Origin of the sequence: Rathayibacter sp. Leaf299 (genome assembly GCF_001423055.1) — a bacterium.
Lineage (GTDB): Bacteria > Actinomycetota > Actinomycetes > Actinomycetales > Microbacteriaceae > Rathayibacter > Rathayibacter caricis.
This window is the reverse complement of record NZ_LMNT01000002.1, coordinates 845,454-944,197: the sequence shown is the minus strand read 5'-3', so window position 1 is coordinate 944,197 and position 98,744 is coordinate 845,454. Positions and strand designations below refer to the sequence as shown.

Here is a 98,744-nt window from a genome sequence, read left to right as displayed (position 1 = left end):
CAGGACCTCCCCCACGACGAGCGCACCCTCGGCCAGCTGCGCGCCGACGTCGCCGCCTCCCTCCTCCTCGACGGCGAGACCGCGCCGGGCTCCGACGACTCGCCACCGACGACGAGGGTGCCCCACGGGATTCGACCGCAGGTCTCCGTCACCGTTCCCATCCTGACCCTCCTCGGACACTCCGACGAGCCCGGCATCCTCGACGGCTACGGCCCCATCGACCCCGMCACCGCTCGGCGCCTCGCCGCCGATGCCCCCTCCTTCACCCGCATCCTCACCCACCCCGAGACCGGAGCGATCCTCTCCGTCGGACGCACCACCTACCGCGTCCCCGCCGACCTCCGCCGGGCCCTCGCCGCCCGCGACGTCACCTGCCGGTTCCCCGGCTGCACCCGCTCCGCCCGCGACAGCGACATCGACCACACCATCGAATGGCAGCACGACGGACCCACCGATGCCGACAACCTCGCCCACCTCTGCCGCCACCACCACCGACTCCGCCACACCACCACCTGGCAGGTCCGACACAGACCAGGCGGCGTCCTCGACTGGACCAGCCCCACCGGACAACACCACCTCACCCGTCCACCGGCACCGGAGCCCCCCTCACCGAGTCTCGACGGACCGCACGGCGATCTCCCTGCCGAGCCGCCGCCGTTCTGACCTCGCGCCTCCGAGTGTGACGTGGGAATACCGCACCCCCACCCGCGTTGTCCTAGGCTGAACGAGATAGCACGTGCTCCGGGGTCGGTGAGAGTCCGAACCGGCGGTGACAGTCCGCGAGCGGCCGACCACTTCGGTGGGGAGCTGTTGATCCGGTGGAATTCCGGGACCGACGGTGAAAGTCCGGATGGGAGGCGCACGAGCGTCGCGCGCAAGCGCGGCGTCGAACGACGGTGCCCGCGCACCGGCGATCGAGACCCTGGAGTTCGGCGACGAACGGAAGACCGGGAATGACGATCGATTTCGAGCACGCGATGCGCAGAGCGCTCGCGATCGCCGAGCGCGGTCCCGCCCGCGGAGTGAATCCGCGCGTGGGCTGCCTCCTGCTGGCGCCCGACGGCACCGTCCTCTCCGAGGGCTGGCACCACGGAGCGGGAACCGCGCACGCCGAGGTCGATGCGCTCTCGAAGCTCGCCCCGGGCGCAGCCACCGGCGCAACGGCGATCGTCAGCCTCGAGCCGTGCGATCACACCGGCCGCACCGGTCCCTGCAGCCAGGCCCTCATCCGGGCCGGCGTCGCGCGCGTGGTCTACGCGGTCAACGACCCGGGATCCCGCTCGGGAGGCGGTGGCGACACCCTCCGAGCCGCCGGCATCGAGGTGATCGAGGGCGTCCTCGCCGACGAGGGCGAGGAGTTCCTGCACGTGTGGCTCACCGCCGCCCGCCTCCACCGCCCCTTCGTCACCCTCAAATGGGCCTCGACCCTCGACGGCCGCACCGCCGCCGCCGACGGCAGCAGCCGCTGGATCACCGGAGCCGCCGCCCGGCAGCGCGTCCACGAGCAGCGCGCCGACAGCGACGCGATCCTGGTCGGCACCGGCACCGTCCTCGCCGACGATCCGAGCCTCACCGCCCGCGGCGACGGGGGCGAGCTCCTCGAGCACCAGCCGATCCCCGTGGTCGTCGGCGAGCGGCCCGTCCCCGAGGACGCGCACGTGCTCCACCACCCGCATCCGGCCGTCCTCGAGCGCCACCACGACCTCGAGGCCGTGCTCGACCGCCTCTACCGCGCCGAGATCCGGCACGTCTACGTCGAGGGCGGGCCGACTCTCGCCTCCGCCCTGGTCGCCGCCGGCCTGGTCGACGAGTACCTGGTCTACCTCGCGCCCGCGCTGCTCGGCGGCCCCCGCCTGGCGCTCGGCGACATCGGAGTCGCGGGCATCGCCGACGCCCGCCGCCTCCGCCTCCACTCCGTCGAGGTCCTCGGCGACGACCTCCTCGTGACCGCGCGCCCCGTCGCGCACCCCGCGGGCGGCGCCGGCGAACCGGCCCGCCTCCCCCACGCCCTGCAGATGGAGACCCACTGATGTTCACCGGAATCATCGAGGAGATCGGCGTCGTCACGGCGATCGAGACGGGCGCTGATGCGATCCGGCTCACGGTGCGCGGTCCGCTCGCGGTCGAGGGAGCCCGCCACGGCGACTCCATCGCGGTCTCCGGCGTGTGCCTGACCGTCGTCGACCAGTCCGACGAGGGCTTCACCGCGGACGTGATGGCGCAGACGCTCCGCATGTCGACCCTCGACGGTGTCGCGGTCGGCGATCCGGTGAACCTCGAGCGCGCCGCCCTCGTGGGCGACCGGCTCGGCGGCCACATCGTGCAGGGCCACATCGACGGCACGGCGACGCTGCTGTCGATCACGCCGGGCGACGCGTGGCGCGTGCTGCGCTTCTCCCTCCCGCCCCAGGCCGCCCCGCTGGTGACCGACAAGGGCTCGATCGCGGTCGACGGAGTCTCGCTGACCGTCTCGGCCATCAGCCCCGCCGCCGAGCCGGAGCAGTGGTTCGAGGTCTCGCTCATCCCCGAGACCCTCGCCGCCACCACCCTCGGCGCCCGCGCCGTCGGCGAGCGGGTCAACATCGAGACCGACATCCTCGCCCGTCACGTCGAGCGGATGCTCGCCCTGCAGGCCGTCGCGACCCCCGCGCACGCCCTTCCCGTCACCCTTCCCGGAGGTGGGGCATGAGCCTCTCCAGCATCCCCGAGGCCGTCGCCGCACTGCGCGAGGGCCGCCCGATCATCGTCGCCGACGACGAGGGCCGCGAGAACGAGGGCGACGTCATCGTCGCCGCTCAGCTCGCCACCCAGGAGACGATCGCCTGGCTGGTGCGCAACTCCTCCGGCTTCATCTGCGCACCGATGACGAACGAGATCGCCGACCGGCTCGAGCTCCCGCTCATGGTCGTCGACAACGAGGACCCGCGCGGCACGGCCTACACGCTCTCGGTCGACGCGGCCGACCGTCTCTCCACCGGCATCAGCGCCTCCGACCGCGCGCACACCCTCCGCGTCCTCGCCGATCCCGAGGCGACTCCGTCGCGGCTGCACCGCCCGGGCCACATCCTGCCGCTGCGCGCGGTGGAGGGCGGCGTGCGCGAGCGCGACGGCCACACCGAGGCGGCGGTCGACCTGATGAAGCTCGCCGGTCTCTACCCCGTCGCCGCGATCTCCGAGATCGTCGCTGAGGACGGCGAGATGATGCGCCTGCCCGGCCTGATCGCGCTCGGCGAGCGCGACGGCGTCCCCGTCACCACCGTCGCCGCGCTGATCGAGTACCTGCAGGAGTTCCACTGCGACGCCGAGGTGCCCCAGTCGGTCCCGGTCCCCGAGAGCTCCCGGGTCAGCTTCGAGGTCGAGACAACGGTCCCCACCACCCACGGCCCGTTCCGGGTCCGCGCCTACCGCGACCGCCAGACGGGAGCCGACCACGTCGCGATCGTCGCCGGCACGATCGGCGGGTCCACGTCACGGCCGCCGCTGGTCCGCGTGCACTCGGAGTGCCTGACCGGCGAGGCCTTCGGCTCGCTGAAGTGCGAGTGCGGCCCGCAGCTCGACGCGGCGCTCGACACGATCCAGCGCGACGGCGGAGTGGTCGTCTACCTCCGCGGGCACGAGGGCCGCGGCATCGGGCTGATCAACAAGCTGCGCGCCTACCGCCTGCAGGAGGACGGCCTCGACACGCTCGACGCGAACCTCGCGCTCGGCCTGCCCGCCGACGCCCGCGACTACGGCGCCGCCGTCGGGATCCTCGAGGACCTCGGCGTCCGCGACGTGCGCCTGCTGACCAACAACCCCGAGAAGGTCCGCCAGCTGACCGACCGCGGCATCACCGTCTCGGAGCGCGTGCCGCTCGTGGTCGGCGTCGGCGCGTTCAACGAGGGCTACCTCGAGACCAAGCGCGACCGCATGGGCCACGACATCGAGAACCTCGGCGACCTCGCCGATCTCGGACACCTCGACGCCGGGATCGCCGGCGCGACGACGAAGGAGTAACAGCATGGCCGGTTCCGGCGCCCCCACCACCTCCACCCCGCTCGACGGATCGGGACTGCGCGTCGTCGTTGTCGCCGGAACGTGGCACACGCAGATCTCGGACGGCCTCATCGCCGGAGCGCGCGCCGCCCTCGACGAGTCCGGCGCCTCGTGGTCGCTCGTGCGCGTCCCCGGCTCGTTCGAGCTGCCCGTCGCCGCCAAGGTCGCGCTCGACGCGGGAGCCGACGCCGTCGTCGCGCTCGGCGTGATCATCCGCGGCGGCACCCCGCACTTCGAGTACGTCTCGGACGCCGCCACCTCGGGCCTGACGACCGTCAGCATCCAGACCGGCAAGCCCGTCGGCTTCGGCGTGCTCACCCTCGACACCGAGCAGCAGGGCATCGACCGCGCCGGCCTGCCCGGCTCGAAGGAGGACAAGGGCCGTGAGGCGGCGGAGGCGGCGGTCGCGACCGCGCTGCTGCTGCGCGAGCTGCGCGGCTGAGCCCAGCAACGCCCTCCAGCCGGTCCCCCGTCCGCGGGGCACTACAGCACGAAGCTGGGTGAACACGGAGTAAAGTGGTCGGGCCGTCACGAGCGGCCCGACTCCTCCACCCCCACCGCCCCCAGGTCCGCGACGCCCGATCGACGCCTCGCCCGCCGGCACGGGGAACCCCGCCTACCGGAGCAACTCCCCTCCCATGTCTCACGCACCCGCCACCGCCGACGCTCCCTCCGCCCCGCAGAACTCCCGCGGCCGCGTCATCCTCGCGAGCCTCATCGGCACGTCGATCGAGTTCTACGACTTCTACGCCTACGCGACCGCCGCCGTCCTGGTCTTCCCCACGCTCTTCTTCGTGAACGAGGACCCGGCGACCGCGCTGCTCGCCTCCTTCGCCGTCTTCGGAGTCGCGTTCATCGCGCGCCCGATCGGCTCGATCATCTTCGGCCACTTCGGCGACCGCGTCGGCCGCAAGGGCACCCTCGTCGCCTCCCTGCTCACCATGGGCATCGCGACCTTCCTGATCGGCTGCCTCCCCACCGCGCTCACGCCCGGCTGGGAGTTCCTCGCGCCGTTCCTGCTCGTCGTGATGCGCTTCTGCCAGGGCCTCGGCCTCGGCGGCGAGTGGTCCGGGGCGGCTCTGCTCGCGACCGAGAACGCCCCCGCGAACAAGCGCGCCATCTACGGCACCTTCCCGCAGCTCGGCGCCCCGATCGGCTTCATCGTCGCGAACGTCCTGTTCCTCGTGCTCGCCACGTCCATGGACGACGAGACCTTCGCCGCGTGGGGCTGGCGCGTGCCGTTCCTGGCGAGCGCGGTCCTCGTGATCATCGGCCTCTACGTCCGCTTCAAGCTCGTCGAGACTCCCGCGTTCCAGAAGGTCGTCGAGAAGGGCGAGGTCGCGAAGCTCCCCTTCGCGCGCGTCTTCGTGACCAGCTGGCGTCCGCTCATCCTGGGCACGTTCATCATGCTCGCGACCTACGTGCTCTTCTACCTGATGACCACGTTCACGCTGACCTACGGCACCGCCGCGACCGACGGACCGGTCGCCGGCCTCGGCTACACCCGCAACGACTTCCTGATCATGCTGATCGTCGGCGTCGTCTTCTTCGGGATCTTCACGCTCGTCTCCGGCCCGCTGGCCGAGAAGTTCGGCCGCCGGAAGCTGCTCATCACGGTCACCTCGGCGATCATCGTGTTCGGCCTGCTCTTCGTGCCCCTCTTCGGCGGCGGCTTCGTCGGCGTGATGGCCGTCCTGATCCTCGGCTTCACGCTGATGGGTCTGACCTTCGGTCCGATGGGCGCGGTCCTGCCCGAGCTGTTCCCGACCAACGTCCGCTACACCGGCTCGGCGATGTCGTACAACCTCGCGTCGATCCTCGGAGCGGCCGTGGCGCCGATCATCGCGGTCGCGCTCTGGCAGGCGGCCGGCGGCAGCCCGGTGCTCGTGGGCCTCTACCTCAGTGCAGCGGGCGTCCTGACGCTCATCGCGCTGATCCTGTCCAAGGAGACCCAGCACCTCTCGTACACCGACAACGTCTCGTAGTCGGCGGCAGCACTCCCCCTTCGGCCCGTCGGATCCCGGCGGGCCGAAGGTGTGTCCGGCACTTCCCCTCGTCAACGAATGTTGACACGACAGGCACCTCGCGCGTAGCGTCGTCAATCGAGGTTGACGCACCGCTCTCCGGACCGACGGCGGGCTCGCAGCGACGAGGAGGCACAATGGACGACGGCACGATCGCGACCCTCGCGGGCGACGCGGCCGCGGACGATCCGCTCACGGCACTCCGGGCGATCCACCGCCTCCGCGGTGAGCTCGACCGCACCGAGGCGATCGCCGTCCGGCGGGCGCGCAACGCAGGTGCGTCGTGGCAGCTGATCGCGCTGTGCCTGGAGGTGAGCCGCCAGGCGGTCCACAAGAAGTACGGCAGGACATGAGCGGGAACGGACGATCGATGAGCAGCAGCACCCGGAGCGCACGAGGACGACGCGGGACACGCGCAGCCGACGACGGGCCCCGCGCCTCCTTCTCGCAGCTCGTCCCCTACCTCCTCGAGCACCGCGGGATCCTCTCGGTCGTCGTCGTGCTGAGCCTGTTCGGCGCGGCCGCCAGCCTCGCGCAGCCTCTCGTCGTCGGCCAGGTCATCACCCGCGTGCAGGAGGGACTCGACCTCGGCCCGCTCGTGTGGGCTCTCGTCGCCCTCGTCGTCGCCTCCGGACTCATCTCGGGCTTCGCCCACTACCTGCTCCAGCGCACCGGAGAGGGCATCGTGCTCTCGAGCCGCCGCCGCCTGGTCGCACGCCTCCTGCGCCTCCCCATCCGCGAGTTCGACGCGCGCCGCACCGGCGACCTCGTCTCGCGCGTCGGCTCCGACTCCACCCTGCTGCGCGCCGTGCTCACCCAGGGCCTCGTCGACTCGATCGCGGGCTCGCTCGTCTTCGTCGGCGCGATCATCGCGATGGCGATCATCGACTGGGTGCTGCTCGTCATCATCGTGGTGGTCGTCGCCGCCGCCCTCGGCCTCGCACTGACGCTCGGCCGCGGCATCCGCGTCGCGAGCCGCAAGGCGCAGGAGAAGGTGGGCGACCTCGCCGCGGCCGTCGAGCGCGCGATCAGCGCCGTCCGGACCATCCGCGCGGCCGGTGCGACCGAGCGCGAGATCGCCGTGGTCGAGGGCCACGCGACCGAGGCCTACCGCCTCGGCATCCGCGTCGCCCACGTCTCCGCTCTGGTGGTGCCCGTCGCCGGGATCGCCATGCAGGTCGCGTTCCTCGCGGTCCTCGGCGTCGGCGGCTACCGCGTCGCCTCCGGATCGATCGACATCGCGCAGCTGGTCTCGTTCATCCTGTTCCTCTTCATGATGGTGATGCCGCTGGGCAACTTCATCGGCGCGATCACCTCGGTCAACTCGGCGCTCGGCGCTCTCGGCCGCATCCAGGAGATCATCGACCTCCCCATCGAGGGAGACGGCGACGGAGCGGGCTCCGTCAGCGGTCTCGGCGCCGGAGTCGGCGAAGACGCGATCGCGTTCGAGGACGTCGTCTTCTCGTACGACGAGCAGTCGGTGCCGGCCGACGGGGCCGATCCGGCTCCGGAGGAGCGCGACCGCACCGTCCTGCGCGGCGTCTCCTTCACCGTCCCGCGCGGCAAGCGCACCGCCCTCGTCGGCCCCTCGGGCGCCGGCAAGAGCACGATCCTCGCGCTCATCGAGCGCTTCTACGACCCGGAGGCCGGAGTGGTCCGCCTCGGCGGCGTCGACATCACCGCCGTCGACCGCGACGCCCTCCGCGCCCAGATCGGCTACGTCGAGCAGGACGCCCCGGTCCTGGCCGGCACGATCCGCGAGAACCTCGTGCTCGGCCGCCCCGACGCCGACGACGCCGACTGCCTCCGCGTGCTCGAGGCCGTGAACCTCACCGACGTGCTCGAGCGCAACCCGCTCGGCCTCGACGCCCCGGTGGGCGAGAGCGGAGTGATGCTGTCGGGAGGCGAGCGCCAGCGTCTCGCGATCGGCCGCGCGCTCCTCGCCGCGCCGCCCATCCTGCTCCTGGACGAGTCGACCTCGAGCCTGGACGGGCTCAACGAGCAGCGCCTGCGCCTCGCGATCGACGCCGTCGCCGAGAACCGCACGCTCCTGGTCATCGCGCACCGTCTCTCGACCGTCGTCGACTCCGATCGCATCGTCGTGCTGCAGAAGGGCGAGGTCGTCGGAGTCGGCACGCACTCCGAGCTCGTCGAGTCGACCCCGCTCTACCGCGACCTCGCGAAGCACCAGCTGCTGGTCTGACGGGCTGAGCCCGGCAGCGCGCTCAGCGCGGGGGCAGCCGCAGCGCGCCGTCGAGCCGGACGACCTCGCCGTTGAGCATCGGGTTCTCGACGATGTGCCGCACGAGGGCCGCGAACTCCGACGGGCGGCCGAGTCGAGCCGGATGCGGGGTCGCCGCACCCAGGGTCGTCCGAGCGCGCTCGGGGAGCCCGGCGAGCAGGGGCGTGTCGAACGTCCCCGGCGCGATCGAGACCACCCGGATGAGCGACGCAGCCAGTTCGCGCGCGAGCGGCAGGGTGAGGGCCGCCACGGCCCCCTTCGACGCCGCGTAGGCCGCCTGGCCGATCTGGCCGTCGAACGCGGCCACCGACGACGTCGTCACGAGCACCCCGCGCTCCCCGTCGATCGGCTCCCGCTCGACGATCGACGCCGCCGCGAGCCGCAGCACGTTCAGCGTCCCGACCGTGTTGACGCGCAGCACCCGCTCGATGCCGTCGAGCGCGAGCGGGCCCTCCTTGGCGAGCAGCCGGCCCGGAGTCGCGATGCCCGCGCAGGTCACGGCCACCCGGAGATCGCCGGCCGCCGCCACGGCGCGGGCGACGGCGTCCGAGTCGAGGACGTCTCCGGGCACCCGGACGACGGCGTCGGGGAGATCCGCCCGCTCCAGGGCGTCCGGAAGATCGAGCACGACGACCCGCGCTCCCGCCTCAAGCAGGGCGATCGCCGTCGCCGCGCCCAGACCGGATGCGCCACCGGCCACGAGGGCGGAGAGCGAGTCGAGGCGCATCAGCCGTCCGCCGTCACGGTGCGGTGGCCGATGCCGCCAGCGCCTCGGCCGTGCACGTCGTGAAGGTCTGGTCGTACTGCTCGATGAGTCGCCTGGCGGCGACCAGCTCCTCCTCGGACACGTCGTCCGGCACCACGGGTCGCTCGCTCAGCCCGTAGCGCGCGAGGCAGTCGGTGATGCGGCGAGCCACGGCCGCACCGACATCGGTCGACTCGGGGTCGTCGGGGGCGGCGCTCGGAGCAGTGCCGTCGGCTCCCCCGTCCGCCGGCGCGGTGGCGGAGGGCGCGGAGGGCTCCTGCGCGTCGCCGGGGATCTCGGCGGGATCCGCCATGCACCCGGTCAGGAGCAGCGTGAGCAGAGCCGGAACGAGCAGAGCCGGGACGAGAGCGCCGACCGGAGCGGTCCGTCTCCGTCGCGGCGTCTGCGGCATGAGGACCTCGTTCCGGCGGGGTGGACAGGAGTGGCAGCCACGGTACCTCAGGGCCGCCGGGCCCAGGGGGCACGGCGCACATCGACGGACGGGGCGCCACCCCGTGAGTTCAGCCCGGCTCGGCCAGCGCCCACATCGCCACGGCGCTGGCCGCCGCGACGTTGAGCGAGTCGATCCCGTGCCGCATCGGGATCTGCACGGCGACGTCGGCCGCCGCCAGCGCCTGCGCGGTCAGTCCCTCCCCCTCCGTGCCGAGCACGAGAGCCACCCTCTCGGGGGCGGTGGCGGCGAACGCGCGCAGCGGCAGCGCCCCCTCCGTCAGCGCCATCGCCGCGATCGTGAAGCCGGCCCCGTGCAGGAGCGCGGCCGTCTCGTCCCAGCCGCCCACCCGCGTCCAGGGCACCTGCAGCACCGTGCCCATGCTGACCCGGATCGCGCGGCGGTAGAAGGGGTCGGAGCAGCGCGGAGTGACGAGCACGGCGTCCGCTCCGATCGCGCCGACCGAGCGGAAGATCGCGCCGACGTTGGTCGGGTCGACGACGTCCTCGAGCACGACCACCCGCCGCGCCCCGGCCAGCAGCGCCACCGGATCGGGCAGCGCCGGCCGCTCCATCGCCGCGATGAGCCCGCGGTGCAGGACGTAGCCCGTGAGCTCGGCCAGGAGCTCGCCCGGACCGGTGAAGACGGGCACGTCGAACTCCGCGACCAGACGCTCCGCCTCGTCGGCGGAGGAGCCGAGCGCCAGCACCGACCGCGGACGGTGCCCCGCCCGCAGTGCACGCTCCAGCACCAGCGCCGACTCCGCGATGTAGAGCCCCTGCGCGCCCCGGGCGTTCTTCAGCGCCACATCCGTGGCGTGCGCGTAGTCGCGCAGCCGCGGATCGTCCAGGGAGGCGACCTCGACCCGTGCCACGGATCAGGCGAACGGGTCGGGGGTGAGCGTGTACTTCGTGCTGAGGTACTCGGCGATGCCCTCCGGCCCGCCCTCGCGGCCCAGCCCGGACGACTTGACGCCGCCGAACGGAGCGGCGGCGTTCGAGACGACCCCCACGTTCAGCCCCATCATGCCCGTCTGGAGGCGCTCGATCATCCGCTGGCCGCGCGCGAGGTCCCGGGTGAAGACGTACGAGACCAGCCCGAACTCGGTGTCGTTCGCGAGCCGCACGGCCTCCTCCTCGTCGCGGAACGGCACGATCGCGAGCACCGGCCCGAAGATCTCGGTGCGCAGGAGCTCGCTGCCCCGGACGACGTCCGTCAGCACCGTCGGCTCGTAGAAGTGCCCCGCACCGTCGACCGCGCGGCCACCCACGCGCACCTGAGCACCCCGCTCGACGGCGTCCTGCACGAGCGCGTCGGCCTTGGCGACGGCACGGTCGTCGATGAGCGGGCCGATGCCCACACCCTCCTCGGTGCCGCGGCCCACGCGCAGGGCGCGGACCCGCTCGGTCACCCGCGTCGCGAACTCGTCGGCGATCGACTCGTGCACGAAGAAGCGGTTGGCGGCGGTGCAGGCCTGTCCGATGTTGCGGAACTTCGCCAGCATCGCACCGTCCACCGCGCGGTCGAGGTCGGCGTCCTCGAAGACCACGAAGGGGGCGTTCCCGCCCAGCTCCATCGAGGTGCGCAGGACGTTCTCGGCGGCCTGCCGCATCAGGGTCTGCCCGACCGGGGTGGAGCCGGTGAACGACACCTTGCGCAGGCGCGGATCCGAGAGGATCGGCTCCGACACGGCCGCGGCGCTCGACGTGGTGACCACGTTGACGACGCCGGCAGGGACGCCCGCCTCGGCGAGCAGCGCCGCGAAGGCGAGGGTGGTCAGCGGAGTGAGCTCCGCGGGCTTCACGACGACCGTGCAGCCCGCCGCGAGCGCCGGCGCGATCTTGCGCGTCGCCATCGCGAGCGGGAAGTTCCACGGGGTGATGAGGTAGCAGGGGCCCACCGGGTGCTGCGACACGATCATCCGTCCGGTGCCCTCCGGGTTCACGCCGTAGCGGCCCGAGATGCGCACGGCCTCCTCGCTGAACCAGCGGAGGAACTCGCCGCCGTAGGCGACCTCGCCCAGCGCCTCCGCGACCGGCTTGCCCATCTCGAGGGTCATCAGCAGGGCGAATTCGTCCTTGCGCTCCTGCAGCAGGTCGAAGGCGCGGCGGAGGATCTCGCCGCGCACCCGGGGCGCGGTCGCCGCCCACGCGGGACCGGCCTCGACCGCGGCGTCGAGTGCGCGCAGGCCGTCCTCCGGCGTCGCGTCGGCGATGGTGCGGATCACCCGGCCCGTCGCCGGGTCCTCCACGTCGATCGTCGTGCCGCCCGAAGCGTCGATCCACTCGCCTCCGATGTACAGCTGGGCGGGCGTGCGAGCGAGGAGCGACGCCTCGGTGAGAGTCGGAGTCTCGACGGAATCAGTCACGGATGCATTCTTTCTCTGCGGATCGCGGTGCTCGGGGCACTCGCGGAGGAGGATCACCTCCTCGAGGGTACTCCTCGAGGAGAGGGGGAGGACTTCGTCAGACCGACTGCTCGACGCGCACGCCCGCCTCGGCGAGCTCGCGCAGCGCCGCCGCGCTCGCCTCCGCCGACACTCCGGCGACCAGGTCCTCGAGCACCCGCACCTCGAGCCCGGCCGCGCGGGCGTCGAGCGCCGACGCCCGGACGCAGTGGTCGGTCGCGAGCCCCACGACGTCGAGCTCCGTCACTCCCAGCCGCGCGAGCGTCTCGGGCAGGCCGTCGCCATCGGCGGTGACTCCCTCGAACGCGGAGTAGGAGGGACGCCCCTGGCCCTTCCAGAGGTGCACGTCGATCGCGTCCGTCCGGAGCGAGGGGTGGTAGTCGGCGCCGGGGGTGCCCGCGACGCAGTGCACGGGCCAGCTGTCGACGAAGTCCGGCTCGGGCGAGAAGTGGCCGCCGTTGTCGGAGTCGCCGTCGTGCCAGTCGCGGGAGGCGAGCACGGTCCGGTACCGCTCGGGGTTCGCCGTGAGGTACGCCGAGACGTCCTCGGCGACGCGGGCGCCGCCGTCCACCGCGAGCGCACCGCCCTCGGTGAAGTCGTTCTGCACGTCGACGATGAGGAGCGCGGTGGTCATGGGGTTCCTTCCGGAGGAGCGGGGTCGGGAGCGGAGTCGGGAGTGCGTGGTCAGGAGTCGGAGAGCCCGGCGCCGCAGCGGTAGAAGCCGGTGACGAGGGTGTCGATCGCGGTCTTCGCCGAGTCCGCCACGTCGCCGAGGGCGTACACGGCGAAGGTCAGGACGGCGCCGTCGGCGGCGGTGACGACTCCGGCGAGCGTGTAGCCGGTGTCGATCCAGCCGGTCTTCGCGAGCACTGCGCCATCGGCGACAGCGTTCTCACCCGCGAACCGGTCGGCGTAGGCGAGGGACCCGGTGCGGCCCGAGACCGGCAGTCCGTCGAGGACGACACCGAGGTCGCCCTCGCGCGCCTGCACCTTGCGCAGGAGCTCGGTGAAGGAGGCGGGCGCCACCGAGTTGTCGTCACTCAGACCCGACCCGTCGGCGATCACGATCCCGGTCGTGTCGATTCCGTAGCCCGCGAGGCCCTGCAGGACGCCGGCCTGCTCGGCGGCGAAGGTGCTGCCGGCGCCGGTGCGGATCGCGACGAGCCGCGCCAGCATCTCGGCGATCGCGTTGTCCGAGACGAGGAGCATCTGCTGCACGAGCTCGCGGACCGGAGCGGACTCGACCGTCCCGAGGACCTCGGCGCCGGCCGGAGCGGTCCCGGTGCTGATCGACGGCGACCCGGGAAGCTCGTCCGCGAACGCCGCGCCGGCTCGCCCGACCGGGTCGGTGCCGCGCGTCGAGGTCGACGCGGTCGGATCGGCTCGGTCGCCGTCGACCTGCAGCGCCGTGATCTCGGGCATGTAACCCTGGGTCTGCTCCTTGCGGTTCCAGGTCGGCTGCCAGGTGTCGCCGGTGAAGAGCGTCGAGTCGAGGACCACCGAGGTGATCGGAGTGCCGGCGGTCCCCGGATCGGCGTCCCAGGCGCTGCGGGTCTGCTCTGCGAGATCGTCGAGGTGGGCCGCGCCGGAGTAGAACGAGCTCTGCCCGGTCGGGAGCCGGCTGAGCGTGACGTCCCCGCCGCCGACGAGCACCACGGAGCCGGGAGCCTCCCCCCGCACGACGGTCGTCGCGATGCGGGTCTCGGGGCCGAGGACGGCCAGCGCGGAGGCGGCCGTGAGGATCTTCAGCGCACTGGCGGTGCGCGAGGGGGTCTCCCCGCCGCGGTCGAACAGAACCTGACCGGTCGCCGCGTCGACGACCCGCGCCTGCATCGAGCCGAGGCGGGGATCCGCCGCCGCGTCCGCGACCGAGCAGGTGCGCAGAGCGGCAGCGGTGTCCGCGACGGTCGGCCGGGCGGACGGAGTGGGCGTCGGCGTCGGTTCCGGAGTGGCGGTGGTCGTCGCGACCGCCGCCGCACGGGGCTCCTCGTCGCCGGCCAGCGCGGCTCCGACGCTGAACGCGCCGATCCCGAGCAGGACCGCGGCGAGGACCGCGGACACCGCGAGCAGCCACGGCCGGCGGCGGGACGGAGTCGTCCGGGTCGGAGTGGTCCGGGTCGGGGTCATCCAGGACATGGTAGTCGCGGACCGTCCAGGGAACCTGGTGGAGGGAGGGGAACGGAGCCGCCTGTGGGAATCGAACCCACGACCTTCTCATTACGAGTGAGACGCTCTGCCGACTGAGCTAAGGCGGCGTGAACGAGGGCCTGGGCCCCGGACACGAGTACACAGCATATACGGTCGCGAGCCCGGCCGTGAACACGACCGGCGCGGCTCCCGACCCCCGACGGCCCCTCAGGCCAGGACCGAGCGCAGCTCCTCGAACGACGCGGCGACCCGGCCCGGCAGCGCCACCCGGCCGTCCTGGTCGGCCCAGCAGACCCACGCGTGGCGCATCGCCGCGAGCCCGACGAGCGTGAGCATGCGCGCCCGGCTGCGTGCGACGTCGGGGTCCTGCTCGGTGCGGGCGAGGCGGTCGGCGACCAGCTGCTCCACGGCGACCTCGAAGTCGCGCATGCCGGCGATCTTGAGGCCCACCAGCTGCGGATGCTCGCGGAACAGCTCGCGCCGGAGCAGGTGCAGCTCGCGGTCGTCCTCCATCGGCTCCTCCATCGCGGCGACGAAGACGCTCTGCAGGGCGTCGAGGACCGGCCCCTCCCCCTCGACGAAGGCGGCGGCCGTCTCGTCGGTGATCACCGGGAGTCCGCCGACGAGGGCGTCCTCCTTCGACGCGAAGTAGTTGAAGAACGTGCGCGTCGAGACGTCGGCCTGCCGCGACACGTCCTCGATGGTCACGCGGTCGGGTCCGCGCTCGGCGGCGAGGCGGAGCACCGCCATCTCGATCGCGCGCCGGGTGGCGAGACGCTTGCGCTCCCGGAGACCGGGGCGGGGGGCGGTCGGCTCTGTCTCTCTCAGCACTGCGGATCCTCCGATGGCACGACGCCCTCGAGGAGGTAGGCGTCGACCGTGTCGTTCACGCACGGGTTGGACTTGTTGTAGGCGGTGTGACCCTCGCCCGTGTAGGTGAGGAGGTGCCCCTCGGCGAGCTGGCCGGCGAGGGCCTGGGACCACACGTAGGGCGTGGCCGGATCGTTGGTGGTGCCGACCACGAGGATCGGCGCGGATCCCTCCGCCGCGATGGGCTCCCGCGAGCCCTCGAAGCGGGCGGGCCACTCGCTGCAGAGGATGTCGCCGTACGCCATGTAGCGCCCGATCGTCGGGGCGGCCTCCTCGAGCGCCGCCGCATCGGCGCGAATCGCGGCCACGTCGCCGGTGTAGGAGTAGTCGACGCAGTTGATCGCGAGGAAGGCCTCGGTGGCGTTGTCGCGGTACGCGCCGTCGGCGTCGCGTCCGTTGTACGCGTCGGCGTACTGGAACGCGGTCGTCGCCGTGCCCGACTGCACCTCGGCGAGCATCTCGCTGAGGGCGCCCCACGCTCCCGCGTCGTAGAGCGGGTAGACGATCGCGGTGAAGAGCGTGTTCGCCCCCAGGACCCGGCCGTCGCCCGCGCGGATCCCGGACGCGTCGACCCGCTCGAGCATCGACCGCACCTGATCCATCCCGTCCTCGACGGAGCCGGAGAAGGGGCAGTCGGCCGAGCCGAGGCAGTCGGCGAGATAGGCGCGCAGGGCGCTCTCGAACCCCTTCGCCTGCTCGCGCACCACGTCGAGCGAGGTCGCGGACGGATCGATCGCGCCGTCGAGCACGAGGCGGCCGACCCGCTCGGGGAAGAGTCCCGCGTACGTCGCGCCGAGGAACGTGCCGTAGGAGTAGCCGAGGTAGTTCAGCGTCTCGTCGCCGAGCGCGGCGCGCAGCACGTCGAGGTCGCGCGCCGCGTTCGGCGTCCCGACCTCGCCGAGCAGGGAGCCGCTGCGCTCGGCGCAGGCGTCGGCGAAGGCGGACGACGCGGTGCGCTGGGCGGCGATCCACTCGTCGCTCCCCCGCTCGCCCGGGGTGATGTCGTAGAGGTAGGAGTCGAGTCCTGCGTCGTCGAGGCAGGTGACGGCCGTCGAGGCGCCGACGCCCCGCGGGTCGAAGCCGACGACGTCGTAGCGGGCCGAGAGCTCCTCGTCGACGGCGTAGTCGACGCTGTCGCGGACGAAGTCGACTCCCGAGGCGCCGGGGCCTCCGGGGTTCACCAGCAGGGAGCCGAGCGCCGGCTGCTCGGCGGCCGGGTGGCGCACGAGGGCGATCGTCGCCGTCTCCCCCGCGGGCTCGTCCCAGTCGAGCGGGACCGTCGCCTCCGTGCACTGCGCGCCGTCGCCGCAGTCGTCCCAGACGAGGACCTGGCCGTAGTACGGCTCGAGCGGCGCCTCGACCGGCTGCGCGGCGGGCGTGGACGTCGCGGACGGGGTCGGCGCGAAGCACCCGGCGAGCAGAGCCGACGCGGCGATCACGGCGGCTGCGGCGAGCGAGCGCCCCGCGCGCCTCACGCCGCCACCGGACGGCGGGCGGCGACCACGAGCATCGCCTCCAGCGCGAGGACCGGCGACACGTTGGCGTCGATCCGCTGCCGCGCCGTCGAGACGGCCTCGAGCACCGCGAGGGTGCGCTCGGGCCGGGTGGCGTCGGCGAGCGCGGTCATCTCGGCGCGGACCTCCTCGTTGATGACCCCGCCCGGCGCACCGAGCTGCAGGCGGACGACGTCGCGGTAGAGCGAGAGCAGGTCGACGAGGATCCGGTCGAGACCGTCGCGGAGGCTCCGCGTCGCGCGGCGCTTCTGGTCCTCCTCGAGGGCCCTCAGCTGCGAGCGCAGCTGAGGCGGGATCGTGCCCCCCGGCTCGACTCCGAGCGAACGCAGGGCCTGGGCGCGCTCGACCTCGTCGCGCTCGAGGGTGATCGCCTTCGCATCGTCGGTCGCGACCTCGATCAGGCGGGCGGCCCCCAGCACGGCGTCCGACACCCCGCGCAGGCGCAGGGCGATCCGGAGCGTCTCCTCGCGCCGCGCACGCGCGTTCGCATCGGTGGCGAGGCGGTGCGCCATACCGATGTGGCTCTGCGCCTGGCGGGCCGCGCGCTCCGCGGTCTCGGAGTCGACCCCGTCGCGCCGCTCGAGCAGCCCGGCGACGTCCTCGACGCTCGGGACCCGCAGGCGCACCGAGCGCACCCGGGAGCGGATGGTGGGCAGCAGGTCGGCCTCGCTGGGCGCGCAGAGGATCCAGACCGTGCGCTCGGGCGGCTCCTCGAGCGCCTTCAGCAGCACGTTCGACGTGCGCTCGCTCATCCGATCGGCGTCCTCGATCACCATCACGCGGTAGCGCGAGACGGACGGCGAGTACTGCGAGCTCGAGACGAGCTTGCGCACCTCCTCGATCGAGATGATCACGCGCTCGGTCGCGAGGACGGAGAGATCGGGGTGCGACCGGGCCGCGACCTGCCGGCAGTCCGGGCACTCGCCGCAGCCCCCGTTCCGGCACAGCAGCGCCGAGGCGAACGCGTAGGCGAGGTTCGAGCGGCCGGAGCCGGGCGGGCCGGTGATGAGCCACGAGTGCGTCATCGACGCCGACTCGTCACCCGAGGCGGAGCGGGGCGTGGAGGCGTCGCGCAGGGCGCCGATGGCGTGCTCCTGGCCGACGAGCTGGCTCCAGACGTTCACGCGTCCACGCTACCCGCGAGTACCGACAGGACCGCCGCCGACAGTGCCGCCGTCGCGCTCGAGGAGCTCCTCCACGCGCGAGCGCACAGCAGCGGCGAGCTCCTCGACGGGGAGGGCGGCGTCGAGCACGAGGAAGCGCTCGGGGTCGGATCGGGCGATCGCGAGGAACGCGCCGCGCACCCTCTCGTGGAACTCCGCCTTCTCGGCCTCGAGCCGATCGAACCGGGTGCGGGCGGCGTCCAGGCGCGAGCGGGCCGCCGCCGGATCGAGATCGAGCAGCACCGTGAGATCGGGGCGGAAGTCGTGGGTCGCCCACTCCGAGAGGCGCCTCACCTCGTCCGCGTCGAGCACGCGTCCCGCCCCCTGATAGGCGACGGAGGAGTCGATGTAGCGGTCCTGGACCACCACCTCGCCGCGCTCGATGGCCGGCCGCACCAGCGTGCCGATGTGCTGGGCGCGGTCCGCCGCGTAGAGCAGGGCCTCGGCGCGCGGGTCGATGTCGCCGCGGTGGTGGAGGACGATCTCGCGGATCTGCACCCCCACCTCCGTGCCGCCCGGCTCCCGGGTGCGCACGACGGTCTCGCCCCGCGAGCCCAGCCACTCCTCGAGCAGCCGGGCCTGCGTCGTCTTGCCCGCGCCGTCCCCGCCCTCGAGGGTGACGAACAGCCCGGTCACTCCGCGGTGCCCGTCGCCTCCGATGCGGCCGCGGGCTTCTTCGCGGCCGGCTTGCGGGTGGTGGTGGTCTTCGCTGCGGTGGTCTTCGCCGTCGTCTTCGCCGCCGTGGTCTTGGCCGCCGTGGTCTTCGCCGCGGTGGTCTTCGCCGCGGTGGTCTTCGCCGCGGTGGTCTTGGCCGCAGTCGTCTTCGCCGCCGGCTTCTTGGCGGGTGCGCGCTTCGCGGGTGCCTTCTTGACCGGCCCCTTGGCGCGCTTGTCGGCGAGCATCTGCACGGCCTGCTCGAAGTCGATCTCCTCGATCGTCTGGCCCTTGGGGATCGTGACGTTCGTCTCGCCGTCGGTGACGTAGGCGCCGAAGCGGCCGTCGCGGATGCGGATCGGCTTGCCGCTCACCGGGTCGGCCTCGAACTCCTTGAGAGCGCTCGACGCCCGCTTCGCTCCGTACTTGGGCTGCGCGAACACCTCCAGAGCGGCGGGCAGGTCGACCTCGAAGATCTGGTCCTCGCTGGTGAGCGAGCGGCTGTCCGTGCCCTTCTTGAGGTACGGGCCGTAGCGGCCGTTCTGCGCCGTGATCGGCTCACCCGTCTCGGGGTCCTCGCCGACCGTGCGGGGCAGGTCCAGCAGGCGGAGCGCCGTGGCCAGGTCGACCGTCGCGACGTCCATCGACTTGAAGAGGGAGGAGGTGCGCGGCTTGACGACCGCGGGCTTCTTCGCCCCGCGCTTGGCCGGGGCGGGCTCGACGACCTCGCCCGTCGCCGGGTCGGCGGTCGTCTCGGGCTCGGGGTCGACCTCGGTCACGTACGGGCCGAAGCGCCCGTCCTTGACGACGACGGTCTTCCCGGTGTCGGGGTTGCTGCCGAGCACCCGGTCGGTCTGCACCGGCGCGTCGATGAGCTCCTGCGCCTTGGCGGGAGTCAGCTCGTCGGGGGCGAGCTCGAGCGGCAGGTTGACGCGGCGCGGCGTCTCCTGTCCCTCCTCCTCGGCGACCTCGAGGTACGGGCCGTACTTGCCGATCCGCAGCGTGATGTCGTCGGTGATGCGGATGGAGTTGATGCTCTTGGCGTCGATCTCGCCGAGGTTGTCGACGACGTTCCGGAGTCCGGGGTGCGCGCCGCCGCCGAAGTAGAAGCGGTTGAGCCAGTCGACCCGGTCCTCCTCGCCGCCGGCGATGCGGTCGAGGTCGCCCTCCATCTCGGCCGTGAAGTCGTACTCCACGAGGTCCGAGAAGAAGTCCTCGAGCAGGCGCACGACCGAGAAGGCGATCCAGTTCGGCACGAGCGCCGTGCCGCGCGGAGTGACGTATCCGCGGTCGACGATGGTCGAGATGATCGACGCGTACGTCGAGGGGCGCCCGATCCCCAGCTCTTCGAGCGACTTGACGAGGCTCGCCTCCGTGTAGCGCGGCGGCGGCGACGTCTCGTGGCCCTTCGCCTCGACCTCGGCGACCACGAGGGACTGGCCGACCTCGAGCACGGGGAGCTTGGCGTCCTTCTCGTCGCGGGCGCCGTGGCGCTCCTCGTCGCGGCCTTCCTCGTAGGCGAGCAGGAAGCCGCGGAAGGTGATGACCGTGCCGGACGCGGTGAACTCGGCGCTGCGGGTGGTGTCGCCGGCCGGGTTCGCCTCGAGGGTGACCGTGGCGGTCGAGCCCTTGGCGTCGGCCATCTGGGAGGCGACGGTGCGCTTCCAGATCAGGTCGTAGAGGCGGTGGTCGTTGCCGCGGAGGGTCCCCGCGAGCTGGTCGGGGGTGCGGAAGGTCTCGCCGGCGGGGCGGATCGCCTCGTGCGCCTCCTGCGCGTTCTTGTTCTTGCCGGAGTAGAGGCGCGGCTTGTCGGGCACCGTCTCGGCACCGTAGAGCGCGGTCGCCTGCGAGCGCGCCGCGGTGATCGCCTGCTGCGACAGGTTGGGCGAGTCGGTCCTCATGTAGGTGATGAAGCCGTTCTCGTACAGCGACTGCGCCACGCTCATGGTCTGGCGGGCCGAGAAGCGGAGCTTGCGCGCCGCCTCCTGCTGGAGGGTCGACGTGGTGAACGGAGCGGCGGGGCGCCGCGAGTAGGGCTTCGACTCGAGGTTCGTGACGCGCACGAGGGTCGCCGGGTCGCGCAGAGCCGTGGCCAGTGCGGTGGCGCTGGTCTCGTCGAGCACGGTGACGTCGCTCTTGAGCTCGCCGCGGTCGTCGAAGTCGCGGCCGCTGCCGATGCGCTTGCCGTCGAGGCGCGCCAGTCGGGCGTCGAAGCCCGCCGAGGCGTCGGCCTCGGGGGCGAGCACGGTCGCGAGGTCCCAGTAGCTCGCCGAGACGAACGCGAGCCGCTCGCGCTCGCGGTCGACGACGAGGCGGGTGGCGGCCGACTGCACGCGACCGGCCGAGAGTCCGGGGCCCACCTTGCGCCAGAGCACCGGCGAGATCTCGTAGCCGTAGAGGCGGTCGAGGATCCGGCGGGTCTCCTGCGCGTCGACCAGGGAGGTGTCGATGTCGCGGGTGTTCTGGCTGGCCTTCTGGATCGCGTCCTTGGTGATCTCGTGGAAGACCATCCGGTGCACGGGGACCTTGGGCTTGAGCTCCTCGAGGAGGTGCCACGCGATGGCCTCGCCCTCGCGGTCCTCATCCGTCGCGAGGAAGAGCTCGTCGGCGTTCTTCAGCGCCCGCTTGAGATCGGCGACCGTCTTCTTCTTCTGGTCCGACACGACGTAGTACGGCTCGAAGCCGTTGTCGACGTCGACCGAGAACTTGCCCAGCGGGCCCTTCTTGAGCTCGGGCGGGAGGTTCTTGGGCTCGATGAGGTCGCGGATGTGACCGACGGAGGCGAGCACCTCGTACCCGTCGCCCAGGTACTGGGCGATGGTCTTGGCTTTCGCCGGCGACTCGACGATCACCAGCTTCTTCGTGCCGGACACAGTTCTCCTCGGTTGATGCTGTCGGGTCGGACGGGCGGGCCGTCCGACGGGTCCCCGTCTGCGGGGAGGCGGTGCGCGGCGGCCGCACGGGGAACGGTGTCCCGTTCGCGTGGGCCTCGGGCGCCCGACAGGCACACCATACACACCGAGTCCGGGGACCGAGGCCCCCGCGGGTGCCGGATGAGGCTGAGAGCGGGCCCTGAGCACGCCGAACGCGAGGAGGTCCGTCGAGCCGCTCCTGGTGACGTCGCGGCCCGATCGGCGCATGATGAGGTGCATGGCAACGACGCACACTCCTTCTTCCTCCCTCCGCCCGTCCGACACGCTCGCCGCGTACACGGCGAAGCTCGCGGACGGCCCTCTCGAGGGCAAGACGCTCCGCCGCCCGTACGGCGACGACGGCGTTCCCGCCGCCCGGGTCGAGATCCCGACCGGCCGCGGCTCCTCCCGCTGGGTCTACCTCCTCGCCGGCTCCCTCGAGCACGACGAGGGCGCGGGGTCGCAGCCCACGGCCGCCGCCTACCGGTACCAGCGCCTCAGCTCCGACTGATCCGGACGGCGGCTGACGGGTCGTCCGGGCGGCGCCCCGTCCATCAGGGCGGCGGACCGGCCCTCGACCGCGCGGGCAGCGCGAGCGGACCGACGGAGACGGAGACCGAGACGGTCGCGACTCCTCCTTCCACTGCGCACTCCGACAGCGTCGCCGAACCCGCTTCCGCCACCCGCTGAGCCTCGGTGCACGGCGCCCCGGCCAGCAGCCCGGAGGCGACGTCGGCCGCGGCGAGCGCCGCCGCGTCCGCCGCGGCCACCGCGCGCTGATGCCCGATCACACCGCCGCATCCCGCGAGCACCGCAGCGGTGACGAGGATCGTGCCCGCCACGACACCGACGACCGCCGTCGCCGCCGAGCCGTCCTCGCCGCGGAACGGCTCGCCGCGGAGCGACCCGTTGCGGAGAGCCCACGGTGGCCGATCCCTCCGCCCCGCCGCCGTGCGCCGCCTCACCTGCCACCGCCCAGCGCGCACGAGCGCACCTCCACCGGCACCTCGAGCACCGGGAGCGGCCGCAGCCGGGCCGCCACGCTCACGCACACGAGACCGCCCTCCTCCGCCACCGCGACCGCCGCCTCCACGTCGACCCGCGCCACCGGCCCCGCGGGATCATCTCCCCGAGCGGAGGACCGCGCGCTGTCGGCCGTCGCATCCACCAGCCGCACGTACTGGGCCGACGCTGCGACCGAGCCCAGGCACAGCGCCAGCACCACGACCACCGCGGGGAGGACGACCGCCAGCTCCGCGCTCGCCGATCCGTCCTCCTCCGCCGCTCGCCGCACCGCCCTGCCGGCGCGGCCCCTCATCCGCCGGACGTCAGCGCGCGGGTGACGAGGTCGGTCAGGATCCCGCGCACCTCGTCCCCCTTGAGGATCACCACCAGCAGACCCGCGAAGCCGACCGCGGCCATCGTCGCGATCGCGTACTCGGCGGTCGCCGATCCCTCCTCCTCCGCCACGAGTCGGCGCAGCCCCGGCCGCGCCCCGCCCACCGGTGCTCCCCTACCGTCGAACCCGTTCATCTCTCCTGCTCCGTTCCCGCCCCGTGCTGTGCCCCTCACCACGAGCATCGCCGGGTCCTCCGACCCGCACGCAGCCGATCGACCGATCGGTGGAGAGCGCGGTTCGATGCCGCCTGGGGAGGAGCCCGCTCACCGCGTGACGTCGAAGGTCGAGAGCAGCACGGACACGATCATCGGAGCGACGCCCAGCAGCAGGAAGGCGGGCAGCACGCACACGCCCAGCGGCAGCATCAGGGTCACCCCGAGTCGCGCGGCCCGCTCCCGGGCACGACCCGCGGCCCGCACCCGTACCAGCGCCGCCTCGCTGCGCAGCAGCCGCCCCGCGGGCACTCCGGCGCCGGTCGACAGCGCGAGGATCGCCTCCGCGGCCTCGAGCGCTCGGGCGTCCGGAGGCAGTCCGCACTCGGCCAGCGCCGCCAGCACGCGCGCTCGGGCTGCGTCGGCGGACCCTCCTCCGGCGAGCGCGACCGCGAGCAGGTCGAGCGCGAGGCCCGGAGCCGCCTCCCCCGGGTCCGCTCCGCGCACCAGACGACGGGTCCACGCCTGCGCGAGCACCATCAGCGCCGCTCCCCCGCCGAGGCACACGAGCCCGGGCACCGTGCCCACGAGCACCCCGACCACGTCGAACCCCAGGAGCACCCCGAAGCCCAGCGCCACGAGCGGCAGCACGCCGACCACCCGCCCGGTCGCCGCGGGTCCCACGAGCGCCACGTCGATGTCGCGGCGCGCCCGCCCCGTCTCGCGCATCGACTCCGCCAGCTCGGTCAGCGCAGCAGCCACCGGAGCCCCGGAGTCGGCGGCCACCCGCCAGCACGCGGCGAGGGACGCCCAGGCCGTCGCCTCACCACCGTCCCGGGTCTGCCGCCGACCGCGGCGACGGACGCCGGATCGACGCGACTCCGGAACCCCGCGCAGGAGCGCCTCCGTCGCATCACCGCCGCGAGCCGCCTCGAGCGCGACCGAGCGGAGCAGCCGCCTCCGTCGAGCCGCACCCGGTGGGCCCGCCGCACCCGAGGGATCGGCTTCGGCCAGATGCGTCAGCGCGGAGGCGGGAGCGACCCCCGCAGCGAGCAGGACCGACAGCCGGTGCACGACGGCCGCGACCTCGTCCAGCCCGTCCGCGCTCCTCACGGTGCCGACCGGGCCCGAGCGGGCAGCGTCCCCTCGGCGATCCGGAGCCGTCCGGAGTCGTCCAGAGCGAAGCACCCCCAGGACGCGAGGCGACGGCGCCCGCCCCGGCGCTCGAGGTGCAGCACGAGATCGAGCGCACTCACCGCCTGGCGCGCGACGGCGTCCGGTCCCATCCCCGCGAGCGCACCGAGCGCCTCGAGCCGCGACGGCACGTCGGCGAGCGAGTTCGCGTGCACCGTCCCCGCCCCGCCGTCGTGGCCGGTGTTCAGCGCCGAGAGCAGCTCCCGCAGTTCCGCCCCGCGGCACTCGCCCAGGACGAGGCGGTCCGGCCGCATCCGCAGCGCTTCGCGCACGAGCCGGTCGAGTCCGACGCCGCCCGCCCCCTCGAGGTTGGGCTGTCGCGACTCGAGCGAGACGACGTGCGGATGCGCGGGCCGCAGCTCCCCCACGTCCTCGATCGCGATGATGCGCTCGTGCGTCGGCGCGCACCCCAGCAGCGCTCCGAGCAGCGTCGTCTTCCCGGAGCCGCCCGCCCCCGAGACGAGCAGGTTCCACCGCGACGCGACCGCGCGGCCCAGCAGGGCGCGACCGGAGTCGTCCATCATCCCCGCCGCCTGCAGCTGATCGAGGCTCCACGCCCCGGCCCGCGGGACGCGCACCGAGATCAGTGCCCCCGCGGTGGCCACCGGAGGGAGCACCACGTGGACACGGACGCCGTGGCGCAGCCGCACGTCGACGCACGGGCTCGCCTCGTCGACGTGCCGACCACCCGCGGCGACGAGGGACACGGCCAGACGCCGTGCACCCGACGCGTCGAGCGACCAGGTCGGCTCGCGCACCGCCCCCTGACCGCGGTCCACCCAGAGCCCGGCTCCGCCGTTGACGAAGAGGTCGGTGACGGCCGGATCGGCGGCGAACGGCGCCAGGAGCCCGAGGGCGGCCGCTCCCGGCCGGACGGGAGGGTGGGCCGGCGCAGGGGCCGCGGGCGGCTCCCTGCGGAACTCGGCAGGGACGAGGGGCACGAAGTCGGCGATCATCCGGGCACGCTAGGCGCGCACGCACTCCCGCCGACGGCGCAGCACCCCGATCGGTGGAGACGCCCGCGATCGAGGGGCTGGGGAGGAATGAACGGCGGACGAGCCCGAGAGACCCACCTCCGCGAGCCCGAGCTCCAGCGGCGACATGACCCGGAGTCCTGCACGGGCCGTTAAGAGAAGGGGGCGGCACCCATTGGGGGGAACAGGTGCCGCCTCGGCGGCGCGGGATTGGGGGGAATCACATGCGCCGCTGAGCCGAAGTTCATTCGGCCGTATGTAAGAGTACGTGACCGAGGCCGAAACGCCAACCCCCGATTTCCGACCCGTTCGGGGGCACGCCGACCACCACCGAGCGCGCGGCACCGGCACACGCCCGGCCCCGCCTCCCCCGCGCGCTACGGTGGAGCGAGATCGGCCGGCAGCGGCCGTGCAGGCGCACTCGCGAAGGAGCGAATCGCAGATGACCACTCCCCCCGACGACGTCGTGATCCCGGGTTCCGAGACCATCGACAACCTCCTCCACGAGACCCGCCGGTTCCCTCCCCCCGCCGACTTCGCAGAGAACGCCGTCGCCACCGCCGACCTCTACGACGAGGCGGCCGCCGACCGTCTCGCGTTCTGGGCCGCGCGCAGCCGCGAGCTGCTGCACTGGCACCGCCCGTTCACGCGGACCCTCGACTGGAGCGACCCGCCCTTCGCGAAGTGGTTCGACGACGGCGAGCTGAACGTCGCCTACAACTGCCTCGACCGCCACGTGCTCGCCGGCCACGGCGACCGGGTCGCGATCCACTGGGAGGGCGAGCCCGGCGACACCCGCACCCTCACCTACGCGCAGCTCACCGCCGAGGTGAAGCGCGCCGCCAACCTGCTGACCAGCCTCGGCGTGCACGCGGGCGACCGCGTCGCGATCTATCTCCCGATGATCCCGGAGGCGGTCGTCGCGATGCTCGCCGTCGCGCGCATCGGCGCGGTCCACTCCGTCGTCTTCGGCGGCTTCAGCGCCGAGAGCCTGCGGGCGCGCATCGACGACGCCGAGGCGAAGCTCGTCATCACCGCCGACGGCGGCTGGCGCAAGGGCTCGGTCTTCCCGCTCAAGCCCGCCGTCGACGCCGCCCTCGCGATCGGCGGGGACGACTCCCCCTCCACGGTCGAGCACGTGCTCGTCGTGCAGCGCGGCGGCAACACGGTCGACTGGCGGGACGGCCGCGACCTCTGGTGGCACGAGGAGATCGTCGCGGTCGACGCCGACCACACGGCCCGCGCGTTCCCCGCCGAGCAGCCGCTCTTCATCCTCTACACGAGCGGCACCACCGGGAAGCCCAAGGGCATCCTGCACACCAGCGGCGGCTACCTGACCCAGGTCGCGTACACGCACCGCTCGGTGTTCGACCTGCACCCCGAGACCGACGTCTACTGGTCGACAGCCGATGTCGGCTGGATCACCGGGCACAGCTACGTCGTCTACGGGCCGCTGGCCAACGGAGCGACGCAGGTGATGTACGAGGGCACCCCCGACACTCCGCACACCGGCCGCTGGTGGGAGATCGTCGAGAAGTACGGCGTGACGATCCTCTACGCCGCGCCCACGGCGATCCGCTCGTTCATGAAGCTCGGCCGCCAGATCCCGCAGCGCTTCGACCTCTCGAGCCTCCGGCTGCTCGGCTCGGTGGGCGAGCCGATCAACCCGGAGGCGTGGGTCTGGTACCGCGACGTCATCGGCGGCGGCCGCACGCCCATCGTCGACACGTGGTGGCAGACCGAGACCGGGGCGATCATGGTGTCGCCGCTCCCGGGCGTGACGACGCTCAAACCGGGCTCGGCGCAGGTGCCGCTGCCCGGCGTCTCGATCGACGTCGTCGACGAGTCCGGCCGCTCGGTCGGCCAGGACTCCGGCGGCCTCCTCGTGATCACGGAGCCGTGGCCCGCGATGCTGCGCGGCATCTGGGGCGATCCCGAGCGCTACGTCGAGACCTACTGGTCGAAGTTCGGCGACCGGTACTTCGCCGGCGACGGAGCGCGCCTCGACCGGGACGGCGACCTCTGGCTGCTCGGCCGTGTCGACGACGTGATGAACGTGTCGGGGCACCGGCTCTCGACCGCCGAGATCGAGTCGGCGCTCGTCTCGCACCCGGTCGTGGCCGAGGCCGCGGTCGTCGGAGCGGCGGACGAGGCGACCGGCCAGGCCGTCGTCGCGTTCGTGATCGCCAAGGCGAGCCAGGCGGAGTCGCTGGCGGGCGGCCACGACGAGCTCGTGGCGACCCTCAAGGCGCACGTCGCCGAGCACATCGGAGCGATCGCTCGCCCGAAGCGCATCCTGATCGTGCAGGAGCTGCCCAAGACCCGCTCGGGCAAGATCATGCGCCGCCTCCTGCGCGACGTCGCGGAGGGACGGGCCGTCGGCGACACGACGACGCTCGCCGACACGCAGGTGATGACCGTCATCTCGTCCGCGATCGCCGCGGAGTGAGTGCGGCGCCCGGGGGCCTCCCCCGGGCACCGGCACTAGGCGAAGGCGACGACCAGCTCGACCTCGACCGGAGCGCCGAGCGGCAGCTCCGCGACTCCGACCGCCGAGCGCGCGTGGCGGCCCGCTTCGCCGAAGACGTCGCCCAGCAGCTCGGACGCGCCGTTGATCACTCCCGGCTGCCCGGTGAAACCGGTAGCGGAGGCGACGAAGCCGGTCAGCTTGACGACGCGGGTGACGCGGTCGAGCGATCCGATCGCGTCGGCGACCGCCGCGAGGGCGTTGAGCGCGCAGATCCGCGCGAGGGCCTTCGCCTCGTCGGGGTCGACGAGGCCGTCTCCGGAGCCGACCTTGCCCGTCGCGGGCAGGACGCCGTCGACGAACGGGATCTGCCCCGCGGTGAAGACGAGGTGCTCGTGCACGACCGCCGGGACGTACGCGCCCGCGGGGGCGGCGACGGCGGGCAGCTCGATGCCCAGCTCCGCGAGGCGCTGGGCGATGCCCGCTCCGCTCACGCGCCGGCCTCGGCGACGGGGCGCTTGAGGTAGGCGACGAGCCCGCCCTCGGGGCCGGTCACGATCTGCACCAGCTCCCAGCCCTCGGATCCCCAGGTGTTCAGGATCGCCGTGGTGTTGTGGATCATCAACGGGGTCGTGACGTACTCCCAGCGCGGGACGGACATGGCTCTCCTCGAGTGCGGGGCGCACCGCCGCGAGGCGGTGCGGGCGGGGGTGCGCCGCGTCCGGTGCGGTCGCGGCGACTACGCTGATTCTATGTCGGGGGCAGGCGGGACCAGGGTCGTCAAGTCGATCGGAGGCGCCGTCGGCGGGCTCATCGGGGTGGTCGCGATGAGCGTGATCGCGGGGATCCTCGTGGCCGCGTCGATCACTCCGGCCATCGCGCTGGGCGGCATGGCCGCGAACAACGGCGTGCAGATGTTCGACAACCTACCCGAGTACCTCGAGATCGGCACCCTCGCCGAGAAGAGCAACATCTACGCGAAGGACGCGAGCGGCGCCGACGTCCTCCTCGCCTCCTTCTACGCGCAGAACCGCGTCGAGGTCGGCTGGGACGACATCTCCCCCTTCGTGAAGGACGCCGTCGTCGCCTCCGAGGACCCGCGCTTCTACGAGCACGGCGGGATCGACCTCCTCGGCACCGTGCGCGCCGCGGCCACGACCGCGATGGGCGGCCGCGTGCAGGGCGGCTCCTCGATCACCCAGCAGTACGTGAAGAACGTCCTGGTGCAGAAGGCCGAGGCCCTCTCGGACCCGATCGAGCGCGACGCCGCCTACCGCGAGGCGACCGAGACGACTCCGGAGCGCAAGGTCGCCGAGATGCGCCTCGCGATCGGCCTCGAGAAGGAGTACCCGAAGAACGACATCCTGCTCGGCTACCTCAACATCGCGCTGTTCGGAGGAACGGTCTACGGCATCGAGGCCGCCGCGAACTACTACTTCGGCACGAGCGCCCGCGACCTCACCCTGGCGCAGTCGGCCGCGCTCATCGCGATCGTCAACAACCCCGAGAAGTTCCGCTTCGACCGCCCCGACGACCCGGCCAACCTCGCCGTCGAGGGGTACCCCGAGACCCTGAACCGGCGCAACTACATCCTCGTGCAGATGGACAAGGAGTCGAAGGTCACTCCGGAGCAGATCGCCGAGGCCGCCGGGACGCCCATCGCGCCCGTCGTCACCGAGCCCAGCACCGGCTGCCAGACCGCCGGCATCGCCGCGTTCTTCTGCGACTACGTCACCTGGGTCATCAAGAACGACGACGCGTTCGGAGCGAGCCGGGACGAGCGCGATGCGACGTTCAAGCGCGGCGGGTACCAGATCTACACGACCCTCGACAGCGAGCTGCAGCAGGCCGCCGTCTCGGCGACCGACACCTGGGTGCCGAAGTCGATGGGATCGATCGACATCGGCAGCTCGAGCGTCTCGGTGGAGGTGGGCACCGGTCGCATCCTCGCGATGACGCAGAACAAGGACTACTCGAACGATCCCGACGTCGCCGGGCCGAACTACACGAGCGTCAACTACAGCACCGACTTCGGCTACGGCGGCTCGTCGGGGTTCCAGGTGGGATCGACCTACAAGGTGTTCACCCTCGCGGAGTGGCTGCAGGAGGGACGCTCGCTCGGCGAGAGCGTCGACGGGGTGCGCCGCGCGTACACGACCTTCCGCGACAGCTGCGAACCCGACGGCATCTACTACGGCGAGTCCTGGGACCCCAAGAACGACGAGGGCGGCAACGGAGGCGTCTACTCCGTCCTCGACGCGACGAAGGGCTCGATCAACACGGGCTTCGCCGCGATGGCCGAGCAGCTCGACCTCTGCGGCATCCGCAACACCGCCCTGGCGATGGGCGTGCACCGCGCCGACGGCACGGAACTGCAGAAGTTCGCACCCACGATCCTCGGCACCAACGAGATCGCTCCGCTGACCATGGCGACCGCCTTCGCGGGCTTCGCCAACAAGGGCACCGTCTGCACCCCGATCGCGATCGACCGCATCGTCGACCGCACCGGGGCGGACGTCGCTCCTCCCGCCTCAGAGTGCACGCAGGGGATGTCGGAGGCGGTGGCGGCCACGGCCGACTACGCCCTGCAGCAGGTCATGACCGGAGGAACGGGGCGCGCATCCGCGACCGGCACCGGCGTCCCGCACATCGGCAAGACGGGCACCACCGACAACGCCGTGCACACCTGGATGGTCGGCGCGAGCACCGAGGTCGCCACGGCGACCTGGGTCGGCAACGTCGTCGGCAAGACCTCCATGCGCGGGCTGCGCCTGAACGGCGTGAACGCGGGTCAGGTGCGCCATCAGATCTGGCCGCGGATCATGCGCGTCGCCGATGCGAAGTACGGCGGCTCGGCGTTCCCGTCACCGCAGCGCTCCCTCGTGGAGGCGCCTCAGGAGGCCGTGCCCGAGGTCACCGGGCAGAGCCCCGCCGCCGCCTCCGAGCGGCTGCGCCAGCTCGGCTTCCGGGTGAGCGTCGACCCCGTCCGCGTGCCCTCCGATCGCCCCGCCGGCACCGTCGCCCAGACGAGCCCTCCGGCCGGCTCGCGCATCGCCCGGGGGAGCGCCGTCGTGCTCCAGGTGAGCGCAGGGCCCGCGACGCCGCCGCCCTCGCCCGCTCCGCCGTCGCCCGGCACCGCGCCTCCTACCGGCGGATGAGCACTCACCGGCCGTCCGGTGCCGTCGTGCAGAATGAACGCGGTCGCGCCTCGCGGCCGCACCCTCGGGAGAAGGACACATGACCGGACGCAGCCGACGCCCCCTGACCACCGCTCTCGCGACGGCCGCCCTCGCCGGCGCGGCCGCCGGCGTCTGGGGCATCGGCATCGAGCGCACCCTGTTCACCGTCCGCCGGATCAGCGTGCCCGTGCTGCCGCAGGGAGCGGCGCCGCTGCGGATCCTGCACCTCTCGGATCTGCACATGGCCCCCTGGCAGTCGAAGAAGCAGGAGTGGCTGAGTTCGCTCGCCGCTCTCTCCCCCGATCTGATCGTGGACACGGGCGACAACCTCGGCCACCGCGACGGCGTGCTCGGCATCCGCCGCGCACTCGAGCCGTTCGCGGGCGTCCCCGGCGTGTTCGTCCACGGCTCGAACGACTACTTCGGCCCCCGGCTCAAGAACCCGCTGCGCTACTTCCGCGGACCGTCGGAGAACCCCCGCCCCGACCAGGCCGGGCTCGACACCGCCGCGCTCACGGGCTACTTCACCGACGACCTCGGCTGGACCGACCTGAACAACACCGCCACCTCGATCGAGGTCGGCGGGACCCGGATCGAGTTCTTCGGCGTCGACGACCCGCACATCGCCCGCGACCGCATCGACCTGGTGGCGGGCTCCGTCGACGAGCTGCGCGCCGCGGCCGACGGTCCGGCGGACGTGAGCATCGGAGTGGCGCACGCCCCCTACCAGCGCGTGCTCGACGACTTCGTCGCGCGCGGCGCCGAGCTGATCCTCGCCGGGCACACGCACGGCGGACAGGTCTGCGTGCCGGGATTCGGCGCCCTCGTCACCAACTGCGACATCCCCCGCGACAAGGTCTCCGGGTTCACGACCTGGGACAACGGGCTGCGCAGCTCCTACCTCAACGTCTCGGCGGGCGTCGGCACCTCGATCTACGCGCCGGTGCGCTTCGCCTGCCGCCCCGAGGTGACGCTCGTGACCCTCGAGCCGGCGAGCTGAGTCGGAGTGCATCGCGGCCGTTCTTCCGGCTCGTGAATATCGGCTATCATTGACGAGGTTCGCCCGCGAGAGCGGTGCGAGCACTCCACCGGGGTGTGGCGCAGCTTGGTAGCGCGCCTCGTTCGGGACGAGGAGGTCGTGGGTTCGAATCCCGCTACCCCGACCGGTGAGAAGCCCGGCCAGGATCGATGATCCGGGCCGGGCTTCGTCGTTCCCGGGTCCTCCGGCGGTCGTGGGCGCGCCGCACAGGCGCTGTTCCGCGCACGGGCGGTCCTCTCGGAGGAACGCCGAGCAGACTGGGTCCTTCCCGCCCGCCGCATGCCACCGTCCCCGCAGGAGGAGCACCATGAGCCGGTCGCTCACCCGCCTCACCCTCGCCGTCGGCGCCCCGTACCTGGCAGCGCTGGCACTGGTCGCGTTCTGGCCCGTCCCCGTCGACTCGGGCGTGCGGGACGTGCTCGACCGGCTGCTGGCCGCTCTCGCTCGTCACGGCCTGGGGGTGATCGACTACGACCTGATCGAGCGCGCCGCCAACGTCGCGCTGTTCGTCCCCCTGGGCGTCCTCGTCGCCCTGCATCTGCGGCCCCGCTGGGCCTGGCTCGCCGTCGTGATCGGAGCGGCGACGAGCGCCGTCATCGAGACGGGGCAGCTGCTGTTCCTGTCGGACCGCTTCGCCACCACCGACGACGTCGTGATGAACAGCCTCGGAGCGGCGATCGGCGCCGTGCTCGGTTCCGTCGTGCGCGCGGTTCTGCAGCACCGGGAGCGACTCGCACGGAGGGAGGACGATCTGCTCGTCCGCGCTCCGCTCCCCGGCCGCGTCTGAGCCGGTCGTCCGTTCCTGAACGAACGACGGCGCCGGCGCGCGGAGGCCGGTGCGACGCCGTGGCGTCGTCCGGCTCCGCGCCTCCGGCGCCGATCGAGGTGTGCTGGTGCGTCAGCGGCCCAGGCCGCGGTACTCCCAGCCGGCGGCGCGCCAGTCGGCGGGGACCAGGCAGTTGCGCCCGTCGACGACGAAGCGGTTCGAGACCAGCTCGCCCGCGACGGCGGGGTCGATGGCGCGGAACTGCTTCCACTCGGTGACGACGACCACGGCGTCGGCGCCGCGCAGGGCCTCGTCGACGTCGGTCGTGTAGGTGATGTCGGGGTACTTGCGCCGGGCGTTCTCGATCGCCTCGGGGTCGGTCGCGACGACGTTCGCGCCGAGGTCGTGGAAGCGACCGGCGACGTCGAGCGACGGCGAGTCGCGGGTGTCGTCGGACTCCGGCTTGAAGGCCAGACCGAGGACGGCGATCTTCTTCCCCTCGACCGAGCCGCCGAGGCCTTCGACGACGAGGTCGACGACGCGCTGACGACGGCGCAGGTTGATCGAGTCCACCTCGCGGAGGAACGCGACGGACTCGCCGACGCCGAGCTCGTCCGCGCGGGCGGAGAAGGCGCGGATGTCCTTGGGCAGGCAGCCGCCTCCGAAGCCGATTCCGGCGTTGAGGAAGCGACGGCCGATGCGAGCGTCGTAGCCGATGGCGTCGGCCAGCTGAGTCACGTCCGCTCCGGTCACCTCGGCGATCTCGGCGATCGCGTTGATGAACGAGATCTTGGTCGCGAGGAACGCGTTGGCCGAGACCTTGACGAGCTCGGCGGTCGCGTAGTCGGTGACGACGAGGGGGGTGTCGGCTGCCAGGGCGGTCGCGTACACCTCGTCGAGCACGCTCTTGGCGGCGGCTCCGGCCTCGCCCGAGGGCACTCCGTAGACGAGGCGGTCCGGGCTGATGGTGTCCTCGACGGCGAAGCCCTCGCGGAGGAACTCGGGGTTCCACACGAGCGACGCGCCGGTCGGGGCGATCATCTCGGCGAGACGGGCGGCCGTGCCGACCGGAACCGTCGACTTGCCGACGACGAGGGAGTCCGAGGTGAGGTGGGGCAGGAGGCCCTCGATCGCCGAGTCGACGAAGCGCATGTCGGCGGCGTTCGAGCCCGCTTTCTGCGGGGTGCCGACGGCGACGAAGTGCACGGCCGCACCGGCGGCGTCGGCCGTGTTCGTCGAGAAGCGGAGACGACCCGACGCCACTCCGGAGGACAGGAGCTCGGGCAGGCCGGGCTCGAAGAACGGGGCGGAGCCGGCAGCCAGGGCGTCGATCTTGGCCTGGTCCACGTCGATGCCGATCACATCGTGGCCGAGCTCGGCCATCGCGGCGGCGTGGACGGCACCGAGGTAGCCGCAACCAATGACAGAAAGCTTCACAGGGTTTCTCCGAATCGTGGACGGGTGGGTGTCGCGTCGGCGACGGCGGGGGGAGCTGAATCCGGCGACGAGCCGCTCCGGGAGCGTTCTCTCACCGCGCCAATGCTCTCAGATCGCGGGAGATGTCGGCGACGGCGGCGGCGATCTGCTCGGCGACGCGGGTGTGCGTCGCCTCGCTGCGACCGATCGGATCGTCGATGTCGTCTCCCGCCGCTCCCCCGGGGGCGCGACCCCGGTTCGCCGCGGCGAGGCGCACGACACCGCGGAGCCGGGCTGCGGGATCCGCGACGACCGGGAGGGGGACCTCGGCAAGGACGAAGGGCAGCACCCGCGCGAACTCGAGCAGGGTGAAGCCCCGGAGCAGGATCGAGGGGAAGCTCCGCGCCGCATCGACGAGGTGGTCGCGGGTCATCGTGAGCATCACGTCGGCCTCCGCCACCAGACGCTCCGAGAGCCGGGCACTGGAGTGACCGGTCGGATCGCCGCCGTGCACGATGCTCAGCCGGGCGGAGGTCGGATCCATCGGGTAGCCGTCCCGCGTCTGCACCCCTGCGCTCCGGAACGAGAAGAGCGGGCCCCCGGCAGGAGAGGTCGCATCGCCCAGCTCGTGCCGCAGCAGCTGCTCGGACATCGGGGACCGGCAGATGTTGCCGGTGCAGACGGACAGGATCGTGAACACCGGAGAGCCCGACGCGGACGCCGCCTCCGCCGAGGGGCGGCCTCGACGACTCCGACGGGAGCCGTCGTCTCCGGGGAACGTCATGCGGCGCGGATCAGACGGCGCTCGGGGTGGGCTCGCTCGCGGACTCGGGGCGGGCACCCGTCTTCTCGGAGCCGTAGTAGCTCGTGTAGTAGTAGCCGTAGCCCCGCCCGACCTGGCCCCGCGGAGGAACGCGGTTGAGGATGACGCCGAGGGTGTGGCCGCTCACGCGCTCGAGGTTCTGGATCGCCTTGCCCAGCTCGTCGGTGGTCGTCTTGCCGGCCGAGATCACGACGAGCGCGCCGTCGGTGCGGGCGGTGAGGATGGCGCCGTCCGTGACGGGCAGCAGCGGAGGCGCATCCACGATCACGATGGCCTCGCGGGCGATCTCGTGCAGGAGGATGTCCATCCCGTTGGAGCCGAGGAGCTCGCTCGGGTTCGGCGGGATCGAGCCGGCGCCGAGGATCCAGAGGTTGCCGGACGGGCCCCACGGCTGGAGGACGTCCTGCAGCTCGGCCTTGCCGATGAGGAGATCGGTGAGGCCGACGCCCGGGACGAGACCGAACGACTTGGCGACGGTGGGCTTGCGGAGGTCGCCGTCGACGACGACGGTGCGCTGCCCGGATGCGGCGAGCGTGACCGCGAGGTTGGCGGTCACGGTGGACTTGCCGTCGGAGGGCAGCGGGCTCGTGACGACGATGATCCGCGGCGGGCTGTCGACGTTCATGAACTGCAGGTTCGTCCGCAGCTCGCGCAGCGACTCGGCGAGGGCGTGCTTGCCGTCGGCCTTCACGTAGTCGGTCGTGTCGGCCTCGGGGATGATCCGGTTGGTCTCGCTGAGGCGCTTGTCGACGGGCAGGGTGCCGACCACGGGGAGGTCGAAGAGGCGCTCGACCATCTCGGCGGTGCGGATGCGGCGGTCGAGCGTGTTGCGGACGAACGCGTAGACGAGGCCGAGCACGAGCCCGGCGAGCGCTCCGACCGCCAGGACGAGCCGGAGGTTCGGGAAGGCGGGTGAGCCCGGCAGAGCGGCGTCCTGGATCACCTTGAGGCTCACCGAGTCCCCCGTGCCCGTCTCGGCGTTGATCTGCTGGATCCGAGTGGCGACGGCCGAGACCCAGGCGTCGGCGAGCTTCTGCGCGCCGTCGGCGGTGGAGGCCTCTGCTGTGACGTTGAGGACGGGGGCGGCGGCCTCGGGGGTGACGGTGATCGCGCTGATCAGTGCGGAGGGGCTGATGTCGAGGCCGAGGTTCTCGATGGCGATCTCGGCGACGTCTCGCGAGGAGGCGATCGGCACGTAGGTGGTGAGTCGCGACTTGGCGAGGGCCTCGGCGATCTGCTCGCCGTACAGGTCCTGGCTGCCGTCTCCGCTGTCGGGCACCGCCACCGTGACGAGGCCCTTGGAGTCGGCCTCGTAGCGCGGCTTCTGAGTCAGGGACCACCCGAAGGCGACCAGGGTCCCGAGGAGGATCGCTGCGACGATCGGCAACCAGTGATCACGGAGAAGTCGGAGGACGTCCCTAAGTTCCAAGGTGGCAGGTTCCTTCACTGATTCGGAGCGGCGCACGACCGTCGGAGACGGTGAGCCCTGAGATTGTTGCACAGGCGTGTTGTCGGCCTGTTTCGCGGCGCATCATGGGTGCACCCCGTCCGGGGTGGGCTGCTGTGCACGCCTCCTCGTGATCACTCCGAGCCCGACGAGCTCGTCGACCGCGGCGTCGACGGCGGACCGCGGGTCCACTCCCTCGGGTGCCCCGCCGACGTCGGCGAGGACGGCGGCACTCAGGCGGTCGGCGGGGACGCCCTCGCCGATCCGCTGCCAGAGGGCCGGGCCGATGCCCGAGAGGCGTACCAGGACGCCTCCGGAGAAGACGAGGACCTCGCCGTCGGGAGCACGCAGCGCGTCGTCGACGGGCGAGAGCTCGAGGTCGTCCGACGCGGTGCCGGAGAGCGGGAGGGGGACGACCTCGTCCCAGATCGCCGGAGCCGGGTCGCCGAGCGCCGCGAACAACTGCTCGACGAGCCCGAGAGCGTCGGCGGACTCGGAGTAGACGAGGCGCCGCACGCCGCCGAGCGAGCGGAGCGTCTCGACGAGGTGCACGATCGGGCGCGGCCGCGCCGAGAGGTAGGAGGTCTGCGGCACGAGGTCGTCGATCGCCTCGATCGGATCGACCGACTCGAGGAACGGCTCCGCGACTCCGGGGCGGCGGTCGAGGAGGACCACGCCCGCGAGCACGAGCGGCCCATGCGGTGCGGGCCGGAGCCCGAGCGCCGCCGGGGCGAGCTGCGCCTTGGGTGCGGTGCCCGTCAGCGGCTTCACCGAGAGCGGCTTGGGGTAGGGCAGCACGCGTCCGTCCTCGGCGACGCCGACCGTCTCGTCGCTCACGTAGCCGAATCGCGTGCCGAGCAGCCGGGCCATCGTCGTCTTGCCGGTTCCGGAGGCCGCGACGAAGGCCAGGACGCGGCCCGACTCGTCGGCGACTCCGCACGCGTGGAGCATCAGGAGGTCGTCGCGGCGGACGCCGATCGCCTCCACGGTGAGCGTCGAGGTCAGCGACTCCTCGAGCTGGGCGACCGTTCCGGCGAGCACGCGCACGCCCTCGCCCTCGATGGTCGACGGGAGCACGTCCGCGAGGACGATCCGCTCCTCCCCCGTCGGCGGGCGGTGGCACGCCGCCCAGCTGGAGGCGATCCGCTCGACGTCCTCCGGCGACAGCCCGCCGCCGAAGACGACCCGGAAGGGCACGTCGAGGACGGCGACGGTCATGTCGCGGAGGGCGACCTCCGCCTCGGACGCGATCAATACGCGCCGTCGCGAGCGAGGACGGCGCGGGCCGTCTTGAACAGGATGATCAGGTCGCCCGTCATCGACCAGTTCTCGACGTAGTAGAGGTCGAGGCGGACGGTGTCCTCCCACGACAGGTTCGAGCGGCCGCTCACCTGCCACAGGCCCGTGATCCCCGGCTTCATCAGGAAGCGGCGGTGCACGTGGGCCTCGTACTGCTCGACCTCGCGGGCCAGCGGCGGGCGGGGGCCGATCAGCGACATGTCGCCGCGGAAGACGTTCAGGAACTGCGGCAGCTCGTCGAGGCTGAACCGGCGGAGGACCGTCCCGACCTTCGTGACGCGCGGGTCCTTCGCCATCTTGAAGAGGACGCTGTTGCCCTCGGCGCGCTGCTGGGCGGCGAGAGCGGCCAGGCGGGCCTCGGCGTCGACGACCATGGAGCGGAACTTGAGCATCTCGAACGTCGCGCCGTTCAGCCCGATGCGCTCCTGACGGAACAGCACGGGCCCCGGGCTGGTGGTGCGCACGAGGATCGCCACGACGATGAGGACCGGAGCGCTGAGCAGGATCAGCGCGGTCGACGCGACGATGTCGAACAGCCGCTTGGCGAAGCGCTGGCGCCCGTCGAAGCGAGGGGTCTCCACGTGGATGAGAGGCAGCCCCGCGACCGGGCGCGTGTGGATGCGCGGGCCGCCGATGTCGGTGAGGCTCGGTGCCACGACGAGGTGCTCGCGACCGGGCTCGAGCGTCCAGCTCAGCTCGCGGATCCGCTGCGGGGCCAGCTCGTCGGAGCTGGTCACCACGACCGTGTCGGCGCCGGTCGCGTCCATGACCGCGCGGACTCCGTCGATACCGGTGAAGGAGTGCACGGCCAGGCCGTCGAGCTCCGTCTCGCCGTGGAGCGCGTCCGCTCCCCCGGGGGAGGTCGAGACGGCGCCGACCAGCTTGTAGCCCGCCTCGGTGCCGCGGCGCAGCTCGCGCGCGGTGTGGAGGACGCTCGCCCGGGAACCGAGCAGAACCACCTGGTTCGCGGAGCGCCCCTGCTTGCGCTCGCGGGTCAGCCAGGAGCGCCAGACCAGACGGCCCACGCAGATGAGGAGGATGCCGGCGGGGAGGGCGGTGATGATGTAGCCGCGCGCGAGCTGGATCTGCAGGAGGTACGCGACGATCGCGACGATGCCGAAGAGCCAGATCGTGGAGTCGACGATGCGGCGGTACTCGACGTACCCCGTTCCGATGATCCGGCGGTCGCGGGTGTCGAACACCTGCAGGGCCAGGAGCCAGGCGATCGAGAGCACGACCGAGACCACCGTGTAGTTGATGGTGAACGCGTCCGTCGTGCGGAAGCCGACCACGCCGGAGCCGAGATCGAGGTCGAACCAGAACAGCTGGGTGCCGAACACGGAGACGAGGATGGCGAGGACGTCGGTGGCGAGGAGCCGGCCGCGGTACTCCTGCTCCCAGGACGACCCGCGCTTCGGCGTGATGCCCTGCGCCGTCATCGATCCCCCCGATCTCTCCTCGTTCTTCGACACGCGTTCTTCCGTCTCCGGTGATGTCACGCCGCAAGGCTACCCACTAGTTCGTTTCGCGTGGGTGTCGCAGGCGTGAGGCGTTCTCGGCTACTACCCGCGCAGACGCCCGCGGCTCTCCTGCAGATAGCAGGCTCCGCAGAGGGATTCGTACGTCACCAGGGCTCCGTCGATCGCCACCTGGTCGCCGTCGAAGACGAAGCGGCCGTCCACGACGCGCCCGTTGAAGATCGCTTTGCGCCCGCACCGGCAGATCGTCTTGAGCTCTTCGAGGCTGTGCGCGATCTCGAGGAGCCGCCTGCTCCCGGGGAACGCGGCGGTGCGGAAGTCGGTCCGGATGCCGTAAGCCAGCACCGGGACGTTCTCGAGGATGGCGATGCGCAGCAGGTCGTCGACGTGCGACTCGGGCAGGAACTGGGCCTCGTCCACGAGTAGAGCGCTCACATCGCGCGCGGTCTCGGCCAGCACGCGCGCTCGGGCGGCGCCGAACACCGCGACCGGGTCCTCGTCCGGGCGGAACAGGATGTCCACCGGACGGGTGACGCCGAGCCGCGACACGATGAGCGCCTCGCCCTTGGTGTCGACCGCCGGCTTGGCCAGCAGGACCCGGTGACCGCGCTCCTCGTAGTTGTACGCGGCCTGCAGGAGCGACGTGCTCTTGCCGCTGTTCATCGCTCCGTAGCGGAAGTACAGCTTCGCCATCAGGTCTCCTCGGGGCTCGTCGGCGGTCGGGCGCTCGAGAGGACGCTCACTCCAGGAAGCCGTCCTCGGCGGCGCGGCGGATGAGCTCCGCACGGCGGCTCGCGGGACGGCCGACCCTGGCGTACTTCTGGCGCACCCGGCGCAGATAGGTCTTCGCCGTCTCGAACTGCACGTTCATCTTGGCAGCGACCTCGGGGGTGCTCGATCCCGAGACGTAGAGCCGGAGGGCCTCGAGCTCGCCCGCGCTCAGCCGCGGACGCTGCTGGGCGGCGACGCCGATCGGCAGCGGCCGCCACTGCGTCGCCGATCCTGCGGTGGAGCGCATGGCCATCGCGGACCGCGTGCTCTCCATCACCTCGCGCATCGGCTGCGCCTTGGTCAGGTGCCGGGCGGCTCCGGCGCGCAGGCTGCGCTCGCGGATCTCGTCGTCCTCGTGCTCCGAGAGGACGATGACGACGGCTCCTGCGGCGCGGCAGGTGCGGACGCGCGCCTCGATCGAGATCGGCTCGCGGAGCTCGAAGTCCATGATCACGACCTGCGTCGGGAACACGGTGCTCGTCACCAGCTCCATCCAGGTCCCTGCTCCGACGACGACCTCGAAGTCCGGCGCGTGCGCCGCGATCCAGCTGCTCATGCTGTCGAGGACGAGCTCGTGATCGTCGAGGATGCCGAGGCGCACGGGGCGGGGCGACTCGTCGTCGCCGCTGCGAGCGGAGGAGCCGGACGAGGGCTCACCGGAGCGGCTGACCATGGCCCGATCCTATCGGAGCACCGGAGCGCGGCTCCTGTGCCGGATGCACGTCAGAAGAGCGTCGGCTGGCCGACTCCGGGGAGCATCGCAGCACGATCGGGACCGAGTTCCTCGGCCAGGAGACCGCCGTGCTGGAGTGGGCGGCGATCCCCTCCGAGCACCCGCAGCGTGCCGAGCCCGGAGGAGAGCACCGACCCGGTGGCGGGATCCTCCCGCCCCTGCTCCAGACGGTGGGCGCGCATCAACGGGCGGATCCGCTCCGTCAGCCAACGGCGGTACTCGACCGGCGCGTAGGCCGAGCGACCTGGGTAGAGCGAGCGGTAGCGGTCGAGCAGCTCCGGATGCTCCTGCGCGAGCCAGTGCAGGAACCACTCCTTCACCCCGGGCTTGAGATAGAGCGTCGAGTACAGGATCGACGTGGCGCCCGCCTCGGCGCAGGCGCGGAGCGAGGCGTCCAGGTGCGCCTTCGTGTCGGTGAGGAACGGCAGGATCGGCATGAGGAAGACGGAGCAGTCGAAGCCCGCCTCGCGGGCGGCGGTGACCGTGGCCAGTCGCGCCGCGGCGGTGGGGGCGCCCGGCTCGACGGAGCGCTGCAGCTCCTCGTCGTAGACCGCGATGGAGACGCCGAGGTCGACCGGGACGTGCTCCGCGGCCTCCTTCAGCAGCGGCAGATCCCGGCGGAGGAGCGTTCCCTTGGTGAGGATCGAGAGCGGGGTCCCCGAGGCGGCGAGCGCGGCGATGATGCCGGGCATCAGGCGGTAGCGCCCCTCCGCCCGCTGGTAGGGATCGGTGTTCGTGCCGAGGGCCACCGGGTGCCGCTCCCAGCTCGGCCGGGCGAGCTCGCGTGTGAGCACCTCGGCGACGTTCACCTTCACGACGATCTGGGAGTCGAAATCGCGGCCGCCGTCGAACTCCAGGTATTCGTGGGTCGGCCGGGCGAAGCAGTAGGTGCAGGCGTGGGTGCACCCGCGCATCGGGTTGATGGTCCAGCCGAACGGCATCTTCGACGAGGTGTGCACCCTGTTCAGCGCCGACTTCGCGAGCACCTCGTAGAAGGTGATGCCGTCGAACTCGGGGGTGCGGGTCGTCCGCACCAGATCGGTCAGCCGCACGAGGCCCGGGAGCGCGCGGTCGTCGGCCGCGCCGATCGACTGCCCGCTCCACCTCATGGAGCAATTAGAACATACGTTCGAACGCCGTGCGCCGGACGGCGCTCGATCGGGTCAGACCGAGGCGCCGAGTGCGAGCGTCTCGGCGGTCGCCGCGACCGTGCGCTCGGCCGCCTCGGGAGCGTCGTTCAGCGTCGAGCCGTAGCTCGGGATGAGCGAGCGGATGCGCGGCTCCCAGCCCTTCAGCTCGTCCGGGAAGCAGCGCTTGAGCACGTCGAGCATGATCGGGACGGCGGTCGAGGCTCCGGGCGAGGCGCCGAGCAGGCCGGCGATGGTGCCCTCTCCCCCGGTGATGACCTCGGTGCCGAACTGCAGCACTCCGCCCTTCTTCTCGTCCTTCTTCATCACCTGGACGCGCTGGCCGGCGGTGATCAGGTACCAGTCCTCGGAGCGGGCGGTGGGCAGGAACTCGCGGAGCGCCTTCATCTTCTTGCCGCGGCCGGCGACGACCTCGCCGAGGAGGTACTTCATCAGGTCGAAGTTGTCGCGCGCGACCGCGAGCATCGGCCCGATGTTGTGCGGGCGGATCGAGAGCGGCAGGTCGAGCCACGATCCGCGCTTGAGGAACTTGGGCGTGAATCCGGCGTAGGGACCGAAGAGGAGCGACGCCTCGCCGTCGACGACGCGCGTGTCGAGGTGCGGGACGGACATGGGCGGTGCGCCCACCGCGGCCTTGCCGTAGACCTTCGCCTGGTGGCGCGCCACGATCTCGGGGTTGTCGGTGCGGAGGAACTGACCCGAGATGGGGAAGCCGCCGAAGCCCTTGATCTCGGGGATCCCCGACTTCTGCAGCAGGTGCAGGGCGCCGCCTCCCGCGCCGACGAAGACGAAGCGGGCGAGCACGCGCTTGGGCGTGCTGCCGACGAGCTGCTTGAGGTCGAGCTGCCAGAGCCCGTCCTTGCGGCGGGTGATGTTCGTGACCTCGTGGCCCGTGTCGAGGGTTCCCCCGTTGCCGACGACGTGGTCGAAGAGCTGGTGGGTCAGAGCGCCGAAGTCGACGTCCGTTCCGGCGGGGATGCGCGTCGCCGCGTACGGGCCACCGCCGGCGGGGCGCTGCTCCATCAGCAGAGGGGCCCACTCGTGGATCGTCTTCACGCTCTCGGTGAACTCCATGCCGGCGAAGAGCGGCTGGTCCTTCAGCGCCTCGTAGCGCTTGCGCAGGTACTCGACGTTGGCCTCGCCGTGCACGAAGGTCATGTGCGGAGCGGCGTTGATGAAGCTGGAGGGCTCGCGGATCGCACCGGCCTCGACCAGGCTCGCCCAGAACTGGCGCGAGATCTGGAACTGCTCGTTGATCTGGATCGCCTTGGCGGGGTCGACGGAGCCGTCGGCCGCCTCGGGCATGTAGTTCAGCTCGCAGAGGGCGGCGTGGCCCGTGCCCGCGTTGTTCCACGGGTTCGAGGACTCCTGCGCGACGTCGCCGAGGCGCTCGTAGGCCGCGATCGTCCAGTCGGGCTGGAGCGTGGTCAGGAGGGCTCCGAGCGTGGCGCTCATGATGCCCCCTCCGATGAGGGCGACGTCGACCGGTTCCGAGGAGTTCACGAGAACCGAGTTTACCGTCGCGGAAGGGTCGGCAGCCCGGACGGGGGGCTGCACCGTCATCAAATTCGCGGCTTTTCGACGCGGAGGCGGGCGGCGCCGCGCGGAGTCGAGCGGTCGGCTCGGCTCGCGCGGCGCCGCTCCGGCGTCAGGAGGCGGCGGGACGCGCCGCGATCAGCTCCGCGATCTGCACCGCGTTGAGCGCGGCGCCCTTGCGCAGGTTGTCGTTGCTGATGAAGAACGCGAGGCCGCGGCCCTCGGGCGCTCCCTCGTCGGCGCGGATCCGGCCGACGTAGCTCGGGTCGGTGCCCGCGGCCACGAGGGGGGTCGGGACCTCGTGGAGGACGACTCCGGGCGCATCGGCGAGCAGCTCGCGGGCGCGCTCGGGCGTGAGCTCCCGCGCGAACTCGGCGTTGACGGAGAGCGAGTGCCCGGTGAAGACGGGGACGCGGACGCAGGTGCCCGAGACCAGCAGGCCGGGCAGCTCGAGGATCTTGCGGCTCTCGTTGCGGAGCTTCTTCTCCTCGTCGGTCTCGTTCAGGCCGTCCTCGACGAGGTTGCCGGCGAACGGGATGACGTCGAAGGCGATCGGAGCCACGTAGACCGCGGGGTCCGGGAACGCGACCGCGGAGCCGTCGTGCACGAGGTCGAGGAGGCGCTCGTCGGCGACGGCCGCCTTCGCCTGGCCGGCGAGCTCGTTGGCTCCGGCGAGACCGCTGCCCGAGACCGCCTGGTAGGTGCTGACGATGAGGCGGGTGAGACCCGCCTCGGCGTCGAGCACCTTCAGGATCGGCATCGCCGCCATCGTGGTGCAGTTGGGGTTCGCGATGATGCCCTTGACGGCCTGGTCGATCGCGTGCGGGTTGACCTCGCTGACGACGAGCGGGACCTCGGGGTCCATGCGCCACGCGCTGGAGTTGTCGATCACGAGAGCGCCGGCGGCGGCGAACCGCGGGGCCTGCGCGCGGGAGCCCGTGGCTCCGGCCGAGAAGAGGGCGATGTCCAGCCCCGTCGGATCGGCGGTCTCGACGTCCTCGACGACGACGTCCTCGCCGCGGAACGGCAGAGTGGTGCCGGCCGAGCGGGCGGTGGCGAAGAAGCGGATCGAGGCGATCGGGAAGTCGCGCTCCTCGAGGAGGCGGCGCATCACCTTCCCGACCTGGCCGGTCGCGCCGACGACGCCCACGTGGAGGGGGGTGCTGCTCATGCTCTGCTCTTTCGTCCGTGCGGCGCGGCCGCCGCTCCCACTCGCGTGGGGATGAGGAGGGGTCCCGCGGGGAGCGGGTACCGGTGAGAAGGTACCGGGCGGCGAGTCGCCTCCGCGCCCGGCACCGCGCGATCGGCGGGATCGCGGGGGTGGGTGTCCGTCAGCGACCGGTGCCGGCGTAGACGACGGCGTCGTCCTCGGCGTCGAGCCCGAAGGCGGTGTGGACGACGCGCAGCGCCTCGTTCACCGTGTCAGCCCGCGTGACGACCGAGATGCGGATCTCGCTGGTGGAGATCATCTCGATGTTGATGCCGGCCTCGAACAGCGAGCGGAACAGCTTCGCCGAGACGCCCGCGTTGGTGCGCATGCCGGCGCCGACGAGGGCCAGCTTGGCGATCTGGTCGTCGTACTGCAGCGCCTGGAAGCCGACGTCGTCCTTCTCGGCGTTGAGCGCCATGAGGACCGTCTGGCCGTCGGCCTTGGGCAGCGTGAAGGAGATGTCGGTGAGACCGGTCGAGGCGGCCGACACGTTCTGCACGATCATGTCGATGTTCGACCCGGTCTTCGCGACGATCGTGAAGATCTGCGCGGCCTTCCCCGGGATGTCGGGCACGCCGACCACGGTGATCTTGGCCTCGTTCAGGTCGGCGGCCACGCCGGCGATGATCGGCTCTTCCACGGTCTGTCCCTTCTCGGTGCCGGCTGCTCCGGCGTTGTAGACGATGGTGCCCTCGTTCGGGCTGAAGGAGGAGCGCACGTGCAGCGTCACTCCGTGGCGGCGCGCGAACTCGACGGCGCGGATGTGCAGGACCTTGGCCCCGGCCGCGGCGAGCTCGAGCATCTCCTCGCTGGAGATGCGGTCGAGCTTGCGGGCGCGCTTGACGACGCGGGGATCGGCGGTGAAGACGCCGTCGACGTCGGTGTAGATCTCGCAGGTGTCGGCGCCGAGGCCCGCGGCCAGCGCGACGGCGGTGGTGTCGGAGCCGCCGCGGCCGAGGGTGGTGACGTCCTTCGTGTCGCGGTTGAAGCCCTGGAACCCGGCGACGATGACGACGGCGTTCTCGTCGAGCGCCTCGCGCAGGCGCACGGGAGTGATGTCGACGATGCGCGCCGCTCCGTGCTGCGCGTCGGTGATCATCCCGGCCTGGCTGCCGGTGAAGGAGCGGGCCTCGTAGCCCATGCTCTTGATGGCCATGGCGAGCAGCGCCATCGAGATGCGCTCCCCGGAGGACAGCAGCATGTCGAGCTCGCGAGGGGCCGGGATGGGGGTCACCTGGTGGGCGAGCTCGAGCAGGTCGTCGGTGGTGTCGCCCATGGCCGAGACCGCGACGACGACGTCGTTGCCCGCCTGCTTCGTGGCGACGATCCGCTTCGCGACGCGCTTGATGCTCTCCGCGTCGGCGACGGAGGACCCGCCGAACTTCTGGACGATCAGGCTCACGTGCTGCTCCCGGGTCGGTGGCTGGTGGGCCGTCGCGACCCGACGAAGCAGTCTACCGGCGGGCGCATGCACGAGGGGCCATGTTTCGGGCCGGCGGGCTCGTCCCCTCCTGCGTCAGTTCTCGACGAGGCGGCGGCCCTCGAAGGCGCGGCCGAGGGTGATCTCGTCGGCGTACTCGAGATCGCCGCCGACGGGCAGGCCGGAGGCGAGCCGGGTGATCCGGATGCCGAGCGTGCTGAGCATGCGCGAGAGGTAGGTCGCGGTCGCCTCGCCCTCGAGGTTCGGGTCGGTCGCGATGATGACCTCCTGCACCTCGCCGTCGGCGAGACGCTGCAGGAGCTGCCGGATGCGGAGCTGATCCGGGCCGATGCCGTCGATCGGGCTGATCGCTCCGCCGAGCACGTGGTAGAGGCCGCGGAACTCGCGCGTGCGCTCGATGGCGGGGACGTCCTTCGCCTCCTCGACGACGCAGATGACCGTGCGGCTGCGACGCGGGTCGCGGCAGATGCCGCAGGTCGCCTCCTCGGCCACGTTGCCGCAGATGTCGCAGAAGTGCACGCGGCCGCGCAGCTCGAGCAGGATCTCGGCGAGGCGGGTGACGTCGAAGGTCTCGGTCTGCAGGATGTGGAACGCGATGCGCTGGGCGGACTTCGGGCCGATACCGGGGAGGCGGCCGAGCTCGTCGATCAGCTCCTGGACGATGCCTTCGTACATGCGGTCGCCTCCTCTCTGTCGGGGCGGGCGGGGCGGGGGGAACGGGCGGGACGGGGCGGCGCGAGGATCATGCGCCGCTCACGCGGGGACCGCGCGGCACGTGCGGCTGCTCCTCGATGAACTGGGCGCCGAGGATCTCGCGCACGACGGCCTCGCCGTAGCGCTGACGGCCGTCGGCCGTGGCCGAGCGGGTGGTCCGCGTCACCGGGCGCGCGGCCGGCTCCCGACGCTCGGGGGCCGCGGCGGGTGCGCGGACGAGCTCGGGGACGGCCGCCGGAGCGGGTTCGCCGGGAGGGGCGACGACGGCCCAGGAGTCGGGCATCGGAGGCTCGACCGGAGGCATGTCCTCCTCCGGCGGCTCCTCGTCGAAGGGGGGAGCATCCTCGGCGGGGGCGCTGCGGACGACCGGGGGCTCGGCGGCGCGCTGCGGCGCGGGGGCACTCGGGGCCGCCGCGGGGGTGGGCACCGACTCGCCTTCGACGACGGGAGCGACCGGGTCGGCGGGGATCGCCACGGTGGCCCAGCCGTCGGATCCCGTCGCCGCGGACGGCGCCGCAGCGGTGCGGGCGGCGGCCGGAGGTGCGGGCGGCGCCTCCGCGGCCGCGCGGACCGTCTCGGGAGCGGCGGCCGACGGCTCGACGCGGGCGATGTACTTCACGCGGAGGCCGAGCACCTGCTGGATGGCCTGGCGGAGGTGCTCGCTGACTCCGGGCTGCCCCGCCGTTCCGGCCATCTTGAACGAGTCGACGTCGTTCTGGCTCGGGAAGGAGAGGGTGAGGACGTCGTCCTTCAGCGCGCGCACCTGCGCGGTGTAGGCGACGAGCCACGCGGTCATCTTCGCCTTCTGCACGACCTCGAGGATCTCGGGCCAGCTGTCCTTCATCCGCTGCAGGGTGATCGGGCCCTCCTCGGCGGCGGACGGCGCGGGTGCGGAGGGTGCGGGGGCGGACGGCGCCGGGACCGGGCTCGCGGGGACGGCATCGGGACCGGACGCCGCCGGAGCGGCGAGGGGGACGGTCTCGACCGGCACCTCCTCGACCGGCACGGCGGTGGCGATCACGGCGGCGGGGCGCTCGATGCGGTGCGCGGGCGCGATCGGGGCCGGGGCCGCCGGAGCGCGATCGCGCGGCTCGTCGGCCGCGCGGGGGGCGTCGGCACGGGGGGCGTCGGCACGAACGGGTGCCTCGCGCGGGGCGCCGGCGGCCGAGGGCGCGCCGCTCAGGACCAGGGCGCGCGCGATCATCAGCTCGAGGTGCAGGCGCGGGGACGTGGCTCCGGTCATCTCGGTGAGGGCGTCGTTGACGAGGTCGGCGATGCGGGAGAGCTCGGCGAGGCCGAGTGCACGGGCCTGGCCCGCCATGCGGTCGAGCTCGTCCTGCGAGACGCCGCGCAGCACTGCGGCGGCCGCGGCTCCGGTGGCGGCCACGACGATCAGGTCGCGGAGCCGCTCGAGGAGGTCGTCGACGAAGCGCCGCGGGTCCTGACCGGTCTGGATGACGCGGTCGACCGCTCCGAACGCCTCGGCGGAGTCGTGCTCGGCGAGCGCGTCGATCACCTCGTCGAGGAGGGCGCCGTGGGTGTAGCCGAGCAGCGCGACGGCGCGCTCGTACTCGACGGTGCTGTCCTCGGACCCGGCCATCAGCTGATCGAGCAGGGACAGCGTGTCTCGGACCGAGCCGCCTCCCGCGCGGACCACGAGGGGCAGGACGCCCGCCGCGACTCCGACGCCCTCGCGCTCGCAGAGCTCCTGCGTGTAGTCGAGCATCTGCGCCGGCGGCACCAGGCGGAAGGGGTAGTGGTGGGTCCGCGAGCGGATGGTGCCGATGACCTTGTCGGGCTCGGTCGTTGCGAAGATGAACTTCACGTGCTCCGGCGGCTCCTCGACGATCTTGAGCAGCGCGTTGAAGCCCTGCGGCGTGACCATGTGCGCCTCGTCGAGGATGAAGATCTTGAAGCGATCGCGGGCGGGGGCGAACACGGCGCGCTCGCGGATGTCGCGCGCGTCGTCGACTCCGTTGTGGCTCGCGGCGTCGATCTCGACGACGTCGAGCGACCCCTGGCCCTCGCGGCTGAGCTCGACGCAGCTGTCGCAGACGCCGCACGGGGTGTCCGTCGGGCCCTGGGCGCAGTTCAGGCAGCGGGCGAGGATGCGCGCGGACGTGGTCTTGCCGCAGCCGCGCGGACCGCTGAAGAGGTAGGCGTGGTTCACGCGGTTGGTGCGCAGGGCCGTCATGAGCGGATCGGTCACCTGCGACTGGCCGATCATCTCGGCGAACGTCTCGGGCCGGTACCGGCGATACAGGGCTGCTACCACCCGTACAGAGTAGCCGCGACCTCCGACACCGGAGCCGGGTCGCCCGAGCCCGGGCCCCGCGTAGCCTCGGACCGTGACGCACCCCGCCCCCCTCCTCCGCTTCGACGCCGTCGTGCTCGCCGGAGGGCGCGCGCGCCGCCTCGACGGCGCGGCCAAGCCGCTCCTCGTGCACCGCGGCACGACGCTCCTGGCCACCGCGCTCGCGGCGGTCGACGGTGCCGAGCGGATCGTCGTGGCGGGACCCGGATCGCTCCGCTCGGCGACGGGCAGCACCCTGCTCGTGCAGGAGGAGCCGCCCTTCGGCGGACCGGTCGCAGGCCTCGCCGCCGCGCTGCCCCTGCTCGAGCGTCCGGATTCCCCGGAGTGGGTGCTCGTCCTCGCCGCGGACCTCGTCGCGCCGTCGGCGGCCGTCGGGCGGCTGATCGAGGAGGCGGCGGGCAGCGACGCGGACTCCGTCCTGGCCGTCGACGCCGACGGCCGAGCCCAACAGCTGCTCGGGGTGCACCGGGGCGCCTCGCTCGTCTCGGCGCTCCGGCGGCTCGGCGCGGCCGACGGCGCGTCGGTCCGCGCCCTGCTCGCCGACCGGGAGGTCGCCCTCGTCGAGGTGCCAGCGGGATCCGCCGACGACATCGACGATCCCGAGGACGCCAGGAGCCACGGCATCGACGTCCCGCGCCCCCTCGGCGGAGAATGAGCGGATGACCGACACGAGCGCCGCCCCTCCCGCCGACTCCACCGACGCGCTGCTGGCGGCCTGGTGGGACGAGCTGTGCGCCGCTCTCGGGCTCGGCGAGGTGCCGATCGGCCGCGACGCGCTGCTCGCGCTGGCGGGCGACGCGGCGCACGGGGTGGTGCGGCCGGCTGCTCCTCTGACGACGTTCCTCGCGGGGTACGCGGCGGGTCTGCAGGGCGGCGGGGCGGAAGCCCTCGAGGCGGTCGTGACGGCGTCCCGCGAAGCGATCCGCGGCCGCGCGCACGACTCCTGACACGGTACTCCCCGAGTCTCGATCCCGCTCCAGACTGCGGGCGTACGGTGCGATCGAGCCCCGACGCCGCGGCCGGATCACCGCGCGGCGCCAGGGCTCCCGCGGGGCGAGCGCTCCGCGGTCGCTGCGCTGAAGGAGCACCCATGTCGGGCAACAGAGCCGTCGCCTACAAGTCCCCCGGAGTCGTCGAGGTCATCGACATCGACTACCCGACCTTCGAGCTGAAGGACGGTCCGGGCGTCAACCCGGCCAACATCGGCCGGAAGCTGCCGCACGGTGCGATCCTCCGCACCGTCTCGACCAACATCTGCGGATCCGACCAGCACATGGTCCGCGGCCGCACCACCGCACCCTCCGACCTCGTCCTCGGTCACGAGATCACCGGCGAGGTCGTCGAGGTCGGGCCGGACGTCGAGTTCGTGAAGGTCGGCGACATCGTCTCGGTGCCGTTCAACATCGCCTGCGGCCGCTGTCGCAACTGCAAGGAGCGCAAGACGGGCATCTGCCTGAACGTGAATCCGGACCGCCCGGGCAGCGCCTACGGCTACGTCGACATGGGCGGTTGGGTCGGCGGTCAGGCCGAATACGTGATGGTGCCCTACGCCGACTGGAACCTGCTCGTGTTCCCCGACCGCGACCAGGCGCTGGAGAAGATCCTCGACCTCACGATGCTCTCGGACATCTTCCCCACCGGCTTCCACGGCGCGGTGACGGCCGGGGTCGGCGTCGGATCGACGGTCTACGTCGCGGGAGCGGGCCCGGTCGGACTCGCCGCGGCGGTCGGAGCCCAGCTGCTGGGCGCGGCCGTCGTCATCGTCGCCGACCTCAACGAGGAGCGGCTCGCCCAGGCGCGCTCCTTCGGCTGCGAGACCGTCGACGTCTCGAAGGGCGACCCGGCCGGGCAGATCGAGCAGATCCTCGGCGTGCCGGAGGTCGACTGCGGAGTCGACGCCGTCGGCTTCGAGGCGCACGGCAACGGGCCCGACTCGCACCAGGAGGCGCCGGCGACGGTGCTGAACTCGCTGATGTCGATCACGGCGGCGGGCGGCGCGCTCGGCATCCCCGGCCTCTACGTCACGGGCGACCCGGGCGGAGTGGACGACGCGGCGAAGGAGGGCTCGCTCTCGATCCGGCTGGGTCTGGGCTGGGCGAAGTCGCTGTCCTTCACGACGGGTCAGTGCCCGGTGATGAAGTACAACCGGCAGCTGATGATGGCGATCCTGCACGACCGGGTGCACATCGCCGACGCGGTGCAGGCCACCGCGATCACGCTCGACGAGGCTCCGCGCGGATACGCGGACTTCGACAAGGGAGCGGCGAAGAAGTTCGTGCTGAACCCCAACGGGTACCTCGGCTGAGCGAGGGGCGGGGTCCGCGCGATGCGGGCCCCGCCCGGGCTCCGGCCAGAATGAGGGGATGAGCGCGCACCGGCACGAGGCGACCGACTGGGACGACGCCCGACGGCGCGCCGCCGAGGCCGTCGCGGTCGGCGACGTCGTCGAGGTCCCGCTCCTCGCGGCCCGCGGAGCGGCGCTCGCCGGGCCTGTGGCGACGACCCGCCCGCTCCCCCACTACGACTCGTCGGCGATGGACGGCTGGGCGGTGCGCGGGGCTGGTCCGTGGCGGCTCGCCGACGGGGTCGCTGCTCCGATCGTCACGGGCGGCGTCGTGCCCGCCTGGTGCGACGCGGTCGTGCCCACCGAGCAGGGCGTCGTGAGAGACGGAGTGCTCTCGAGTGCCGCGGACCTGCCGCACGGGCGCCATGTGCGCCGCGCCGGGGACGAGGCCTCCGCCGGGACCGTGCTGGTCGACGCCGGGACCCGCCTCACTCCGGCGCACCTCGGACTGCTCGCGGTCGCGGGCGTCGACCGCGTCGGCGTGCGCCGCCCGAGCCGCGTGGACCTCCTCCTCACCGGCGACGAGATCGACACCGAGGGTGCGCCCGTGGCCGGCCGGGTCCGCGACGCGTTCACTCCGCTCCTCCCCTCGTTCGTCGAGGGCGTCGGAGGAGCGATCGGCGAGATCGACCGGCTCGGCGACGACGACCACGCGATCGCCGCGCGGCTCTCGGCGGGTTCGGCGCCGATCCGACTGACGACCGGCGGCACCGGGCGCTCGCGGGCGGACTCGGTGCGACGGGCGCTGACCCTCGCCGGCGCCGCGGTACTGGTCGACGGCGTCGACATGCGTCCCGGTCACCCGACGATGCTCGCGGTGCTGCCCGGAGGTGCGCTCGTGATCGCGCTGCCGGGGAACCCGCTCGCGGCGCTGCTCGCCGCGCTGTCGTTCCTCCCTCCGGCGCTGGACGCCGTTGCCGGAGCGACGCCGCGGGCTCCCGGCACCGGGACTCTGGGCGAGCCGCTCGGCAGACCGGGGACGACCGTGCTCGTGCCCGTCGCGCTCGGCGAGGGCGGCTGGCGGGCCGCGGCGGGCATCCGCTCGCACATGCTCACCGGGCTCGCGGCTTCGGAGGCCGTCGCGGTGGTGCCGCCCGGCGGCGCGCTGGTCGGCGACTCCGTCCGGTTGCTGCCGCTGCCCTGGTAGCGGTCAGGCCACCGGCTCGAGCCGCACGACGACCGACTTCGAGGTCGGTGTCCCGCTGATCCTGGCCGTGGAGTCGAGCGGCACGAGCACGTTGGTCTCGGGGTAGTAGGCGGCGGCGCACCCGCGCGGAGTGTCGTACGCGACGGTCCGGAACTCCGGCGCGCGGCGCTCGACGCCGTCCTCCCACTCCGACACCAGATCGACGATCGCCCCGTCGGCGATGCCGAGAGCGGCGAGGTCGGAGGCGTTCACGAAGACCACGCGCCGCCCGCCGTGGATGCCGCGGTAGCGGTCGTCGCGGCCGTAGATCGTGGTGTTGAACTGGTCGTGCGAGCGCAGGGTCTGCAGCAGCAGCCGTCCCTCGGGCACGCGGGGGTACTCGAGCGGATTCGCGGTGAAGCGGGCCCGGCCGGTCGCGGTCTCGAAGCGGCGCTCGTCGCGGGGCGGGTGCGGGAGGACGAAGCCGCCGGGAGTGCTCACCCGCGCCTCGAAGTCCTCGAAGCCCGGGACGACGTTGGCGATGTGCCCGCGGATGAGGCGGTAGTCCTCGCGCAGGGCCGCCCAGTCGGCGACCGGCGCGTTCTCGCGCCCGGCGAGGAGCCGCTCCGCGATGCCGGTCAGGATCGCCACCTCGGAGCGCAGGTGCTCGCTCGGCGGAGCGAGGCGACCACGCGAGGCGTGCACGGCGCTCATCGAGTCCTCGACGGTGACGCGCTGCTCCCCCGTCGCCCGCACGTCGGCGTCGGTGCGGCCGAGCGTCGGGAGGATCAGGGCGCGTCGGCCCGTGACGACGTGCGAGCGGTTGAGCTTCGTCGAGACGTGGACGGTGAGGGCGAGCGAGCGCATCGCGGCCTCGGTGACGGCGGTGTCGGGAGTCGCGCGCGCGAAGTTGCCGCCGAGTCCCATGAAGACGCGCGCCTTCCCGTCGCGCATCGCGCGGATCGCCGCGACGGTGTCGGTGCCGTGCTCGCGCGGAGACGAGAACGAGAACTCGGCGTCGAGCCGGTCGTGGAACACGTCCGGCATCCGCTCGAAGATGCCCATCGTGCGGTCGCCCTGCACGTTGGAGTGCCCGCGCACCGGGCAGACGCCTGCGCCGGGCTTGCCGATGCTGCCGGTGAGCAGCAGCACGTTCACGACGTCCTTGAGCGTGGCGACGGAGTGGCGGTGCTGGGTCAGGCCCATCGCCCAGCAGACGATCGTGCCCTCGGACGCCGCGATCAGCTCGGCGATCGCACGGATCCGCGCCTCGTCAATCCCGCTGCCGAGCTCGATCTCAGACCACGCGGTGCCGCGCAGCTCGTCGAGGTAGGCCTCGAGCCCGTCGGTCGACTGCTCGATGAACGCGCGGTCGAAGACCCCGCCGCGCGACTCCTCGAGGTCGAGCAGCGCCTTGCCGAAGCCCTGGAACAGGGCCTGGTCGCCGCCGAGGCGGACCTGCAGGAAGTGGTCGGCGAGGGCGGTGCCTCCGCCGATCGTGCCGCGCACGGTCTGCGGGTTGTCGAAGCGGAGCAGCCCCGCCTCGGGCAGCGGATTGATCGCCACGATCGTGCTGCCGGCCCGCTTCGCGCGCTCGAGCGAGGTGAGCATCCGCGGGTGGTTCGTGCCCGGGTTCTGCCCGGCGACGATGATCAGCGGCGCCCGCTCGATGTCGCGGAGGCTGACCGAGCCCTTGCCGATGCCGATGGTCTCGGTCAGCGCGGATCCGCTGGACTCGTGGCACATGTTGGAGCAGTCGGGCAGGTTGTTGGTGCCGAAGCCGCGCACCATCAGCTGGTAGACGAAGGCGGCCTCGTTGGAGGTGCGACCGGAGGTGTAGAAGATCGCCTCGTCGGGGCTGGCGCACGCGCGCAGCTCCTCGGCGACGAGGTCGAGCGCCTCGTCCCAGCCGATCGGGCGGTAGTGGGTCGCGCCCTCCTCGAGCAGCATCGGCTCGGTGAGACGGCCCTGCTGGCCCAGCGCGAAGTCGTCCCAGGTCTCGAGCTCGGCGAGCGGGTGCTGCGCGAAGAAGGCCGGCGTGACGGTGCGGAGCGTCGCCTCCTCGGCCACGGCCTTCGCTCCGTTCTCGCAGAACTCGGCGACGTGGCGCTTGTCGGCCTCGGGCCAGGCGCAGCCGGGGCAGTCGAACCCCGTCTTCTGGTTCACGCGGAGGAGGGTCTCGGCGCTGCGGAGCGGCCCCATCTGCTTCAGCGAGATCTGCAGGGCGTGCGCGACTCCGGGGATCCCGACCGCGCGGTGCTTGCGGGCGCCGACCGTGAGGCCTCGCTCGTCGATCGGGCTCTCTCGGGGTGCGGCGTCGTCGACCATCCCTGCATGCTACGTCGCTCAGCCGGTGATCGGAGGGGCGGCCCGGCACCGCGCAGCCGGTGCGAGGATGGGAGGCACCGCTCGAGGAGGAGACCACCATGAGCCGCGCCGCAGCGAGGACCCGACTGACCGCCGTGCGCGCCGCGGAGCCGACCCGTCGCCGGGAGGACGTGCTCGCGGTCGAGGAGCCGCTCGAGATCCGCGTCGGCGGCCGCCGGTTCAGCGTGACCATGCGCACCCCGGGCGAGGACTTCGACCTCGTCGCCGGGTTCCTGGTGTCGGAGGGGGTCCTCACCGCCACCGACCAGCTCGCGGCGCTGCGCTACTGCGCGAGCGGCTCCGGTCCGGGCGAGAACACCTACAACGTGGTCGACGCGACCGTGCGCGACGGGCGGGCGTCGCTCCTCCTGGAGCGGGAGCGCTCGGTGTACACGAGCAGCTCGTGCGGGGTCTGCGGGCTCGCGTCGCTGGACGCGGTGACGACGGAGTCGGCCTGGACCGTCGACGAGGACCCGGTGACGGCGTCCACCGCCCTGCTCGCCTCGCTGCCCGACCGGCTGCGGGAGGCGCAAGGCCTCTTCGACCGGACCGGTGGGGTGCACGCCGCCGGGCTGTTCGACGCCGACGGCGCGCTGCTGTGCCTCCGCGAGGACGTGGGGCGGCACAACGCGGTCGACAAGGTCGTGGGCTGGGGCCTGCGGGAGGGGCGGCTCCCGCTGCGCGGGACGCTGCTGCAGGTGTCGGGGCGGGCGTCGTTCGAGCTCGTGCAGAAGGCCGTGATGGCGGGGATCCCGCTGCTCGCGGCGGTCGGGGCTCCGTCGTCGCTGGCGGTGGACCTCGCGCGGCGGGCCGGGTTGACGCTGATCGGGTTCAGTCGGGGGGCGGGGTTCAACGTGTACTCGGGTGAGGGGCGGGTGCTGGAGGGGTGAGCCGGTTGGGGGACGGTCGATGCCGCTACGCCCCCGCGGGGCTACCGACGGGGATGCCGCCGTCCCCCGCTGATCGAGTAGCCCGCGCAGCGGGCGTATCGAGATCCACGACTCCCGGAGTGGGTGGGTCTCGATACGCCCCTCCGGGGCTACTCGACCAGCAGAGGGGATCCGCCCCTGCGGGGCTACTCGACCAGCAGAGGGGATCCGCCCCTGCGGGGCTACTCGACCAGCAGAGGGTCCGCCCCTGCGGGGCTACTCGACCAGCAGAGGGGGTCCGCCCCTCCGGGCTACTCGACCAGCAGAGGGGGTCCGCCCCTGCGGGGCTACTCGACCAGCGGGGGGGGGCGAGGGGACGGACCTCTGGGAGCGGACGGGCGAAGCCCCGTCCCCCACCGGCCAGCCGCCCCGCGCAGAGGGCCGCGACCCGGAATCGCGTGCGAGCGATTCAGGGCAGCCCGACGCACCCCGCTCCTGGGAACGCGACCACTTCGGACGCCGACCGCGGGTCGTCTAGCGGCGCAGCCGCTAGACGACCGACAAGGACTGCCGGGCGATCTCGAGCTCCTCGTTGGTGGGGATGACGAGGACGGCGACGCGGGAGTCGTCGGTCGAGATGCGGCGGGCGCCGCGGTCGCGGGAGGCGTTGCGCTCGGGGTCGAGCTCGATGCCGAGGCCCTCGAGGCCGCGGAGGGCGCCGGCGCGGACGGCGGCGACGTTCTCGCCGACTCCGGCGGTGAAGACGATGGCGTCGACGCGGCCGAGCTGGGCGTAGTAGGCGCCGATGTAGTGGCGGAGGCGGTGGTAGTAGACCTCCAGGGCGGCGGCGGCCTTCTCGTCGCCGGCCTCGGACGCCTCCTGCACGTCGCGCATGTCGCCGCGGCCGGAGAGGCCGAGCAGTCCGCTGCGGCGGTTGAGGACCGTGTCGAGCTCGTCGATCGACAGCCCGGCCTTGCGGGCCAGGTGGAAGACGACGGCGGGGTCGAGGTCTCCGGAGCGTGTGCCCATGACGAGGCCCTCGAGCGGGGTCATGCCCATCGAGGTCTCGACGGAGGCTCCTCCGTCGACCGCGCAGACGGACGCGCCGTTGCCCAGGTGCAGGACGATCGTCTTGAGGTCGGAGCGGCGGCGCCCGAGGTAGGCGGCGGCCGATTCGGACACGAACTTGTGCGAGGTGCCGTGGAAGCCGTAGCGGCGGATGCGGTGCTTGTCGGCGAGCTCGGCCGGGATCGCGTAGGTCGAGGCCTCCGGCGGGAGGGTGTGGTGGAACGCCGTGTCGAAGACGGCGACGTGCGGCACGTCCGGGAACGCCTTCTGCGCCGCCTCGATGCCCTCGAGGTTCGCCGGGTTGTGCAGGGGCGCGAGATCGGAGAGGTCCTCGATGTTGATCTTCACGAGGTCCGTGACGACCGTCGCCTCGTAGAAGCGCTTGCCGCCGTGCACCACGCGGTGCCCCACGGCGACGGGCGGGAACTCGGAGAGGCTCGGCCCGTTCTCCTCGAAGGCGCGGATCATCGCGTCGAAGCCGGCGGTGTGATCCGGGATCGGCCCCTCGATCTCGACGCTCTCGCCGTCGTGGGAGTGCTTCGTCCGGCCGGTCTCCTCGCCGATCCGCTCGACGAGGCCGCTGGCGAGCGTCTCCTCCGTCGTCATCTCGATGAGCTGGTACTTGAACGAGGACGAACCGCTGTTGACGACGAGGACGACGGACATGGTGAGGACTCCTGGGGGTCGGGGTCGGAGGGGAGGCGGCGACGCGGGTGACGTCAGCGCACGACGGGGATGGCGGAGGTGGGCGGGACGATCGCCTGCGTCGCGGCCTGGATGGCCGTGATCGCGACGGTGTTGACGATGTCCTGGACGAGGGCGCCGCGGCTGAGGTCGTTGACCGGCTTGCGCAGCCCCTGCAGCACCGGGCCGATGGCGACCGCGCCGGCCGAGCGCTGCACGGCCTTGTAGGTGTTGTTGCCCGTGTTGAGGTCGGGGAAGATGAACACCGTCGCGCGGCCGGCCACCTGCGACCCGGGCATCTTCGAGGCGGCGACCGCCGCATCCGCTGCCGCGTCGTACTGGATCGGGCCCTCGACGAGCAGGTCGGGGCGGCGCTCGCGGACGAGCGCGGTGGCGGCGCGCACCTTCTCGACGTCGGCTCCTGCTCCGCTCTCGCCCGTGGAGTACGAGAGCATCGCGATGCGGGGGTCGATGCCGAACTGCTGCGCGGTCTCGGCCGAGGAGATCGCGATGTCGGCGAGCTGAGCCTCGGTCGGGTCGGGGTTCACCGCGCAGTCGCCGTAGACGAGCACGCGGTCGGCGAGCGCCATGAGGAACACGCTCGAGACGACCGAGACGCCGGGGCTGGTCTTGATGATCTCGAAGCCGGGGCGGATGGTGTGCGCCGTGGTGTGCGCGGCTCCCGAGACCATGCCGTCGGCCAGGCCGAGCTGCACCATCATCGTGCCGAAGTAGGACACGTCGGTGACGGTGTCGAACGCGTGGTCGTAGGTGATGCCCTTGTGCGCGCGGATGCGGGCGTACTCCTCGGCGAACCGGGCGCGGTGCTCGGGGTCGAGCACGCTCAGGACACGGGCGCCGTCGATGTCGAGGCCGAGCCCGGCGGCGCGGCCGCGGACCTCCGACTCCTCGCCGAGGATCGTCAGGCGGGCGATGCCGCGCTTCAGCACTGTCGCCGCGGCGCGGAGGATGCGGTCGTCGCCGCCCTCGGGGAGCACGATGTGCCGGTCGGCGATGCGCGCCCGCTCGATCAGGCCGTACTCGAACATGAGCGGCGTGACGACCTCGGAGCGGCCGACGTCGAGGAGGGTCAGCAGCTCGACCGCGTCGATCGTCTGGTGGAACAGGGCGAGGGAGGTGTCGCGCTTGCGCGGCGAGTCGGCCGCCAGGCGCCCGCGGGCCGCGGTGACGCGCACCGCGGTGTCGTAGGTGCCGAGCTCGGTCATGACGATCGGGAGCCGGGTGTCGACGCCCTCGATCAGCCGGACGATCGGCTCCGGCAGCTCGAAGCCGCCGTTGAGGATGATGGCCGAGACCGTCGGGAAGTTGCCCGAGGCGTGCGCCATGATCACGGCGAGGACGACCTCGGGGCGGTCGCCCGGGACGATGACGACCCCGCCCTCCATCAGGCGCGGGAGCACGTTGACCATCGACATGCCGGCGACGACGACGCCGAGCGCCTCGCGGCCGAGCAGTTCGGGATCGCCCGCGACGACGACGCCGTCGACCGCCTCGACGAGACGGGAGACGCTGGGAGCGACGAGGAACGGATCCTCGGGGATCGCCCAGACGGGGACGCGTTCCGGCAGGACCTCGCGGATCGCCGCGACCGCGTTCGGTGCGGTCTCGGGATCTGCGCGGTTCGCGATGACTCCGATGAGGGAGGCGTGCGCGGTGCGCAGTTCGACCGAGGCCAGCTCGGTGATCTGGCGCATCTCCTCGGGAGTGCGCGCGGGCGCCTGGCCGAGCTGCTCGCTGCGGGAGGGGTCGCGGCCGGTCAGCACGAGCAGCACCGGGGCGCCCAGGTTGGCCGCGATGCGGGCGTTGTAGCCCAGCTCGGTGGGGCTGCCGACGTCGGTGTAGTCGGAGCCGAGGATGACGACCGCGTCGCACCGCGCCTCGACGCCCTTGTAGCGCTCGACGATCCGCGACAGCGCGGCCTCGCCGTCGGCGTGCACGTCCTCGTAGGTGACGCCGATGCAGTCCTCGTAGGCGAGACCCGAATCGGAGTGGCCGAGCAGCATCTCGAGCACGTAGTCGGGCTCGGAGGTGGAGCGCGCGATCGGGCGGAAGACGCCCACCCGCTGCACCTGGCTGCTGAGCACATCGAGGACGCCGAGGGCGACCGTGGACTTGCCGGAGTGACCTTCGGCGGACGAGATGTAGATGCTCTGGACCATCGGAGCCACCCTACCGACGGGGCCCGCGTCGAGACTGGGCAGTCGCTTCAGGATGGGAGGGCGTGCACGAGGTGCGGCCTGGGGAGGAGCGGTGCGCGTCCTGTTTAACGGAAGAAGACCCCCCGCGCACCCGCCAGAGCCCGGTTACCCTTGCTGCGTTTCCGCCCTGGGGGAGTTGGCCTGGATGGCGCCACGCGGGGAGCCGGGAGACAGTCTAACCCGATCCGGCGGGCTTCAGGAGCGCCCGGTGGTCTGCAGGGGGCGCCCGTTCCGTGTAGTGTGCATGAGGTCGCGATCACGGTCGCGCCTGGAGGATTCGCCTAGTGGCCTATGGCGCACGCTTGGAAAGCGTGTTGGGTGAAAGCCCTCGGGGGTTCGAATCCCCCATCCTCCGCGAACGGTGTCCGTTGCTCTCGCCAGCACGGGCACCGTTCTCGTTAACGCGTGCGCCGCTCTCCGGCGGGTCCGCTGTCAGCGGGCGATGCGGACGAGCCACTCCTCGAGCAGCATCCGCTCGGCCTCGCTCAGGGCGTCGACCGAGCCGAGCACCGCGCGCAGGGCGACCGCGTGCGCGACGAGGGCGTGGGCCGCGGGATCGGTCGGTCCCGCCTCCGAGGTCGTGATCGCGGTCAGGACCGCCTCGCGGGACCGGGAGGAGAGGTCGTCGTCGGAGTCGCGCCCGGCGGTCAGGGTCAGCGTGCAGCCGAGGGCCGCGGACTGCAGGAGCCGGGCGGCGTGCTCGACGTCGACGGTGAGGCGGCCGGCCTCGGCGACAGCGCGCACGTGCGCGAGCAGGACACCGCCGGCGAGGCGAGCGGCCTCGGACTCCTCCCCCGGCCGGGCGGTGAACATCAGGGCGTAGAGGTGCGGCTGCGCGAGCCCGAACGCGACGTGCTGGTCCCAGGCCGCGCGGAGGGCGTCGACGGGATCGGCCGGGGCGTCGCTCCGCTCGAAGTCGGCGAGGGCGTCGGCGACGGCCGCGGCGACCACCGAGTCGAGGAGGCCGCGGAGATCGCCGAAGGTGCGGTAGATGGTGGGCGCCTGCACGCCGGCCGCGGAGCTGATGGCGCGCGTCGAGACGGCGTCGCGGCCGCCCTCGGCCAGGAGCTCGGCGGTCGCCCGGAGGATGCGGTCTCGGGTGCTCGGGCTCTCGGTCACGAGTAGTGACGCTAACACGCGGGCGTTAGCGGGGTGGGGTGGAGTGGGTGGATCTCGATACGCCCGCTGCGCGGGCTACTCGATCAGCAAGAGGGGGTAGCGGCGTCCCTTGCTGGTCGAGTAGCCCCGGAGGGGCGTATCGAGACCCGCGTCCACCGAGGGCGGAGGCGTCAGGGGGAAGTCCGGAGCGGGTGGATCTCGATACGCCCGCTGCGCGGGCTACTCGATCAGCAAGAGGGAGGCGCCCGCAGGGCCGCCTCTCCTCCAGGAAGGCGCCCGCAGGGCCGCCGCCGCTGACGGGGTCGGCTGCAAGGCGGAGGAGGGAGCGATACCGGCGGTATCGCGACCGACGACAACGCCGCAGACGGCCCCGTCAGCGGCGGCGGCGGGCGCGTCAGCGGCGGCGGGCGGTGCCGAAGATGCCGCGGACGACTTCGCGGAGCAGGGTCTTGCCCGCCGAGGAGCCGAGGACCTGCTCGACGACGCCCTTCTCGCGGCGCGGGGTGCTGGTGCGCGTGGTGGGGGCGGTGCGGCGGCGGGTGCGCTCGGCGGCGGCGTCGGCGCGGCGCTCGGCGGCGGCGCGTTCCTTCTGGAGGCGCGCGTCGGCGGCGGCGCGCTCCTTCGCGGCGCGGGCCTGCTCCTTCGCGAGGCGGGCGTCCTCCTCGGCGCGCTCCTCGGCGACCCGGCGCTCCTCCTCCGCGTCGGCTGCGGCGTCGAGGCGGCGGGTCAGGATCTCGCGGGCGGAGTCGCGGTCGAGCGGCGTGCCGTAGCGCGCGAGCAGCGGGGAGCGCTGCACGCTCGCCTCGCGCTCCGACTCCGGTGTCGGCGACATGGAGCCCTGTGGGGCGCGCAGCCGCGTCCAGGCGACGGGCGTCGGAGCGCCGCGCTCGTTCATCACCGTCACGATCGCCTCGCCGATCGGCAGGGCCTGGAGGGTCTCGCCGAGGTCGTAGTCCGACTCCGGGTAGGTCGAGACGGTGGCTCTCAGGGCCTTCGCGTCGTCGGGCGTGTGCGATCGGAGCTGGTGCTGGATGCGCGAGCCGAGCTGGGCGAGGACGTCGCCCGGCACGTCCTTGGGCGTCTGGGTGACGAAGACGATGCCGACGCCCTTCGAGCGGATGAGGCGCACCGTCTGCGTGATCGCCGCGAGGAAGTCCTTGGAGGCGTCGCGGAACAGCAGGTGCGCCTCGTCGAAGAAGAAGACGAGCTTCGGGCGCTCGAGGTCGCCCACCTCGGGCAGGTCGTTGAAGAGGTCGGCGAGCAGCCACATCAGGAACGTCGAGAAGAGGGCCGGCCGGTCCGCCACTCCGGGCACCTCGAGGAGGCTCACCACGCCGCGGCCGTCGGCGGTGCTGCGGAGGAACTCGGCCGTGTCGATCTCGGGCTCGCCGAAGAAGACGTCGGCGCCCTGGTCGGCGATCGCGATCAGTTCGCGGAGGATCACGCCCGCGGTGGCCTTGGACAGGCCGCCCAGCTCGGCCAGCTCGCCCTTGCCCTCGTCGCCGACGAGATAGGTGAGGACGGCGCGGAGGTCGGAGAGGTCGACGAGCGGGAGGCCCTCGCCCTCGGCGTAGTGGAAGACGAGGCCGAGGCTCGACTCCTGGGTCGCGTTCAGACCGAGCACCTTCGAGAGCAGCAGAGGCCCGAAGCCGGTGACGGTCGCGCGCACCGGGACGCCCGTGCCGATGCCGCCGAGCGCGAAGAACTCGGCGGGTGACGCCTCCGCGTGCCAGTCCTGCCCGATAGTGCGGGTGCGGGCGAGGAGCTTCTCGTTCTCGGTGCCGGGCGTCGCGAGGCCGGAGAGATCGCCCTTGATGTCGGCGGCGAAGACGGGGACGCCGGCCGCGGAGAGCTGCTCGGCGAGGACCTGCAGCGTCTTGGTCTTGCCGGTGCCGGTCGCGCCGACGACGAGGCCGTGGCGGTTGAGCATGCCGAGCGGGAGCCGGACGGGGACGTCGGGGCGGGCCTCGCCGTTGACGAGGGCGCCGAGCTCGAGGACGGGGCCTGCGAAGGCGTAGCCGGCGCGGACGGCGTCGACGGCGGACTCGGAAAGCGGGGCCGGAGGCGCGGGCGCGGCGACCGGATCCTCCTGCGCCGCCTCGACCAGCCGCACGTCGTCGACGACCGCGCTCGCCTCCTCCGGCCCCGACACCGCACCCAGCGCCGCCGCGGCGGCCTCGGCGCGCTCGAGCGCCCGCGCCGCCTCGGCCTGCAGTGCTCGGGCGGCCTCCAGGGCCGCGCGTGCGTCGTCCCTCGCCGAGGCGAGCCCGTCGTCGATGCTCATGCGACCAGCCTAGGCTCGCGTGTCCTCGCGGACGTGCCAGGCCTGGCCGTAGCCGCCCTCCTCGACGGGCCTCGCCATCAGCTCGAGGAACGGCGCCGCGTCGAATGCCTCCGGGCCGAGCACTCCCGCTCCCGACCAGGCGCCCGTGGCGAGCATCTCGAGGGCCACGACCGGGTTCAGCGCGGTCTGCCACACCACGCACTGCGCCCCGTACTCGGCCATCGTCCACTCGTTGTCGCTCACGTGGTAGAGGTACACCTCGCGGTGCGCGCCGTCCTTCGTGCCGCTGACCCACAGGCCGGCGCAGGTCTTGCCGGTCATGCGCGGGCCGATGCCGGCCGGGTCGGGCAGCGCCGCGGCGACCACGTCGCGCGGGGCGACGAGCACGGGGCCCTCGGCCGACCGCACGCGGATCGGCTCGGTGCGGTCGAGGCCGAGCAGGTTGAGTGTGCGCAGGACGCCGATGAACTGCTCGCCGAGCCCGTACTTGAAGGTGACCCGCTCGGCGTCGAGCCAGCGCGGCATCAGCAGCACCTCCTCGTGCTCCACGTTCACGCACTCGACCGGGCCGATGCCCTCGGGGAACTCGAACACCTCGGGCTCCGAGAAGGGCGGCGTGGTGAACCAGCCGCGGTCCTTCTCGAAGACGACCGGAGGGTTCAGACACTCCTCGATGGTCGTCCAGATCGAGAAGGACGGAGCGAAGACCTCCGCGCCGCTCTCGTCGCGGACCACGAGGTTCGCGCCGTCGCGCACGCCCAGCTCGTCGATCCGGTCGAAGAGGTGATCGGAGGCGTAGCGGGCGAAGACGTCCGACAGGCCGGGCTCGACGCCCATGCCGACGAGGGCGAGACGTCCGCGCGACTCCCACTCCCCCGCCGCCTCGAACTGCTCGTCGCCGAGCTTGACGCCGGTCTTCGCGTGCGGCTCGTCGGAGTGCGGGCGGGAGAGGCTCATCGCCATGTCGACGTAGTCGGCGCCGGCCGCGAGGGCGCCCGCGAAGATCGTGGGGACGAACTTGGGCTCGACGGCGTTCATGACGTGCGTCGCTCCGTGCGCCCGCGCGACCGTCTCGACGCTCTCGGCGTCGGAGGCATCGATGCGGGCGGCGACGAAGCGGTCGTCGACGCCGTGGCGGTCGGCGATCCACGCCACGGTGCGCTCGGCGCGGGCGAGCTCGTAGTCGCAGACGATGATCTGCTCGAAGAACGTGCGGCGGGCGGCGATCCGGGCGAAGGCGTCGCCGACGCCGCCGGCGCCGACCAGGAGGATTCTCATGCCCCTACCGTAGCGACGGATCGCGTCGCCCACCACGCCCGGAACCATCGAGAACGGTGCTCCGCTCGCCTTCCGGCCACTGATTCCGTCACTCCCCCACGCCGACGTCCTTCTCGAGGAGGCGGATGAAGCGCGACAGCCGCTCGAGCCCGGTGAGCGAGGTGGGCAGGGAGGCCGCGAGCGCGGGCGAGTGCACGAGGTACGCGGCCCACTTCGCCCGCGAGATCGCGACGTTCAACCGGTTCGGCAGGAGGAGGAACTCGAGGCCGCGCGGGACGTCGGCGCCCGAGGACGCGGCGAGCGACACGATCGCGACCACCGCCTCCCTGCCCTGGAACAGGTCGACGGTGCCGACCGCGGTCTCGACGAGGCCCGCCTTGTCGAGCGCGGCGCGGAGCAGCCCGCCCTGAGCGTTGTAGGGCGCGACCACGATGACGTCGGCGGCGGTGAGACTCCGCTCGCCGTGCTCGTCGACCCAGGTGCGGCCGATCATCGACAGTGCGATCTCGACCACGCGGCCCGCCTCGTCGGGCGAGGAGGTGGTGTCGCCGGCGTGCACGACCGGGACGGAGTGCAGCCCCGGAGCCACCCCTTCGAGGCGGCGCTCGGCGGGGGCCCGGGACACCAGGGCGCCCTCGTAGGAGAGCTCGGAGACGGCGGCGGCGAGCGCCGGGTGCATCCGGTACGTCTGCGCGAGGAAGTAGCCGTACTCGGCGGGCAGCACGTCGTGGCCGTCGGCCAGCCAGCCGAGGGCCGACTCGTCCACCGGCTCGGGGTGCGAGCCCTGGCTGACCTGCGGGAGCTGCTGCGGATCGCCGAGGAGCAGGAGGCGCTGCGCCGCGACCGAGCTCGCGATGGTCGGCGCGAGCGAGAACTGACCCGCCTCGTCGACGACGAGCAGGTCGAGGGAGCGACGGGGCACGGTCTGGGCGTTCGCGAAGGTCCACGCGGTGCCGCCGACGACGCAGCCGCCCTCCTCCTGGAGCACCGCCGCGAGGGCGGCGCCGTTCGTGACGGGAGCCCACGCCGCCGCGGCGAGCGACTCGGCCGAGGCGCCCTTCTTGGGCACCTTCGCGACCCGCGACGGGTCGACTCCGCGGCCCACGACCGCCGTCAGCACGTTCTCGACGACGGAGTGGGACTGACCGACCACGCCGACGCGCCAGCCGTGCTCGCGCACGAGCCGGGCGATCACGTGCGAGCCGACGTAGGTCTTGCCGGTGCCGGGCGGGCCCTGCACGGCGAGGGTCGCCCGATCGAGGCCGACGAGCGTCGCGACCACGGCGCCGATGACGTCGTCGCCCTCGACCGGGGCGACCGCGGCGGGGGGCCTGCGCCGCAGCACGTCGAGCGCGGGGTCGGGCAGCAGCTCGGGCAGCGCGTCGAGGACCTCACCGCCCCACTCGGCGATGGCCTCAGGCTGCGGGGCCGCGCGGGGCGGCGGGGCGGGGGCGAGCGCGACGGGCCCGTCGTCGTGCGGGTCCTCCCCCGCCTTCAGCCCCTCCTTGAGCAGAAGCACGATGCGCTCGCCGTCGTCGTCGACCGCGAGGATCTCGGAGCGGTCGGACGCGCCGCGGAGCCCCGGGCCGGGCGAGGGCGCTCCGGGCGGCGGGGGCGCGTCGTAGACGAGGTACGGCGAGGAGCCGGTGCCGAGCCGGCTGCCGGGAGCGAGCCGGCCGAGGATCCGCAGCTCGCGCGACTGCGTCCGCGCCTTCGGGAGCTTGGACCACTCGCGGACGACCTCGACGCGGTCGATCATCACGACGTCGCGCGTGTCGGCCCACTCGTCGAGCGGTTCGCGGAGGCGGTCGAAGTGGTCCTGCCAGAAGGTCTTCGCCTCGCGGCGGTGGTAGTCGATAGCGGCGCCGGCCAGGGCGAGCGCGGTCTGGTCGGCCGTGCGCTCCCAGGGCTCGACGCCCTCGACCTGCGCGAGCAGCGCGACGGCGGTGGGGTCGGGCTCGCGCGGCACGGGAAGGTCGATCTCGACGAGCGGCAGCGGCGCGTCGCGGGGCGGTGCGAGCGACAGCAGCCAGTCGCGCAGCCGGAGGGTCGACCGGCAGTCGTAGGCGTTGTACTCGGCCACGAGGTCGAGCTCGCGCTGACCCTTCACGGGGTCGTCCGCGAACGCGGCGCGCGCCTTCACGTAGACGTCGATGCTGTCGGCCGCGTTCGTCACTCCGGACGCGTCGCGCTCCTCCGAGCCCATGTAGAGCGGCTCGAGCTTCTTGATCGAGTAGCTGCGCGAGCCCACCCGGAGCGCCCGCCGGACCACCGGATAGAGGTCGACGAGGACGCCGTCGCGTAACAGCTGGTCGACCTCCTCCTCGCCGACGCCGTGCCGCAGGGCGAGCGAGAGCAGGTGCGTGCGCTCGTAGGAGGCGTAGTGGTAGACGTGCATCCGCGGGTACCAGGCCCGGCGTTCGCGCAGGAACGCGAGGAAGTCGACGAGCGCGCGCCGCTCGGCTGCGAGGTCGTGCGCCCAGAACGCCGTGAACTCCTCCTGGTCGTCGACCATGCCGAAGAGGTAGTCGAGGCCCCACTCGCGGTTGTCCTCGCTGTGCAGCGGATCGCCCTCGAAGTCGAAGAAGAGATCGCCGGGATCGGGAGCGGGCAGGGCGGCGAGGACGGAGGGGTCGATCAGCTCGACGGCGGGCACGGACGAGGACTCGGACAGCACCTGCAGCCGCGCCTGCGCGCGCAGCGAGTCGAGGGTGCCGGCGCCGAGGCCGGGGACCGCGCCGACGTGCTCGGCGAGGGCGTCGAGGGTCGTCACTCCGGCCGCGGCGAGCTTCGCCCGCTGGTCGAGCCGCATGCCGGCGACGAGGATCGGATCGCGGTGCGCCGCCACCTCGGGAGCGCAGACCGGGCAGCGACCGCAGGAGAGGTAGCGCGCATCGCCCCACGCGAGCGGCTCCGCGGCGGCGAGGCGCTCGGCGAGCACGGACCGCAGCCGCGCGCGCTGCACGCGCTGCACCGGCGCGATCGAGGCCAGCTCGTGACTGGTGACGGAGCCGTCGCCCAGCACCAGGTGGACCCGCTCGCCGACCCGGACGCCGCGGGCGCTCATCTGCTCGGCGTAGGCCGCGAGCTGCAGCAGGGCCGGGATCTTGGCGTGCCGCGCGAGCTTGGTGTCGTAGACCTCGTACGCGCCGTCGTCGGTGCGGAGGAGGAAGTCGGAGAAGCCGAGGAACTCGCCGTCGAAGAAGACGGCCTGGTAGAGCACGTCGACTCCGGCGCGCATCGCCTCGACAGCGGCGTCGGCGGCCGCCGCGTAGCCCGCTGGCTCGGGACGCTCGAACTCGAGGACCTCGTGCGTGCGCTTCAGCTCGTCGAGGAAGCGGTGCTCGTGCTCGTCGCCGAGGACCGCCGTGCGATCGAGCATCGCGTCGACCACCGGGTCGAGCCGCGGGGACCGGCCGAGCATCGCGTCGAAGCGCCGCAGCACCGCCCACTCGCAGGCCGCCCAGTTCGAGAGGTCGGTGGGGCTCGTGACCACGCGGCCGGCCTCCAGGTACATGCGACTCCCTCCGGTGCCGCCGGGCGGCGGGCGCCTCCAGGCTAGGGCGACCCTCCGACACCGGGCCGTGGGAGGCTGGACAGGTGACCAGGGCGCGCTTCGAGATCATCCCCACCGCCGATATCGCCGAGCGGGCCCGCCGCGCGTTCCCCGACCCGTCGGCCGTCGTGCTGACCGTCACGAGCCTCCCGAAGCACGGCCTGGAGCGCACCCTCGACGCGGCCGTCGAGCTCGCCGCCCTGGGCTTCGGCGTCGTGCCGCACCTGGCCGCCCGCACCGTCGAGGGGAGGCCCGCCCTCGAGCGCGCGCTCGGCCGCCTGGGCGACTCCGGGATCGGCGAGGCCTTCGTCGTCTCAGGCGACGCGAAGAAGGCGAGCGGGACCTACTCGACGAGCCTGGAGCTCCTCCGCGACGCCGTCGAGATCATGCCCGCCCTGGCCGTCGGCATCGCCGGCTACCCGGAGGGGCACCCGCACCTCTCGGACGAGAGCATCCTGAAGCACCTGCGCGAGCGGGCCCCCTACATCCGCTCGGTCGTCACGCAGATGTGCTTCGACGTGGACGCCGTCGCCCGCTACGCCGACTCGCTGCGCGCCGAGGGCATCGACGCGGAGCTGTGGGCCGGGATCCCGGGACCGGTCGAGCGCGCGACGCTGCTGAGCCTGGGGGCGAAGATCGGCGTGGGCTCGTCGCTCGGGTTCCTGACGCGCAGCTCCTCCGTCGCGGGCGGGCTGCTGCGCGGCCGCCGCTTCGACCCGACCGCCTTCGTCGGGCGGCTGGAGGCGGCGGCGGGCGACCGGCTCCACGGGCTGCACGTGTACACGTTCAACGAGCTCGACGGGCTCGCCTCGTTCGGCTCCTAGCGCACGTCCGAGCGCTTCACCCAGATCGGCGGATGCGGCAGCTCGCTCTCGCTGCGGAGACGGCCGGCGAGCGGCGCCCAGACGACGAGCGCGACTCCGACGCCCAGGAGCAGGCCGCCGATCGTGTCGCTCAGCCAGTGGGCGCCGAGGTAGGTGCGGCTCGCCATCATCGCGATCGTGTAGAGGAAGCCGGCGATCCAGACCCAGATCAGCGGGAAGATCAGGGCGAGCACCATGGCGGTCGTCGCCGCGTTGGCGGTGTGGCCGGAGGGGAACGAGCCGTAGTCGCTGGTCACCAGCATGTCCTCGGGGCGGGCGCGGCCGACGAGCTCCTTGACGAGCTGCGTCAGGCCGACGCTGACGAGGGCGGCGACGGCGTAGTACAGCGCGGCCCAGCGCCTCCGGAACACGAGCAGGACGGCCACGATGGCCAGCGGGATGATCGCGGTGCCGGTGATGCCGGCGCCGACCGTGTTCATGATCAGGGCGGGGATGTCCCAGACGCTCGAGCGGTGCTCGACGACCTCGTCCATCCACTCGACGTCGAAGCCGAAGGCGGTGGTGGGGCGGTAGGCGATCATGATCGCGAGGACGACGGTGATCAGCAGAGCGATCGACGCCGAGATGAGCGGCCAGCGGCGCGAGACGCGGTGCGCGACCTCCTGCGTGAGGACCTTGGTCGCCGCGGGGTCCGCGGACGGCGCGGCCGTGGTCATCCGCTCGCGCTGCACCGCGTCGGGGGACGCCGACGCCGGCTCGGTCGGGGGGCGGTTCTCGCGGTTCACCATATGGACATGATGCCGCGCCTGCCGTTCACCTCGCGGGGGCTTGCGCGGGGTGCGGGGCGCTGGGTTCGGGCGGTGCTGTGCGCGATCTGCAGGGGATTGCGCGATCTGCAGGGGTTCCGGAGGGGAACTCGCTTTCCTCCGCGGGGACTCCTCGCCGACAGCGGGATCCCCTGCGAATCGTGCAGATACCTGCAGATCGTGCGGGGCCTGCAGATCGTGCAAGTCCCTGCGGATCGCACCGGGGCCCCGCAGATCGCACCGAGGGAGGAGGAGCCGCGCGTCAGTCCTGCAGGGCGGCGACCGTGCGCGGGCGGACGATCAGCCAGAGGGCGAGGATCGAGACGGTCGCGGTCGCCATCATGACCAGGGCCATCGGCACGGCGGAGGAGGCGCCGAAGATCCCGGAGATCGGCGAGAGCAGGCCGGCGACTCCGAAGTTCACCGCACCCAGCAGCGACGCGGCGGTGCCCGCCTCCCTGCCGTGGTTCACGAGGCCCAGCACCTGCACGCACGGGAAGCTGAAGCCGCAGGAGGCGATGAACAGCCAGAGCGGGACGAGCGTGCCCCAGAGCCCGAAGCCGAGGACGTCGAACAGCGCGATCAGCCCGGCCGACGTGAAGAGCGACACGGTGGTGATCGCGAGGATCCACTGCGGGCCGACCCGGCGGCTGAGGCGCGAGGACGCCTGCACGCCGAAGACGACTCCGAGCGAGTTGACCGCGAAGAGCAGGCCGTACTGCTGAGCGTCGAAGCCGTAGAGCCCCTGGAAGAGGAAGGAGGAGCTCGAGAGGTAGGTGAAGAGGCCGGCGAAGGTCATGCCTCCGATGACCGCGACGCCGACGAACTGGCGGTCGCCGAGCACCGAGCCGTAGCGCTGCGCGAGGGAGCGGCGGTCGCGGTCGTCGCGCGCGGTCCGCGGTCGGGTCTCGACGATGAGGAGCGCCACGGCGACCATCACGACGAGGCCGTAGCCGGCGAGGAAGACGAAGACTCCGCGCCAGTCCATGACGAGCAGGAGCTGCGAGCCGATCACCGGGGCGAGGACGGGAGCGAGACCCGACACCAGGGCGAGGCGGGAGAGCATCTTGACGAGCGGACGACCGCCGAAGAGGTCGCGGACCATCGCCATGGCGACGACTCCGCCCGCCGCGGCACCCGCGCCCATCAGCACGCGGAACACGCCGAGCCAGACGATGTCGGGCGCGAAGGCGGCGCCGATGCAGGTGAGCACGTGCACGGCCGTGGCCAGGATCAGCGGCAGCCGGCGCCCGACCGCGTCGCTCCACGGCCCCACGATCAGCTGGCCGAGGGCGAAGCCGAGCGTCGTGCCGGTGAGGGTCAGCTGCACCGCCGCCTCGGATACGTTCAGCTCGCTCTGCAGCACCGGGAACGCGGGGAGGTAGAGGTCGATCGTGAACGGACCGAGCGCGGTGAGCGCTCCCAGAACGATGATGTAGACGAGCCGCTGACGCGCGGTCAGGGCGTCGCCGGGGTGGCGGTGGACGGGGACGGAGCCGGTGGGCGTCGAGGCGACGGTGGTCACGGAGGCCTTCCTGCGCAGGAGCGCGGGGAGCGGAGCGGGAGCGGCTCGAACGGCCGCGAGGAGCGGCGCCGGACCCTCGGATCCGTGCACCGCTCCTCACGCTAACCGCCGAGAGCGCCTGTGTACTCCCCCTGGGTCGAATTGATTCGACTATCAGTCCATGCGGGGACGTGATCGGCGCGATCCGAGACCGGGAGCGCTCTCACTCCACCCGCAGCAGTGCGACCCCCTGGGGCGCCAGGGTGACGGAGTCGGCGCGCCCGCCGGTCAGCACGTCGACCCCCGCGATCGGCACGACGACGTCCGAGCGCCCGTGGTTGATCGCGAAGACGAGCGCGCCGCGGCGGATGAGCTCCACTCCCTCGAGGGGCTCGGCGAGGATCCCCTCGACACCCGCGTCGGCGAGCGCGCGCTCGACGACCGTGCCGAGCAGCTCCGGCGCGGGCCAGGTCGCGACGTACCAGGCGGAGCCGCCTGCGGCCGTCTCGCGGCGGGTGATCGCGGGCCAGCCGTCGAGGTCGTCGGTGAAGCGCGCCAGCACCTCCGCACCGTCGGCGTGCAGGTACTCGCGCCAGCGGGTGATCGCGCCCGCGAGAGACCCGGTCACGGTGGACTCGGGCAGGTCGTCCGAGAACGCGTCGGCGGAGGCGAGCGGAGCGAACTCCTCGACGCGCACGCCGAGCGTCGACTGCAGCGCGCCGAGGTAGCCGCCCTCGGTGATGTGCGCGTCCTCGTCGGTGATGCCGCTCTGGAAGGTGGTGACGAGGTGCCCGCCGCCCTCCGCGTACGCGGCGAGGCCGGCCAGATCCTCCGCTCGCACGGTGAACAGCGCCGGAGCGACGACGAGGTCGTAGCCGTCGAACGGCCCGGAGGCGCGCACGAAGTCGACCGTGACGTGGCGGCGGGTGAACTCGCGGTGCCAGGCGGTCACGTGCGCCGCGTAGTCGATCGCGCCGGGAGTCGCGTCCTGCTCGATCGACCACCAGCTGTCCCAGTCGAAGACGATCGCGACGCGCGCGGCCACCTCCGTGCCCAGGATCTCGTCGAGGCGGCCGAGCTCGGCGCCCAGCTCCTCGACCTCGCGGAACACGCGCGTCTCGGGGCCGCCGTGCGGCACGAGGCCGGAGTGGAACTTCTCGGCCCCGGCGCGCGACTGCCGCCACTGGAAGAACAGGATGCCGTCGGCTCCGCGGCCCAGCACCTGGTAGCTCCAGGCGCGCATCTGGCCGGGCTTCTTCGGGGCGTTGCTGCGGCGCCAGTTGACGGCGCTCGTCGCCTGCTCCATCAGCAGCCACGGGCGGCCCTCGCCCAGCGAGCGCATCAGGTCGCGGGCGACCGCGGCGGTGAAGGGCGCCTCCGGATCGGCGGGATCGGGATACAGGTCGTCGGACACGACGTCGACGTGCGGCGCCCACGCCCAGTAGTCGACCGGCTTGAAGAGCCCCATGAAGTTCGTGGTGATCGGGGTCTCGGGCGAGTACTCGCGCAGGATCTCCTTCTCGGCCAGGTAGCACTCGAGCAGCTGGCGCGAGGAGAAGCGGTCGAAGTCGAGGCGCTGGGTCGGGTTCGGCAGGGTCGGCATCGCGGCGGGCGGGCGCACCTCCTCGAAGCTCGAGTAGCGCTGCGACCAGAAGGCGGTACCCCAGGCCTCGTTGAGCGCCTCGATGCTGCCGTACTTGGCGCTCAGCCACTCGCGGAACGCGAGGACGGCCGATTCGGAGTAGTCGTGCGAGACGTGGCAGCCGTACTCGTTGCCGATGTGCCACATCTCGAGCGCGGGGTGGCCGGCGTAGCGCTCGGCCAGCTTGCGCACCAGGCGCGCGGCGTAGCGGCGATACACGGGCGAGGACGGCGCGTACTGCTGGCGCGAGCCGACTCCGAGGACCACTCCGTCGGCGGTGACGGGCAGCATCTCGGGGTGCTCGTGGCTCAGCCACGGCGGCGGCGACGCGGTGGCGGTGGCGAGGTCGACGCGGACGCCGCCGGCGTGCAGGCCGTCGAGGACCTCGTCGAGCCAGGCGAAGTCGAACTCGCCGTCGCGCGGCTCCAGGTGCGCCCACGAGAAGACGCCCACCGTCGCGAGATTCACTCCGGCGCGGTTCATCAGGGTCACGTCCTCGGGCCACACCTCCTTCGGCCACTGCTCGGGGTTGTAGTCGCCTCCGTAGCGAACGGGCATGTACTCTCTCCTTCGACCGCCGAGGCGGTGGTGCGGGCCGGGGCGCCGACGGTGGTGCCCGATCCCGGTGGTCCTCCAGCAGGGTAAACGCTTACCTCCGCCGCGCCCAAGCCCCGGACGTCACGGGGCGAGCGGATGCAGCGGCGCGGCCAGCGGATGGGCGAGCAGCTGCTCGAACGCGAGCTCGGCCGCTCCGATCATCAGCAGATCGCCGCCGAGCTCGGTGCGCGCGATGCGGACGGACTCGAGCGCCACGCGGAACGGACCGCCGTGGGTCAGGCGCTCCTCGAGGAACCCGGGCGCCACGCCGACCAGGGCGCCGAGGAAGCCGCCGAGCACGACCAGCTGCGGGTTGAAGATGTTGACGACGTTGCGGAGAGCCACGGCGAGGTGGCCGAGCTGGCGCTCGACCTCCGCGCGGACCGCCGGGTCCTCGGAGGCGGCGAGCGCCTCCTCCAGCCGCTCGCTCTCCTCCAGGCCCAGCACGCGCAGCAGCTCGGCGCGGCCGACCTCGGTCTCGAGGCAGCCGACCGCGCCGCAGTGGCAGTCGACGCCCGCGCTGTTGACGAGGGTGTGGCCGATCTCGCCCGCGTAGCCGTCGATGCCGTGCAGCGGAGCGCCTCCGACGATCACGCCCGCGCCGACGCCGCTCGCGCCGCCGTTGAGGTAGATCAGGTGCGAGACGTCGCGGCCGGCGCCGAGCGCGCTCTCGGCCAGGGCGCCGAGGTTGGCGTCGTTCGCCGAGAGGACGGGGAGCCCGGTCGCGTCGGCGAGCATCCGCGAGAACGGCTCGTCGCTCCAGCCCAGGTGCGGGCCGGTGCGGACGAGGCCGTCGGCGTCACGGACGAGGCCGGGCACCGCGACTCCGATGCCGACCGTCCGGGCGTCGGCGGGCAGCTCGGCGCGCAGCTCGGCGATCGCGTCCGCGGCGAGCGCAGCGGCCGCCTCGGCGGTGGGCACGAGCGCGGTGCGGCGGAGGCGGCGGCGCACCTCCGCGTCGAAGCCGACCACCGCGACCGTCACGGCGTCGATCTCGGGGTTCACGGCGAACGCGACGACCCGCGGATCGGCCTCGACGATCGGACTCGGACGGCCGACCTGGTTCAGCGTGTCGGGGTCGCGCTCGCGCACGATGCCGAGCTCGACCAGCTCGCCCACGAGGGCGGCGATGGTCGAGCGGTTCAGCCCGGTCGCCCGCGTCAGCTGCGAGCGGGAGCGCGGCCCGCCGCGGTGCACGAGGCGCAGGATCGCGGCGAGATTGTGGCGCCGGACCCGGTCGAGAGTGTTGCCGCGCGTCGCGTGGTCGGGCATTCCGCGGCCTCCTCTGGTCTCGGGTCAGCCTATCGGCGGGCCTCGGCGCTCTCCGCCGGGTGCGTTACGACGGCCGGCCGCGCACATCATCAGCCGGGAGGAGGGGATGACCGCTGTCAGGCGACATCCCCTCCTCTCGGCGGAGGTTCTGCAGACTCACGCCCCTGCGCGACTCCAGGTCCAGCTGCCCTCCGGCCCGTCGACGCTCACATCGGCACCCGAGCGGGCGACGGTGAAGACCGTCTCGACCCCGGAGTCGTGCGCCACGACCCGCACCTCGCGCGCGCCGTCGCCGCCCGGGAACACCCGGAGCTCGAGCCCGTCGAGGTAGTCGTACTCGGCGACGTCGGTCCGAGAGCCGACGGGCACCACCGCCCCCTCGCGCACGTAGAGCGGCAGGGTGTCGAAGCCGTGGACCTCGCGGCGCCACTCCCCCGTCGAGTCGACGGTCTCGCCGGTCCACCAGCTGGTCCAGCTTCCGCGGGGCAGGTAGAACTCGACCGAGCCGTCGGGAGTGAAGACCGGGGCGACCAGCAGGTCGTGGCCGAGCATGTACTGCGTGTCCAGGTGCGCGGCGTTCCGGTCGTCCTCGAACTCGAGCGTCATCGGCCGCATCACCGGGATGCCCTCGCGCGCCGCCTCCGCGCCCGCCGCGTAGAGGTACGGCATCAGCGAGAGCTTCAGCTCGGTGAAGCGGCGGGTGATGTCGACCGCCTCGTCGCCGAACTCCCACGGCACGCGGACCGAGGTGGAGCCGTGCAGGCGGGAGTGCGAGGAGAGCAGTCCGAACGCGAGCCAGCGCTTGAAGACGCCCGGGTCGGGCGTGCCCTCGAAGCCGCCGATGTCGTGCGCCCAGAAGCCGAAGCCGCCGAGCGCGAGCGAGAGTCCGCCGCGGAGGGTCTCGGCCATCGACACGTAGGACGAGGTGTTGTCGCCGCCCCAGTGCACCGGCAGGGCCTGCCCGCCGACGGTGGCGCTGCGGGCGAAGAGCGTCGCGCGCCCCTCCCCCAGCTCCTCGACGAGCACCTGGTGCACCGCGAGATTGTAGAGCTGGGTGTACCAGTTGTGCATCGCCTCCGGGTCGGTGCCGTCGGCCCAGACCACGCCCTCGGCCGGGATCCGCTCGCCGAAGTCGGTCTTGAAGGAGTCGACGCCCTGGCGGACGAGCACGCGCAGCTTGTCCTGGAACCAGCGCGTCGCCTCCGGGTTGGTGAAGTCGACCAGCGCCATGCCGGCGACCCAGAGGTCCCACTGCCAGACGTCGCCCGACGTCGTCCTCAGCAGGTAGCCCTTCTCGCGGCCCTCTGCGAAGAGCGGCGAGGCCTGTGCGATGTACGGGTTGATCCAGACGCAGGTCTTCAGGCCCCGGTCGTGCAGGCGGGCGAGCATGCCCTCGGGGTCCGGGAAGGTGCGGGAGTCCCACTCGAGGTCGGTCCACTGGAACTCGCGCATCCAGAAGCAGTCGAAGTGGAAGGCCGACAGCGGCAGCTCGCGCTCGGCGAAGCCGTCGATGAAGGAGTTGACGGTGTCCTCGTCGTAGCTCGTCGTGAAGCTGGTGGTCAGCCAGAGGCCGTAGCTCCACGCGGGCACGACGGACGGGCGGCCGGCGAGCCCCGTGTAGCGGCGCAGGACGTCCTTCTTCGTCGGACCCTGGATCACCAGGTACTCCAGCGCCTCGCCGCCGACCGAGAACTGCACGCGCTCGACCGACTCCGAGCCGATCTCGAACGAGACGAGGCCGGGGTCGTTGACGAGCACGCCGTAGCCGCGGTTGGAGAGGTAAAAGGGGACGTTCTTGTAGGCCTGCTCGGAGGAGGTCCCTCCGTCGGCGTTCCACACGTCGACCGTCTGGCCGTTCTTCACGAACGGGCCGAATCGCTCGCCGAGACCGTAGACGAGCTCGCCGACTCCGAGGTCGAGCTGCTCGTGCACGTAGGGATCGTCGTCGGGTCCGGTCAGGTAGCCCTGGGACTTGTGGCCGGAGCCGGTCAGGCGCGTGCCGGTCGCGGTGTCCCAGAACTCGAGCGACCAGGGCGCGCCCTGCGCGACGCGGACCTCGAGATCGCCCGTGCGGAGCACGCCGCCCGCCTCCGTGACGCTCGCCTCGCCGACCGAGCCCTCGGTCAGGGCGAAGCCGGGCCGGGTGGCGGTGCCGCGCCAGTGCTCGATGCGCACCTTCGCGACTCCCTCGGCGGGCGAGGAGACCGTGACGGTGAGCGCGGGACGGTTCAGCACGTCGCCGCGGCCCTGGATGACCTTCGTCGGCGCGATCACCTCCAGTGCCGAGCCGGTGGCGCGGATGTCGTACGCCTCCTGCGCGAACAGGGCGGTGAATCCGGCCCTCGTCTGCCAGAACCCGTCGGTGAACTTCATGCGTGTGCCTCTCTGGTGGCGGTGGAGGTGGTCGTGCGGGGTGCGGAGTGCGGGCACCGCGGAGCAGGGGCCGGTGGGGCCCCCGCTTGCAGTGGTGGTGCTACTTGACCGCGCCGGCGGTGATGCCGCGGGTCAGCGTGCGCTGGAAGATCAGGAAGAAGATCAGCGTCGGGAGCAGGCCCAGCAGGGCGCTCGCGCTCGTCGTCGTGACGTCCATGATCTTGTCGCCCTGGAGGCTCGAGATCGCGATCGGGACGGTCTGCGTCGCGTCGCTCACGAGGAACACCAGCGGGATGAGGAACTCGTTCCAGGTCCAGATGAAGAAGAAGATCATCAGCACCGAGAGGGTCGGCCGCGAGATCGGCACGATCACCCGGGTGAGCACCTGCCACTTCGAGGCGCCGTCCAGCGCCGCGGCCTCGAGGATCTCCTTCGGGAACGTGCCGTAGACGCTCGAGAGCAGGTAGGTGCCGAAGGCCGACTGGATGACCGTGAAGATGATGATCACGGACAGCTGGCTGTCGTAGATCCCCACCGCCTTGAACATGTAGTACAGCGGGTAGAGCAGGGCCTCCTGCGGCAGCATGTTCGCCAGCAGGAACAGCACGATGATCCAGCTGCGGCCCTTCACCCGCCCGATGCCGATCGCATAGGCGTTCAGCACCGAGAGGGCGACGGCGAGGATCGCGACCGACCCCGAGATCAGGATCGAGTTGCCGAGCTTCTCGGGGAAGTTCACCCGCTCCCAGAAGGTCGACAGGCCGTCGAAGGACAGCCCGGTCGGGAACGCGAGCGGGCCGTTCGCCGAGTACTCGGCGGGGGTCTTGAACGAGTTGAGCAGGATCAGCAGCACGGGGCTGATGATCACCAGCCCGATGACGATCGCGACCACGAGGATCGCCCAGTCGCCGATCGTGCGCTTGGTGGTGCCCTTGGCGGGCTTGGGCGCGCGTCGCGACGTGGTCAGGTCGCTGTCCGCGGTGCCCGCCTGGGTGAGGGGCAGGGTCTCGATGGCCGACATCAGCGGGCTCCTTCGCTGCGCTCGACGCGCTCCTGGGCGCGGATGAACAGCACGGCCAGGATCACGATGACGATCGTGAGGGCGGTCGCGATGGTGGCGCCGTAGCCCACCTGCTGCTTCTGGAAGAACTCGGTGTAGGAGTAGTAGCTCGGCACGATCGTCGAATCGCCCGGCCCGCCGCGGGTCAGCGCGTAGATCGGTCCGAAGACCTTCAGCGCGGCGATGGTGCAGGTGAGGGTGACCACGAAGATCTCGGGGCGGATGATCGACACGGTGATCCAGCGGAAGCGCTGGAACCAGTTCGCGCCGTCGAGCTCCGCGGCCTCGTAGAGCTCCGGATCCACGCGCTGCAGCGCCGCCATGAAGATGGCGACCGGGTAGCCCAGCTGGACCCAGATCATCACGACCATGATCGAGAGCATCGCGGTGTCGGGCTTGCCCAGCCAGTCGTGCGAGAGGGAGCCGAGGCCGACGGCCTCGAGGATCGTGTTGAGCGCGCCGTTGTCGGGGCGCAGGATCCAGCCGATGACGATCGCGGCGATCACCGTGGGGAGGATCTGCGGGAGGTAGTAGGTGGCGCGGAGGAAGCTCGCCAGCTTGCCGCCGAACTTCTTGCCGACCAGGTCGAACAGGATCGCGGCGAGCAGGAGGCCGAGGATCGTGGGCACGATCACCATGGCGATGATCATGTAGACGGAGTTGAGGAACGACGTCCAGAACTGGTCGTCGCCCATCAGCTCGACCCAGTTCTCGAGGCCGATGAAGATCGGCGGCTTGATGCCGCGCCACGAGGTGAAGCTGATGTAGACGTTCCACACGAGCGGGATCAGCACGATGAACGTGAAGAGCACGAACCCGGGGATCAGGTAGAGCCAGTAGCCGCCCGAGCGCTTCTCGCGCGGGGGCTTCGCGGCCGGAGGCGGTGGCGCGCTCTCCGCGCGACGCGGTGCGGTCGTCGTCATGGGTACTCCTAGAGGTCGTGCGGGGAGGCGTGCGGGAGGGGGCCGCGAGATGCCACTTCGGGACGGGTCCGACGGCGTGTCGTGTACCGGAGTGGCATCTCGCGGGAGGGGATGCGGCGGGCGGGACCTCAGCGGACGTTCATGCGACCCCATTGAGGGGTCGCCGTCGCGGTGTCGAGGCTTCCGCGGTTACTCCGCGCCTGTGGGCGCGGGGCTGGCCGCCTTCAAGTGACGCTGCGCGTCACTTGATGTCGTCCACTCCGTCGTCGTACTTCTCCTGCAGCTGCGCGAGCATGTCGTCGGGCGACGTCGACTTGTTCAGCAGCTCCTGCGTCGCGGCGACGAGGTCGTCGTAGAAGGTCGCGGTGGGCCAGTCGGGGTAGAACGAGAGCTGGTCGCCGTCGACGACCGTCTTCCACTGCGACAGCAGCTCCTTGCTCTTCTCGTCCGTGATCGCCGACTCGTCGACGACCAGCGGGATGCCTCCGTTGTTGCCGATCAGGTTCTGGATCTCGGGGCGCATCGTGATGTCGATCCACTTGTAGGCGAGGTCCTTGTTCTTCGCCGTCTCGGGGATCACCCAGTGGTTGCCCGCCGAGCCCATCGTGAACTCCGCGCCCGGGAAGAGGAACGTGTTCCACTCGAAGCCGGTGATCTCGGTCTTGAAGCGGCCGAACCACCAGGAGCCCGAGAAGAAGATCGGGTAGTCGCCCGAGATGAACGCGGTGCCCGCGTCCTCGGCCTTGAGGCCGGAGGCGTCCGGCGAGATGTAGCCCTTGTCGACGTACTCCTGGAGCTGGTCGGCGGCGTAGGACCACGCGGCGTCCGAGAAGTCGACCTCGCCCGTGTAGGTCTGGTAGTCGGTGATCCACTGGCGGTCGGCCTTCAGCAGCGCGAGCTGGTAGAAGAGCTGCTGCAGCGGGTACTCGGCCCCGGCCTCGGCGAGCGGCGTGATGCCCTTGGCCACGAACGCGTCGAGCACAGCGATGAACTCGTCGTAGGTCGTCGGCACCTCGATGCCGTTCGCCGCGAAGGCGTCCTCGTTGTAGTAGACGAAGGTGAACTCGCCGTAGTTCGGGATCCCGTACCAGGAGCCGGAGCCCATGATGCCGTCCTCGTCGTACTTGGCGGTCGTCTGCAGCGCACCCGGGACCAGCTTGTCCCAGCCGTAGAACTCGACGGCCTCGTCGAGGTTCGTGAGCAGGCCCTGGCTCGAGAGCAGGCCGCTCGTGGCATTGCCCTTGTTGTACTCGACGACGTCCGGGGCCGAGTTCGAGTTGAAGATCTGGCTGGCGCCGGTGCGCAGCTGCTCGAAGGCCTTGAACTCGTAGGCGATCTCGGCGCCGGTCTCCTGCGTGAAGATGTCGCGGGCGGCGAGCCAGGCGATGCCGCGGTCGCTGTCGGGGGTCTCGAAGTCCCACATGGTGAGGGTGCGGCCGGCGCCGTCGACCTCGGTGGCGAGGGCGTCGGATCCGGCGTCGGATCCTCCTCCGGAGCAGGCGGCGAGCGCGAAGACCGCGCCGAGGCCGACGCCGCCGGCGAGCAGGCCGCGACGGCTGAGCGAGCCGACCGCGGCGGCGGTGGGGCGGTGGAAGGCGGTGCGGGGACGAGGCGACATAGCGGGTGTTCTCCTTCGGACGGTGCCGCTGGGCTGTGACTGCGTGGGTGGGTGGTGGAGCGCTCTCCGATCGGACGAGTGTCGAAGCGTTTCGACGATCGGCCGACGAGGAGCAGGAGCAGGAAGTGGAGGGAGGGGCGTCAGGAGGCGGTCGGCACGCGAGCGCCGATCGCCGCGGCCGCGACGGAACCGCGGTCGACGTAGTGGGGCGGGAGGAGGTCGACGCCGACGGTGCGGCCGGAGTCGATCTGCTGGAGGGTGCGACCGACGGCCGCACGGCACATCGCGTCGAACGGGAGGGGGAAGGAGCTCACCGGGACGCGCAGCGCCGCTCCGTCGTAGCTCGCGCAGGCGGCGAGGACCGAGAGGTCCCCGGGGACGGAGAGGCCGCGCTCGAGCACGCGCTCGACGGCGGCCTCGGCCACGGGCTCGTTGCAGTGCAGCACGAGGGCGGTCGGGGCGATCGCGGATCCGAGGATCGCGTCGACGGCGGACGCGGCGTGGGCGCGGCCGAGGTGCGGGCGCTCGACCACGATCTCGAGGCCGAGCGCGACGCACTCCGCCCGGAACGCGTCGTCGAAGCGGCGGACGAAGCCGGCATTGCGGTCGGTGTACGACTGCGGGTGCTCGATCAGACCGACGGACCGGTGGCCCTGCTCGGCGAGCGTGCGGACGCTGCGACGCGCCGCCTCCGCGAAGTCGAGGTCGACGCAGGCGAGGTCGTGGGCGTCGGCGGGGACGCCGATGAAGGTCGCGGGCACCCCCGCGTCGCGGATGAGCGCGGCGCGGTCGTCGTCGTCGTCGACGCCCATCAGCACGATGCCGTCGACGAGCGAGGAGGAGGAGACACGGTCGATGCCGCTGGAGGCCTCGTCGGTGACGAGCAGCAGCACGTCGTAGTCGGACTCGCGGGCCCGCTCGAGCACCTCCGTCACGAAGCGCATGTGGGTGGGGAGGTGCAGCTCGCCGCGCATCGGCGCCGAGAGGGCGAGGATGTGGGTCCGCGCCCCGGCGAGCATCCGGGCGCCGGCGTGCGGCCGGTAGCCGAGCTCGCGCACCGCGTCGTCGACCCGCTGGCGGGTGGTGGCGGCGATGGAGCGCTTGCCCGAGAGGGCGTAGGAGACCGTGCTGATCGAGACCCCGGCAGCGCGGGCGACGTCGTGGATGGTCGCCATCGTTCCTCCTGCCGGACCTCGTCGTCGGACCCCCTCGACGCTCGAAACGCTTCGACGGGGCTGTGCTGCTGAGCACTGTACGCAGAGTCGAAGCGCTTCCGCAACAGGTTTGTCGCGACCCGCGACATATCGGCCGCCGAGACCGAGGACGCAGTCGATCGGCGTTGCGCGCAGCCGCCGCCCCCGATATGTTGGCCGCAACAACAATTCGGCGACGTCGCCGGAAAGGATCGGATCCATGTCCCTGACCCCCACCCGCGCCGACAAGTTCTCGTTCGGCCTCTGGACCATCGGCTACAACGGCACGGACCCCTTCGGCGGCCCGACCCGCGAGCCCCTCGATGTGGTGCACGCCGTCGAGAAGCTGGACGAGCTGGGCGCCTACGGCCTCACCTTCCACGACGACGACCTCTTCGCCTTCGGCTCGACCGACGCCGAGCGCCAGACCCAGATCGACCGCCTCAAGGGCGCACTCGAGTCGACCGGCCTCGTCGTGCCGATGGTCACCACCAATCTCTTCAGCGCCCCGGTGTTCAAGGACGGCGGATTCACCTCCAACGACCGCGACGTGCGCCGCTTCGCGCTGCGCAAGGTCCTCCGCAACATCGACCTCGCCGCCGAGCTGGGCGCCCAGACCTTCGTCATGTGGGGCGGCCGCGAGGGCGCCGAGTACGACTCCGCGAAGGACATCCGCGCCGCTCTCGAGCGCTACCGCGAGGCCGTCAACCTGCTCGGCGACTACGTCACCGACAAGGGCTACGACATCCGCTTCGCCATCGAGCCGAAGCCCAACGAGCCCCGCGGCGACATCCTCCTGCCGACCCTCGGTCACGCGATCGCGTTCATCGACTCGCTCGAGCGCCCCGAGCTCGTCGGCGTGAACCCCGAGGTCGGCCACGAGCAGATGGCGGGCCTGAACTTCACCGCCGGCATCGCCCAGGCGCTGTACCACGGCAAGCTCTTCCACATCGACCTCAACGGCCAGCGCGGCATCAAGTACGACCAGGACCTCGTCTTCGGCCACGGCGACCTGCACAACGCGTTCTCGCTCGTCGACCTCCTCGAGAACGGCGGCCCCGGCGGAGTCCCCTCCTACGACGGCCCGCGCCACTTCGACTACAAGCCCTCGCGCACCGAGGACGAGACCGGAGTCTGGGACTCGGCCGCCGCGAACATGCGCACCTATCTGCTGCTGAAGGAGCGCGCCGCGGCCTTCCGCGCCGACCCCGAGGTGCAGGAGGCGCTCGCCGCCGCCAAGGTCGCCGAGCTGCAGACCCCGACGCTGAACGAGGGCGAGTCCTACGACGACCTGCTCGCCGACACCGCGTCGTACGAGTCGTTCGACGCCGACGCCTACCTCGGCGGCAAGGGCTTCGGCTTCGTGCGCCTGCAGCAGCTCGCGACCGAGCACCTGCTCGGCGCCCGCTGATCGCTCCGGCGCTCCCCTGACGGACGAGACCCCCTGCCCTCCGGCACGGGGTCTCGTCCGTTCCCCCGTACCCCCCCCTCTGAAGACGCATCCCGCCGCCGCGGGAGGAACGGACACGGCGATGACGCTGGTCGCAGGAGTCGACTCGTCGACCCAGAGCTGCAAGGTGGTCGTCCGCGACCTCGAGAGCGGAGCGGTGGTCCGCACCGGTCGCGCGAGCCACCCCGACGGCACCGAGGTGCACCCCTCGGCCTGGTGGGACGCGCTGACCGCGGCCCTTGCGGATGCCGGCGGACTCGACGACGTCGCCGCGATCTCGATCGGCGGGCAGCAGCACGGCATGGTCGTGCTGGACGCCGACGGCGAGGTGATCCGCCCCGCACTGCTCTGGAACGACACGCGCAGCGCGGGCGCCGCCGAGGCGCTGGTCGCCGAGCTCGGGGCGGAGGAGTGGGCGCGCCGCACGGGCACCGTCCCGGTCGCCTCCTTCACGGCCACGAAGCTCCGCTGGCTGCGCGACGCCGAGCCCGAGAACGCGGCGCGCGTCGCGGCGGTCGCCCTCCCCCACGACTGGCTGACCTGGCGCCTGCTGGGCTACGGACCCGGATCCCCGCGCGGCGTGGACCTCGACGCGCTGACGACCGACCGCTCGGACGCCTCCGGCACCTCGTACTGGGGCGCCGACGGCTACGACCTCGAGCTGCTCGAGCACGCGCTCGGACACCGCCCGGCGCTCCCGCGCGTACTCGGTCCGTCGGAGGAGGCGGGCCGGACGTCGGAGGGCCTCGTGGTCGGCCCCGGCGCCGGCGACAACGCGGGCGCGGCGCTCGGGCTCGGCGCGGGACCCGGCGACGTGGTCGTCAGCATCGGCACGAGCGGCACCGTCTTCGCGGTGACCGAGGACCCGGTGCGCGACCCCTCCGGGACCGTCGCCGGCTTCGCGGACGCGAGCGGGCGCTTCCTGCCGCTCGTCGCGACGCTCAACGCCGCCCGCGTGCTGTCCTCGACCGCCGCCCTGCTCGGAGCCGGCTTCGACGAGTTCGCCGACCTCGCGCTGCAGGCGGAGCCGGGCGCCGACGGCCTCGTGCTCGTCCCGTACTTCGAGGGCGAGCGCACCCCCAACCTGCCGGATGCGACGGCGAGCCTGCACGGCATGACCATCGCCTCGACCAAGCGCCGGAACCTCGCCCGCGCGGCGATCGAGGGCATGCTCTGCGGTCTGGCCGACGGCCTCGACGCGGTGCGCGGCCTCGGGGTGGACGCGCGGCGCATCCTGCTGATCGGCGGAGCGGCGCAGAACCGCGCCGTGCAGCTGGCCGCCTCGCAGGTGTTCGACGTTCCCGTGGTCGTGCCGACCCCCGGCGAGTACGTGGCCGACGGAGCCGCAGTGCAGGCCGCGTGGGCGCTGACCGGCTCGCGGCCGACCTGGCAGGTCACCTCGGTGGCCGAGCCGGCGGCCGACCACCGCCCCGCGATCCGCGCGCAGTACGCGGCGGCCCGCGCCTGACGCCGTCCGCGAGATGCCACTCCGGTACGCCTTCGACGGCGTGTCGCGGATCGGAGTGGCATCTCGCAGGGCAGCCGAGATCAGGACGTCATCGAGTCCACGTACTCGCGGTTCTCGTCCATCCACTCGGCGAGCGCCGCGTCGCGGTCGTCCGACGCGGAGTTGAACAGCGCGTTCTCGAGCGAGTAGAGCGTCTCGGAGTCCATCCGGAAGTCGCGCATCCAGCTGCTCAGCGTCGGGAAGTCGCCGTCGAACGAGCTCGAGCCGAACGAGTGGATGTCCTCCGCCTCGCCGAGCAGCCCCTTCGGGTCCTCGAGGTCCTTCACCGGGAACGCGTCGTAGGCCCAGTGCGGGCGCCAGAGCGTCACGGCGATGTCCTCGCCGTTCGCCGTCGCGGTCTCGAGCTCCTGCAGCATCGCCGGCGTCGACGACGTCAGGTACTCCATCCCCTCGAGGCCGTACCCGGGGATGACCTCCTCGGTCGTCACGGCGTTCAGCCCCGACCCGGGCTCGATGCCGATGAGCCGGTTCCCGACGACGTCCGGATTCGCCGCGAGCTCCTCGAGCGTGTCGATCGGAGCGTCCTCGTTGACCGCAATGGTCAGCTTCGCCTCGTCGTTCCAGGCTCCGAGGTCGACGAGCTGGTCGCCGTACTGCTCCAGGTAGCTGCCGTGGGTGGTCGGCAGCCAGGTGTCCAGCGCCAGGTCGTAGCTCCCGGCGGCGAGCCCCGCGAAACCGGGCGCCACGTCGATGTCCGAGAGCTCGACGTCGTAGCCCTGCTCCTCGAGCACGGCGCCCCAGAGCGCCGACACCGCGATGCCCTCGTCCCAGCCCTGGAACACGGCCAGGCGCACGTCGGTGCGGTCGCCGTTATCGACGGAGGCGGTGCTCGCCGGCCCCGCGACGGCCGACGCGCCGAGGGAGGCGACGACGGCGACCGAGACGGCCGCGACGGCCGAGCGGGTCAGGATCACGGCGCGACGGCTGCCGGCCCGGGCGACGCGGGCGGGCGAGGGCTTCCCCAGCGCCCCCGTCATCCGGTCGAGCACGATCGCGAGGATCACCACCGAGATCCCGGCCTCGAACCCGAGCGACACGTCGATCCGGTTGAGGCTCGCGACGACGTCGCCGCCCAGCCCGCCCGCTCCGACGATGCCGGCGATGACCACCATCGAGAGCGACAGCATGATCACCTGGTTGAGCCCCGCCAGGATCGACGGCAGCGCGAGCGGCAGCTGGATCTGGCGCAGGATCCGCCACTTCGACGAGCCGAACGCCTCCCCCGCCTCGACGAGCTCGGGGTCGACCCCGCGGATGCCGAGCTCGGTCAGGCGCACCCCCGGCGCCATCGCGAAGACGATCGTCGCGACGATGCCGGGCACGACTCCGACGCGGAAGAAGATCAGCGCCGGGATCAGGTACACGAACGCCGGCATGGTCTGCATCAGATCGAGCACCGGGCGGAGGATCGTGGAGGCCGTCCGGTTGCGCGCGGCGAGCACGCCCAGCGGCACGCTCAGCGCGATGGCGATCACGGAGGCGACGAGCACCAGCGCGAGCGAGTCCATCGCGTTCTCCCACTGGTCCACGCTCACGATCACCACGAGCCCCACCGCGGTGCCGATCGCGAGGACCCACCCGCGCGCGGCGTAGGCGAGCACCGCGAGGAACGCGATGATCACCCAGAACGGCGGAGTGGCGAGCACCGCGTCGACTCCCGTGTAGAGAGCGCCGAAGACGGTCCTGATCAGGTCGAAGACGGGCTGGAAGACCGCGGTGAGGGCGTCGATGCCGCTCTCGACGGCGTCACCCAGGGGCAGGCGGATCATCGGACGCCCCCCTCGCTCGCGAGCACGGAGTCGTCGACGGGTCCGCCCGTCGCGTGCAGCGTGGCCGTGACGAGCTCCGTCGGGATCGTCGCCGGCGGCTCGATCACCGGCTGCTCCCCGGTCTGCGAGCTGATGTTGCCGAGGGCGGCCAGCAGCGTGACGCGCGGGATCGCCCCGAGCAGGCGTCCGCTCCCGTCGACGACCGCGACGGGCAGCTCCGTCTCGACGGCGGGCTCGATGATCTCGCTCAGCGCGGTGTCCGGAGCGACGGCGACGACGTCCGCAGTGACGACGGCCGAGAGATCGACCTCGCTCCGGCGCACCTGCCCCATCACGTCGCGGTCGCGAACGGTTCCGACCAGTCGGCGTCCGGCGCCGACCACGAACGCCGCGGAGGTCTGCAGGTCGCGCATCCCGCGGAGCGCCGCGCGGGGCCCGGCGGCGAGGGTCACGACGGAGCGCGGCGGCTCCATCACGGCGGCGGCGGTCAGCACGCGCGCACGGTCGACGTCCTGCACGAACTGCGCGACGTAGTCGTTCGCCGGGTCGGTGAGGATCTCCTCCGGGGTGCCGATCTGGACGATGCGGCCGTCGCGCATGACGGCGATGCGGTCGCCGAGGAGCATCGCCTCGTTGAGGTCGTGGGTGATGAAGACGATCGTCTTCCCGAGCTCCTGCTGCAGCTCGATCAGTTGCTCCTGCATCTCGCGCCGGATGAGCGGATCGAGTGCCGAGAACGCCTCGTCCATCAGGACGATGCCCGTGTCGGCCGCGAGCGCGCGGGCGAGGCCGACGCGCTGGCGCATGCCTCCGGAGAGCTCGCCGGGCGTCGTGTCGTGCCAGCCGGCGAGTCCGGCGCGCTCGATCGCCAGCAGCGCGCGCTCGCGCCGCTCCTGAACGGGGACGCCCTGGATCTCGAGCGGGTAGGCGACGTTGTCGAGCACGGTGCGGTGCGGCAGCAGCGCGAAGTGCTGGAACACCATCGAGACGGACGAACGGCGCACCCGCCGCAGCTCCCCGTCGGGCACTCCCGTGATGCTCGACCCGTCGATCAGGACCTCGCCCGCCGTCGGCTCCTGCAGGCCGTTGAGCATGCGGATCAGCGTGGACTTGCCGGAGCCCGAGAGCCCCATCACCACGAAGATCTCGCCGCGGCGCACGGCGAACGAGGCGTCGATCACCGCCGCGGTCCCGGAGGAGCCGAGGTCGTCCCGGTCGGCGCCCGCCCGCAGTCGCCTCACCGCCTCGTCGGGACGCCGTCCGAAGACCTTGAAGAGCCCTCTCGCCTCGAGGGCGGGAACGGCGAGGTCCTCGAGGACCACTCCGCCCGCGGGCTCGCTGATGTCGTTCTGGTTCTGCTGCACGTACGCTCCGTCGGGGCGCAGGACGGATCCCGCGCTCTCTCATCTCGTGGTGCCGGGTCGGGGCGCGTGGGACTCCCCGGATCGAGCCTCCGCGTGCTGCCCGCCGCGCGACGCAGGCGGGGGATGGAGGCGTCCGGGGTGTGTCCGAGGCGGCCTCGGGGCCGCCTCCGCTCCCGCTGACCGTACGCTCGCGGCTCTCCGTCACGGGGACGGGGCACGGGCGCGGACCGGTTCATCGGGGTCTCGAAGACCGCCGTCCACGGTAGTCGCGGAGCCCCGGACCGGCAAATGTCCGACTATTCGACGAGAGGGGTCAGCAGCCGTGCGCATCCGCGTCGTCGGCGAGGAATCCCAGGTCAGGGCCCCTTACGCTTCGTTGCTCGATCGTTACCCGACTCTCCCGGGGAAACCGACCGGCGGTCCGGATCAGGCCGTCGTGTCCCCCGACGGACCGGACGGAGCAGCGGCTCCCACTCCGCTCACCGGCTCGCCCTGCCACGACTCGAGCACCCACTCCGAGCCGCCGCCCACGAGCACGACGACGCCGGTGTTGTCGAGCAGGTGATCGGCGATGAAGCGCGCGTCGAGGTCCTTCGAGCGCAGCCCCGCCCAGCAGCGGATCGCCGCCCCGTGGCTGACCAGCGCGACCGTGCCGTGCCCCGACGACTCCGCCTCCGCGACGACGGAGTCGTACCGCGCCGCGAACTCCTCGCCCGTCTCACCCCCGGCGAGCCTCAGCCCGGTCTCGCCGCCGGCCCAGCGGAACACGGTGCCCATGTACTCCTCGACCGCGGCCTCGTCGCCGCGCATCTCGAGACCGGCCGCCGCGATCTCGCGGATCCCGTCGCGCTCGATCGGCTCGAGCCCCAGGGCCGCCGCGAGCGGCGCCGCCGTCTCGTGGGTCCGGCGCATCGTCGAGACGTAGAGCGCGCCGATGCCCTCACCGGCGAGCGTCTCGGGCAGCAGCTCCGCCTGGGTGCGTCCGAGCTCGGTCAGCCCGGGTCCGGGGATGCGGGTGTCGAGGAGCCCGGCGACGTTCGAGGGCGTCTGGCCGTGGCGGATGAGGAGCAGGCGCATCCGTCCACGGTACCCGCCGCGCATCGAGGGAACCCCGGCCTCGGCCCAGGGCCACGGCTCCCGCCCCGCGCGCACCCCCTGTGCCAGAATGACCGGGACCGAAGGGACGCGCCTGTGCCGACACGATCAGGACGCAGCTCCGGAGTGACCCTGCACGACGTCGCGCGAGAGGCCGGCGTCTCGCTCGCCACCGCCTCGCGATCGCTGAACGGCAGTCAGCGCAAGGTCGCCGAGGAGTACCGGGTCCGCGTGCTCGCGGCCGCCCAGCGCCTCGGCTACTCCCCCAACCTCTCGGCCCAGGCCGTCGCCAAGGGCTCGACCAGCACGGTCGCCCTGATCGTCAGCGACATCGCCGACCCCTACTTCTCGACCATCGCCGCGGGCGTCGCCGGAGCGGCGGAGCAGCTCGGCCTCGTCGTCACAATGGCCGTCACCGGCCGCGACTCCGCCCGCGAGCTCGCCATCGTGCGGGCCCTGCGCGGCGCGCGGCCGCGAGTGATGATCCTCGCGGGCAGCCGCTTCGCCGGCGAGGACGAGCGCGACGCGCTCATCGCCGAGCTCACCTCGTTCGAGGCCGCCGGCGGCCGCGTCGTGCTTATCAGCCAGGGCGGACTGCCGTTCCCGACCGTCGTGCTCGACAACCGCGCGGGTGCGCGAGCGCTGGCCGAGGCCCTCGTCGAGCAGGGCTACCGGCGCTTCGGAGTCGTGTCCGGCAGCCCCGCGATCCTCACGTCGCACGATCGCGTGCAGGGCTTCCGCGAAGGGCTCGAGGCGCACGGCATCGCCCTCGACGACGCGCTCGTGGTCGAGGCGCCCTTCTCGCGCGACGGCGGATTCGACGGCGCCACGAGACTCCTCGCCGAGCACCGCGACGAGATCGACCTCGTCTTCGCCGTGAGCGACGTGATGGCGATGGGAGTCTCCTCCGCCCTGCGCGCGGCCGGGATCGAGCCCGGCGCCGACCTCGGCGTCGCGGGCTTCGACGACATCCCCACGGTGCGCGACGTGCACCCCGCGCTCACCACCGTGGCCGTGCCGCTGCGCGAGCTCGGCGAGCGCTCCCTCGCCGTCGCGCTCGGCGACGACGACGCTCCCGCCGAGCCCGTCGCGACCTCGGTGGTCCTGCGCGCGAGCACTCCGGGGCCCCGAGCGACGTAAGGTGTGCTCACACGCGCCCGCGGACGGGCGGGTCCCGCGCTGACGCGGGCTCGGACGGTCCCTGCGACAGGGCGCCGCCGATCACAGAGAGCCACGGTGCCCCGATGCCGGAAGACAAGCCCGCGCCCCGGGCTCCCAGCATCTACGACGTCGCGCGCGCCGCCGGAGTCTCGCACCAGACCGTCTCGCGCGTCCTGAACGACCACCCGAGCCTGCGCGCCGAGACCAAGCGCCGCGTCCTCGCCGTGATGGCCGACCTCGACTACCGTCCCAACCTCGCCGCCCGCGCGCTGGTCACCAGCCGCACGCGCACCGTCGGCGTGCTGTCCTCGCAGAGCCTCCAGTACGGCCCGGCGTCGAGCATCCAGGCGATCGAGGTCGCCGCGCGCGATGCCGGCTACCTCGTCGTCACCGCCAACGTCGACGGCACCGACGGCGAGTCGATCCAGGCCGGGATCCGCCACCTGCTGAACCAGGCGGTCGAGGGTCTCGTGGTCATCGCGCCGCAGATCCGCGTGTTCGACATCCTCTCGGGGGCCGCGCTGCGGATCCCGCACGTGACCCTGCAGACCTCGGACGACTCCCGCGACGACGCGCTGTACGTCGACCAGATGGCGGGGGCGCGCCTGGCCACCGCGCACCTGATCGACCTCGGGCACACCGAGATCGTGCACCTGGCCGGCCCGCAGGACTGGATCGAGGCGGAGGCGCGGATGCGCGGCTTCCTGGCCGAGCTCGACGACCGCGACATCGCGATGCGACCGCCGCTCCTGGGCGACTGGAGCGCCGAGCGCGGCCACCGCGTGGGCCTGGAGCTCGCGCGGTTCCTCGACTTCACGGCCGTCTTCGCCGCGAACGACCAGATGGCGCTGGGCCTGCTGAGCGCCTTCCACGAGCGCGGGATCCGGGTGCCCGAGGACGTCAGCGTGATCGGCTACGACGACATCCCCGAGGCCGCGTTCTACTGGCCGCCGCTGACGAGCGTCCGCCAGGACTTCGCCGAGCTCGGCCGCCGCTGCATGGCGACGCTGCTCAGCCTGATCGAGGGCGAGCGGCCGGAGCCGGCGCCGCCGATCGAGCCGCAGCTCGTCGTCCGCGGGTCCACCGCAGTGCCCCGCACCCTGCGCCCGACAGGCGTCGCGGAGCGTCCGTCACCGCGCGCCGTTACCGAGTCGCAACTTTCCCGGTGGCACGAAAGCGATCCACGGGTCTAGCATCACTCCATGTGATCGCTCACATGAGCGCTCACATCCCCGCCCCGCAACCGGGAGCGGCCCCTCCCACTGCATTCAATGACGAAGGAATCACAGTGACCACTATGAAGCGCTCCCTCCTCGCCGGCCTCGCCGGCGGAGCGATGATCCTCTCCCTCGCAGCCTGCTCCAGCGGCGGCGACTCGGGCAGCGGCGACGGCGGCGGCGAAGGCGGACTGGTCGGCGTCGCGATGCCGACGAAGTCCTCCGAGCGCTGGATCGCCGACGGCGACAACGTCAAGTCGCAGCTCGAGGAGGCCGGCTACGAGGTCGACCTGCAGTACGCCGAGGACGACATCCCCACCCAGGTCTCGCAGCTCGAGAACATGATCACCAAGGGCGCCAAGGCCCTGATCATCGCCTCGATCGACGGCACCACCCTCACGAGCGTGCTCGAGGAGGCGGCCGCGAACGACATCCCGGTCATCGCCTACGACCGCCTCATCCGCGACTCGGCCAACGTCGACTACTACGCGACCTTCGACAACTACAAGGTCGGCGTGCAGCAGGCCACCTCGCTCCTCGCGGGCCTGGGCCTGACCGACCTGACCGGAGCCCCCGCCGCCGACGCGCCGGCCGGCCCGTTCAACATCGAGCTGTTCGCCGGAAGCCCCGACGACAACAACGCCACGTTCTTCTTCAACGGCGCGATGGACACCCTCAAGCCCTTCATGGACGACGGAACCCTCGTCGTCAAGAGCGACGAGACCGAGTTCACCACCGTCGCCACGCTGCGCTGGGACCCCGAGGTCGCCCAGAGCCGCATGGAGGACATCCTGACCAAGTCGTACTCCGACGGATCCCAGGTCCAGGGCGTCCTCTCGCCCTACGACGGCCTCAGCCGCGGCATCATCTCGGCCCTGACCGACGCCGGCTACACCGTCGGAACCGACTTCCCGATCATCACCGGCCAGGACGCCGAGCTCGACTCGGTCAAGGCGATCATCTCGGGCGAGCAGTACGCGACCATCTACAAGGACACCCGCGAGCTCGCGGCCGAGGCCGTCACCATGGCGCAGGCCGTCCTCGAGGGCACCGAGCCCGAGGTCAACGACACCGAGACCTACGACAACGGCGAGAAGGTCGTCCCGTCGTACCTCCTCGAGCCCGTCATCGTGACCAAGGACGACATCGAGTCGGTCCTGGTCGACGGCGGCTACTACACCGACGCCGAAATCAACGGTTAAGCGCGAACCTCGGTGGGGTGATCTGCGGCGTTGTCGTCTGGCGCGATGGTTCCACCATCGCTTCCTCCTCCGCCTTGCAGCTCACCCCACCGAGAACCGCGACCGCCCTCCAGGAGGAGGAGCTCCGCGACAGCCCTCCCGAGGAGGAGCCGCCGCGGATGCCCTCCTGAGGAGGAGCTGTTGCGTCACTCCTCTTAACAAAGAGGAGCGGAAGCGAGCGAGGCCTCCCCGAGGGGCCGTGACCGGATCGGCGCCCGAGAGGGTGCGGGTCGCGAGTCGGTACTGAACGATCCGAGCCGGGTCCCCGAGAGGGGGCCCGGCTCCCTGAAGGAGTGAGGCGTAGTGAGCACCAACATTCTCGAGATGCGCGGGATCACCAAGACGTTCCCGGGTGTCAAAGCGCTGCAGGACGTGACTCTGAACGCCGCGCGCGGCGAGGTGCACGCGATCTGCGGCGAGAACGGCGCCGGCAAGTCGACGCTGATGAAGGTCCTGTCCGGGGTCTACCCGCACGGCACCTACGAGGGCGACATCGTCTTCGAGGGCGACGTGATGCAGTTCGGCAGCATCCGCGACTCGGAAGCCAAGGGCATCGTCATCATCCACCAGGAGCTGGCCCTCAGCCCCTACCTCTCGATCGCCGAGAACATCTTCCTCGGCAACGAGGTCCGCGGATTCGCGGGGCTGATCGACTGGAACAAGACCAATCAGGAGGCGGCCGCGCTGCTCGCCCGGGTGGGTCTGAAGGAGAACCCCACGACGAAGATCCAGGAGATCGGAGTCGGCAAGCAGCAGCTCGTCGAGATCGCCAAGGCGCTCTCCAAGCGGGTCAAGCTGCTCATCCTCGACGAGCCCACCGCGGCGCTCAACGACGAGGACTCGGACCACCTGCTCGACCTGATCCTGCACCTGAAGGAGCAGGGCATCACGTCGCTGATCATCAGCCACAAGCTGAACGAGATCAAGAAGATCGCGGACACCGTGACGGTCATCCGCGACGGCAAGACGATCGAGACGATCGCTCACGACGACGTGACCGAGGACCGGATCATCAAGGACATGGTCGGCCGCGACCTCGACCACCGCTACCCGGACCACACCCCGCACATCGGCGAGGAGATCCTCCGCGTCGTGGACTGGACGGCCCACCACCCGCAGGACCCGACTCGCGTCATGGTCGACAAGGTGAACCTCACGGTGCACCGCGGCGAGATCGTCGGCATCGCCGGCCTCATGGGCGCGGGTCGCACCGAGTTCGCGATGAGCCTCTTCGGCCGCTCCTACGGCAGCCGCATCTCGGGCCAGGTCTTCAAGGCCGGCAAGGAGATCAAGATGCGCAACGTGTCGGAGGCGATCGCCCACGGGCTCGCCTACGCCACGGAGGACCGCAAGCACTACGGCCTCAACCTCATCGACGACATCAAGCGGAACATCTCGCTCGCCTCGCTCGAGAAGGTGTCGAAGGGCGGACTCGTCGACGACAACCGCGAGTTCGAGGTCGCGAACGAGTACCGCGGCAGCATGAACATCAAGTCGCCGACCGTGCTCGCCAAGACCGGCAAGCTCTCGGGCGGCAACCAGCAGAAGGTCGTCCTGTCGAAGTGGATCTACTCCGACCCCGACGTCCTGATCCTCGACGAGCCCACCCGCGGCATCGACGTGGGAGCGAAGTACGAGATCTACACCATCATCAACAAGCTCGCGGCGGCGGGTAAGGGGATCATCGTCATCTCCTCCGAGCTCCCCGAGCTGCTCGGCATCTGCGACCGCGTGTACGCGCTGTCGGAGGGCCGGATCACGGGCGAGCTGCCCATCGCCGAGGCGACCCCCGAGGCGGTCCTCACCCTCATGACCCAGGAGAAGCAACGATGACCGATCTGCAGAACACCCCGCCCACGGCGGCGGGCGCGCAGGTGAACCCCACCGAGAACGCGTTCACGAAGCGCCTCAGCCACGTGCTGGGCGACCTCGGCAAGAACGGCATCTTCATCGCCCTCATCGTGGTGGTGCTGCTGTTCCAGATCATGACCGAGGGGATCCTGCTGCGCCCGCAGAACATCTCCAATCTGATCGTCCAGAACGGCTACATCCTGATCCTCGCCATCGGCATGGTGATGGTCATCGTGGCCGGGCACATCGACCTCTCGGTCGGCTCGGTCGCCGCGTTCGTCGGAGCCGTCTCGGGTGTCTTCGCGGTCACCATGGGTCTCCCGTGGTGGCTGTCGATCATCCTGTCGCTCGGCATCGGCGCCCTCGTCGGCGCCTGGCAGGGCTTCTGGATCGCCTACGTCGGCATACCCGCGTTCATCGTGACGTTGGCGGGCATGCTGATCTTCCGCGGCCTCGCGCTCGTCGTCCTCGGCAACGCGAACATCGGCTCCTTCCCGATCGAGTACCGCGCGCTGGGCAACGGCTTCCTCACCGACCTGTTCGGCGAGACCGCGCTCGACCCGCTGTCGCTCGGAGTCGGCGCGCTGGCGATCATCGCGTTCACCGTGCAGTCGCTGCGCACCCGCCGCGGCCGCCAGAAGTACAACCAGAGCGTCGAGCCGGGCGTCTGGTTCGTCACCAAGCTCGTCCTCGTCGCGCTCGTCATCGGCGCCTTCGCCTTCGCGCTCTCCACCTTCAAGGGCATCCCGGTGACCCTGATCGTGCTGGCCGTGCTCGTGCTGGTCTACGGCGTCGTGATGAACCGCTCGGTCTTCGGCCGCCACGTCTACGCGATCGGCGGCAACCTGCACGCCGCTGAGCTCTCGGGTATCAAGACCCGCAACGTGACCTTCTGGCTGTTCGTCAACATGGGCGTCCTCGCCGCGCTGGCCGGACTCGTCTTCACCGCCCGCCTGAACCTCGCCGGCCCCAAGGCCGGAGACGGCTTCGAGCTCGAGGCCATCTCGGCCGCCTTCATCGGCGGCGCGGCGGTCCAGGGCGGCGTCGGCACCATCGGCGGCGCGATCCTCGGTGGACTCATCATCGGCGTCCTGAACAACGGCATGTCGATCATGGGCATCGGCATCGAGTGGCAGCAGGCGGTCAAGGGCCTCGTGCTCCTGCTCGCGGTCGCCTTCGACGTCTACAACAAGCGCCGCGCAGGCGGACGCTGATCGGAGTCCCGTGCCCGACTGGTCGCGGTTCCTCCCGCTGAGCGCTCGGCCCGACGTCGACGAGTCGGGGGTCAGCAACGACTGGCGCCCGCTCGTCGCCGATCGACTCGATCGCCTCGCGGTACTGGCCGCCTCCCCCTCCTTCCTGGAGGAGGAGGCGGCCGGTGCCGTCTCCGCCCCCTCCACCCCTCCTCCCTCCGCCGCCGCCGTTCTCGGCGAGCTCGTGGTGCGGCTCTCGAGCAGCACCGGCCAGCGCCTCGCCACCCGCGTCGGCGCCCGGGAGGCGGGCTCCCCTCCCCCGGCCGAGGAGATCCCCGGCGCTCTCACGGCGCTCGCCTCGGCCCGGCGCTCCGGCTCCGGGTCCAGAGGCGTGGCCGACCTGGTCGACGTCGTCCGGGTCGAGCTGAGCCTCGTCACCGGAGTCGACCTGCCGCCCCGCGTCTCGGGTGCGATCGCGATGGAGCGGATGCAGCGCGCGCCGCTCCCGATCCGCGCCGCGCTCCGCGGCCGCTCCCTCGTCGCGACGGACGCCGGCTGGGAGCTGGGCCTGGGCCCGGCCGTCCGGGCGCCGGCCGAGGTGCTGCTGCGCTTCCTCCTCGGGCTCGGGCCGTTCCCGGACGCACCGCCCGCCGACGCGTAGGGCGGAGCCGTCCGCCCCCGCCGCGAGCTGCCCCGTACGATCTGCAGGCCTCCGCACGATCTGCAGGCCCGCGCACGATCTGCAGGGGAATGTGCGATCTGCAGGGGATGTGCACCCGGCTCGACGTCAGCAGGCGGAGGAATCCGTTTGCCGGCCCGGATCCCCTGCGAATCGTGCACCGACCGCTCCGAGCCCGCACACCGCCGACCTCCGGCCCGGAGACCAGGACGTCGGACCGCGCCCGTAGCATCGGGGCATGAACCGCTCGCTGCCGAGAAGCTCACCGTCCGCCCGCGGAGTGGACGCCGCCGGCGTCCTCGCCCTCGTCGACTCCCTCGAGGAGGCGCCCGGCATCGAGCTGCACGGGCTCGTGCTGGTGCGCGGCGGGAGCGTCGTCGCCGAGGGCTGGTGGGCGCCCTACTCGGCCGAGCGGCTGCACCTGCTCTACTCCTACTCCAAGAGCTTCACGGCGACGGCGGTCGGCCTCGCCGTCGCCGAGGGGCTCGTCGATCTCGACGCCGCCGTGCTCTCCTACTTCCCCGAGCTCGACGCCGAGGTGACGGACGAGCGCTCGCGCGCGATCCGCGTCCGGCACGTGCTCGCGATGGCGAGCGGGCACCGCGAGGAGACGATCGACCGCGCGCGGGCGATCGATCCGGTCGACATGGTCCGCGGCTTCCTCCTCGTGCCGCCCGACGAGGAGCCGGGCGCGCTCTTCGCCTACAACCAGCCGTGCACCTTCGCGGCCGCCGCGATCGTGCAGCGGGTGAGCGGGGAGTCGCTGGTTGACTACCTCCGGCCGCGGCTGCTCGATCCGCTGGGGATCGGCGAGGTCGCGTGGCTGCGCGACGCCTCCGGTCGCGAGATCGGCTACAGCGGACTGCACGCCACGACAGAGGCCGCGGCGGCGCTCGCGCTGCTGTACCAGCAGGAGGGCCGCTGGGATTCGGAGCAGCTGCTGAGCGCGGAGTGGGTCGCGGAGGCGTCGACCGCCCACGTCCCCACGCCGACCGGGACCGGCGCCGACTGGTCCGGCGGCTACGGCTTCCAGTTCTGGCGCTCGCAGCACGGCTACCGGGCCGACGGCGCTTACGGGCAGTTCGGCCTCGTGCTGCCCGAGCACAACGCGGTGCTCGCGATCACCGGCCAGACGACCGACACCGAGGGTCTGCTCGCGCGGGTCTGGGAGCACCTGCTGCCGGCGCTCCTGCCGGAGGGCGCCGTCGCCCCGACCGGGGCGGAGGAGACGCTCGCGACGCGCCTCGGCTCCCTCGGCCTCCCTCCGCTCGCCCCTGCTGCCGTCGATGTGGCGCCCGGCCGCTACCGGCCGTCGCACTCGGACGTCCTCTCGCTGACCGGCCTCGAGCTCTCGGTCGAGGCCGCGGGCTGGACGCTCGCGCTGATCGAGGGCGAGGACCGGCTGCTCGTCGCGCCGGGATCCGGGGAGTGGACGACGACGGACGTCCTGGCCGCGAGCGCCGGCCGCGGCCCCGCCGGCGAGCTGCTCGTCGACGTGCTGTTCCTCGAGACGCCGCATCGACTGCACCTCGCGCTCGACGCCGCCGCCGCGACGTTCACCGCGCGCTGGGCGACGGAGCCGCTGCACGCCGGCCCGCTGCGCGAGCTGCGCGCCCCACGCTGACACAGGGAGGGGCCACCACCCCCCTCGTGCATGTCGACGTCGCCCTGTACGGTGGATCGCAGGAATGTTGACGTGAACACTCGCGCAGTCCCCGTGCAAAGGAGCACAGAATGACGACTCGATTCAGACCGTTCGGATGGGCGGTGACGGCTCTCGTCGTCACGGGCCTCCTGGGAGCAGGAGCGCCCGCCCTCGCGGCGCCGCTCGCGAGCGCGGTGGTGACCGATCCCGCCGACGGAGTGCCGCGCGCGGATCCCCCGCCCGTGTACGACTCCTTCCCCGCGATCCAGGATCCGGGCCGGAGTGCGGGCGGATACTTCCAGCCGAGCTGGTACGACACCGACGGGCGCCACATCCAGGCGCACGGCGGGCAGATCGTCACGGTGCAGGAGGACGGCGCCGACGTGCACTACTGGTACGGCGAGGACCGCACGAAGGGCTACTACAACAGCCCCGGAGTCGCCGTGTACCGCTCGACCGACGGGATGAACTGGGAGAACCGCGGCACGGCGCTGCGCAGCGTCCAGACCCCCGAGGAGCTCGAGCAGCCCTACTTCGACGCCCTCTACGACACCGTCGACGACGCCGGAGTGCCGCGCGCCGACCGGATCGCCGAGATCGACTACCACCTCGACACGAATCAGACCTCGCCCAACACCGCGATCTTCGAGCGCCCGAAGGTGCTCTACAACGAGAAGAACGACCAGTGGGTGATGTGGTGGCACTCCGACGGCCGCATCACGCCGGGCGGCAGCACGTATGCGCGGTCGTTCGCCGCGGTCGCGGTCTCGGACAGCCCGACCGGTCCGTTCACGATGACCGGCGCCTACCGCCTCTACAACCGCACCGACTACAAGGCGTGCATCTCGGCGGCCGTGCCGGGCCAGGCCCGCGACATGACCGTCTTCCAGGACGAGGACGGCACCGCGTACATCTCCTACTCCTCCGAGGAGAACCGGAGCCTCTACATCGCCAAGCTCGACGCCGACTACACGAACGTCGAGCGCACGACGACCACGGACACCCTGGACGCGAACCAGTACTCGGCCGACGGGCGGTACCCGTACGTCTTCGCCGACGGGACCCCCGGCGCTCCGGTGCGCGGGACCGACTTCCAGATCGTGAAGGAGTGCGGCGTCCTGGAGGCGCCCGCGATCTTCGCCGAGGGCGGGAAGTACTAC

At 72.2% G+C, this 98,744-nt stretch carries 79 protein-coding genes, 3 tRNA genes, 1 other RNA gene and 1 riboswitch (1 of these 84 only partly in view); of the genes, 31 read left to right on the top strand and 52 right to left on the bottom strand.

Translation table 11 applies throughout. The annotated features are described in order from the left end of the window. From ASF48_RS11600 to ASF48_RS11565, 8 genes are all read left to right on the top strand, one after another. On the top strand, nucleotides 1–663 hold a 663-nt coding region (locus ASF48_RS11600; RefSeq protein ID WP_157603151.1), incomplete at its 5' end, for an HNH endonuclease signature motif containing protein. 70 nt (nucleotides 664–733) lie between these two features. Then, nucleotides 734–866, top strand: a riboswitch (FMN riboswitch). An 87-nt stretch (nucleotides 867–953) separates the two neighbouring features. Then, nucleotides 954–2,030, top strand: a complete 1,077-nt coding sequence (gene ribD / locus ASF48_RS11595) for a bifunctional diaminohydroxyphosphoribosylaminopyrimidine deaminase/5-amino-6-(5-phosphoribosylamino)uracil reductase RibD (RefSeq protein WP_055791329.1) — start codon at nucleotides 954–956, stop codon at nucleotides 2,028–2,030. Beyond that, the gene (locus ASF48_RS11590; RefSeq protein ID WP_055791326.1) at nucleotides 2,030–2,689 is read left to right on the top strand and encodes a riboflavin synthase; all 660 of its coding nucleotides are present in this window, start codon (nucleotides 2,030–2,032) and stop codon (nucleotides 2,687–2,689) included. The genes ribD and ASF48_RS11590 overlap by 1 nt, the downstream gene beginning before the upstream one ends. Further along, on the top strand, nucleotides 2,686–3,996 hold the full coding sequence (gene ribA, locus ASF48_RS11585; RefSeq protein WP_055791324.1) for a GTP cyclohydrolase II: 1,311 nt from the start codon (nucleotides 2,686–2,688) through the stop codon (nucleotides 3,994–3,996). Before ASF48_RS11590 ends, ribA begins: the two co-directional genes overlap by 4 nt. Before the next feature lie 4 nt (nucleotides 3,997–4,000). Next, nucleotides 4,001–4,477: a 6,7-dimethyl-8-ribityllumazine synthase gene (ribH, locus tag ASF48_RS11580; RefSeq protein ID WP_055791321.1), complete on the top strand. Its 477-nt coding sequence runs from the start codon at nucleotides 4,001–4,003 to the stop codon at nucleotides 4,475–4,477. Nucleotides 4,478–4,673: 196 nt separating this feature from the next. After that, a complete protein-coding gene (locus ASF48_RS11575; protein WP_055791318.1) occupies nucleotides 4,674–6,020 on the top strand; it encodes an MFS transporter in 1,347 nt (448 codons plus the stop codon). 176 nt (nucleotides 6,021–6,196) lie between these two features. Next, nucleotides 6,197–6,412: a hypothetical protein gene (locus ASF48_RS11570; protein WP_055791315.1), complete on the top strand. Its 216-nt coding sequence runs from the start codon at nucleotides 6,197–6,199 to the stop codon at nucleotides 6,410–6,412. Between the two features lie 17 nt (nucleotides 6,413–6,429). After that, nucleotides 6,430–8,262: an ABC transporter ATP-binding protein gene (locus ASF48_RS11565; protein WP_055791312.1), complete on the top strand. Its 1,833-nt coding sequence runs from the start codon at nucleotides 6,430–6,432 to the stop codon at nucleotides 8,260–8,262. Between the two features lie 22 nt (nucleotides 8,263–8,284). Here the strand turns inward: ASF48_RS11565 and ASF48_RS11560 are convergent, their stop codons facing one another. From ASF48_RS11560 to topA, 12 genes are all read right to left on the bottom strand, one after another. After that, on the bottom strand, nucleotides 8,285–9,028 hold the full coding sequence (locus ASF48_RS11560; RefSeq protein ID WP_055791309.1) for an SDR family NAD(P)-dependent oxidoreductase: 744 nt from the start codon (nucleotides 9,026–9,028) through the stop codon (nucleotides 8,285–8,287). 13 nt (nucleotides 9,029–9,041) lie between these two features. Then, nucleotides 9,042–9,458: a hypothetical protein gene (locus tag ASF48_RS11555; RefSeq protein ID WP_055791306.1), complete on the bottom strand. Its 417-nt coding sequence runs from the start codon at nucleotides 9,456–9,458 to the stop codon at nucleotides 9,042–9,044. Nucleotides 9,459–9,567: 109 nt separating this feature from the next. After that, nucleotides 9,568–10,371, bottom strand: a complete 804-nt coding sequence (locus tag ASF48_RS11550) for a TrmH family RNA methyltransferase (protein ID WP_055791303.1) — start codon at nucleotides 10,369–10,371, stop codon at nucleotides 9,568–9,570. 3 nt (nucleotides 10,372–10,374) lie between these two features. After that, nucleotides 10,375–11,865 (bottom strand): NAD-dependent succinate-semialdehyde dehydrogenase, encoded by a 1,491-nt coding sequence (locus tag ASF48_RS11545; RefSeq protein ID WP_055791643.1) that lies wholly within the window; start codon nucleotides 11,863–11,865, stop codon nucleotides 10,375–10,377. Nucleotides 11,866–11,962: 97 nt separating this feature from the next. Beyond that, entirely contained in the window at nucleotides 11,963–12,538 is a 576-nt protein-coding gene (locus ASF48_RS11540) for an isochorismatase family protein (protein WP_055791301.1), read from the bottom strand. A gap of 50 nt (nucleotides 12,539–12,588) precedes the next feature. Then, nucleotides 12,589–14,031 carry a D-alanyl-D-alanine carboxypeptidase/D-alanyl-D-alanine endopeptidase gene (dacB, locus tag ASF48_RS11535; RefSeq protein ID WP_082481381.1) on the bottom strand — a complete coding sequence of 481 codons (1,443 nt, stop codon included), beginning with the start codon at nucleotides 14,029–14,031 and terminating at the stop codon, nucleotides 12,589–12,591. A 55-nt stretch (nucleotides 14,032–14,086) separates the two neighbouring features. Beyond that, nucleotides 14,087–14,159: transfer RNA gene (locus tag ASF48_RS11530), tRNA-Thr, on the bottom strand. Between the two features lie 100 nt (nucleotides 14,160–14,259). Continuing rightward, nucleotides 14,260–14,883, bottom strand: a complete 624-nt coding sequence (locus tag ASF48_RS11525) for a TetR/AcrR family transcriptional regulator (RefSeq protein ID WP_055791298.1) — start codon at nucleotides 14,881–14,883, stop codon at nucleotides 14,260–14,262. After that, nucleotides 14,877–16,397: an alpha/beta hydrolase gene (locus ASF48_RS11520; RefSeq protein ID WP_055791295.1), complete on the bottom strand. Its 1,521-nt coding sequence runs from the start codon at nucleotides 16,395–16,397 to the stop codon at nucleotides 14,877–14,879. Before ASF48_RS11520 ends, ASF48_RS11525 begins: the two co-directional genes overlap by 7 nt. Continuing rightward, entirely contained in the window at nucleotides 16,394–17,560 is a 1,167-nt protein-coding gene (locus tag ASF48_RS11515) for a DNA polymerase III subunit delta' (RefSeq protein WP_055791292.1), read from the bottom strand. The genes ASF48_RS11520 and ASF48_RS11515 overlap by 4 nt, the downstream gene beginning before the upstream one ends. A gap of 9 nt (nucleotides 17,561–17,569) precedes the next feature. Further along, nucleotides 17,570–18,235 (bottom strand): dTMP kinase, encoded by a 666-nt coding sequence (gene tmk / locus ASF48_RS11510; RefSeq protein ID WP_055791289.1) that lies wholly within the window; start codon nucleotides 18,233–18,235, stop codon nucleotides 17,570–17,572. Further along, nucleotides 18,232–21,126: a type I DNA topoisomerase gene (gene topA, locus ASF48_RS11505; RefSeq protein ID WP_055791286.1), complete on the bottom strand. Its 2,895-nt coding sequence runs from the start codon at nucleotides 21,124–21,126 to the stop codon at nucleotides 18,232–18,234. Before topA ends, tmk begins: the two co-directional genes overlap by 4 nt. A 277-nt stretch (nucleotides 21,127–21,403) precedes the next feature. Here topA and ASF48_RS11500 point away from each other — a divergent pair, with 277 nt between their 5' ends. Then, nucleotides 21,404–21,676 (top strand): hypothetical protein, encoded by a 273-nt coding sequence (locus ASF48_RS11500; protein WP_055791285.1) that lies wholly within the window; start codon nucleotides 21,404–21,406, stop codon nucleotides 21,674–21,676. Nucleotides 21,677–21,719: 43 nt separating this feature from the next. Here ASF48_RS11500 and ASF48_RS11495 read toward each other — a convergent pair whose 3' ends face one another. The 5 genes from ASF48_RS11495 to ASF48_RS11475 form a co-directional block, all read right to left on the bottom strand. Next, a complete protein-coding gene (locus ASF48_RS11495) occupies nucleotides 21,720–22,130 on the bottom strand; it encodes an Rv3654c family TadE-like protein (protein ID WP_157603150.1) in 411 nt (136 codons plus the stop codon). Next, nucleotides 22,127–22,483, bottom strand: a complete 357-nt coding sequence (locus ASF48_RS11490) for a TadE family type IV pilus minor pilin (protein ID WP_055791282.1) — start codon at nucleotides 22,481–22,483, stop codon at nucleotides 22,127–22,129. The genes ASF48_RS11495 and ASF48_RS11490 overlap by 4 nt, the downstream gene beginning before the upstream one ends. Then, nucleotides 22,480–22,698 carry a DUF4244 domain-containing protein gene (locus ASF48_RS11485; protein WP_055791279.1) on the bottom strand — a complete coding sequence of 73 codons (219 nt, stop codon included), beginning with the start codon at nucleotides 22,696–22,698 and terminating at the stop codon, nucleotides 22,480–22,482. Before ASF48_RS11485 ends, ASF48_RS11490 begins: the two co-directional genes overlap by 4 nt. A 129-nt stretch (nucleotides 22,699–22,827) precedes the next feature. Beyond that, on the bottom strand, nucleotides 22,828–23,829 hold the full coding sequence (locus tag ASF48_RS11480) for a type II secretion system F family protein (RefSeq protein ID WP_055791269.1): 1,002 nt from the start codon (nucleotides 23,827–23,829) through the stop codon (nucleotides 22,828–22,830). Beyond that, nucleotides 23,826–24,866 (bottom strand): TadA family conjugal transfer-associated ATPase, encoded by a 1,041-nt coding sequence (locus ASF48_RS11475; RefSeq protein ID WP_082481319.1) that lies wholly within the window; start codon nucleotides 24,864–24,866, stop codon nucleotides 23,826–23,828. Before ASF48_RS11475 ends, ASF48_RS11480 begins: the two co-directional genes overlap by 4 nt. A 460-nt stretch (nucleotides 24,867–25,326) precedes the next feature. Between ASF48_RS11475 and acs the strand changes: the two genes are divergently transcribed. After that, nucleotides 25,327–27,333 carry an acetate--CoA ligase gene (gene acs / locus ASF48_RS11470; RefSeq protein ID WP_055791266.1) on the top strand — a complete coding sequence of 669 codons (2,007 nt, stop codon included), beginning with the start codon at nucleotides 25,327–25,329 and terminating at the stop codon, nucleotides 27,331–27,333. 35 nt (nucleotides 27,334–27,368) lie between these two features. On the opposite strand, the gene ASF48_RS11465 is transcribed toward acs, so the two are convergent. Further along, nucleotides 27,369–27,845 (bottom strand): RidA family protein, encoded by a 477-nt coding sequence (locus tag ASF48_RS11465; RefSeq protein ID WP_055791263.1) that lies wholly within the window; start codon nucleotides 27,843–27,845, stop codon nucleotides 27,369–27,371. Further along, on the bottom strand, nucleotides 27,842–28,012 hold the full coding sequence (locus tag ASF48_RS19810; protein ID WP_165759626.1) for a hypothetical protein: 171 nt from the start codon (nucleotides 28,010–28,012) through the stop codon (nucleotides 27,842–27,844). Before ASF48_RS19810 ends, ASF48_RS11465 begins: the two co-directional genes overlap by 4 nt. A gap of 91 nt (nucleotides 28,013–28,103) precedes the next feature. Between ASF48_RS19810 and ASF48_RS11460 the strand changes: the two genes are divergently transcribed. From ASF48_RS11460 to ASF48_RS11445, 4 genes are all read left to right on the top strand, one after another. After that, a complete protein-coding gene (locus ASF48_RS11460; RefSeq protein WP_055791260.1) occupies nucleotides 28,104–30,509 on the top strand; it encodes a penicillin-binding protein in 2,406 nt (801 codons plus the stop codon). Between the two features lie 79 nt (nucleotides 30,510–30,588). Further along, a complete protein-coding gene (locus ASF48_RS11455) occupies nucleotides 30,589–31,530 on the top strand; it encodes a metallophosphoesterase (RefSeq protein ID WP_055791257.1) in 942 nt (313 codons plus the stop codon). 89 nt (nucleotides 31,531–31,619) lie between these two features. Beyond that, nucleotides 31,620–31,693: transfer RNA gene (locus ASF48_RS11450), tRNA-Pro, on the top strand. A 183-nt stretch (nucleotides 31,694–31,876) separates the two neighbouring features. Then, nucleotides 31,877–32,356 carry a VanZ family protein gene (locus ASF48_RS11445; RefSeq protein WP_055791255.1) on the top strand — a complete coding sequence of 160 codons (480 nt, stop codon included), beginning with the start codon at nucleotides 31,877–31,879 and terminating at the stop codon, nucleotides 32,354–32,356. A 111-nt stretch (nucleotides 32,357–32,467) separates the two neighbouring features. On the opposite strand, the gene ASF48_RS11440 is transcribed toward ASF48_RS11445, so the two are convergent. The 13 genes from ASF48_RS11440 to ASF48_RS11380 all read right to left on the bottom strand — a co-directional run bounded on the left by ASF48_RS11440 (nucleotide 32,468) and on the right by ASF48_RS11380 (nucleotide 48,626). After that, nucleotides 32,468–33,772 carry a UDP-glucose dehydrogenase family protein gene (locus tag ASF48_RS11440; protein ID WP_055791252.1) on the bottom strand — a complete coding sequence of 435 codons (1,305 nt, stop codon included), beginning with the start codon at nucleotides 33,770–33,772 and terminating at the stop codon, nucleotides 32,468–32,470. Between the two features lie 91 nt (nucleotides 33,773–33,863). Continuing rightward, the gene (locus ASF48_RS11435; RefSeq protein WP_082481315.1) at nucleotides 33,864–34,535 is read right to left on the bottom strand and encodes an arsenate reductase/protein-tyrosine-phosphatase family protein; all 672 of its coding nucleotides are present in this window, start codon (nucleotides 34,533–34,535) and stop codon (nucleotides 33,864–33,866) included. A 10-nt stretch (nucleotides 34,536–34,545) separates the two neighbouring features. Further along, nucleotides 34,546–36,021 carry a polysaccharide biosynthesis tyrosine autokinase gene (locus ASF48_RS11430; RefSeq protein ID WP_268788507.1) on the bottom strand — a complete coding sequence of 492 codons (1,476 nt, stop codon included), beginning with the start codon at nucleotides 36,019–36,021 and terminating at the stop codon, nucleotides 34,546–34,548. An 84-nt stretch (nucleotides 36,022–36,105) separates the two neighbouring features. Further along, nucleotides 36,106–37,275, bottom strand: coding sequence for a hypothetical protein (locus ASF48_RS11425; RefSeq protein ID WP_055791245.1), 1,170 nt, complete (start codon nucleotides 37,273–37,275; stop codon nucleotides 36,106–36,108). Then, nucleotides 37,272–38,819, bottom strand: coding sequence for a sugar transferase (locus ASF48_RS11420; protein WP_235577233.1), 1,548 nt, complete (start codon nucleotides 38,817–38,819; stop codon nucleotides 37,272–37,274). The genes ASF48_RS11425 and ASF48_RS11420 overlap by 4 nt, the downstream gene beginning before the upstream one ends. A gap of 63 nt (nucleotides 38,820–38,882) precedes the next feature. Beyond that, nucleotides 38,883–39,491 (bottom strand): thymidine kinase, encoded by a 609-nt coding sequence (locus ASF48_RS11415; protein WP_055791242.1) that lies wholly within the window; start codon nucleotides 39,489–39,491, stop codon nucleotides 38,883–38,885. Between the two features lie 46 nt (nucleotides 39,492–39,537). Beyond that, nucleotides 39,538–40,242: a DNA-binding response regulator gene (locus ASF48_RS11410; RefSeq protein ID WP_082481310.1), complete on the bottom strand. Its 705-nt coding sequence runs from the start codon at nucleotides 40,240–40,242 to the stop codon at nucleotides 39,538–39,540. A gap of 50 nt (nucleotides 40,243–40,292) precedes the next feature. Then, the gene (locus ASF48_RS11405; RefSeq protein ID WP_055791240.1) at nucleotides 40,293–41,411 is read right to left on the bottom strand and encodes an Rv2578c family radical SAM protein; all 1,119 of its coding nucleotides are present in this window, start codon (nucleotides 41,409–41,411) and stop codon (nucleotides 40,293–40,295) included. A 54-nt stretch (nucleotides 41,412–41,465) separates the two neighbouring features. Next, on the bottom strand, nucleotides 41,466–43,013 hold the full coding sequence (locus ASF48_RS11400) for a malate:quinone oxidoreductase (protein WP_082481308.1): 1,548 nt from the start codon (nucleotides 43,011–43,013) through the stop codon (nucleotides 41,466–41,468). A gap of 85 nt (nucleotides 43,014–43,098) precedes the next feature. Continuing rightward, nucleotides 43,099–44,157 (bottom strand): aspartate-semialdehyde dehydrogenase, encoded by a 1,059-nt coding sequence (locus ASF48_RS11395; protein WP_055791238.1) that lies wholly within the window; start codon nucleotides 44,155–44,157, stop codon nucleotides 43,099–43,101. A gap of 160 nt (nucleotides 44,158–44,317) precedes the next feature. Next, nucleotides 44,318–45,598: an aspartate kinase gene (locus ASF48_RS11390; RefSeq protein WP_055791236.1), complete on the bottom strand. Its 1,281-nt coding sequence runs from the start codon at nucleotides 45,596–45,598 to the stop codon at nucleotides 44,318–44,320. 114 nt (nucleotides 45,599–45,712) lie between these two features. Beyond that, entirely contained in the window at nucleotides 45,713–46,312 is a 600-nt protein-coding gene (gene recR, locus ASF48_RS11385) for a recombination mediator RecR (RefSeq protein ID WP_055791233.1), read from the bottom strand. Between the two features lie 67 nt (nucleotides 46,313–46,379). After that, nucleotides 46,380–48,626 carry a DNA polymerase III subunit gamma and tau gene (locus ASF48_RS11380; protein WP_055791230.1) on the bottom strand — a complete coding sequence of 749 codons (2,247 nt, stop codon included), beginning with the start codon at nucleotides 48,624–48,626 and terminating at the stop codon, nucleotides 46,380–46,382. A gap of 73 nt (nucleotides 48,627–48,699) precedes the next feature. On the opposite strand from ASF48_RS11380, the gene mobA reads away from it, so the two are divergent. The 4 genes from mobA (at nucleotide 48,700) to ASF48_RS11360 (ending at nucleotide 52,156) form a co-directional block, all read left to right on the top strand. Then, nucleotides 48,700–49,320: a molybdenum cofactor guanylyltransferase gene (mobA, locus tag ASF48_RS11375; RefSeq protein WP_055791227.1), complete on the top strand. Its 621-nt coding sequence runs from the start codon at nucleotides 48,700–48,702 to the stop codon at nucleotides 49,318–49,320. A 4-nt stretch (nucleotides 49,321–49,324) separates the two neighbouring features. Beyond that, nucleotides 49,325–49,612 (top strand): DUF6457 domain-containing protein, encoded by a 288-nt coding sequence (locus tag ASF48_RS11370; protein ID WP_107575616.1) that lies wholly within the window; start codon nucleotides 49,325–49,327, stop codon nucleotides 49,610–49,612. 143 nt (nucleotides 49,613–49,755) lie between these two features. Further along, nucleotides 49,756–50,970 carry a formaldehyde dehydrogenase, glutathione-independent gene (gene fdhA / locus ASF48_RS11365; protein WP_055791222.1) on the top strand — a complete coding sequence of 405 codons (1,215 nt, stop codon included), beginning with the start codon at nucleotides 49,756–49,758 and terminating at the stop codon, nucleotides 50,968–50,970. 58 nt (nucleotides 50,971–51,028) lie between these two features. Continuing rightward, nucleotides 51,029–52,156 (top strand): molybdopterin molybdotransferase MoeA, encoded by a 1,128-nt coding sequence (locus ASF48_RS11360; RefSeq protein ID WP_055791221.1) that lies wholly within the window; start codon nucleotides 51,029–51,031, stop codon nucleotides 52,154–52,156. A 3-nt stretch (nucleotides 52,157–52,159) separates the two neighbouring features. On the opposite strand, the gene ASF48_RS11355 is transcribed toward ASF48_RS11360, so the two are convergent. Next, a complete protein-coding gene (locus ASF48_RS11355; RefSeq protein ID WP_055791218.1) occupies nucleotides 52,160–54,463 on the bottom strand; it encodes an FdhF/YdeP family oxidoreductase in 2,304 nt (767 codons plus the stop codon). A 98-nt stretch (nucleotides 54,464–54,561) separates the two neighbouring features. Here ASF48_RS11355 and fdhD point away from each other — a divergent pair, with 98 nt between their 5' ends. Further along, the gene (gene fdhD / locus ASF48_RS11350) at nucleotides 54,562–55,392 is read left to right on the top strand and encodes a formate dehydrogenase accessory sulfurtransferase FdhD (protein ID WP_055791215.1); all 831 of its coding nucleotides are present in this window, start codon (nucleotides 54,562–54,564) and stop codon (nucleotides 55,390–55,392) included. A gap of 528 nt (nucleotides 55,393–55,920) precedes the next feature. Here fdhD and ASF48_RS11345 read toward each other — a convergent pair. The 3 genes from ASF48_RS11345 to ffs form a co-directional block, all read right to left on the bottom strand. Continuing rightward, nucleotides 55,921–57,105 (bottom strand): acetate/propionate family kinase, encoded by a 1,185-nt coding sequence (locus ASF48_RS11345; protein WP_055791212.1) that lies wholly within the window; start codon nucleotides 57,103–57,105, stop codon nucleotides 55,921–55,923. Between the two features lie 53 nt (nucleotides 57,106–57,158). Beyond that, entirely contained in the window at nucleotides 57,159–59,303 is a 2,145-nt protein-coding gene (gene pta / locus ASF48_RS11340; RefSeq protein ID WP_055791210.1) for a phosphate acetyltransferase, read from the bottom strand. Nucleotides 59,304–59,413: 110 nt separating this feature from the next. Further along, an RNA gene (gene ffs, locus ASF48_RS19055) (signal recognition particle sRNA small type) lies at nucleotides 59,414–59,510 on the bottom strand. Nucleotides 59,511–59,612: 102 nt separating this feature from the next. On the opposite strand from ffs, the gene ASF48_RS11335 reads away from it, so the two are divergent. Next, nucleotides 59,613–59,697, top strand: a tRNA-Ser gene (locus tag ASF48_RS11335). A 77-nt stretch (nucleotides 59,698–59,774) separates the two neighbouring features. On the opposite strand, the gene ASF48_RS11330 is transcribed toward ASF48_RS11335, so the two are convergent. The 4 genes from ASF48_RS11330 to ASF48_RS11315 form a co-directional block, all read right to left on the bottom strand. Further along, a complete protein-coding gene (locus ASF48_RS11330) occupies nucleotides 59,775–60,461 on the bottom strand; it encodes a TetR/AcrR family transcriptional regulator (protein WP_082481305.1) in 687 nt (228 codons plus the stop codon). A 394-nt stretch (nucleotides 60,462–60,855) separates the two neighbouring features. Then, on the bottom strand, nucleotides 60,856–62,745 hold the full coding sequence (locus ASF48_RS11325; protein WP_055791204.1) for a helicase HerA-like domain-containing protein: 1,890 nt from the start codon (nucleotides 62,743–62,745) through the stop codon (nucleotides 60,856–60,858). Nucleotides 62,746–62,754: 9 nt separating this feature from the next. Further along, a complete protein-coding gene (locus ASF48_RS11320) occupies nucleotides 62,755–64,023 on the bottom strand; it encodes a saccharopine dehydrogenase family protein (RefSeq protein ID WP_055791623.1) in 1,269 nt (422 codons plus the stop codon). 88 nt (nucleotides 64,024–64,111) lie between these two features. After that, nucleotides 64,112–67,540 carry a TM0106 family RecB-like putative nuclease gene (locus ASF48_RS11315; protein ID WP_055791201.1) on the bottom strand — a complete coding sequence of 1,143 codons (3,429 nt, stop codon included), beginning with the start codon at nucleotides 67,538–67,540 and terminating at the stop codon, nucleotides 64,112–64,114. A gap of 83 nt (nucleotides 67,541–67,623) precedes the next feature. Between ASF48_RS11315 and ASF48_RS11310 the strand changes: the two genes are divergently transcribed. Continuing rightward, entirely contained in the window at nucleotides 67,624–68,403 is a 780-nt protein-coding gene (locus ASF48_RS11310; RefSeq protein WP_055791198.1) for a methylenetetrahydrofolate reductase, read from the top strand. On the opposite strand, the gene ASF48_RS11305 is transcribed toward ASF48_RS11310, so the two are convergent. The 9 genes from ASF48_RS11305 to ASF48_RS11265 form a co-directional block, all read right to left on the bottom strand. Continuing rightward, entirely contained in the window at nucleotides 68,400–69,191 is a 792-nt protein-coding gene (locus ASF48_RS11305; RefSeq protein WP_235577232.1) for a phosphatase PAP2 family protein, read from the bottom strand. The two genes, ASF48_RS11310 and ASF48_RS11305, sit on opposite strands and share 4 nt — an antisense overlap. Before the next feature lie 280 nt (nucleotides 69,192–69,471). After that, nucleotides 69,472–70,734 carry a multidrug effflux MFS transporter gene (locus tag ASF48_RS11300; protein ID WP_055791617.1) on the bottom strand — a complete coding sequence of 421 codons (1,263 nt, stop codon included), beginning with the start codon at nucleotides 70,732–70,734 and terminating at the stop codon, nucleotides 69,472–69,474. Nucleotides 70,735–70,936: 202 nt separating this feature from the next. Further along, a complete protein-coding gene (locus ASF48_RS11295; RefSeq protein WP_055791195.1) occupies nucleotides 70,937–72,913 on the bottom strand; it encodes a beta-galactosidase in 1,977 nt (658 codons plus the stop codon). A gap of 120 nt (nucleotides 72,914–73,033) precedes the next feature. Next, the gene (locus ASF48_RS11290; RefSeq protein ID WP_055791193.1) at nucleotides 73,034–74,224 is read right to left on the bottom strand and encodes an ROK family transcriptional regulator; all 1,191 of its coding nucleotides are present in this window, start codon (nucleotides 74,222–74,224) and stop codon (nucleotides 73,034–73,036) included. A gap of 156 nt (nucleotides 74,225–74,380) precedes the next feature. Continuing rightward, nucleotides 74,381–76,597: an alpha-xylosidase gene (gene yicI / locus ASF48_RS11285; protein ID WP_055791189.1), complete on the bottom strand. Its 2,217-nt coding sequence runs from the start codon at nucleotides 76,595–76,597 to the stop codon at nucleotides 74,381–74,383. A 100-nt stretch (nucleotides 76,598–76,697) separates the two neighbouring features. Then, complete coding sequence (locus tag ASF48_RS11280) at nucleotides 76,698–77,618, bottom strand: carbohydrate ABC transporter permease (RefSeq protein ID WP_082481301.1); 921 nt, start codon at nucleotides 77,616–77,618, stop codon at nucleotides 76,698–76,700. Continuing rightward, on the bottom strand, nucleotides 77,618–78,580 hold the full coding sequence (locus ASF48_RS11275; RefSeq protein ID WP_055791186.1) for a carbohydrate ABC transporter permease: 963 nt from the start codon (nucleotides 78,578–78,580) through the stop codon (nucleotides 77,618–77,620). Before ASF48_RS11275 ends, ASF48_RS11280 begins: the two co-directional genes overlap by 1 nt. A gap of 241 nt (nucleotides 78,581–78,821) precedes the next feature. After that, nucleotides 78,822–80,198, bottom strand: a complete 1,377-nt coding sequence (locus ASF48_RS11270; RefSeq protein WP_082481299.1) for an ABC transporter substrate-binding protein — start codon at nucleotides 80,196–80,198, stop codon at nucleotides 78,822–78,824. Nucleotides 80,199–80,338: 140 nt separating this feature from the next. After that, the gene (locus ASF48_RS11265) at nucleotides 80,339–81,373 is read right to left on the bottom strand and encodes a LacI family DNA-binding transcriptional regulator (RefSeq protein ID WP_055791181.1); all 1,035 of its coding nucleotides are present in this window, start codon (nucleotides 81,371–81,373) and stop codon (nucleotides 80,339–80,341) included. A 238-nt stretch (nucleotides 81,374–81,611) separates the two neighbouring features. Between ASF48_RS11265 and xylA the strand changes: the two genes are divergently transcribed. Both xylA and xylB read left to right on the top strand, forming a co-directional pair. Next, complete coding sequence (gene xylA / locus ASF48_RS11260; protein ID WP_055791178.1) at nucleotides 81,612–82,802, top strand: xylose isomerase; 1,191 nt, start codon at nucleotides 81,612–81,614, stop codon at nucleotides 82,800–82,802. Between the two features lie 121 nt (nucleotides 82,803–82,923). Continuing rightward, nucleotides 82,924–84,309: a xylulokinase gene (gene xylB, locus ASF48_RS11255; RefSeq protein WP_055791176.1), complete on the top strand. Its 1,386-nt coding sequence runs from the start codon at nucleotides 82,924–82,926 to the stop codon at nucleotides 84,307–84,309. Nucleotides 84,310–84,389: 80 nt separating this feature from the next. On the opposite strand, the gene ASF48_RS20080 is transcribed toward xylB, so the two are convergent. The 3 genes from ASF48_RS20080 to ASF48_RS11240 form a co-directional block, all read right to left on the bottom strand. Continuing rightward, nucleotides 84,390–86,138 carry an ABC transporter permease/substrate binding protein gene (locus ASF48_RS20080; RefSeq protein ID WP_055791173.1) on the bottom strand — a complete coding sequence of 583 codons (1,749 nt, stop codon included), beginning with the start codon at nucleotides 86,136–86,138 and terminating at the stop codon, nucleotides 84,390–84,392. Continuing rightward, nucleotides 86,135–87,502: a quaternary amine ABC transporter ATP-binding protein gene (locus ASF48_RS11245; protein ID WP_442965573.1), complete on the bottom strand. Its 1,368-nt coding sequence runs from the start codon at nucleotides 87,500–87,502 to the stop codon at nucleotides 86,135–86,137. The genes ASF48_RS20080 and ASF48_RS11245 overlap by 4 nt, the downstream gene beginning before the upstream one ends. A gap of 426 nt (nucleotides 87,503–87,928) precedes the next feature. Beyond that, the gene (locus ASF48_RS11240; RefSeq protein ID WP_055791171.1) at nucleotides 87,929–88,579 is read right to left on the bottom strand and encodes a histidine phosphatase family protein; all 651 of its coding nucleotides are present in this window, start codon (nucleotides 88,577–88,579) and stop codon (nucleotides 87,929–87,931) included. A gap of 114 nt (nucleotides 88,580–88,693) precedes the next feature. Between ASF48_RS11240 and ASF48_RS11235 the strand changes: the two genes are divergently transcribed. The 8 genes from ASF48_RS11235 to ASF48_RS11200 form a co-directional block, all read left to right on the top strand. Beyond that, on the top strand, nucleotides 88,694–89,737 hold the full coding sequence (locus tag ASF48_RS11235; protein ID WP_055791168.1) for a LacI family DNA-binding transcriptional regulator: 1,044 nt from the start codon (nucleotides 88,694–88,696) through the stop codon (nucleotides 89,735–89,737). 104 nt (nucleotides 89,738–89,841) lie between these two features. Next, nucleotides 89,842–90,951 carry a LacI family DNA-binding transcriptional regulator gene (locus ASF48_RS11230; RefSeq protein ID WP_082481295.1) on the top strand — a complete coding sequence of 370 codons (1,110 nt, stop codon included), beginning with the start codon at nucleotides 89,842–89,844 and terminating at the stop codon, nucleotides 90,949–90,951. 104 nt (nucleotides 90,952–91,055) lie between these two features. Then, nucleotides 91,056–92,177, top strand: coding sequence for a multiple monosaccharide ABC transporter substrate-binding protein (chvE, locus tag ASF48_RS11225; RefSeq protein WP_055791166.1), 1,122 nt, complete (start codon nucleotides 91,056–91,058; stop codon nucleotides 92,175–92,177). A gap of 342 nt (nucleotides 92,178–92,519) precedes the next feature. Further along, nucleotides 92,520–94,049, top strand: coding sequence for a multiple monosaccharide ABC transporter ATP-binding protein (gene mmsA, locus ASF48_RS11220; protein WP_055791163.1), 1,530 nt, complete (start codon nucleotides 92,520–92,522; stop codon nucleotides 94,047–94,049). Continuing rightward, nucleotides 94,046–95,281, top strand: coding sequence for a multiple monosaccharide ABC transporter permease (gene mmsB, locus ASF48_RS11215; protein ID WP_055791160.1), 1,236 nt, complete (start codon nucleotides 94,046–94,048; stop codon nucleotides 95,279–95,281). Before mmsA ends, mmsB begins: the two co-directional genes overlap by 4 nt. Nucleotides 95,282–95,291: 10 nt before the next feature. After that, entirely contained in the window at nucleotides 95,292–95,921 is a 630-nt protein-coding gene (locus tag ASF48_RS19445; RefSeq protein ID WP_055791156.1) for a hypothetical protein, read from the top strand. Between the two features lie 256 nt (nucleotides 95,922–96,177). After that, nucleotides 96,178–97,563 carry a serine hydrolase domain-containing protein gene (locus ASF48_RS11205; RefSeq protein ID WP_055791154.1) on the top strand — a complete coding sequence of 462 codons (1,386 nt, stop codon included), beginning with the start codon at nucleotides 96,178–96,180 and terminating at the stop codon, nucleotides 97,561–97,563. Nucleotides 97,564–97,673: 110 nt separating this feature from the next. Next, nucleotides 97,674–98,744, top strand: the beginning of a protein-coding gene (locus ASF48_RS11200) for a discoidin domain-containing protein (protein WP_055791151.1). 1,776 nt of this gene lie beyond the right edge of the window; only the first 1,071 of its 2,847 coding nucleotides appear in the window; the start codon lies at nucleotides 97,674–97,676; the stop codon falls past the right edge of the window.

Excerpts from the sequence above, each read along its gene's own strand:
- fdhA (WP_055791222.1), top strand. The coding sequence starts at position 49,756 with ATGTCGGGCAACAGAGCCGTCGCCTACAAGTCCCCCGGAGTCGTCGAG.
- ASF48_RS11575 (WP_055791318.1), top strand. The coding sequence starts at position 4,674 with ATGTCTCACGCACCCGCCACCGCCGACGCTCCCTCCGCCCCGCAGAAC.
- ASF48_RS11590 (WP_055791326.1), top strand. The coding sequence starts at position 2,030 with ATGTTCACCGGAATCATCGAGGAGATCGGCGTCGTCACGGCGATCGAG.
- acs (WP_055791266.1), top strand. The coding sequence starts at position 25,327 with ATGACCACTCCCCCCGACGACGTCGTGATCCCGGGTTCCGAGACCATC.
- xylB (WP_055791176.1), top strand. The coding sequence starts at position 82,924 with ATGACGCTGGTCGCAGGAGTCGACTCGTCGACCCAGAGCTGCAAGGTG.
- ASF48_RS11500 (WP_055791285.1), top strand. The coding sequence starts at position 21,404 with ATGGCAACGACGCACACTCCTTCTTCCTCCCTCCGCCCGTCCGACACG.
- dacB (WP_082481381.1), bottom strand. The coding sequence starts at position 14,031 with ATGACCCCGACCCGGACCACTCCGACCCGGACGACTCCGTCCCGCCGC.
- ASF48_RS11455 (WP_055791257.1), top strand. The coding sequence starts at position 30,589 with ATGACCGGACGCAGCCGACGCCCCCTGACCACCGCTCTCGCGACGGCC.
- ASF48_RS11485 (WP_055791279.1), bottom strand. The coding sequence starts at position 22,698 with ATGAACGGGTTCGACGGTAGGGGAGCACCGGTGGGCGGGGCGCGGCCG.
- ASF48_RS11570 (WP_055791315.1), top strand. The coding sequence starts at position 6,197 with ATGGACGACGGCACGATCGCGACCCTCGCGGGCGACGCGGCCGCGGAC.
- ASF48_RS11355 (WP_055791218.1), bottom strand. The coding sequence starts at position 54,463 with ATGGTCGACGACGCCGCACCCCGAGAGAGCCCGATCGACGAGCGAGGC.
- mmsB (WP_055791160.1), top strand. The coding sequence starts at position 94,046 with ATGACCGATCTGCAGAACACCCCGCCCACGGCGGCGGGCGCGCAGGTG.
- ASF48_RS11205 (WP_055791154.1), top strand. The coding sequence starts at position 96,178 with ATGAACCGCTCGCTGCCGAGAAGCTCACCGTCCGCCCGCGGAGTGGAC.
- recR (WP_055791233.1), bottom strand. The coding sequence starts at position 46,312 with ATGTACGAAGGCATCGTCCAGGAGCTGATCGACGAGCTCGGCCGCCTC.
- ASF48_RS11540 (WP_055791301.1), bottom strand. The coding sequence starts at position 12,538 with ATGACCACCGCGCTCCTCATCGTCGACGTGCAGAACGACTTCACCGAG.
- ASF48_RS11405 (WP_055791240.1), bottom strand. The coding sequence starts at position 41,411 with ATGAGGTGGAGCGGGCAGTCGATCGGCGCGGCCGACGACCGCGCGCTC.
- ASF48_RS11400 (WP_082481308.1), bottom strand. The coding sequence starts at position 43,013 with ATGACGGTGCAGCCCCCCGTCCGGGCTGCCGACCCTTCCGCGACGGTA.
- ASF48_RS20080 (WP_055791173.1), bottom strand. The coding sequence starts at position 86,138 with ATGATCCGCCTGCCCCTGGGTGACGCCGTCGAGAGCGGCATCGACGCC.
- ASF48_RS11410 (WP_082481310.1), bottom strand. The coding sequence starts at position 40,242 with ATGGTCAGCCGCTCCGGTGAGCCCTCGTCCGGCTCCTCCGCTCGCAGC.
- ASF48_RS11320 (WP_055791623.1), bottom strand. The coding sequence starts at position 64,023 with ATGAGAATCCTCCTGGTCGGCGCCGGCGGCGTCGGCGACGCCTTCGCC.
- ASF48_RS11265 (WP_055791181.1), bottom strand. The coding sequence starts at position 81,373 with ATGGCGACCATCCACGACGTCGCCCGCGCTGCCGGGGTCTCGATCAGC.
- ASF48_RS11305 (WP_235577232.1), bottom strand. The coding sequence starts at position 69,191 with ATGGTGAACCGCGAGAACCGCCCCCCGACCGAGCCGGCGTCGGCGTCC.
- ASF48_RS19810 (WP_165759626.1), bottom strand. The coding sequence starts at position 28,012 with ATGTCCGTCCCGCGCTGGGAGTACGTCACGACCCCGTTGATGATCCAC.
- ASF48_RS11360 (WP_055791221.1), top strand. The coding sequence starts at position 51,029 with ATGAGCGCGCACCGGCACGAGGCGACCGACTGGGACGACGCCCGACGG.
- ASF48_RS11435 (WP_082481315.1), bottom strand. The coding sequence starts at position 34,535 with ATGACGTTCCCCGGAGACGACGGCTCCCGTCGGAGTCGTCGAGGCCGC.
- ASF48_RS11395 (WP_055791238.1), bottom strand. The coding sequence starts at position 44,157 with ATGAGCAGCACCCCCCTCCACGTGGGCGTCGTCGGCGCGACCGGCCAG.
- ASF48_RS11315 (WP_055791201.1), bottom strand. The coding sequence starts at position 67,540 with ATGTACCTGGAGGCCGGCCGCGTGGTCACGAGCCCCACCGACCTCTCG.
- pta (WP_055791210.1), bottom strand. The coding sequence starts at position 59,303 with ATGGTCCAGAGCATCTACATCTCGTCCGCCGAAGGTCACTCCGGCAAG.
- fdhD (WP_055791215.1), top strand. The coding sequence starts at position 54,562 with ATGAGCCGCGCCGCAGCGAGGACCCGACTGACCGCCGTGCGCGCCGCG.
- ASF48_RS11325 (WP_055791204.1), bottom strand. The coding sequence starts at position 62,745 with ATGAGCATCGACGACGGGCTCGCCTCGGCGAGGGACGACGCACGCGCG.
- ASF48_RS11445 (WP_055791255.1), top strand. The coding sequence starts at position 31,877 with ATGAGCCGGTCGCTCACCCGCCTCACCCTCGCCGTCGGCGCCCCGTAC.
- ribA (WP_055791324.1), top strand. The coding sequence starts at position 2,686 with ATGAGCCTCTCCAGCATCCCCGAGGCCGTCGCCGCACTGCGCGAGGGC.
- ASF48_RS11415 (WP_055791242.1), bottom strand. The coding sequence starts at position 39,491 with ATGGCGAAGCTGTACTTCCGCTACGGAGCGATGAACAGCGGCAAGAGC.
- yicI (WP_055791189.1), bottom strand. The coding sequence starts at position 76,597 with ATGAAGTTCACCGACGGGTTCTGGCAGACGAGGGCCGGATTCACCGCC.
- chvE (WP_055791166.1), top strand. The coding sequence starts at position 91,056 with ATGAAGCGCTCCCTCCTCGCCGGCCTCGCCGGCGGAGCGATGATCCTC.
- ASF48_RS11560 (WP_055791309.1), bottom strand. The coding sequence starts at position 9,028 with ATGCGCCTCGACTCGCTCTCCGCCCTCGTGGCCGGTGGCGCATCCGGT.
- ASF48_RS11370 (WP_107575616.1), top strand. The coding sequence starts at position 49,325 with ATGACCGACACGAGCGCCGCCCCTCCCGCCGACTCCACCGACGCGCTG.
- ribD (WP_055791329.1), top strand. The coding sequence starts at position 954 with ATGACGATCGATTTCGAGCACGCGATGCGCAGAGCGCTCGCGATCGCC.
- ASF48_RS11295 (WP_055791195.1), bottom strand. The coding sequence starts at position 72,913 with ATGCCCGTTCGCTACGGAGGCGACTACAACCCCGAGCAGTGGCCGAAG.
- ASF48_RS11475 (WP_082481319.1), bottom strand. The coding sequence starts at position 24,866 with ATGATCGCCGACTTCGTGCCCCTCGTCCCTGCCGAGTTCCGCAGGGAG.
- ASF48_RS11270 (WP_082481299.1), bottom strand. The coding sequence starts at position 80,198 with ATGTCGCCTCGTCCCCGCACCGCCTTCCACCGCCCCACCGCCGCCGCG.
- ASF48_RS11565 (WP_055791312.1), top strand. The coding sequence starts at position 6,430 with ATGAGCAGCAGCACCCGGAGCGCACGAGGACGACGCGGGACACGCGCA.
- ASF48_RS11230 (WP_082481295.1), top strand. The coding sequence starts at position 89,842 with ATGCCGGAAGACAAGCCCGCGCCCCGGGCTCCCAGCATCTACGACGTC.
- ASF48_RS11290 (WP_055791193.1), bottom strand. The coding sequence starts at position 74,224 with ATGCCCGACCACGCGACGCGCGGCAACACTCTCGACCGGGTCCGGCGC.
- ribH (WP_055791321.1), top strand. The coding sequence starts at position 4,001 with ATGGCCGGTTCCGGCGCCCCCACCACCTCCACCCCGCTCGACGGATCG.
- ASF48_RS11460 (WP_055791260.1), top strand. The coding sequence starts at position 28,104 with ATGTCGGGGGCAGGCGGGACCAGGGTCGTCAAGTCGATCGGAGGCGCC.
- ASF48_RS11240 (WP_055791171.1), bottom strand. The coding sequence starts at position 88,579 with ATGCGCCTGCTCCTCATCCGCCACGGCCAGACGCCCTCGAACGTCGCC.
- ASF48_RS11490 (WP_055791282.1), bottom strand. The coding sequence starts at position 22,483 with ATGAGGGGCCGCGCCGGCAGGGCGGTGCGGCGAGCGGCGGAGGAGGAC.
- ASF48_RS11275 (WP_055791186.1), bottom strand. The coding sequence starts at position 78,580 with ATGACGACGACCGCACCGCGTCGCGCGGAGAGCGCGCCACCGCCTCCG.
- xylA (WP_055791178.1), top strand. The coding sequence starts at position 81,612 with ATGTCCCTGACCCCCACCCGCGCCGACAAGTTCTCGTTCGGCCTCTGG.
- ASF48_RS11555 (WP_055791306.1), bottom strand. The coding sequence starts at position 9,458 with ATGCCGCAGACGCCGCGACGGAGACGGACCGCTCCGGTCGGCGCTCTC.
- ASF48_RS11345 (WP_055791212.1), bottom strand. The coding sequence starts at position 57,105 with ATGTCCGTCGTCCTCGTCGTCAACAGCGGTTCGTCCTCGTTCAAGTAC.
- ASF48_RS11280 (WP_082481301.1), bottom strand. The coding sequence starts at position 77,618 with ATGTCGGCCATCGAGACCCTGCCCCTCACCCAGGCGGGCACCGCGGAC.